Here is an 83,862-nt window from a genome sequence, read left to right on the forward strand (position 1 = left end):
GCTGCGGCGAATCGAACTTGCCCTCGGTGACGCCGGGCAGTGAGCCGCTGGGCAGCACCTGGCAACGCCGGGCAGCGCGTGGGGCGGCGTGGTGGGGCCGGGGGTGACTATGTCGCGACTCGCCGGGTTGGGGTGAGTGGGGCGGCGGCGGGGCGGGCACGACATGATTGGTGGCGCGGGGAACGGCCGTAGCCCGCATCATGGAGGTCGGCCGACGAACGACAGGAGTGAGGTAGCCGGTGGACCCGCTCGATCGCATCGACGAACTGATCGCCATCCTGGAGCAGGCCCGCTCCGTGCCAATGTCGCGCAACAACTGCATGGTCGACCGGGGTGAGATGATCGCTGCCCTCGATGAGATGCGCGCCGATCTCCCCGCCGACCTGCGTCGCGCCGCCGCGCTCCTGGATGAGCGCGACAAGATCATGGAAGCCGGCAAGCGGGAGGCGGACCGGATCATCAGCGAGGGTGAGGCAGAACACGCCCGCCTGGTCTCGGTGAACGAGATCACCGTGTCGGCCGAGCACGAGGGTGCCCGGATCATCGGTGAGGCCCGCGCCGAGGCGCAGCGCCTGCGTGAGGAGGTCGACGACTATGTCGACACCGCGCTGGCCAACTTCGAGCAGTTCCTCACCCGGGCGCTGGCCTCGATAGAGCGCGGACGGGACAAGATGCACGCGCTGCGCGAGATCGGCACCTTCGCTGGGGATGAGGCGGAACGCCCGCTACCCTTCTGAGCGGCACCTCACCAGCCGACTTCTCAGGCGGGCGTCGCCCCCGGTTCGACGGTCCGGCGGTCGTCCAGGTAACCTTTTTTGTCGGCCTCTCACCGGCCGGAGTCTAACTATGCCCAAGCACTCGCCATCGACACTCAACCCCAGGTCGCCGTTGGTCCTCGACACGAGGGACCTGCCGCGTCGCCCTGGCGCGTTGCGTGAGGTCCAGCGGGTCGTGCCGGCACCGGCGGACCTCGGTGTGGAGTTGATCGGCGTGCCGGAGGGCGCGGACCTTGACCTCGATCTGAGGTTGCAGTCGGTGTCCGAGGGCGTGCTCGTCTCCGGGACCATCACCGGTCCCGTCCGGGGCGAGTGCGGCCGTTGCCTGCGCGAGATCAACGACTCGATGGCCGTGACGATCCAGGAGCTGTACGCGTACGAGGACAGCACCACGGACGCCACGACCGACGAGGACGAGGTGGGCCGGATGCAGGGCGATCTGATCGACCTGGAGCCGGCGCTGCGGGACGCGTTGGTGCTCACGCTGCCGACCAACCCGCTCTGCCGGGAGGACTGCCCAGGACTGTGCCCCGAATGCGGGGCGCACTGGGACGATCTGCCGGCCGACCACAGTCACCAGCAGATCGACCCGCGTTGGGCGGGCCTGTCGCAACTGACCGTTACAGAGGAGTAAGAACCGTGGCCGTCCCGAAGCGCAAGATGTCGCGCAGCAACACCCGGTCCCGCCGGGCGAACTGGAAGGCGACCGTGGTCGCGACCGTTGCGTGCCCGCAGTGCAAGTCCCCGAAGCTGCCGCACGCCGCCTGCTCCGTCTGCGGCACCTACAACGGCCGCCAGGTTCTCGAGGTCTGACCTGGACGCCGAGTGACGCCCCCGACCCCAGGTCGGGCGGCGCGCGCATCCTGGCATTCGCCCGGTGCCCCGGCTCCCTCCGACGCCGGCCGGCCTACTCCGGCCGGCGTTCCGGTGGAGCCGGGCGCCGCGCGGATCGCCGTTGACCTCCTCGGCGGGGACGACGCTCCCGCCGTCGTGGTTGACGGCGCTCTGCGGGCCATGCGCGCCGACCCTGACCTGCATCTGCTTCTCGTCGGTCCGACCGAGGTCGCCGATGAGCTGATTGCTGCCCTCGATCCGGCGCAACGCGCCCGGATCACGGTGCGGCCCGTCCGCGATGTCGTCGGCATGGCCGACCACCCCAGCGCCGCACGCGCCGAGAGCACCGTTCGGGCCGCGGTCATCGCCGTTCGTGACGGGACCGCCGACGCGCTGGTCTCCGCCGGCGCTACCGGTGCCACAGTCACCGCCGCCGTGCTCGGCCTCGGCCGCTCGCCGGAGATCCGCCAACCTGCGTTGGCCGCCACCCTGCCCGCCGTGGCGGGGCCGGTCGTGTTGCTCGATGTCGGCGGCTCCCTGGAACCCCGCCCGGCCACCCTCGCCCGCCACGCCGTGCTCGGCGCCGCCTACGCGGCGGTGGCCCACTCGATCGCCGCGCCGCGGGTCGGGCTGCTCTCGGTCGGCACCGAGGCCGGCAAGGGCGACCGGGTCCGCCGCGCCACCGACCCTCTGCTCGCCGTCGAACCGCTGCCCGGTGGGGCGCGCTACGTCGGTCTGGTCGAGGGGTACGACGTGGCCCTCGGCGCGCGCGCCGATGTGGTCGTCACCGACGGCTTCACCGGTAACGTGCTGCTCAAGGCCATTGAGGGCGCGTACGCGATGGCCGGCGGCCCATCTGCCGAGGGCGGCTCGCCCCGCGCGGCGGCCCTGCTGGGCGTCGCGGGGACGGTGGTCGTCTGCCACGGGGCCGCCCGCGCCGGCGACGTCGCCTCCGGCATAGCTCTCGCCGCCCACCTGTGGCGGCGGCGCGCCACCGATCTGGTCTCCGCGTTGCTCGCCGGCGACGCCGCGACGGATCGCACCGATCGCTCCACCGACACCGAGGTACGCACATGAGCAACGACAAGCGGCGGCGGACGTCCGTCGGTCACCTGGAAGCCGCCTTCGGGGTGAGCCTGGAACCCGAGCTGCTCCAGCGCGCGTTGACCCACCGGTCGTACGCGTACGAGAACGGCGGGCTGCCGACCAACGAGCGGCTGGAGTTCCTCGGCGACTCGGTGCTCGGCGTGGTGATCACCACGGCGCTCTTCCACAACCACCCGGATCTGCCCGAGGGGCAGTTGGCCAAGCTGCGTGCCAGCGTGGTCAACATGCGGGCGCTCGCCGACGTGGCCCGCGGTCTGGGCCCGGACGGGCTCGGCGCGTACCTGCTGCTCGGCAAGGGTGAGGAGACGACCGGTGGCCGGGACAAGGCGAGCATCCTCGCCGACACGTTGGAGGCGCTGCTCGGCGCGATCTACCTCCAGTACGGCCTGGACACCACGGGGATCGTCATCCACCGGCTCTTCGATCCGCTGATGGCCGAGTCGGCCGGTCGCGGCGCCGCGCTGGACTGGAAGACCAGCCTCCAGGAGCTGACGGCGGCGCTCGGGCTCGGCGTTCCGGAGTACCGGATCGAGGGCACCGGCCCGGATCACCTCAAGACGTTCACCGCCTGGGTGGTGGTGGCCGGCAACCGGTACGGCGGCGCCGAAGGGCGCAGCAAGAAGGAGGCGGAGCAGCGGGCCGCCGAGGTCGCCTGGCGGACGCTCGCCGAGCAGAACGGCCAGAACGGCGACGACGGCCAGGATGGCCGGGTCGGCGACGACGGTCAGGACCAGCCGACCGACCGGGACGACTCAGCCGACTCCGACGAGCCGTTCGGGCCGCTGGAGCGCGCCGAGCGGGCGGCCCAGGCCGAGCAGGCCGACCATCTGGCGCAGGCGCTGCCGGCCGGGGGCGCCGACGGCCACGAGACGGGCCCGGGGCGTGCCTGAGCTGCCCGAGGTGGAGACCGTCCGGCAGGGGGTGGCCCAGTGGGTCGTCGGCCGCCGGATCGCCTCGGTCGAGGTTCGTCATCCGCGTGCGGTCCGCCGGCATGCTCCAGGCGACGTGCACTTCGCCGACGTTCTCGCCGGCCGGACGGTGCTGGACGCCCGCCGTCGCGGCAAGTACCTGTGGCTGCCACTGGACAGCGGTGACGCGATCGTCGGGCACCTCGGTATGTCGGGTCAGTTGCTGCTCCAGCCACCCGGCACGGCGGACGAGACCCACCTGCGGGTCCGGTTCCGGTTCAGCGACGACGGCCCGGAGTTGCGCTTCGTCGACCAGCGCACGTTCGGTGGGCTCTCGGTGAGCGAGGGCGGTGCCGAGTTGCCCGACGAGATCGCGCACATCGCCCGCGACCCGATGGACCCGGAGTTCTCCGACTCGGCGTTCGTCGCGGCGCTGCGCCGCCGGCACACCGAGGTGAAGCGGGCCCTGCTGGACCAGACCCTGATCTCCGGGGTGGGCAACATCTACGCCGACGAGGCGCTCTGGCGTGCCAAGCTGCACGGCACCCGACCCACCGACGCGTTGACCGGCCCGGCCGTGCAACGCCTGCTCGGCCACGTCCGCGACGTGCTGGCCGAGGCGATCAGCGAGGGTGGCACCAGCTTCGACGCCCTCTACGTGAACGTCAACGGCGAGAGCGGCTACTTCGACCGGGCGCTCAACGCCTACGGCCGCGAGGGCGAGCCGTGCCGCCGGTGCGGCGCACCGATCCGGCGCGAGGCGTTCATGAACCGTTCCTCGTACAGTTGCCCGCACTGTCAGCCACGGCCCCGGGGTTCCCTTCGGGGATGACCCGGAGCCGGCTCGGGGCGATGCCGGCGGGTCGCGGCGGGCCGCTCCGGGCTGGACCCCGGTGTACGTCCCGATCGCGGGCTTACGCCCGACGAACGCCGCCCCGCTCCCGGTCTGGTGGTTTCAGGGCGGGCCGGGGTCGATCCCCGATGTGATCGCCTCGTCACGCACCTAGCGTCAGCACCGTTGACAGGGGGCTGACGTGACAGGGGGACCCGAGATGGGGAGAAGACCGGTAACGGTGCGGTTGGCGCGGTGGAGCGCCGAGCACCCGTGGCGGGCGATCGCACTGTGGGCCGTGTTCGTGGCGGTGTGCTTCGTGGGCGGCAACGCCGCCGGACTCAACGAGGCCACGAGCGGCGACCAGGCGATCGGCGAGGCGGGACGGGCCAGCCTGATCGTGGACGCCGGCGACTTCGATGACCCGGCCGTGGACAACGTCCTCATCACCTCCCAGTCCGGTGCGTTGGACCAGGCGGCGGCGAAGGCGGCGGCCGCCGACGCGGCGGCCCGGCTGCGTACGGTCGCCGGGGTGGCCGGGGTTGGTCAGCCGGTCACCGCGCGGGACGGCTCGGCGCTGCTGCTACCGATCACCATGTCGGGCGATCCGGAGACCGCGTCGGAGCGGGTGCAGCCGTTGCGGGACGCCACCGCCGCCGTGCAGGCGGCACACCCCGAGCTGCGCGTCGAGCAGGTCGGCGGGCCGTCGATCGGTCAGGCCCTCGACGACACCCTGGGCAAGGATTTCCAGCGCGCCGAGCTGCTCAGTCTGCCGGTCACCCTGGCGATCCTGATCATCGCGTTCGGCGCGCTGATCGCGGCGAGCGTGCCGGTGCTGCTGGCCCTCTCCTCGGTCGCCGCCGCGATGGGTCTGTCCACCCTCGCCTCGCACCTGGTGCCGGCCACCGACACCACGGCACCGGTGATCCTGCTGATCGGCATGGCGGTCGGGGTCGACTACTCGCTGTTCTACATCCGTCGGGAGCGGGAGGAACGCGCCAAGGGTCGGTCCGGTCTGGACGCGGTGGAGATCGCCGCGGAGACCTCCGGGCACGCCGTGGTGGTCTCCGGCTTCGCGGTGATCATCTCGATGGCCGGGCTGCTGCTCGCCGGTGACGTGGTCTTCTCGTCCCTCGCCATCGGCTCGATCCTCGTGGTGGCTGTCGCGGTGACCGGCTCGCTGACCGTCCTGCCCGCGCTGCTGGCCCGGCTCGGCCGCTGGGTGGACCGGCCCCGGGTGCCGTTGCTCTGGCGACTGACCGCGCCGCGCACCGGCCGGCACGGTGAGCCCCGCGCGCCCCGACTGTGGCCCGCGGTGCTCCGGCCCGCGCTGCGCGCGCCGGTGGCGACGCTTGTCATCTCGGTCGGGCTGCTGCTCGCGCTGGCCGCGCCGGCGCTCGGCATGAAACTGAAGTTCCCCGGCATGGAGGATCTGCCCCGCACGACTCCGGCCATGCAGGCGTACGACCGGCTCACCGCCGCCTTCCCGAGCGCCGGAACCAATCACGTGGTGGCCGTTCGGGCGCCCGCCGACCAGGCCGACCAGGTACGTGCCGCCCTCACCGACCTGTCCACCCGGGCGGCCGGCGATCCGCTGTTCGCCCCGGCCGAGGCGGACGGCCCGAAGATCGAGGTGTCGGCCGACCGGCGGGTCTCGGTGCTGGACGTCCCGACCCCGTACGCCAGCCGGGACGACCGGTCGGTGCAGTCGTTGGAGAAGCTGCGCGGCGACCTGGTCCCGGCCGAGCTGCGGGGCATCCCGGGCATCGAGTACGCGGTGGGCGGGGGCGTGGCCGACAGCGAGGACTACGCACAGCACGTCCGGGACAAGTTGCCGCTGGTCATGGGCTTCGTGCTGGTGCTGACCTTCCTGGTCATGGCGTTCACCTTCCGGTCGGTGGTGATCGCGGCCAGCTCGATCGCGCTGAACCTGCTCTCCGCCGGTGCCGCGTACGGGCTGCTGGTGTTGATCTTCCAGGGCGAGTGGGCGCAGGGACTGCTCGGCTTCACGTCGATGGGCGCGATCGTGTCCTGGCTGCCGCTGTTCCTCTTCGTGGTGCTGTTCGGCCTCTCGATGGACTACCACGTCTTCGTGGTCAGTCGGATCCGTGAGGGCGTCCGGTCCGGTCTGGCCAACCGCGACGCCGTGTCGTACGGGATCACCTCGTCGGCAGGCGTGGTGACCAGCGCGGCGATCGTGATGGTCGGAGTCTTCTCGATCTTCGCCACGTTGAGCACGATCGACATGAAGCAGCTCGGCATCGGCCTGGCGGCGGCGATCCTGCTTGATGCCACGATCATCCGGGGCGTGGTGCTGCCGGCGTTGATGACCATGCTCGGCGACGCCAACTGGTGGGCCCCACGCTTCCTGCGCCCTCGCCCGGCACCCGCCCCCACCGACCCACCAGCCCCAACCCCGGAGCTGCTCCCCGTCCCCTGATCCGCCCCGCCCCGCCCCCTCAATCCCGCCGATCTTGCACTTTCGGTCGCGACAAAGCCGGATGAACCTGGCAAGCCGACGACCAAAAGTGCAAGATCGCGGGAGCGGGCGCGGGCGCGGGCGCGGGCGCGGGAGCGGGAGCGGGAGCGGGCGCGGGAGCGGGCGCGGGCGCGGGCTAGGGGAGGGGGCAGGCTTCCCGGGAGGCATCCAGCGTGCGGTCCTTGCGGATCGACGCGAAGCCATAGCCGACGGTGGTGACACAGAAGTCGTCGGTCGAGCCGGTGTACTCGACGTGGAAGACCGGCTTGCCGGCGTCGCTGAACGGCAGCAGTTTGGCGCACTGGGCCAGCCGGACGCACTCCTCGTTGACCGCGAAGTCGAAATCCGGGGCCAGGGCGGCGAGCTGCGGCACGTCGTTGGCCAGCCCGGGGGAGAGGCTCAGCGAGCGGGCCAGCTCGGCCAGCCGGCGGTTGAACAGCAGTTGGTCGTCGAAGTCGAGCGGAAAGCCGGTGCGCGCTGCGTACCCGTCGGCGTCGAAGAGCGCCACCGCGCCGAAGCCCTTGCCGCGGCAGAGCCGGAACCGGTCGGCCAGCACCGGCCGGAGCGCGTCCCAACTCCGGACGTCCAGCCACCGGCTGTCGGGTCGACGCCCGGCCGCGCCCCGGACGATCTCCGGAAACCGGCTGGCGTCCGGATCGTCGGAGCGGGCCGACCCCACGTTCACCTGGCAGATCAACCGGCGGTCCCGCGAGCGCAGCTCGGCGGTCTGCGCGGCGGTGGTGGTCACCGGGTCGAGCAGGAAGACCTCGGCGTCCACCGCCGGATCGAGTTGGCCGCTGAGCTGCCACTGCCATTGCCAGTGCCGGGCCTGGGTCGCCGGCCACGCGGTGGGCGCACCGGGCGGGGTCAGCGCGGGTCGGCACCCGTACGCAGGCACCACCAGCACCAGAGCGACGCTGGCCGACAGGGCGCGGCGCAGTGGGCGTACGGCGACGCGTCGCCGCGGCCGGATCCGCATCGGCAGCTCCCGGGTCCCGGACGGCCCGTCGCCGCCCGCACCGGTACGCGGCCCCCACGCTCCGGCCCGACGTACCTCACCGGGTCAAACGAGCGCGGGGGCGGGAACGACGCGCGGTCAGCGCGGCGCCGCGAAGACCTGCGTCCAGTACGGTCCGTTGCTGCTGGCGATGCCGACGCCGATCTCGGTGAACGCGCAGTTCAGGATGTTGGCCCGGTGGCCGGAGCTGTTCATCCAGGCGTCCATCACCGCGGCCGGGGTCTTCTGGTTCCAGGCCACGTTCTCGCCGTACGTGCGCCAGGCGTAGCCGACCCGGTCCAGCCGGGTGCCGGAGTTGCTGCCGTCGCTGCCGGTGTGCGACATGTTCTGGTGGTCGGCCTGGTCCTGGCTGTGCCGTTGGGCGGCCGTCATCAGCTTGTCGTTGATGCTCAGCGCCTTGCAGCCGGCCTTGGCCCGCTCTGCGTTGACCAGGTCCACCACCTCGCGGGCCTGGGCGCTGACCGAGCCGCTGGAGCCGTTGGAACCGCCGGGGGTGCTCGGCGCGCTGCTGCGGTTGACGCTGCGACGCGATGCCGCGGTGCTCCGCGACGACGCCGGCGTGGGCTTGACGACCCTGCTCGGCGACGGGCTCGGAGACGTCGCGCTGGGTGTGGCGGACGGGGAGGGTGCGACGAGGGTGTCCAGCACCGGCTCCTCGGTCGGTACGGCCGACGCGGCGAAGGAGTCGTCGACGGCCGTCGGCTGAGCGGCCCCGTCGTCGCCGCCGGGAAGCGCGAGCGCGCCGACGCCGAAGCTCACCACGAGGGTGGCGGCCGCGGCGGCGCCCCCGATCATCAGTGGCCGGCGCCAACGGCGTGGGGAGCGGTGCCGCCCCTCGCCGGGTCGCCCGGTCTCGGCGGCGCCGCGCCAACTGCTGGTGGTGTCCGGGTCGGTGTCGGTGTGCCAGCCGCCGGGCGTCTCGGTGCGCCGACCGCCGGTGGTGTCCTGCGCCGGGCGGCTGTCGCCCCAGCCGCCGGTCTCGCCTTCCGGCTGGTAGGCCGGCCAGGCGGCGGTGTGGGCGTCGGCAGCCTCCACGGGGGCTGCCCGGTCCGGCTGGCGGCCGCTGGTGGGCTGCTCCTGGTGCCACTCGTCGCCCGGCTGACCGGGCTCGTCGCCGAACAGGTAGGCCGAGCGGGGCTCCGGGCGGTCGTGCAGCCAGGCCGGCTCGTCGGTCGGACCTCCGGCGCGCCGGGGGGCGCCGTTCGGGTCCATCGGATCGGTCCAGCCGTACACGCCTATGCCTCCAGGGGTCGGTTGCGGGCCGGGGTGACGCTACGGCGTGCCTGCGACCTGCGGCAACGTGGCTAAGAAAGAGTTAAGGCGAAGTCGGACGCCGGGGTGCGGACTTCCGCGGATCCGGGCGTACAGTAAAGGCGTCCGGACAGAGAGTGTCCGTGCCTTGCGGCAGCCCCCCCGACAAGTGGACAGGTCGACGTAGAGATGATCTACGGCCTGCGAGAACTTGACGAAGGAGGGGTTTGCGGCTCAATATATAGGTGTCGCCAGTCGCGCCCGGTCATGCCCAGATACAGCCTGGAATGACAGCCGCGTACAAATGGGCGCGCGTTGGCCGGCCTTTCCGGCAGCGCATATCAAGGAGTCAGCATGGCGAAGGCCCTCTACGGCCACGTAGGTGCAGCGCCCGACCGGCGTCTGCTCGACGAGGTCACCCGACTGCGTGCCAGGGTCCAGGCACTGGAGTTCGAGATCACGCGTCTGCGTGCCGACAACGATCGGCTCGCGGCGGCTGCGGCAGAGGCGGACGATCTGCTCCGTCTGGCCGAGCCGGCGCTGACCTGATCTTCAGGACCCAAAAAACTGAATCGCACCATCGCAAAAATGCGCGCCGACACCTCTGTGCCGGCGCGCAACACTGTCCGGCACCTTTTCGACACCGACCATTCATGATCTTGTGGTGGATCGTGCGGTAAGCGCACCTCGCAGTTACCGAAACGCGTCGACGGATAAGCCGATCATGAAAGGCGCTTGCCTTTCTTCGCGGCCGAGAGAACGACAGCGCGCCCACGGCCGACGCGACGCGGGGCGGGTCGCGTGTCAACCCGCTCCCATCGGCGGGTTAGTCTGCGAGTTCACCCAGGTCCCCACAGCCGGCGACGGTACGGCGGCCACCGGACGAGGACGAGTAGGTGTATCTCAAGAGCCTGACGGTGAAGGGGTTCAAATCCTTCGCCTCCGCCACGACGTTGAAGCTGGAACCCGGGATCACCTGTGTGGTGGGCCCGAACGGCTCGGGCAAGTCCAACGTCGTCGACGCCATCGCCTGGGTCCTCGGCGAGCAGGGCGCCAAGGCGCTGCGTGGCGGCAAGATGGAGGACGTCATCTTCGCCGGCACCGCCGGCCGGGCACCGCTGGGCCGCGCCGAGGTCACCCTCACCATCGACAACACCGACGGCGCGCTCCCGATCGAGTACACCGAGGTCTCCATCACCCGCCGGATGTTCCGCTCCGGCGAGAGCGAGTACGAGATCAACGGCAACTCCTGCCGGTTGCTCGACATCCAGGAGCTGCTGTCCGACTCCGGCATCGGCCGGGAGATGCACATCATCGTCGGGCAGGGCCGCCTCGACGGCATGCTGCACGCCAAGCCGGAGGACCGCCGCGCGTTCATCGAGGAGGCGGCCGGCGTCCTCAAGCACCGCAAGCGCAAGGAAAAGGCGCTGCGCAAGCTCGACGCGATGCAGGTGAATCTCAACCGCTTGGCCGACCTGACTACTGAGCTGCGCCGTCAGCTCAAGCCGCTGGGCCGGCAGGCCGAGGTGGCCCGGCGTGCCGCCGCCATCCAGGCCAACCTGCGCGACGCCCGGTTGCGCCTGCTCGCCGACGACCTGGCCACCCTGCGGACCACCCTCGACCGGGAGATCGCCGACGAGACCGCGCTGCGCGAGCGGCGCGAGCAGATCGAGGGTGAGCACGCCGAGGTGCAGGGCCGGCTCGGCGAGTTGGAGGCAGCCCTCGCCGAGGACGCGCCACTGCTCGCCGCCGCTCAGGACACCTGGTACAAGCTCTCCGCCCTGCAGGAACGCTTCCGTTCGATCGAGCAGTTGGCCCGGGAGCGGCTGCGGCACCTCAGCGCCACCGGCGACGACGAGCGACCCGGCCGCGACCCGGACCAGCTGGAGGCCGAGGCGGAACGGGTCCGCGAGCAGGAAGAGGAGCTGCGCGCCGCGCTCACCGACGACCAGATCCGACTGGCCGAGGCGGTCGAGCATCGCCAGGAGCTGGAACGGCAGCTCGCCACCGCCGAGCGGGAACTGGTCGCCGCGGCCAAGGCCATCGCCGACCGGCGCGAGGGCATGGCCCGGCTCACCGGCCAGGTCAACTCGGCCCGCGCTCGGACCACCAGCGCCGGGGAGGAGATCGAACGGCTCGCCGTCGCGCACGCCGACGCGCTGGCCCGCGCCGAGCAGGCGCAGGCCGACCTGGACGCGGTCGCCGCCCAGTCCACCGAGGCGGACCGGGACAACGCCGACCTGGACGCCCGGCACGCCGAGGCCGTCGCCGAGCAGGAACGCGCGCAGGCAACCGTCCGCTCGCTGGCCGACGCGGAGCGGGCTGCCGAGAAGGACGCCGCCACCTGGAAAGCCCGGGAGGAGGCGCTCGCTCTGGGGCTGCGGCGCAAGGACGGCGCCGGTGCGCTACTCGCCCGCGCCGGGGACGTGCCCGGCCTGCTCGGCAGCCTCGCGGGGCTGCTCACCGTCGCGCCGGGCCACGAGGCCGCGCTGGCCGCCGCGCTCGGCGGCCTCGCCGACGCGGTCGCCGTCACCGGCGTGGACGAGGCCGTCGAGGCGATGCGGCTGCTGAAGATCTCCGACGCCGGCCGGGCGGGCCTGCTGGTCGGCAGCCCGGCCGGGCCTGGCATGACCGGCTCCGCGGACGCGCTGCGCCCGAAGCTGCCGGACGGCGCCCGGTGGGCGCCGGACCTGGTGGAGTGTGGCCCCGAGCTACGCCCGGCGGTGCACCGGGCGCTGCGGGACGTGGCCCTCGTCGATGACCTCGCCGCCGCGGCCGAGCTGGTCGCCACCAACCCCGAGCTGCGGGCGGTCACCCCGGACGGTGACGTGGTCGGGGCGTACGCGGCGGCGGGCGGGTCGGCCAAGGCCCCCAGCTACATCGAGGTGCAGGCCGCCGTCGAGGAGGCCCGCACCAACCGGCTCACCGCCGAACGCGCCGGCTTGGAGCTGCGTGACCAGTTGGTCGAGGCGCGCGCCGAGGTGGCCGCCGCCAAGGAGGCCGTGCAGCACGCCGCCGCCGAGAAGCGCGAGGCGGAGAGCCACCGCAACGCCGCCGCTCGCCGACTGGCCGAGTTGGGCGCGGCAGCCCGGTCCGCGAAGGCCGAGACCGACCGGCTGGGCGACTCCCGATCCCGCGCCGAGGCCGCCCGGCAACGGGATCTCACCGCCCTCGCCGAGCTGGAGGAGCGGCTACGGCTGGCCGAGGAGACCCCGGTCGACGCCGAGCCCTCCACCGAGGAACGCGATCAACTGGCGGCCATGGTGCCGCAGGCCCGGCAGAACGAGATGGAGGTGCGGCTCGCCGTCCGTACCGCCGAGGAGCGGGTCTCCTCGATCGCCGGCCGGGCCGACTCCCTCGCCCGGCAGGCCACCGCGGAGCGGGCCGCCCGGGAGCGCGCGGCGGCCCGGCGGGCTGCCCGCGCCCGGGGCGCGGGCATCGCCCGGTCCGTCGCCGGTGGCGCCCGGGAGGCGCTGACCCGGCTGACCACCTCGATCGCGACGGCCGAGGAGCACCGCGACGCGGTCGCCCTGGAGCGCGCCGCGCGGGAGGCAGATCTCCAGGAGGTACGCGGGGCGGCCAAGCGGCTCGGCGCGGAACTGGAGCGGCTGACCAGCCAGGTGCACCGCGACGAGGTGGCTCGCGCCGAGCAGCGGCTGCGCATCGAGCAGTTGGAGGCGAAGGCCGCCGAGGACTTCGGGCTGGACGTGGAGACGCTGGTCGCCGAGTACGGCCCCACTCAGCCCGTTCCGCCGACCCAGGTCGACGTCGCGGCGGCCGAACGGGACGGTCTGCCGGTGCCCGAGCCGGTGCGGTACGAGCGGCCGGTGCAGGAGAAGCGGGCCGCGAAGGCGGAACGCGAACTCGCCCTGCTGGGCAAGGTCAACCCGCTCGCGCTGGAGGAGTTCGCCGCGCTGGAGGAGCGGTTCAAGTTCCTCTCCGAGCAGTTGGAGGATCTCAAGGCCACACGCCGGGACCTGCTCACCGTGGTCAAGGACGTGGATGAGCGGATCCTGGAGGTCTTCGCCAGCGCCTTCGAGGACACCGCCCGGGAGTTCGAGCAGGTGTTCACGGTGCTCTTCCCCGGCGGCGATGGGCGGCTGATCCTCACCGAACCGGAGGACCTGCTCACCACCGGCGTCGAGGTGGAGGCCCGCCCACCGGGCAAGAAGATCAAGCGGCTGTCGCTGCTCTCCGGTGGCGAGCGGTCGCTGACCGCGGTGGCCATGCTGGTGGCGATCTTCCGCGCCCGGCCCAGCCCGTTCTACATCATGGACGAGGTGGAGGCGGCCCTGGACGACGTCAACCTGGGCCGGTTGATCACATTGCTGGCACAGTTGCGCGAGAAGAGTCAGCTGATCGTCATCACGCACCAGAAGCGGACGATGGAGATCGCCGACGCGCTCTACGGCGTGACCATGCGCAGCGGGGTCACCCAGGTGATCAGCCAACGGCTCAACCGGGCCGACGAGGACGACCAGCGGCACGGCCGCGGCGAGGAGAACGGGTAGTGGCTCGGGAACGCGCGACGGCGCTCCTGCTGGACTTCGACGGCGTACTGCGCCGGTGGGACCCGGCGGTGGCCGCCGTTGTCGAGCGGGAGTACGGCCTCTCCGAGGGGGTGCTCGGCGAGATCGCCATGCAGTGGGGGCGGCTCCAGCCGGTGCTCACCGGCCAGGTCAACCACGCCGAGTGGATGAGCAGCGTGGCGGACGCCCTGACCGAATCGGTGGGCAGCCCGGAACGGGCCCGCGCCGCGGTGGAGCAGTGGCAGAGCTACCGGGGAGAGGTCGACCAGGAGGTGTTGGCGTTCGTCCGGGAGGTCCGCGCGGCGGGCGTCCGGGTCGGATTGGGCACCAATGCCACCGACCTGCTCGACGCCGACCTGACCGCGCTCGGTCTGGTCGGCGAGTTGGACGTGGTGGTCAACTCCTCGGTGATCGGGGTGCACAAGCCGGCCCCGGAATACTTCCAGGCCGCCTGCGTGGCCCTGGCCACCCCGCCGGCCCGGGTCCTCTTCGTCGACGACGAGGACTGGGCCGTGCGGGGTGCCCGCGCCGCCGGGCTGTCGGCGCACCGCTGGGGTGGCCACGCCGATCTGCGTTACCTGCGGGCTGCCTTGGACTACCAGCGATAGTCAGTCGCCGGTGACGCCGTCGATGCGTTCCCGGATCAGGTCGGCGTGGCCGTTGTGCCGGGCGTACTCCTCGATCATGTGCACGTACACCCAGCGCAGGCTGAAGGTGCGGGTCCCGTCGCTGCGGGTCAGTGTGAACGTGTCGTCCAGCGAGCGCCCCTCGGCCGCTGCCCGGGCTGCGTCGACCTCGGCCCGGAAGACGGCGAAGGCGGCTTCGGCATCGGCGTCGGCCGCAGCGTGGAAGTCGGCGTCGTTGTCGGTGTCGTAGTCGTAGAGGTCGGGCAGGTCCTGGCCGGCGGAGCGCTGGCGGAACCAGGACCGCTCGACGTCGCTCATGTGCAGGACCAACCCGAGAAGGCTCAGGCCGGACGGCTCGACGCTCGGCGTGCGTAACTGCTCGGCGGTGAGGCCGGCGCACTTGTGCAGCAGGGTGTCGCGGTGGTAGTCGAGCCAGCCCTCCAGCATGGTGCGCTCATCAGCGACCAGGGGCTCGTGGCGGCGGTCGATTTCCGGTGCTCTCCATGTCGTCATCGGGCCATCCTGCGGCTCGGGTGCGACAGTCGCGACCGAGTTTCAGGGCACCACGACGACGGGCCAACGGCCGGCGCGGACCAGCCGGGTGGCGACCGAGCCGACCAGCCGGTGCCCGGCCTGCTCGGAGGCCCCGACCACCAGCATGTCGGCCTGGAACTCGTCGGCTGCCGCGCACAGCTCGCCGTACGCGTCGCCGCGCCGCACCAGCAGGGTCAGTGGAATGCCCCACTGCTCGGCCCCGCGCCGGCACTCCCGGCGCAGCTCGTCGGCCAACTCGTCGTGGGTGCGCTGGACCGCGCCGGCGTCCATGCCGGGCACCAGGGCGGCCAGTCCGCTCGGCGAGCTGACGAAGACCACCACCAGGGCGGCGCCCTGCCGACGGGCCAGGCCAGCGGCGTAGGAGCCGGCCCGCTCGGAGGTGCGGGTGCCGTCGATGCCCACCATGATCACCCGAGGCCCGTCCGTGCCGCGCTCGAAGGGCAGCGGTCGGGTCCGGGGACCGTACTCCTCGCGGTCCGGTGCTCCCACGCCCATGGTTCTACCTCACCTCTGCTCGCCGGTACGGATCACAGGTGCCCCAGCGCCGGCAGCGACTGTCGATTCCCGCTCGACCTCGGCGGAAACCGGGTTGCCGTTGTGCTGGCGCAGCGGCACCTCCTTGATGAAGACCACCGCGATCAGCGCGATCAGCGCGAACGGGGCGGCGGCCAGGAAGATGTCACCGGCGCCGTGGCCGTACGCGGCCTCCACCACCGCCCGCAGCGGGCCGGGCAGGGTGTGCACGTCGGGCAGGGCGCCGCCGCTGCCCGAGCTGGAGGCCGGGATGCCGAGCTGGGCCAGCCCGTCGGCGGTGTAGTCCTTGACCTTGTGGGCGAGCACCGCGCCGAGAGCGGAGACACCGATCGCGCCGCCGAGGCTGCGGAAGAACGCCACCACCGAGCTGGCCGCGCCGAGTTCGTGCGGGCCGACGGTGTTCTGCACGGCGAGGACCAGGTTCTGCATGGTCATGCCCAGGCCGACGCCGATCACCAGCATGTAGACGCTGAGCAGGGCGAAGTTGGTGTCGGCGCGCAGCGTGCCCATCAGCGCGAAGCCGATGGTGAGCAGCGACGACCCGATCACGAGGTATCGCTTCCAGCGGCCGGTCTTGGTGATGATCCGCCCGATGACCGTGGAGGCGACCAGCAGGCCGAGGATCATCGGCAGGGTCATCAGACCGGACATGGTCGGGCTCTGGCCGCGGCTGATCTGGAAGTACTGGCTCAGGAAGATCGACGCGCCGAACATGCCGACACCGACCGCGATGCTGGCGACGACGGCGAGGGTGATGGTGCGGTTGCGGAACAGGCGTGGCGGGATCATCGGCTCGGCGGCCCGGGTCTCGACCCGGATCGCCAGCGCACCGAGGACCAGCGCGCCGATGACCATGGCGGCGGACTGCCCGGAGGCCCAGGCGAACTGGTCGCCGGCCAGCGAGACCCAGATCAGCAGCAGCGACACGGCGGCGGTGATCAGGGTGGCGCCCCACCAGTCGATCTCGGCCTTCCGCTTGACGACCGGCAGGTGCAGGGTCTTCTGGAGCACGATCAGCGCGACGATGGCGAACGGCACACCGACGTAGAAGCACCAGCGCCAGCCGAGCCACGAGGTGTCCACGATCACGCCGCCGATCAGCGGGCCGCCGATGGTGCCGACGGCCATCACCGCGCCGAGGTAGCCGCTGTAGCGGCCCCGCTCGCGGGGCGCGATCATGGTGGCCATGATCACCTGGGCCAGCGCGGTGAGGCCGCCGGCGCCGACGCCCTGGAGCACCCGGCACGCGATCAGCTCTCCGGTGCCCTGGGCGAGACCGGCCAGCACCGAGCCCAGCACGTAGATCCCGAGGGCGAGCTGGACCAGGGTCTTCTTGTTGGTCAGGTCGGCCAGCTTGCCCCAGATGGGGGTCGTCGCGGTGGTCGCGAGCAGCGCCGACGTGACCACCCAGGTGTAGGCGGACTGGCCGCCGTGCAGTTCGGTGATGATTCTCGGTAGCGCGTTCGAGATGACCGTGGAGGAGAGGATCGCGACGAACAGGCCCAGCAGTAGGCCGGAAAGTGCTTCCAGGATCTGCCGGTGGGTCATGGTCACGGCGGTCGCCTGGGGAGGCACTGTCGCCTGGCTCATCGTTTGTTGCCTCCGAGTGGAGTCGAGGTGCAACCGCGGCGGGCTGGGACGCACGGCCGCCTGGGAGTTGCCTGGAGCAACCGTATGCCTTGGTTGCCTGAAGCAACAACTTGCCGAACCGGCACCCTATTCCCCGTCGCGAGGCGCTACTGCCAGGAGTCGTTGAACCGGCCGAGTAGCCGGGCGAAGTCCTCGACGTCCCGCTCCGGCCAGCCGTCCAGGGCGCGCAGGAACTCGCCCAGCCGGGCCGCGCGGGCGATGTCGAACCGGCGCTGACCCTCCTCGGTGAGGCTGATCTGCGCGGCCCGCCGGTCACTCGGATCGGGGTCGCGGTGGACCAGGCCGAGCACCTCCAGCGCGTTGATCTGCCGGCTCAGCGTCCCCTTGCCCACGCCCAGCCGTGCCGCCAACTCGGTCAACCGGATCGACCCGCTACGCCGCAACCAGAGCAGCAGCCCGTAGGTGTTCGGCTCAAGATTCGGGTGCACCTCCCGGGCGATCTCCCAGGAGACCGCGCGGCCACGGCGCAGCAGAGCGGTCAACTCGTGCTCAACCGCTCGGATCGGCTCCGGCAGGTGCTCATCCACGGCGTAGAGACTACGGCGCGGCCGGCCCGCCGCCGCCGGAGAGTCGACGCCGCATCACCGGGCGTAGGTGCCCGTCATTCGTGGTGCCCTCGATGACGACGTCGGCCTCGCGCCCCCGATGCGTCAGCGTGGCGACCGCGTTACCGAAGTACGGGCCGGCCAGCTTGCGCCAGCGCACCCCCGGTCGGCGTACGCCCGCCGAACGGGCCAGCGCCCGGGTGGCCCCGGCCGGACCGGGCGACCAGCCCAGCCGCATCAACGGACGGATGCCGGCCGGCACCTGGTTGTGGATCGGCGAACAGGTGAGCTGGTGCACCGGAGTGACCACCGCCGGGTCGGCGAACCGGGCCCGAGCCACGTACGAGTGGTGCACGTCACCGGAGAGCACGCTGATCGACGCCGGTGGGGCGTACGCCGGACCGGCCCCGATCCGGGCGCCGGACTGCCGCGGCGTGCCGGTGCCGATGCGGGCGAACGTCTCCGCGAGCGCCTCGAAGGAACGCCGGAACGCCGCCCAGTGCTCCAGGTCCAGAGCACGGCGCAGCTTCTCCGCCCCGCGCGCCACCCACGGTCGGCGTGAGTCCGCCAGTTTCTCGTTCCACGCCTCGATGTGGTGGATGCCCTGCGGCAGCAGCCAGGGCAGTGAGGCACCCACCACCAGGTGGTCGTAGACCCCGTGCGCCTGGTCGAGGAACCAGGCCCACTCGCCGGGTGGCAGCATCGCCCGGCTGTTGGACTCGAGCACCCGGCTGCACCGGTTGTCCAGCATCACCAGCCGGGTCCGGCCCAGATCCAGCGCGTAGCTCCACTGATATTGCACCGCGCGCCAACGCTCAGTGTCGTGCGCCAGGTCGGATTCCTGGTCGACCCGATGGCCGAACTCGCGCAGCACGCTGGTGGCGTCCTCGGCGGCGGTGACCTTCGCGAAGACCGGATCGGCGACGATCTCGTCGGGGGAGAGGTTGCCCAGGTGCTGGTAGACCCAGTACGAGGCGAGCCCGCTGCCGATCCGCTCCGGCCACCACGGCTGCTCGCGCATCTCCGCACGCCACGCCGCCGAGGTGTTCCAGTCGTCGATGATCTCGTGATCGTCGAAGATCATCACGCTCGGCACGGTGGAGAGCAGCCAGCGGATCTCCGGATCACGCCAGGACTCCAGGTAGAGCTTGGTGTACTCGTCGAAGCTCACCACCTGGTCGGCCGGAGCGCCCTTCGGCCGCCGCCGCCGTCGACGCAGCAGCCGGCGCACGGTCGGCGAGGTGACGTCGGCGTAGACCTGGTCGCCGAGCAACACCAGCAGGTCGGGCAGCGGGTTCGACTCCGGGTCGGCCATCAACCGCCGGGCGTACGCGTCCAGCGCGTCCGGTGGCAGCTTGCGGGTGGTGGCGTGCTGGGTGGTCTCCCGGCACGAGCCGAAGATCAGATTGACCGGCTGGTCCCGATCGTCGTCGGCCCGGGTGCGGATCACGCTCGGCGGGAACCCGCTGCTCGGCACCGGCCAGACCATCTCGTCGTCGACCAGGACCTCGTAGGTGGTCTCGCTGTCCGGAGTGAGCCCCTCGACCACCACGAGCGCGTAGTGGTGGTCGTACGCCGAGAAGGTGGGCGCGGTGCCGGTGGCGCCGCCGGCGGTGCGGACGGTGACCACGGCGGGCGCCGCCGTCTCGACCCAGATCGTCGCCCGGGTGTCCACCACTCGCCGCAGCAGTGGGCCGATGAGGAGGTGTGCGGCCGGCATGCGGCCGAGCCTACCGCCGGTCCCGGGCCCCGGCCGGGCGCGGTGGTGGAGACTCCGGGCACCGCTCGGGGTGCGGTGGCTGGGACGCGGCCGCCGGCATCTGACAGGATTCCGGCATGGCCGAATATCTCGTCCTCGCTCTGGTCCTGCTCGGCGTGCTGATCGCCGGCACAGTCGGGCTGGTCGTGCCGCGATTGCGGCGGCGGCCCGAGCCCCCGCTGCCGCGCACCGAGGTCGACACCAGGGCTGAGGAGGATCTCGCCGGCCCGCCGGTCGAGGCACCGGAGTCCGATCTGTCCACCGGTGTCCTGGTCGAACCGCCGCCGGTGCTCGAACCGCAGGTGGAGGTCCCCGAGCCGACCGCCGGGCGGCTGGTCCGCCTGCGCTCGCGGCTGTCCCGCTCACAGAGCGTGTTCGGCAAGGGCCTGCTCGGCCTGCTCGCCCGTGACCACCTCGACGAGGACGTCTGGGAGGAGATCGAGGACAGCCTGATCACCGCCGACGTCGGCGTCGACGCCACCCGTGACATCGTCGACCGGCTCCGGGAGCGCACCCGGGTGCTCGGCACCCGCTCGGCCTCCGAGCTGCGGGCACTGCTCGCCGCCGAGCTGGTCAACGCGCTCGACCCGAGCCTGGACCGCTCGTTGCGGACCGCCCCGAAGGACGGCGTGCCGGCGGTGGTCCTGGTCGTCGGCGTCAACGGTGCCGGCAAGACCACCACCTGCGGCAAGATCGCGCGGGTGCTGGTGGCCGACGGTCGCAGCGTGCTGCTCGGCGCGGCCGACACCTTCCGGGCCGCCGCGGCCGACCAACTGGAGACCTGGGGCTCGCGCGTCGGCGCGGAGACCGTCCGGGGGCCCGAGGCCGCCGACCCGGCCAGCGTCGCCTTCGACGCCGTCAAGCGCGGCATCGACACCGGCGTGGACACCGTGCTCATCGACACCGCCGGCCGCCTGCAGAACAAGGTCGGCCTGATGGACGAGCTGGGCAAGGTCAAGCGCGTGGTGGAGAAGCAGGGCCCGATCGACGAGACACTGCTCATCCTGGACGCCACCACCGGGCAGAACGGCCTGGAGCAGGCCCGGGTCTTCACCGAGGTGGTCAACGTGACCGGGGTGGTGCTGACCAAGCTCGACGGCACCGCCAAGGGCGGAATCGTGATCGCCGTGCAGCGCAAGCTCGGCATCCCCGTGAAGCTGGTCGGCCTCGGCGAAGGCAAGGACGACCTGGCCCCGTTCGACCCCGCGCAGTTCGTCGACGCGCTGTTGGGGACCGAGGCCACCGGCCGGGACGCGTAGTCTCGAGTGACCAGTGACGATCGCGCGTACGCGGGCTGGCGCGACCCCGGCCACCCCTCGCAGCGCCTCGGGAGACCGTACGTGACTTCGCAGGAGATCCCGCTGCACGGCGGCAACGTGAGCACCGTTGTCCGCGTGGGCGACACGGTCCGGCGCAACGCCGGGCCGTGGACCCCGTCCGTGCACGCGCTGCTGCGCCACCTGGAGTACGTGGGGTTCACCGGCGCCCCCCGGGCGCTCGGGATGGACGAGCGCAACCGTGAGGTGCTGTCGTACCTGGAGGGGGAGTGCGGCGAATATCCGCTCGCCCCGCACTGGGTGACCGACGAGGCCCTGGTCACCGTCGCCACCATGCTGCGGATGTTCCACGACGCGCAGTACGGCTTCACCCCTCCGCAGGCGGCGGTCTGGCGCTCGTTCGGGCCCCCACCACCGGACACCGAGGTGATCTGCCACCACGACGCCGCGCCGCACAACGTGATCTGGCGTCCGGACGGCACCCTCGGGCTGATCGACTTCGACCTCGCCTCGCCCGGAGCGCGGATCTACGACGTGGCGTACGCGGCCTGGACCTGGGTGCCGATCTTCGCGGACCGCGACTCGATCACGCTCGGCTGGAAGCACCCGGACCGGCCGCGCCGACTGCGGCTCTTCGCCGACGCGTACGGGCTGATCCCCCGGGACCGGCACCGGCTGATCCGGACCATCCGTAAACGGATCGTGGACCACGTCGAGGGGATCCGCCGGATGGCTGCCGCCGGTGAGCCGGCGTTCGTCCGGATCGTGCACAAGGGCCACCTGCGCCGACCGATGCGCGATCTGCGGCTGCTCGACTACGAGCGGCACACTCTGGAGAACGCTCTCCGCTGAGCGCCGGTCGGTCGATGCTCGGTCGGGCCCGTCAAGCGGATCGGTCGATGCATCCGACCGGTCGGCCATCGACGATCGCCGTCCGGTTGATCCACAGTCGTCCATGCTGCTGACTGTGCGGACTTCGTGACACGTCCGAAACAACCCGTCACGAAACGGAAACCCGCACGAGACCCTTGGTGAAACAGCCGGCCGCGAAGCTTCCGCGCAACCGGCCTACGGGCGACGCTGCCCCGGAAAGCCGCGAAGGAGGACTTCACCCTTTAGGAGGCCAGCGTGCCTGAAGCACCGACGATCGACGGCGCCAATACCACGTGGCTGCTGGTTTCGACCGCGCTCGTGCTGCTCATGACCCCCGGACTGGCGCTGTTCTACGGCGGCCTCAACCGGGCCAAGGGCGTACTCAACATGATGATGATGAGCTTCTCCGCTATCGGGCTCATCTCTATTCTGTGGTGGTTCTACGGTTTCAGCGTCGCCTTCGGGACCGACGTGAACGGCTTCTGGGGCGACCCGGGCGCGTACCTCGGCACCAAGACCTTCCTCGCCGAGACCGACCTGTGGGGTGCCACGGCGGAGAACCCCAGCGGCATCGGGGTCCCGCTCTACGTGTTCATGGCCTTCCAGATGGTCTTCGCGGTGATCACCGTGGCGCTGATCAGTGGTGCCATCGCCGACCGGGCCAAGTTCGCCGGCTGGCTGCTGTTCGCCTTCGGCTGGGCCACCCTGGTCTACTTCCCGGTCGCCCACTGGGTGTGGGGCGGCGGCATCATCGGCGGCGACATCCACGCACTGGACTTCGCCGGTGGCACCGCGGTGCACATCAACGCCGGCGCGGCGGCGCTGGCCGTGGCCCTGGTCCTCGGTAAGCGGCTCGGTTGGCCGCGTGAGGGCATGAAGCCGCACAACATCCCGTTGGTCGCGCTCGGTGCGGGTCTGCTGTGGTTCGGCTGGTTCGGGTTCAACGCCGGCTCGGAGCTGACCGTCGACTCGGTCGCCGGCCTCGCCTTCATCAACACCCAGCTCGCCACGGCGGCGGCGGTGCTCGGCTGGATCGCTGTCGAGTGGGTCAAGACCCGTAAGCCGACGATGGTCGGTGCCTCGTCCGGCGCCGTCGCCGGTCTGGTCGCCATCACCCCGGCCTGTGGCTTCATCGCACCGTGGGCGGCCGTCCTGCTCGGCATCGTCGCCGGAGCGGTGTGCGCGCTCGCCGTCAGCCTCAAGTACAAGCTCGGCTACGACGACTCGCTCGACGTGGTCGGCGTGCACTTCGTCGGTGGTTGGATCGGCTCGCTCTGGCTCGGCCTGTTCGCCACCAACTCGGTCAACTCCGCGATCACCGACGCGGTGGGCGCCTCCGACGGCCTCTTCTACGGCGGCGGCGTGACCCAGCTCGGGCGGCAGGCCCTCGCCGGCCTGATCGTCACCGTCTGGTCGTTCGGCATCGCCTGGGTGCTCGCCTTCGTCATCGAGAAGACGATCGGCTTCCGCGTCAAGGGCGAGGATGAGGTCGAGGGCATCGACATCGCCGAGCACGCCGAGAGCAGCTACGACCTGTCCCCGGCCGGCGGCGGCACGGGCAGCGCGTTCGCGATGGCCGGCATCGGCACTCCCGGTGGCGGCACGACGAGCGGTGCCAAGCCGGAGGCGGAGCCCGCCGAGCCGGTCAGCGAAAAGGTCGCCGGTTAACGTTCCTGGGATGGAGGGGTTGGACATGAAGCTGGTGACCGCAGTCATCAAGCCGTACCAACTGGACGCGGTGAAGGAGGCCCTGCACGCCCTCGGGGTGGCTGGGCTGACCGTCAGCGAGGTTCAGGGGTACGGGCGGCAGAAGGGGCACACCGAGGTCTACCGGGGTGCCGAGTACACGGTCGAGTTCCTGCCCAAGATCCGGGTCGAGGTGCTCACCGACGAGATCGACGTGGAGAAGGTCGTGGACGCCATTGTCGGGGCGGCCCGCACGGGCAAGATCGGTGACGGCAAGGTCTGGGTCACCGGTGTCGAAGAGGTCGTCCGGGTACGTACCGGCGAACGCGGCCTCGACGCGCTCTGATCTCGGCCACGACTGAGATGACCTCGTTGATCAGGAAGAACGCGTCGGGGCACGCCGCCGATGGCGACGCGAAACTCTTGATCAACGAGGTCATCGGCGTTCCCGGGGGGATCGGGGAGTCGGCTCGGCAGCGGCGGGCTGCCGCGTACGACAGCTTTCTGCGTGGGCTGCTTCCGGCGCGCGAGGGGGTGGCGCTGCTGGCCGTCGGGGGGTTGGGCCGGCGGCAGTGCGCCCCGTACAGCGACCTCGACCTGGTCCTGCTGCACGCCGGGGTGCCCGGCACCGACGAGTTGGCCGCCTCGGTCTGGTACCCGATCTGGGACGCGGGTCTCCGGCTCGACCATTCCGTACGCACCGTCTCCGAGGCCCTCTCGGTGGCCCAGGACGACGTCAAGGTCGCGCTCGGGCTCCTCGACGCCCGGCTGGTCGTGGGGGACCAGGCGCTGGCCGACGCGCTGATCAGCACCGCCGCCGATCACTGGCGGCGCACCGCCGTCCGGCACCTGCCCGGTCTGCGGGAGGTCACCACCAGCCGCTGGCAGGCCCACGGTGAGCTGGCGTTCCTGCTGGAGGGCGACCTCAAGGAGGCCGCCGGTGGTCTGCGCGACGTGGGGCTGCTGCGGGCGATCTCCGCCGCCGGTATCACCGATGCGCTGCGCCCCGCCGTGCGCGCCGCCCACCTGCGCCTGTTGGACACCCGCGACGCCCTGCACCAGCAGGTCGGCCGACGGGTCGACCGGTTGGTCGCCCAGGAGGGCGACGGCGTGGCCACCCTGCTCGGGTTGGAAGACCGCGACGCGCTGCTGCGTCGGGTCGCCGGTGACGCCCGCACGGTCAGCCACGCCCTGGACGACGCCTTCCGGGCCGCCGACCGGCTGCGCTCCGGCCGCTCCCGGGGCGGGAACGGCCGCCCGGCTCGCCGCCCGGTCGCCCGTGACGTGGTCGAACACGACGGCGAGTTGGTGCTCGCCCGCACGGCGATCGGGGCACGCCCGGACCCGAGCCTCTCGCTGCGGGTGGCCGCCGCGTCGGCCACGACCCGAATCCCCATCGCGCGGGCCACCTGCGAGTGGCTGGCGGCGTACTGCCCGCCACTGCCCGCCCCCTGGCCCGCCGAGGCCCGGGCCGCGCTGATCACCCTGCTCGGCGCCGGTCCCGGCCTGGTGCCGGCCTGGGAGACCTGCGACCGGTACGGGCTGGTCGACGGCTGGCTGCCCGAGTGGACCCGGCTGCGTAGCCTGCCCCAGCACAACCCGGTGCACCGCTTCACCCTCGACCGGCACCTCGTGCAGACCGCGCACGAGGCCAGCCGGCACGCCCGCGAGGTGGAACGCCCCGACCTGCTGCTCCTCGGCGCTCTGCTGCACGACATCGGCAAGGGCCTCCCCGGTGATCACAGCACCGTCGGTGTGCCGGTTGCCCAGGCGGTGGCAACCCGGGTCGGCCTGCCTGCCCCGGAGGTCGAGCTGATCGGCACGCTCGTCCGGCTGCACCTGCTGCTGCCCGACGTGGCGACCCGCCGCGACCTGGCCGACCCGGTCACCATCGCCTCGGTGGCCGAGGCGGTCGGTGACACCGGCACCCTCGACCTGCTGCACGCGTTGGTCCGCGCCGACGCGGCGGCGACCGGGCCGGCGGCCTGGTCCGACTGGAAGGGCCGACTCGTCGCCGAGCTGGTCGCCAGGGTTCGCACCGCGCTGGACACCGGCGTGCTCCCCGAGCCGCCCGCCCCGGACCCGGAGCTGCTGGCCGGGCCACTGCCGGTCGTTCACCTGACCGGCGACCGGGTGTCGGTCGCGGCGGCCGACCGGCGTGGTCTGCTCGCCACGGTGGCCGGCTGCCTGGCGCTGCACCGGCTGGAGGTGATCTCCGCGGACGCCTCCGCCGTCGACGGTCGGGCCCTGGTCGAGTGCCGGGTGCAGCCCCGCTACGGCCTCCCGCCCGACCCGGTCCCCCTCCGCGCCGACCTGCGCCGGGCGGTCGCTGGCGACGTGTCGGTCACCCAGCGGCTGCGCGGCCGTGCGCTCGCCAGCCGTGGCGGCGGCGCGGCTCCACGAGTGGTCTGGCACCGCGAGGCGGCCACCGACGCCGTACTCCTGGAGCTGCGCGCCGCCGACGCCGCGGGCCTGCTCTACCGGGTCGCCTGTGCGCTCGACGAGGCCGGCGCCCTGGTACGCGCGGCCCGCATCTCCACCCTCGGCGCCGACGTGGTCGACGCGTTCTATCTCGTCGGTGGTTGGCCGGACGACGCCACCCGGGCCCGCCTGGAGGCCGCGGTCCTCGCCGCCGTCTAACCCCTCCCACGCGTCTCCACCCCATAACCGCGTCGATCTTGCACTTTGCGTCCCCGCATAGCGCGCAAAAGCCGCATCTCGACAACACAAAGTGCAAGATCGGCGAGGCTCGGGGCGGCGCGGGGCGGCGCGCGGGGGGGGTACGTCCGGGGGCGTAGCGGCGGTGCCGCTCGCGGACGCACGTCGAGCGGCGTCGGCGCGGGCAGAATGACGGCCATGCGACGGAACGGGCAGGGGCGGTGGTCGGAGCTGACGGCAGATGCCGTGCTCGCCCTGGTGCTGCTCGGCTTCGGGCTGCTCGCCACCGGCCTGGCCGGGGAGAACCAGCCGGGGTCGAGGCCGCTGGACGCTGTCGGTCGGGTGCTGATCGCCGTCGCCGCGCTCGCCCTGCCGGTCCGGCGGCGCACCCCGGTCGCGACCCTCGTCGTGGTCACCGTGGCCACGTCGACGTACCTGCTGATCGGCTACCCCTACGGGCCGATCCTGCTGACGTTCCTGATCGCGGTGTACACCGTGGCGGTGCGACTGCCGGTGCGTCCGGCGGCGCTCGCCACCGGTGCCGCCTTCGTCCTGTTGTTGGCGCACGTCTTCTCCGGCCGGGGGCCGGCGCCCGGTTGGACGGGAGTGCTGCCCGCGTCGGCCTGGGTGGTCGTACCGTTCGCGGTGGGGGTGGTGGTGCGGGTGAGTCGTGAGACGGCCGCGCGTACCCGTGCCGAAGCGGCCCGCAGCCGAGTTGAACAGGCGCGACGGCAGGCCGACGAGGAGCGGCTGCGCATCGCGCAGGAGGTGCACGACGTGGTGGGGCATGGGCTCGCCGCGATCAGCATGCAGGCCGAGATCGCCCTGCACCTGCTGCCGAAGCGGCCGGAGCAGGCGGAGGTGGCCCTGACCGCGATCAGCCGGACCAGCCGCGAGGCACTGGACGAGCTGCGGGTCACCCTGGGCGCGGTGCGGCGGGGTGCCGAGCGCGAGCCCGTACCCGGCCTGGCCCGGCTTCCCGCGTTGCGCGACCGGCTGGCCGGGGCAGGGCTCGCGGTCGAGGTGCGCGTGGTCGGTGACCCCCGGGAGCTGCCGGCCGCGGTGGACCTGGCCGCGTACCGGGTGGTGCAGGAGGCGTTGACCAACGTGCTGCGACACGCGGGGGTGGCGAGCGCGGAGGTGACAGTGGGCTACCGCGCCGACGAGGTGACCGTCGAGGTCACCGACCGAGGGATGGGGCCGGGCCGCGCCGGGACAGCTCCGGCCGACGACGAGGGCGGTCACGGTCTGGCCGGGATGCGGGAGCGGGTCGTGGCGTTGGGCGGGCGGTTGAGCACCGGGCCGCGCGCCGGGGGCGGGTTCCGGGTGTACGCCGGGCTGCCCGTGGAGCCGGCGACGTGATCCGGGTGCTGATCGCCGACGACCAGGACCTGGTTCGGCTCGGACTGCGCGCGCTGGTGGAGAGCGAGGACGATCTGGCGTTGGCCGGCGAGGCGTCCGACGGGCTGCGGGCCGTCGAGTTGGCCCGCCGGGAACGGCCGGACGTGGTGCTGATGGACATCCGGATGCCCGGTATCGACGGTATCGAGGCGACCCGCCGTATCGTCGCCGACCCCGACCTGACCGGTACCCGGGTGGTGGTGCTCACCACCTTCGAGCTGGACGAGTACGTCTTCGACGCGCTGCGGCACGGTGCGAGCGGGTTCCTCACCAAGGACACCAGGCCGGCTGAGCTGCTGCGCGCGATCCGGTTGGTCGCCGAGGGGGAGGCGCTGCTGTCGCCGTCGGTGACCCGTCGGGTGGTGCGGGAGTTCGCGACCCGGCCGTCCCGGGTGCTGCGTCCGCACCCCCGACTGGACGCGCTGACCGATCGGGAGCGCCAGGTCGTCGGCCTGGTCGGTGAGGGCCTGAACAACGAGGAGATCGCCGCGCGGTTGGTGGTCAGCCCGGCGACGGCGCGGACCCACGTCAGCCGGGCGATGGGCAAGCTGGGAGCCCGGGATCGGGCCCAGCTCGTCGTGTTCGCGTACCAGTCGGGTTTGGTGTCGGGGTGAGGCCCGGGCCGGCCGACAGCGGCCCTTCGGCCGGGCGGTTACCCTAGCGGTGGCCGGACTCCGCAGTGCCGGCCGCGTTGTGCCCGCCGGAACACTGACAAACGGGATGTTCGCGTGTTTGACACCTTGAGTGACCGCCTGTCCGGGATCTTCACCAAGCTCCGCGGCAAGGGGCGGCTCACCGACGCCGACATCGACGCCACCGCGCGCGAGATCCGCCTCGCGCTGCTGGAGGCGGACGTCGCGCTGCCGGTGGTCAAGGGCTTCATCGCGGCCGTCAAGGAGCGCGCCCGCAGCGCCGAGGTCTCGCAGGCGCTGAATCCGGCCCAGCAGATCATCAAGATCGTCAACGAAGAGCTGATCAAGGTGCTCGGCGGCGAGGGGCGACGGCTCCAGTTCGCCAAGCAGCCGCCCACGGTGATCATGCTGGCCGGCCTCCAGGGTTCCGGTAAGACCACCCTCGCCGGTAAGCTGGCCCGCTGGCTCAAGGGCCAGGGGCACCAGCCGCTGCTGGTCGCCGCCGACCTGCAGCGCCCCAACGCCGTCGGGCAGCTCCAGGTGCTCGGTGGCCGGGCCGGCGTCGAGGTGTACGCCCCGGAGCCCGGCAACGGCACCGGTGACCCGGTGCAGGTGGCCCGCGCGTCGATCGAGCACGCCAAGCGCGCCGCTCGCGACATCGTCATCGTCGACACCGCCGGCCGGCTCGGCATCGACGCCGAGATGATGCAGCAGGCCGCCGACATCCGCGACGCCGTCTCGCCGGACGAGGTCATCTTCGTCATCGACGCGATGGTCGGTCAGGACGCCGTCCGCACCGCCGAGGCGTTCCGAGACGGCGTCGGCATCACCGGCGTGGTGCTCTCCAAGCTCGACGGCGACGCCCGTGGTGGTGCCGCGTTGTCGGTCCGTGAGGTCACCGGGCAGCCGATCCTCTTCGCCTCCACCGGTGAGAAGCTGGAGGACTTCGACGTCTTCCACCCCGACCGGATGGCCAGCCGGATCCTCGGCATGGGCGACGTCCTCACTCTGATCGAGCAGGCCGAGCAGGCCTTCGACTCCGATCAGAAGGAGAAGATGACCGCCAAGCTGATGGGCGGTGAGCAGTTCACCCTGGACGACTTCCTCGACCAGCTCATCGCGGTGCGGCGGATGGGCCCGATCGCCAACGTGCTGGCGATGATGCCCGGCATGGGGCAGATGAAGGACCAGCTCGCCGAGCTGGACGACAGCCACTTCGACCGGGTCACCGCGATCATCCGGTCGATGACCCCGGGCGAGCGCACCAATCCGAAGATCATCAACGGCTCCCGTCGGGCGCGCATCGCCAACGGCTCCGGGGTCACCGTGATGGACGTCAACCAACTGCTCAACCGCTTCGCCGACGCGCAGAAGATGATGAAGCAGATGGGCGGCATGATGGGCCTGCCCGGTGGTGGTCGCCGCAAGGCGACCAAGAGCCCGAAGAACAAGCGAAAAAACACGAAGGGCTCGCAGCGTTCGCGGGGTGCGGGGCAGAGTGGTGCCGGTCCGCGCATCGGTGCGGGTGGCTTCCCGGGCGGCATGCCGCAGCTCCCGCCGGGGATGGACCCGAACGATCTCGCTGCCGGCCAGGGCCTGCCGCCCGGCTTCAAGCTCCCGAAGATCGACTTCAACAAGCTCGGCAAGGGCGGCGACAAGGGCCCGCGCTGACGCGTGTCGGTGACGGTGGGCGACTGATCTGGCGCTTAGGGTGATGTCGCCCCTCTGAAAAGAGATGTCATGACCGCAGCCCCGATCCTGCCCGAGCGGCAGCATCGACCTCTCGATGCGGGTCGACCGGCGTAACGAACCGCGCCCCGACGTGGTGGTCGTTCGCCGCACGCATGCCAACCGGTCACCCGTTCCGGTCGAGGACGCCCTGCTCGCCGTGGAGGTCGTCCCGCCGCCATTCGTCTTCCGCGACATGTACGACAAGGCGAAGGTCTACGCGCACGCCGGAATCCGGTCCTACTGGGTGGTGGACCCGTTGCAGGAGCGCGTCACGCTCACCGAGTACGCCCTCGGCGCCAACCGGGAGTACGAGCAGGTCGCCCACACCGAGGATCTGTTCGTCACCGAGCGGCCGTGGAAGGTCTCCGTGGACCTGCCCGCCCTGACCGCTCGGAAGAACGACCTGCTCGCCCCCGACGAGGAGTGATCGGGTAGGACTGTGCGCATGGCCCTTCATGTGCGCGGCGTGCTGCTCCCCGACGACGAGGTCCGCGATCTCTGGCTGGTCGGTGACCGGGTGACCTTCACCCCGGTGCCCGGTGCCCAGACCGTGGTCGACGGCGGCTTCGTGCTGCCGGGGCTGGTCGACGCGCACTGCCACATCGGCATCGCCCGAGGTGGCGCCCCGATCACGTCGCTCGACCAGGCCCGCGAGCTGGCCCGCACCGACCGGGACGCCGGGGTGCTGGCGATCCGCGACGCCGGCTCGCCGTACCCGTACCCCGAACTGGACGACGAGCCGGGCCTGCCGCGACTGGCCCGCGCGGGCCAGCACGTCGCCCCGCCGAAGCGCTACCTGCGCGACATCGGCGTGGAGGTCGACGCGACCGAGGTGGCCGTGACGGTGGCCGCGCAGGCACGGGCCGGCAACGGCTGGGTCAAGCTGGTCGGCGACTGGATCGACCGTGGCGTGGGTGACCTGGCGCCGGCCTGGGACGCGGACACCCTCACCGCCGCCGTGCGGGCCGCACACGACGCCGGAGTGCGCGCCGCGGTGCACACCTTCTCCGAATCAGCCGTCGAGATCATGGTGCGGGCCGGCGTCGACTCGGTGGAGCACGGCACCGGGCTCAGCCTCGACCTGATCGACGAGATGGCCCGCCAGGGCACCGCGCTGATCCCCACAATGATCAACATCGCCACCTTCGGAGGCATCGCCGAGCAGGCGCGGGGCAAGTTCCCCGGGTACGCCGAGCACATGCTCGCGCTGCGCGACGGCTTCCCCGACGTGGTGCGTGCCGCGCACGAGGCGGGGGTGCCAATCTACGTGGGCACCGACGCCGGTGGCGGCATCGACCACGGGCTGGCCGCCGAGGAAATGCTGCTGCTGCACGAACGGGCCGGCATGTCACCTACCGACGTGCTCGCCGCCGCCTCCTGGGGCGCCCGCGAGTGGCTCGGCTTCGCCGGCCTGGTCGAGGGCGGCCTCGCCGACCTGACCGTCTACCCCGAAGACCCCCGTGGCGACCTGCGCGTCGTGCGCGCCCCGTCCCGCACGATCCTCCGCGGCCACGTCATCCGCTGACCTCCCCCGAGCGCCCCGCCGGTCGTGCCGTGCCGCGCTGGGCCAGCCCTGCGGGACCGCGCCGTGCCCGTGCCCGTGCCGCACCGTGCCGCGCCCGTGCCGCACCGTGCCTCCGACAGCGCAAGATCGCGCTCGAACCAGGATGCAGTGGCCTCCGCGCTCTTGGATGCCACTACATCCACGATCGAGCGCGATCTTGGCGTGTTTGGCGAGATCAACGAGGACGAACCGCGCAACATCAGGGAAGTTGCTCGGATCTTGGTGCGGGGTGCGGGGTGCGGGGTGCGGGGTGCGGGGTGCGGGGTGCGGGGTGCGGGGTGCGGGGTCAGGGGGTTGCGCGGGCGGCGGCGCTGAAGAGGCGTACGGCGAGGTCGGCGAGGGCCGTCGCGGTCTGCTCGATCGGTTCGCGGGGGAGCACGATGTGGCTGACCACCAAGCGGACGATGGTGTCGGCGGCGAAGGCCAGCGCGGCCTGGTCCGCCCCGGGCAGGTGGTCGCCAGCCCAGTCGATCAGCGCGCCGGACGCCTCGGTGAGCACCACCTCGGCACGGGTGGTGAGGTACGGCAGCAGCTCGTCCGACCCGCCCCGGGCGCTGGTCAGGATCGCCTTGACCAGCGGATTGTCCGCCGCTGTGGCGAGGGTGCGCGCGATGGCGGCGTACGCGCCGGCCCGGACGTCTGAGCCGTGTGCGAGCAGCGCGTCGCGAACATCGCCGACGAACCGGTCCACCTCGGCGCGGGCGAGCGCCTCGGCGAGGCCCGCCTTGCTGCCGAACTCGTTGTAGACGGTCTGCCGGCTCACCCCGGCCGTGGTGGCCACCCCGCCCATCCGGACCGCGTCCCAGCCTGCGGCGATGGTCCGGGCGCGGGCGGCGTCCACGATCGTGTCGCGCAGCCGCTGGCGCGGGGAGTCCGTCGATGTAGTCATGGTGGTCGAATTCTACGGGCGCACCCGCGACCCGCACAGCGTCGTCACGGCCCGTGCGCAGAGCGGGACGGCGTGGCGTGGCGACTCCCGGACGCGGTGTCCGCCCGCGTGGCGCATAGGATGTGCGGTCATGGCACGCGTGCTCACTCCCCGTGCGGAGGATTTCCCCCGCTGGTACCAGGACCTGATCGCCAAGGCGAAGCTGGCCGACAACGGCCCGGTTCGCGGCACCATGGTCATCCGACCGGCCGGCTACGCCATCTGGGAGCGTATGCAGGCTGAGATGGATGCTCGGATCAAGGCGGCGGGTGCGGAGAACGCGTACTTCCCGTTGTTCATCCCCGAGAGCTACCTCAAGCGCGAGGCGGAGCACGTCGAGGGCTTCTCGCCGGAGCTGGCGGTCGTCACGCACGGTGGCGGCAAGCCCCTGGCCGAGCCGGTGGTGGTGCGGCCGACCAGCGAGACGGTCATCGGCGAGTTCATGGCCAAGTGGATCGACTCGTACCGGGACCTGCCGCTGCTGCTCAACCAGTGGGCGAACGTGGTCCGGTGGGAGCTCCGTCCGCGGATCTTCCTGCGTACCAGCGAGTTCCTCTGGCAGGAGGGGCACACCGCGCACGCCACCCGGGAGGACGCCCGCGCGTACGCGCGGCGGATCCTGCACGAGGCGTACGAGGACCTGATGGTCAACGTGATCGGCATCCCGGTGGTGGTCGGCCTGAAGACGGCGCGCGAGCGTTTCGCCGGGGCGACGGCCACGTACACCTGCGAAGGCATGATGGGCGACGGCAAGGCGTTGCAGCTGGGCACCAGCCACGAGCTGGGCCAGAACTTCGCCAAGGCGTTCGACATCAGCTACTCCGCCAAGGAGGGGGGCCGGGAGCACGCCTGGACTACCTCCTGGGGCACGTCCACCCGGATGTTGGGTGGCCTGATCATGGCGCACGGCGACGACAACGGCCTGCGCGTGCCGCCGAAGCTGGCGCCGATCCAGGCGTACGTCATGATCGTCAAGGACGGTGACGGCGTCGGCGAGGCGGCGGCCAAGCTGCGCGACGGCCTGCGTGACGCCGGTGTCCGGGTCGCGCTCGACGACCGGACCGACACCGCCTTCGGCCGCCGGGCTGTCGACGCCGAGCTGCGTGGCTATCCGGTACGCGTCGAGGTCGGCCCGCGTGACCTGGCCGCCGGCAACGCGGTGGTGGTGCGCCGGACCGACGGCTCGAAGACCCCGACGCCGGTGGCGGACGTGGTCGCCGCGGTGCTGGCTGCCCTGGAGACCGATCAGCAGGTGCTGCACGATCAGGCGCTGGCCAACCGTGAAGCGCGCACTGTGGAGGTGGCCACTCTGGCCGAGGCGATCGAGGCTGCCGCGAACGGTTGGGCGCGGGTGCCGTGGTCGGCGGTCGGCGTGGCCGGCGAGGCGGAGGCGAACGGTCAGGGCGTCACGGTGCGCTGCCTGCTGCGCGCCGACGGCTCGGTACCCGACTCGGAGGACGAGCCCGATCTGATCGCCATCCTCGCCCGCGCCTACTGAGGTGCTCGTCGACCGGTTCGAGCCGGGCCGGCTGATCATGCACCGGAACGTGCGGCACGGCCGGATCGGGTGGGTCCGGCCGGCCCGCGTGGTCAGCGATGACGATCGAGGGTTGCTGGTCTGGATCGCCCGTGACTCGCCGGTGGCCCACGAGGTGACCGAGGCCGGGCTGAACATGCGGGCGATGCCGTTCGCCGAGTGGATCGCGTCGAGCTACCGGTTGGCGCAGGGGCGTTGGAACGGTCCGCCGCTGCTGAAGTTCCTGCCCACGGGGGCGGCGCACTCCGTCTGGTGGTTCTCTGACGCCCAGGGCCGGTTCGCCAGCTGGTACGTCAACCTGGAGGAGCCCGGTGTCCGCTGGGACGACGGCCCGGTGGCCGGCGTCGACGTGGTGGACCAGGACCTGGACGTGGTGGTCTGGCCGGACCGCAGCTGGGAGTGGAAGGACGAGGGCGAGTTCGTCGAGCGGCTCGCCTTCGGCGCCGACTACTGGGTGACCGACGAGAAGGCGGTCCGTGCCGAGGGTGAGCGGGTGATCGCGCTCGCCGAGGCCGGTGAGTTCCCGTTCGATGGCACCTGGTGTGACTTCATGGCTCCGCCAGAATGGGGCGTACCGGACAAACTTCCGCCCGGGTGGGATCGTCCACCGGTGCGCTGAACGGTGTTCCAGGTCACCGGCGACGCGGTGTCCGGGTCCGATGCGGGAGATCGGCAGCGGATCTGGCAGAATGGGTCGCTGGTATCCGGCGCGCGTCCGGCGCCCTCTAACCCGGGCGCGTCGCCAGTCCACCGAGTAGTCTCCGGCCCAACCCCACGGGTCCGGTCGGCGCTCACCCATGCACACCGCCCGCCTGGGCCGGTGAGATCGCAACAGGAGCGAAACAACTGTGGCCGTAAAGATCCGGCTCCTGCGGATGGGCAAGATCCGCAACCCGCAGTACCGCATCGTCGTCGCCGACTCGCGCACCAAGCGTGACGGTCGGGCGATCGAGTTCGTCGGGGTTTACCAGCCCAAGGAAGACCCCTCGATCATCGAGGTCAAGTCGGAGCGGGTCCAGTACTGGCTGTCCGTCGGCGCTCAGCCGAGCGAGGCGGTGCAGCGGCTGCTGGAGCTGACCGGTGACTGGCAGAAGTACAAGGGCCTGCCGGCCCCGCCGCCGCTCCTGGTCGCCCCCGAGCGGGCCGACCGCAAGGCGGCGTACGAGGCTGAGGCGAAGGCCGCCGCCGGGCTCGCCCCGGAGACCCCGGCCAAGCCGGCCAAGAAGGCCGCCAAGGCTGCCGAGGCTCCGAAGGCTGAGGCTCCGGCCGAGGCGCCGAAGACCGAGGCTCCGGCCGCTGCCGACGCCGGTGAGCAGGCCTGACATGCCACTGCGTCCGGCGTTGGAGCACCTGGTCAAGGGCATCGTCGACCACCCGGATGACGTCCGGGTGCGGATGGTCGATTCCCGTCGGGGCAAGCGGCTCGAAGTCCGCGTGCACCCCGAGGACCTCGGCACTGTGATCGGGCGGTCCGGCCGGACCGCCAAGGCGCTGCGCCAGGTGATCGGCTCCATCGGCGGGCGCGGAGTTCGCGTCGACATCGTCGACTCGTACTGATGCAGCTCGTCGTCGGCAGGATCGGCAAGCCGCACGGTGTCCGCGGTGAGGTCACCGTGGAAGTGCGGACCGACGAGCCCGAGGCACGGTTCGCGCCCGGCACAGTGCTGCGCACTGCGCCGGGCGCGACGCCCCCGCCAACCGCCGACGAACCCGGGGTGCCGTTCCGGATTCCGGCGGAGCTGACCATCGAGGAAGCCCGCTTCCACCAGGGCCGGGTGCTGATCGCGTTCGACGGCATCCTGGACCGCAACACCGCCGAGGCGCTGCGCGGGACGCTGCTCGTGGTGGACAGCGCCGACGTGGCCCCACCGGACGACCCGGAGGAGTTCCACGACCACCAGCTGGTCGGGTTGGCCGTGGTGACCCCGGCCGGCGAACGCCTCGGTGAGGTCGCCCGCATCGACCACGCACCCTCGTCCGACCTGCTGGTGCTGCGGCGCCCCGAGGGGCGTACCGCGTTGATCCCGTTCGTCCGGGCGATCGTCCCGGAGGTCGACCTGGCCGGCGGACGTGTGATCGTCGACCCGCCAGCCGGACTGCTCGACCTTTAGGACCAGCCCGCATGCGCGTCGACGTCGTGTCGATCTTTCCGGAGTACTTCGCCCCGCTGGACCTGTCGCTGATCGGACGGGCCCGGGCCAACGGCGTACTCCAGCTCGCCGTGCACGATCTGCGGGCCTGGACCCACGACGTGCACCGCACTGTCGACGACACCCCCTACGGCGGCGGGCCGGGGATGGTGATGCGCCCAGAGCCGTGGGGTGAGGCGATGGACGCCCTCGCGCCGGTCGACGCCCCGCCGCCCCGGCTGCTGGTGCCGTCTCCGGCCGGTGCCCCGTTCACCCAGGCGATGGCGTACGAGTTGGCCGCCGAGCCGCACCTGCTCTTCGCCTGCGGCCGTTACGAGGGGATCGACCAGCGGGTCCTCGCGCACGCCGCCACCCGGATGCCGGTCACCGAGGTGTCGCTCGGCGACTACGTGCTCTTCGGTGGCGAGGTCGCGGTCCTGGTGATGCTGGAGGCGGTCACTCGGCTGCTGCCGGGGGTGCTGGGCAACGCGGGCTCGCTGGACGAGGAGTCGCACGCGCACGGGCTGCTGGAGGCACCGATCTACACCAAGCCGCCGAGTTGGCGTGGGCACGACGTGCCGGAGGTGCTCCGCTCCGGCGACCACGGCAAGATCGCCCGCTGGCGGCGCGAGGAAGGTCTGCTGCGCACCGCTGCCCGCCGTCCGGACCTGCTGGCCGCGCTGCCCCCCGATCGGCTCGACAAACGGGACATCGCGGCCCTGGACCAGGCCGGATTTCAACCTCCACCGGGAGATGTGGCAAAGTAGGGGGGTTGCCGCATCCGTCCGCGCCCGCGGTCGGCTGCGAGGATCCCCGACCGGGGTCGGTCCGCCGATCACCACCCGGGAATCAGAATCACCCACCCGCGCACCGAGTGACGGTGCGCCGTGAGCCTCACGAGGACACAGCGATGAACATCCTGGACGCCCTTGACGCCCAGTCGAAGCGGACCGACCTTCCCGACTTCCGGGCCGGTGACACCGTCAAGGTGCACGCCCGCGTCGTCGAGGGCAACCGGTCCCGTGTCCAGATCTTCCAGGGCGTCGTGATCCGCCGCCAGGGTGACGGTCTGCGCGAGACCTTCTCGGTCCGCAAGGTCAGCTTCGGCGTCGGCGTCGAGCGGACCTACCCGCTCAACGGCCCGGGCATCGACCGGATCGAGGTCGTGACCCGCGGTGACGTGCGTCGCGCCAAGCTCTACTACCTGCGCGAGCTGCGCGGCAAGAAGGCCAAGATCAAGGAGAAGCGGGAGCGTCAGCCCAGCTGACCTTTCGCTCGCCACGCCGCCCGAGCTGCGCGTATGCCGTACCGACCAGAGCGCACTACCCTGGTCGGTACGGGCGCAGTGAGGCGGCGGTCCCGCCCACGCGGCGGGCAGCTGTCCACTACCGCCCGTGGAGCCTCGACGAGGCTCCCGGGCGGTGGTGTTTCTGCGGACCGGGGAGTGGCGTGGTGCAGACGCTTGACGATGACGGCACCGTCGACCCGTGGCGTCGACGGGCTCGCCGCACCCGCCGACAGATGCCTCTCTGGCAGGAGTTGCCGCTGCTGCTGGTGGTGGCGTTCTGCCTCGCGGTGCTGATCCGCACCTTCCTGCTCCAGGCGTTCTTCATTCCGTCCGGCTCGATGGAGGACACCCTCCTGGTCGGTGACCGGGTGCTGGTCAACAAGGTCGTCTACGACATCCGTGACCCGCTGCGCGGCGAGGTGGTGGTCTTCCGGGGCACCGACCGCTGGGCGCCGCAGGTCGACGACCAGCCGAAGCCGGGTGTCGTCGGGCGGCTCACCCGCACCGTCGGCGACCTGGTCGGGGTGAGCCGCCCCGGTGAGAAGGACTTCATCAAGCGGGTGATCGGTCTGCCCGGTGACCGGGTCCAGTGCTGCGACAGCCAGGGTCGGGTGACAGTCAACGGCACCCCGCTCAACGAGTCGTACGTCCTGCGGGACTCACCATTGGATCTGCCGCCCAATCCGGCTGAGTGTCGTTCCCGGCGCTTCGACGAGGTCGTCGTGCCGCCCGGTCAGATCTTCGTGATGGGCGATCACCGCGAGGTCTCCCAGGACGCGCGTTGCCAGGGGCCGGTGCCGATCGACAACGTGGTCGGCCGGGCCTTCATGGTGGTCTGGCCCTCGTCGCGGTGGAGTGCGCTGTCGGTGCCGTCGACGTTCGAGGACGTGTCCGGGCCGGTCACGGCGTCTCCCGGTGCGCCTCCGGTGCGACCGACTCCACAGGGCGGTGTGCTGCTGATACTTCCGCTGGCGGCCGCGCTACGTGGTTCCCGCGCGTTCCGGGCGGTGCCGTCCAGCCGGGCAACGTAGGCTCCTTGGCGTGATTGACGAGCAGACCGACAAGCCGCGCAGCTCCTTCTGGAAGGAGCTGCCGATCCTGCTGGGTGTGGCGATCCTGGTTGCGGTGCTGGTCCGCGCCTTCGTGCTGCAGACCTTCTTCATCCCCTCCCCGTCCATGGAAAACACCCTCAAGATCGATGACCGGGTGCTGGTCAACAAGCTGGTCTATGACTTCCGATCACCGCACCGCGGCGAGGTGATCGTGTTCAAGGCTCCGACCGCGTGGAGCGGCAACCCCGACGGTGAGGACTTCATCAAGCGGGTGATCGGCATTCCCGGCGACCACGTGGTCTGCTGTGACCCGCAGGAACGGTTGATGATCAACGGCAAGTCGCTGGACGAGCCGTACATCTTCTCCATGGACGGGATTCGCGACAAGCCCGCCGACCAGGAGTTCGACATCACCGTGCCGGAGGGCCGGCTGTGGGTGATGGGCGACCACCGCTCGGCCTCCGGCGACTCGCTGGAGCACTGGCAGCAGTCCCAGCAGGACATCATGGAGGCCACCATCCCCGAGGACGACGTGGTCGGGCGGGCGTTCACCGTCTTCTGGCCGGTCAACCGGGCCACCTTGCTGAGCGTGCCCGACGGGTTCGACGGCATTCCCAAGCCGTAGGCCGACGGGGCGTGGGCGATCCGTCGTCGGTCTGGCAGGCTGGTGCGGTGACCGTGAGCGCGAGGAGTGAGCTTGCGAGCCCCGCAGGCACGAACAGTGGCGACCGCGCCTACACCCCTCGACGTGCGGCCCGCGTGCTGCTCGTCGACGCGGCTGGCCGGGTCCTGCTGTTCGAGGGCTTCGACCCGGCCCGACCCGGGCACCGATACTGGTTCACTCCGGGCGGCGGCCTCGATCCGCTGGAGTCCCCGGCGGTGGGCGCGGCCCGGGAGTTGGCCGAGGAGACCGGCCTGCAGCTCGACCCGGCCGAGTTGGGCGAGTCGGTCTGGTCCGACGCGACCGAGTTCTCCTTCGACGGCGTCTGGTACCGCCAGGAGCAGGACTTCTTCCTCTTCCGGGTGGAGTCCTGGCAGGTGGACACCACGGGTTTCAACGACATTGAGCGGCGCAGCATCGCCGACCACCGCTGGTGGCTGCCGGACGAGTTGGCGGCCAGCGGCGACCGGTTCTACCCGCCGGAGCTACCCGCTCTGCTGACCCGGCTGGGGCAGTCCGCCACCGCCGACGAGGGCGAGGCGTCGTGCTGACCCCGCCGCGCACCGTGGTGCGCCGCGAGGCAGGCCTGTACGCCCTGGAGCGGGCGTTGCAGCGGCGGGGCTTCCGGCACGTCGCCGGTGCCGACGAGGCGGGCCGGGGCGCGTGCGCCGGTCCGCTGGTCGCCGCCGCGGCGGTGCTGCCCGAGGGGCGGCGCGGCGAGATCGAAGGGCTGGCCGACTCGAAGCTGCTCACTCCGGCCAGCCGGGAGCGGGTGTACGCGGAGGTCGTGGACCGCGCCCTGGCGTACGCCGTGGTGGTCATCCCGGCCGAGGAGGTCGACGCCCGGGGCCTGCACGTGTGCAACCTGGCCGCGATGCGCCGGGCGCTCGCCTCGCTCACCACCCGCCCGGAGTACGTGCTGACCGACGGCTTCGGCGTGGACGGCCTGGGCGTGCCCGGGCTCGCGGTGTGGAAGGGCGACCGGGTGGCCGCGTGCGTGGCGGCGGCCAGTGTGCTCGCCAAGGTCACCCGGGACCGGCTCATGGTGGAACTGGACGGGGTGTTCCCGGCGTACGGCTTCGCCGAGCACAAGGGCTACATCACACCGGAGCACAGCGCGGCGCTGCGGGAGCACGGACCGTGCCGTGAGCACCGGTTCTCGTACGTCAATGTCGCCGCTGTCTCCGGCCGCGACGGCCGGCCGCCGCGCGCCCGTCGGCCCAGCGGCCACGGCCCGGATGAGCCGATGGAGCGTTTGCGGGCGTCAGGGGGTACCGTCGGCGTGGCGTTGGGCGAGCCGCCTCGGCCTCCGACGCCGGTGGGGGAAGATGTGGCCATGGAAGGCGGAGTGCGATGAGCGCGGAAGATCTCGAGAAGTACGAGACCGAGATGGAGCTGCAGCTCTACCGGGAGTACCGCGACATTGTCCGCCAATTCTCCTATGTGGTGGAGACGGAACGCCGGTTCTACCTGGCCAACCAGGTCGACCTGCACGTGCGCAACTCCGAAGGTGAGGTCTACTTCGAGGTGGAGATGCACGACGCCTGGGTGTGGGACATGTACCGTCCTGCCCGCTTCGTAAAGAACGTCCGGGTGATGACCTTCAAGGACGTCAACGTCGAGGAGCTGGAGAAGCCCGACATCTCCCTGCCCGCCGACTCCGGCTTCGGCGGCTGAACGCACCCAGCCGCCCGGCCGTGCCACGGGCCCCCACCCGTGGCGTGCCACCCGCCGCCGGTCACTCCGCCGGCACCACGACCTCGACCCGCTGCGCCATGTTGTTGGCGAAGCCGCCACGGTTCCACTGTTGCTCGACCGGCTGGGTCCGCCCGGACGCGTCGGTCGCCCGCGCGGCGAGCACATACCGGCCGGGGGTGGCGACCCACTCGTACCGCCAGCGCCGCCAGGCGAAATCCCCCGCGTCCGTCGGGTCCAGCTCAGCAGGCGCCCAGCTCTGCCCGCCATCGGTGGTCACCTCCACGGCGACCACCGGCGCGTGCCCCGACCAGGCCCGCCCATCCAGGGTGCACGAGCCAGGCCGCAGCACCCGACGGCGGGACATGAAATCAGGGAACCCGGGCGGACGGACCAGTGCACGCGGCTCGATCCGGGTGACCGGCACGCCCGGGTCGTCGGCGTCGCGGCGCACCCGGTAGGCCACCGCGTTCTGGTACCCCTCGAACGGCTCGGTCCGCAGCTCGATGGAGTGCACCCACTTCACGTGCGCCATGCCGTACCAGCCCGGCACGATCAGCCGCAGCGGCGCACCGTGCTGCGGCAGCAGGGGAGCGCCGTTCATCTCGTACGCCAGCAGCACCTCCTCGCGCAGCGCGTCGGCGACCGGAAGCGCCCGCTGGTAGTCCTGCTCGACCCCGCGCTCCACGCCGTGATCGGCGCCGGTGAAGACCACGTCCACCGCGCCCGGGTCGATGCCCGCCTCCCGCAGCAGCGGGGCCAGGGGGGTGCCGGTCCACTCGGCGTTGCCGACCGCCTCGACCAGCCACGGCTGGCTGACCGGCCGGGGGTGCAGCAGGGCCCGCCCGTTGCCGGCGCACTCCAACGTCACCTGCTGGGTGACCCGGGGCCGTTCGTGCAGGTCGGCGAGGGTCACCGTCAGCGGCCGGTCCACCGCCCCGCCGATGGTCAGCGTGTGCGTCGCCGGGTCGAGCGCCGGAATGTCGTAGTGGATCAGCAGGTAGTGCAGCCCGGCCGGGGTCACGTCGTAGCGCAGCGCCTCCAGCGGGATGCCGTGGTTGCGGGCCGCGAGCTGCAACTCCTCGGCGCTGATCGCCTCGTCCGGCTCCGCGAGCCGGGACGGGCCGCTGACGTCGGCCACCGTCGGTCCATTGGAGGACAGCGTGTGGTCATCGAGAGTGGTCATGCGGGCCTCCCCGGTACAGACGGCGGCACCCGCCGCACGCGGCCCAGCCTAGGCCCTGGGTGGCGGCCCGAAAACGTCCACCGCAGGTACGGCGGCGTGCGGTCAGTGGGCTGGTACCGGCTGATCCGAGCGATCATTGAGGGTTGTGATGATTGCGGATGAGGAATTCTGGCGGCTCGTCGCGGTGCTGGGCGGCCGGCCCGAGATTCAGGACGACGGGCCGTACGAGCGGTTGACCGCGATGCTGGCCGAAGAGCCGGTGGAGCGGATCATCGGCTTCGCCGAGACGCTCGCGTACACGCTCTACCAACTGGACCGTCGGGTGCTCGCTCAGGCGGTCTTTCCCGGTGCCGACCGACTGTCCGATGACGGTTTTTTGTACGCCCGTTGCGCGGTGGTGGTGGCCGGACCGGCGGCGTTCGCCGCCGTGCTGGCCGATCCGGCGGCGTTCGCGCGGTTCACCACCGTGGAGGCCGCCCACGCCGACTCGATCCTCGACGTCCCCTCTAACGCCTACCAGAAGGCGACCGGGCGGGAGTGGGAGCACGTCGAGGAGTACGACTACGAGACCGGGTCCAACGACCAGTGGTGGTGACCTGGCCGTCAGGCGGCGGGCATAGCAGATCATCGAGGGCGTTGGGTGGTCGTCCACAGCACCTCCGGTTGTCCACAGGACGGTCGGCCGGGCTGGCAGACGACGCGGCCCCGGCTGGAGGCTGCCGTCATGCGCCCGCCACCCGCCCGTTCGATCCGCCGTACCGTGCTGCTCTGCACCGCGCTCCCGCTCGCCCTGACCGTCCAGCTCTGCGGGCTGGCGGTGCTGGCCGCTGCGGTGCCCGGCCAACCACCGACGCCGGCCGTGCCGGTCGCGGCGGCCCTCGCGTCCGCCCCAGACTCAGCCGGGCGGTTCCGCTGGCCGGTCGACGGGCCACCCCGCCCGGTGCGCCGGTTCGACCCGCCACCCCGACCATGGTTGCCTGGCCATCGCGGCGTCGACCTGGCCGCCCCGGCCGGAGCGGTGGTCCGCAGCGCCGGGCCGGGCACCGTGCTCTTCGCCGGCCTGGTGGCCGGTCGACCGGTGGTCACCGTGGGGCACGCCGACGGGCTGCGGACCACCCACGAACCGGTCCAACCCGGCGTCCGCCCCGGTCAGCCGGTCACCGCCGGCGCGCCGCTGGGCGAACTGCTGCCCGGCCACCCGGGTTGCCCGACCGAGGCGTGCCTGCACTGGGGGCTACGCCGGGGCGAGGAGTACCTCGACCCGCTGGCCCTGCTCGGCCTCGGCCCGGTGCGGCTGCTCCCGGTCGTCCGGTCCCGGCGGTCTGGTTCCGGTTGTCCGACCCTGGTCGCCGGGCCCCGGGCGGTCCGGTCAGCGCTGGGCGAGCAGTGCGGGCAGCCGGGCGGCCAGCCGCTCGTACTCGTCGGCGGCGTTGTAGACCTGGCCGGTGAGGCGCAGCCACCCCCGGCCGTTCCAGCTCATCACCGCCACCTCGGCGGCGAGCCGCTCGCCGATCCGGGTCTGCAACGCCCGAGCGGCGTCGATCGTGGTGGCCGTGCCGGGCGACAACGGGATGAGACGCAGCGCCACCCCCGGTCCGCCGGGGTCGGGCAGGTCAACGGGGGCCACCCCCAGCGCGCTCCCCACCACCCGCTGGCCGTACGCGGCCAGCGCGGCGTTGTGCGCCCGCACCCGGTCGACGCCGAGACTGCGCATCGTGAACAGGCCCGCCGGGGCGGCCAGCCAGGGCGTGTAGTCGAGGGTCGCCTGCCATTCGAGCCGGGCCGGGAAACCCGACTCCTGCTCCCAGGACACCACCAGGGGCTCGATCCGGTCCCGCCACTGCGGTGCCACCGCCAACAGGGCGGTCCCGCGCGGGGCGTACGCCCACTTGTGCAGGTTGCCCACCCAGAAGTCAGCGCCGATGCTCGCCACCGTGGTGGGCAGCATGCCCGGGGCGTGTGCGGCGTCCACCAGGACCGGCACGCCGAGTTCGTGGGCCACCCCCACGATGGCGGCGGCCGGGAAGAGCTTGGCGGTCGCCGAGGTGAGCTGGTCAACGACGAGAAGCCGGGTCCGCCCGGGGCGCAGGGCGGCCCGGATGCTCTGCACGATCTCCTCGTCGCTGGCGGCCAGGGGGATCGGCAGCACCCGGCTGACCGCCCCGGTACGGCGGCACTCACGCTGGATGGCCAGGCTCACCGCCCCGTAGCCGTGGTCGGTGCTCAGCACCTCGTCGCCGGCCCGCAGGCCCACCGACTGGAGCACCACGGCGACGCCGGTGGTGGTGTTGCCCACCAGGGCGCTGCCGTCCGGGTCGGCGCCCAGGAACGCGGCGAGGTGCCGGCGGGTGTGCGCTATCCGGTCGACCAGCCCCTGGGTGAAGAAGCGCAGCGGGTTCGCCTCCATCTCGTCGCGCAGCCGCTGCTGGGCGCGCTGCACGCCGATCGGCACCGCGCCGAACGAGCCGTGGTTGAGGTGGCTGACCGCCGGGTCCAGGGAGAAGAGCAGGCGGGCGCCCGGGATCGGCTCAGGGGGCTGCGGGACGCTCACGCGATGATCGTAACCGCCGTGCTCGGGCCCCCTCCCGGTCCTTGGTCAGGCGCGCGGGTGCGCCTGCCGGTACGCGGCGCGCAGCCGCTCGACCGAGACGTGCGTGTAGATCTGGGTGCTCGCCAGCGACGAGTGACCGAGCAGCTCCTGCACGGCGCGCAGGTCGGCGCCACCTTCCAGCAGGTGGGTGGCCGCGGAGTGGCGTAGGTCGTGCGGGCTGGTCCGGGGCAGCCCGGCGGTCTCGGCGTACGCGCCGACGATCTGACGCGCGGTCGTCGGGTTGAGCCGACCACCCCGGGCACCCAGCAGCAGCGCGTCGCCGGAGTGGGCGGCCACCATCTCCGGGCGGCCCCGGCGCAGCCAGTCGTCCAACGCCCGCTGGGCGGGCACCCCGTACGGCACCGAGCGCTCCCGGCCGCCCTTGCCGAACACCCGGATCACCCGCCGGCCGGGGTCGACGTCGCCGACGTCCAACCCGCACACCTCGCTGACCCGTACGCCGGTGGCGTAGAGCAGCTCCAGCAGCACCCGGTCCCGCAGCGGCACCGCCTCACCCTCTGTCGTCGCGCCCGAGGTCGGCCCGGCAGCTGCGTCGGTGCGCTCTGCGGTCGTGCGCTCCGGCGGGCTGGCGGGCGGTGCCTGCCGGGTCGGTGCCTCGACCAGTGCCGCGGCCTGGTCCGCGCGCAGCACGGTGGGCAACTCCCGGTGGGCGCGGGGGCTGGCCAGCGCGGCACCCACGTCGGCGGGGAGCAGCCCGGCACGGTGCGCCCAGGCGCTGAACGCCCGCGCCGACGCGGCCCTGCGGGCCAACGACGTGCGGGCCGCACCCGTGGTGCGCTGCCGTGCCAGCCAACTGCGCAACACCGACAGGTCCAGCTCGGCCAGGTCGGCGCAGCCCATCCGGACGGCATGGTCGAGCAGCGAGACGATGTCGGTGACATAGGCGCGGACGGTGTGCGCCGACCGGTTACGGACCCGCGACAGGTGCTCGGCGAAGTCGTCGACCGCATCGCGCAGCGCGGGCGGCAGCGCCTGGTGCATGGCCCGGGTGCCCCGGTCGGGCCGGCTCATCGTGGCCGCGCCCGCGTGCCGGCCGACTCCTCGGCCCCGGCACCCTCACTGACAGCTGGCACGGCATCAGCCTACGGCCGGTCGGGGTACGCCACCGGACCCGACGGCGCCGGGTGGTCGACCCGACTTATCGGCGGTTGCTCCGCTTGCTCAGGACCACGAGCAGGCCGACGACGAGCGCGGCGGTCACGACGAGACAGCAGAGCACGCTGATGTGCCACGGCTTGATTGCACCCATGGCCGGGCACGGTACCGGTTGTGCCGGCTGGCCGAGGTCCCGAGTACGCGGGTGAGTCGGGTATCCATCACGGTCGGTCGGCGGTGACGCATCCGCTCACGTACCCAGCAGAGCGGGCGTCTGCGCCGCCGCACGCGTGGATGGGGCGAGGGCGTACCCGTCGTCGCGACGGACCACCTGGACAGCTCCTCCAACAGCGATTTCGCATGCAGAACTGGCATCAGATGCTGTGGCTAGAGCAACGCCTCGATCTGCTGTTGGCCCACCATCTGTCCTGGGCATTCAATCTCAGCGGCGACGACCTGGACGAGCTGCATATCCTCGACTTCGGAAGGCTGTCGTTCAATTCGTCGTGCATCACCCCTTCGAAGGTTCGTCGAACGTCCCTGACGTTGCCGGTCAGGTTGTGGAGGTGCTCCCATGGGTACAGCCTGTCGAGCGAGGCTCTTGTGACCACAGCGCCGTACCTAGTCGCTCGGCGGCATGCGTCACCTCCTCGCTCGAAAACATGCGACCCAGCCGGCGGGCTGTGTCGCTCCCGCTCACGTACCCGGCAGACCGGGCATCTCCGCTGCCGCACGTGTGGAGGCGGCGGGTGGCGGGGTGAGGGCGTACCCGTCGTCGCGACGGACCACCATGGACAACTCCTCCAGCAGCGACAGCTTGCGCAGCGCGGTCCGTACGTCGACACCGGCGCGGGCGGAGAGCCGGTCCACGCCCATCGCGCCTCGGCGGGGCAGCGCCTCCAGCAGCGACCGCGCGTCGTCGTCGAGCGCGTCGGTGGCCCGCTGCGGTCCGCGCGCCAGTGGGGCCAGGTCCGCGCCGATCCGCCCCACCTCCTCCAGCACGTGCGCCACCCCGGTGACCAGCCGGGCCTTGTCGGGGAACTCGCGCAGGAACTCGTGTGCGCCGACGGACATCGCCGAGGTCACCGGCCCCGGCACCACCATGACCACCCGATTGGCGTGGATGGCCCGCCGCGCGGTCTGCGTCGCGCCGCTGCGCGCCGACGCCTCCACCACGACGGTGCCCCGGGTGCCCACGGCGATCACCCGGTTGCGGATCAGGAACCGCGGCCGCAGTGGCTCCGCGCCGGGGGGCCACTCGCTGACCAGCAGTCCCGTCTCGGCGATCCGGTCGAACAGCGCGGCGTTGCCCATCGGGTACGGACGGTCGAGCCCGCAGGCAAGCACAGCGACGGTCAGACCGCCGGCGGTGAGGGCGCCTCGGTGGGCGGCGGCGTCGATGCCGAACGCGCCACCGGACACGACAGTCCAGTCCCGCTCGGCCAACCCGTACCCCAGCTCGGTCGCGACGTGCTGCCCGTAACCGGTGGCGGCCCGTGCCCCCACCACGGCCACCGAACGGTCCAGGGCCTCGCCGAGCGGCCAGCTTCCGCGGACCCAGAAGCAGAGCGGCGGGGCGGTCTCGCCGTCCACCCGGCGGCTGACGTCCGGCAGACGCAACGCGGACAGGCTGGCGACCTGGGCCGGCCACTCCTCGTCGTCCGGCGTGACCAGCCGGGCACCCAGTCGATCCGCCCGCTCCAGCGCCTCCGCCGCCACCGCCCGCGCGTCGCCGGCCGCCGAGCGTGCGGCGATCGTGGTGTGCAACCACCCGTCCGGGCTGCCACCGTCGAGCAGCAGGTCCAGGGTGGCCACCGGGCCGTGCCGTTCGACCAGGCGGTGCACAGCGCGGGTGCCCGGCTCCGCCAACCAGGTCAACGCGACCCGGGCCAGCCTGCGTTCCTCCTCGGCGCTCACGCCGCCTCCCCCGTCCGTAGTTGCAGTGCTTCCCGGACGTCGTCCTGATCTGGACGGTCACGGCCGTCCAGATCAGCGATGGTCCAGGCCATCCGGATCACCCGGTCGAAGCCGCGCGCCGACAGCGAGCCGGAGTCGAGCCGGCCACGCAGCTCGGCGGTGACCCGGGCTGGCAGTCGCCACGGTGGTCGGCGCAGGTGCGGGCCCTCGACCTCGGCGTTGAGCCGCCGGCCGAGGTCGGCCCAGCGGGCGGCCGCCGACTGCCGGGCCGCCGCCACCCGGGCGGCGACCGTCGCCGAGGGCTCGACATCGCCGTCGGTCGCCATCAGCTCGGCCGCCCGTACCGGCATGAGCCGCACCTGGACGTCGATCCGGTCGAGCAGCGGACCGGAGAGTTTGCCCAGGTAGCGGCGGCGGACCAGCGGCGAACACTCGCAGTGCGCATCGCCGGCCGGCTGGGCGCACGGACACGGGTTGGCCGCCAGCACCAGCTGGGTGCGCGCCGGGTAGACGGTGCCGCCCCCGCTGCGGCTCAGCTGGATCTGGCCATGTTCCAGCGGTTGGCGCAGCGCTTCCAGCGCACCCTTGCTGAATTCGGGAGCCTCATCCAGAAAGAGCACCCCGCGATGTGCCAGCGACACCGCGCCGGGCCGGGCCAGACCCGAGCCGCCGCCGACCAGCGACGGCACTGTCGCGGTGTGGTGCGGTGCCTGGAACGGCGGGCGACGCAGCAACCGACCGCCCGGCGGTAACAGCCCGGCGACCGAGTGCAGCGCGGTGACCTCCAGCGCCGCGTCGTCGTCCAGCTCGGGCAGGATCGACGGCAAGCGTTCGGCGAGCATCGTCTTGCCGGTGCCCGGGGGGCCGAGCAGCGCCACGTGGTGCCCACCGGCCGCGGCGACCTCCAGGGCACGCCGACCCAGCTGCTGCCCGGCGACCTCGGCGAGATCCGGCCCACCGACCACCGGTGCCGGGATGTCCGCCGGTGGCTCGATCAGCGGGGTCCCGTCCCGGACGAAGGCGACCAGCCGGTGCAGGGTGTCCACCGCGCGCACCCGTACCCCCGGGATGACGGCGGCCTCGGCGGCGTTGCCGACCGGGACGATCACCCGCGCGACGCCGGCCTGGGCTGCGGCGGCGACCATCGGGAGTACGCCGCGGACCGGCCGGACCGTCCCGTCGAGCCCCAGCTCGCCGAGGACCACCACCCCCTCCAGGGGAAGCAGCGGCAGCTCGCCCGAGCCGCCCAGCAGCGCTGCGGCGATGGCAAGATCGAATGCCGAGCCGAATTTCGGCAGGGTGGCGGGGAGCAGGTTGAGGGTGATCCGCCGGTTGGGCCAGCGCTGGCCGGAGTTGACCACGGCGGCGCGGACCCGGTCGCGGGCCTCGTGCAGGGCGGTGTCCGGTAGACCGGAGATCACCACCGCCGGCAGCCCGGCGGCCAGGTCGGCCTCCACCTCGACGAGGTGGCCGGTCACCCCGACCAGCCCCACGCAGAGCACCTTCGCGTAGCTCACGGCGCGTCACCGATCCTCCGGGCGCCCATGTCAGAACGCGCCCTTGAGATGGTCGACCTGCGCCGACCCCGCGTCGGGCAGCCGCACCGACAGCACGTCGAAGCGCACCTCTTCGGCGGTCGTACCGGTCTCGGTCAGCCACCGCGCGGCGAGCCCTCGCAGCCGGCGGGCCTTGGCCGGGACGACCGCCTCGGCCGGGGTGCCGAAACCCTCACCCCGGCGGGTCTTCACCTCGCAGAAGGCGAGCACGGGCCCGTCCCACGCGATGATGTCGATCTCCCCGGCCGGGCAGCGCCAGTTTCGGGCGATCGGGCGCAGCCCCGCCTCGGTCAGGTACCGGGCCGCGCACCGCTCGCCGTACGCGCCAACCGCCTGGTTCCGCTTCGTCATGGCCGGCACGGTGCCCGCCGGAGGGCGTCCGCCGCGACCCGGCGGCGGCCCAGCTGTGGACAACGGGTGTGCTGTGGACAATCAGACGATCATGCCCATCTGTGCTAGGCCCGGTTCTTACGAAACGAACCGTGGCGGCGTCGCCGACCGACTTTTCACAACCGATGAGGATTCGTGCCCTGCGGCACGGGTGGTCGGCGCGCGGCCGGCCGGGCTGAAATGGCGCGGGCGTGGCCGGTCGCATACGGTGCCTGGCGTGGACGGACGACGGAGCTTTCCGGAAGATCAGGAGTCACGCTGGTACCCCGACGAGCGGGGTCGCGGTTACGGCGAGTCGGAGTGGCGCGGCGCGGGTGAACCCCGGTACCGGGACAGCGAGATTCCCGAGCAGCGTGGCACCCAGGACGCCCGCTCCGTCGAGGACACCGGTGTCGGTCGCCGCCGGGAGCCGGACTCGGGACGCTTCGGCGCGGTGGACGCGAGCCGCTTCGGCGGTACGCCGGAGTCGGACCCGGGTCGCCTGAACGCGGTGGACCAGGGTCGTTTCGGTGCCCCGGAACGGGACTCGGGACGCTTCCCGGCGGTGGACGCCCAGTCCGGGCGTTTCGGGGCGAGCGAGAACGACTCCGGTCGCTTCGGCGCGGTGGACCCCCTCGGTGACGACCGGCCGGAGACCGACGGATACCGGGTGACCCGTTCGCGCAGGGCGGACCGGGACCCTTCGGAGATCTCCGGTGAGCTGCCCGGTCGTCGGGCCGCCCGGGAGCCGGCCGTCGAGACCCCCCTGGCGAGCGCCGGGTCGGAGGTCGCCCGCGACACCACCTCGCCGGGCGACGTGCTCGCCGGCCAGGCTCGTCCTGCACCGCTCGCCGGGTACCCGATCGTCGAGCCGACCCGGGGTGGCGGCGACCTGCCGCATCCGCTGGAGATGCCGACCGGCCCGATGCCGGGGATCGGCCCCCGCCCCGACCTGCCCGCAGGCGAGCCGCCGCTGTACCCGCCGGCCCCCGACGGCGTCTATCGGACCCGTCGACCGGTGCTGGCCGTACTCTTCGCCCTGCTGGTGTTGATCTTCGAGGTCCCCGCGCTGCGGGTGCTGCTGGCCGGCGTGACCGGCGACCCGGTGGACGCCGGGAACGTGGTGGTGGGCATCGCCCTGGTCGCCGGACTGCCGATCTTCGCGACCGGGCTTTACGGGCTACGAACCGGAGGTCTGGCGCTGGCCGACAACGGTCGGGGGTGGCTCCGGCCGCCGACGGCGTACCTGACCGTCGGTCTGGTGCTCTTCGTGGCCGCCGCGCTCGCCGCCGGCTGACCCGTCCCTGCCCCGCCGCCGGCTGACGGCTCGCGTGCGGCCAGAGACGCACAACAACCAGGAAATAGTGGCCTCTGACGACGCGGAGGCCACTATTTCCAGGAACCAGCGCGATCTTCCCGCAACTCGGGCGATCGGGCGGGAGCGCGGAGCGGCCCTCGCACGCACCCCGGGGCGGCCGAACGGGTGAAGGGCGTACACTGGCCAACTGGCGACCGCCTCGTGCGGTCGACCTCGCGCGCCCTCTTCACGAATCGTCGTGGAGCGACGGCCTCCCTGGTCCCGATCTTGATCGGGCCCACCATGGGCCGGCGACCAGGCGCCAGGACGCCCGGCCACCGGCCGGGCGTGACAACCAGGGACCTTGAGGAGTACCCCAACCATGGCCGTCGTGACCATGCGTCAGCTGCTGGAGAGCGGTGTCCACTTCGGGCACCAGACCCGGCGCTGGAACCCGAAGATGAAGCGCTTCATCATGACCGAGCGCAACGGCATCTACATCATCGACCTGCGCCAGACCCTCGAGTACATCGAGAAGGCGTACGAGTTCGTGCGTGGGACCGTCGCCGAGGGTGGCAGCATCCTGTTCGTCGGCACCAAGAAGCAGGCCCAGGAGGCGATTGCCGAGCAGGCGACCCGGGTCGGCCAGCCGTACGTCAACCACCGCTGGCTCGGTGGCATGCTGACCAACTTCCAGACCGTGTACAAGCGGCTCCAGCGGATGAAGGAGCTGGAGGGCCTGGGTGACCTCAGCGGCACCGCCGCCGGTTACACCAAGAAGGAGACCCTGCAGCTCTCCCGCGAGAAGATCAAGCTGACCCGCACCCTCGGTGGTCTGCGGGACATGCAGAAGCTCCCCGCCGCGGTGTGGATCGTCGACACCAAGAAGGAGCACATCGCTGTCGACGAGGCCCGCAAGCTGGGCATCCCGGTGATCGCGGTGCTGGACACCAACTGCGACCCGGACGAGGTCGACTTCCCGATCCCGGGTAACGACGACGCGATCCGCTCGGCCGAGCTGCTGACCAAGGTCGTCGCCGCCGCCGTCGCGGATGGTCTGATCGCGCGTTCCGGCCGTCGCCGGGGCAACGACGAGAAGCCCGAGGGTGTCGCGAGCGACGAGCCGCTGACCGAGTGGGAGCGCGAGCTGCTCGAGCCGAAGAAGGCCGACGAGTCGGCCGCCCCGGCTGAGCCGGCCGCTGCCGCCGCTGCCGCCGCCGAGCAGCCCGCCAGCCCGGAGCAGCCGGCGCAGGCCGCCACCGAGCAGCCGGCGACCGCCACCGCGGAGTGATCGCACCGTCGCTGTCCCGCCGTCCGTTTTCGCGAACGGCGGGCAGCGACGGTACGCCGGGCACGATCCGCCCGGATCCGGGTAACCGGCACCTCTGACCATCCACACGCCGTCTCAACACCGAAGAGAGAGCCATGTCCCAAATCACCGCCGCGGACGTCAAGAAGCTCCGCGACCTCACCGGCGCCGGCATGATGGACAGCAAGAAGGCGCTGACCGAGGCCGAGGGCGACTTCGACAAGGCCGTCGAGATCCTGCGCGTCAAGGGCGCCAAGGACGTCGGCAAGCGGGCCGGCCGCACGGCCGCGAACGGCCTGGTCGCCCACTCCGGCAAGTCGCTGCTCGAGCTGAACTGCGAGACCGACTTCGTCGCCAAGACCGACTCGTTCATCGCGCTGGCCCAGCAGCTGGTCGAGCACGGTGACCGCTCCGGTGTGAACTCCGCCGAGGAGCTGCTCGCCAGCGAGCTCGACGGCAAGGTCGTCGCGGACCTGATCCAGGAGCAGTCCGCCAAGATCGGCGAGAAGCTGGTGCTCAACCGGTTCGCCCGGGTCGAGGGCGGCACCATCGCTGTCTACCTGCACCGCAAGGCCCAGGACCTGCCGCCGGCCGTCGGCGTGCTGGTGTCGTACACCGGCAAGACCGACGAGGCCGGCGACGCCGACGCCCGTGGTGTGGCCATGCAGATCGCCGCGATGCGGCCGAAGTACCTCACCCGGGACGAGGTTCCGGCTGAGGTCGTCGAGTCCGAGCGGCGCATCGCCGAGCAGACCGCCCGCGAGGAGAACAAGCCCGAGGCGGCCCTGCCGAAGATCATCGAGGGTCGGGTGAACTCCTTCTTCAAGGACTTCGTCCTGATCGAGCAGTCGTCGGTGGCCGACAACAAGAAGTCGGTGAAGCAGCTGCTGGCCGAGGCCGGCATCGAGGTCACCCGCTTCGTGCGGTTCGAGGTCGGCCAGGCCTGAGCCGCCACCGGGCGCCACGCGCGCCCGTGGGCAGAAGACGTCAACGAGGAGGCCGCCGGTGTACGTGACAGGCACCGCGGCCTCCTCGTCACATAGGGTCGGCAGCGGCAGGTTCGCGGTACGCGCCGCACGGGGCGTGCGCGTGGGGAAGGGCGGGGCGGATGACGCAGGTTGTGAGTGACCGGACGCTGGAGCTGGACGATCCGACGGCACCGCCGCCGGGGCGCGCCCGCCGGGTGGTGCTGAAGCTCTCCGGTGAGGTCTTCGGTGGCGGCGCGATCGGCGTCGACCCGGACGTCGTCCAGGCCATCGCCCGGCAGATCGCCACCGTGGTTCGCCGCGGCGTGCAGGTCTCCGTGGTGGTCGGCGGCGGCAACTTCTTCCGCGGCGCGGAGCTGCAGAAGCGTGGGATGGACCGGGCCCGCGCCGACTACATGGGCATGCTCGGCACCGTGATGAACTGCCTCGCCCTCCAGGACTTCCTGGAGAAGGAGGGCATCGAGACCCGGGTGCAGAGCGCCATCACGATGGCACAGGTCGCCGAGCCGTACATCCCGCTGCGGGCCATCCGGCACCTGGAGAAGGGCCGCGTGGTCATCTTCGGCGCCGGCGCCGGGATGCCGTACTTCTCCACCGACACGGTTGCCGCCCAGCGGGCGCTGGAGATCCGGGCCGACGTGGTGCTGATGAGCAAGAACGGCGTGGACGGCGTCTACACCGCCGACCCGAGGATCGACCCCACCGCCAGCAAGCTCGACTCGATCACCTTCTCCGAGGTGCTGCGCCGCAACCTGCGGGTGGCCGACGCGGCGGCGTTCAGCCTCTGCATGGAGAACGGCCTGCCGATGCTGGTCTTTGGCGCGCAGGGTGACGACACCATCATCCGCGCGGTGGGTGGCGACAAGATCGGCACCCTGATCACCGCCTGAGTCCCGCCGATGGCGACGACAGCAGCGGTCTGACGACTTTCAGCAGAGCCCACGACGAGCACAGAAGGAGGCGAGGAGACCGGTGATCGACGACACCCTCCTCGAGGCCGAGGAGAAGATGGAGCGTGCGGTTGAGCACGCCAAGGAGGAGTTCGGCGCCATCCGTACCGGTCGCGCCAACGCCGCCATGTTCTCGAAGGTCATCATCGACTACTACGGCACGCCCACGCCGCTGACGCAGATGGCGTCCATCGCGGTGCCCGAGCCGCGGATGGCCATCATCAAGCCGTACGACAACTCGCAGCTCAACGCGATGGAAAAGGCGATCCGCGACTCGGACCTCGGGGTGAACCCGAACAACGAGGGCAACCAGCTGCGCATCCTGCTCCCGCAGATGACCGAGGAACGCCGCCGCGACATGATCAAGGTGGCTCGGCACAAGGGCGAGGAGGCCAAGGTGGCGATCCGCAACGTCCGCCGCCGTGGCAAGGAGGAGCTGGACCGGATCGTCAAGGACGGCGAGGCCGGCGAGGACGACGGTCGCCGCGCCGAGAAGGAACTCGACGACCTCACCCAGCGCTACGTGGCCAGCATCGACGACCTGGTGAAGCACAAGGAAACCGAGCTGCTCGAGGTGTGACGCCTGCTCCGAGGCCCGTTCCCGACGTCGGGAACGGGCCTCGTGCCGTCGGTCAGCAGGGAATCCAGACGGTCCTGGTGCGCTCGGCGAACTGCTCGCCGGTGTCAGCGTCACGCAGCGAGAAGTGGGCGGTTGCCCGGCCGGGGTGCAGCGCCGGAGCGATGCGGGCGAACGCCATCGAGAGTTCGACGGTGCCGCCGTCACAGACGATCTCGCCGGCGCCGCGTCCCCCGGTGGCCCAGAGGGTCGGCAGGCCGTCCTGCACCAGCGACGCCGACATGAGGACGAAGCCGGCCGGGCAGTTGCGGGCGGTGGCGGTGACCGACGTGGCCGGGTACGTCACGCCCGGCTCGCCGGCGGGCGGCTCGAACGGGAACAGCTCGCTGGCGTGGCGGTCGATGGTGATCCGGGTCTGTGTCGTGGTGGCGGCGGCCGGTGACGCCGCTGCCAGGACCATGGCGGCCACGGTCAGCACCGCGAGACCGAACTTGTACATGTGAGTGCCCTTCCCCCGTTCGGACGCGCCGGCGGGCGCCGGCGCCCCACCAGCGGACCACGCCCGCGGTGGCGGCTCAGTAGTCGATCGAGCACCGGACGAGTCGTATTGACGGCTGCGGATTGTCTGTGGCCTGCCGTACCGGACGGGTGTGCGTCGCTGGCCGCGGCCCAGCGGCGAGGGGTGGCGTCGGTCGGCGTGCCTCGTCCGCCGTGCCGGTCCGGTGTGTGCAGTAGGCTCGGCAGGATTCCCGGCCACCGGGTGGTGAACACCGGGGATCGACCGACCGTCGGGGCGGTCAATCGGAGGAACATCGCACGTGTAGGGGATGCTTGTGGTCTTGCGTCATGTGGTGGTTCTCGTGCCGCGTCGCGGTGCGTGATGTCCCACCCCGACCCCTACGGCAGCGAGCCTCGCGGCTGGGACCGACCGGAGCGCCAGGTGGCGCTGCCCTGGCCGGACCAGGAGCTGGAGGCCGGCCAGTGGAGCCGCCGCCCGGCCGCCGGCCCTGAGCTGTACGCCGACCCGCACGCCCGGCCGTACGCCGACCCGCACCCGGCGGACCCGTACGACGAGCGTGGCCGGCCGGACGACCGCTTCGACGACCGCGACCGGCACGACCGCTTCGACGGCCGCGACCGGCACGTGGACGACCGCAACCAGCCCGACCGGTACGACGACCGGGTTCGTGGCGACCGGTACCAGGACCGACCTCCCGCCGCTGGCGACGCGCCGCCCCGTTACGACGGCCCGGACCGTGGGCGCTTCGACGAGCCGAGCCGTGTCGACGGCCCTCCCGCCCGTTTCGACGACCCGGGGTACCCGACCGAGCAGCTGGAGCCCGTCCGGGCCGAGGTGGCGCCGGACGAGGCCCCGACGACCGGTCGACGGCCGAAGGGGCGACGGCGGGCCAGCCTCGACCGGCCGGCCACCCAGCAGGTGGGCACCGGGCGGGCCGGGCGCAACCTTCCCGCGGCGATCGGGGTCGGGCTCGGCCTCGGCGCGCTGATCGTGGTGCCGCTGCTCGTCTACCCGTTGGCGTTCCTGCCGGTGATCGCCGCCGCGGTCGCCATCGGCAGTTGGGAGATGGCCCGCGCGGTCCGGCGCAGCGGCGCGCATCCGCCGCTGGTGCCGCTGATCGCCGGTGGCGTGCTGACCGTGGGGCTGGCTTGGTTCGCCGGCCCGGACGCGCTCAGCCTGGGGCTGCTGGTCACGGTGCTGGGCACCATGATCTGGCGGTTGGGTGACGGGCCGGCCGGCTTCCAGCGGGATCTCACCGCGGCCACCCTGATCGCCGTCTACGTGCCGTTCCTCGCCGGTTTCGCAGCGTTGCTGGCGGCGGCCCCCGAGGATGGGCATCTGCGCATCCTGGCCACCCTGATCGGGGTGGTCCTCTCCGACACCGGTGGGTACGCGGCCGGGGTTTCCTTCGGCAAACACCCGATGGCCCCGTCGATCAGCCCGAAGAAGTCCTGGGAGGGCTTCGCCGGCTCGGTTACCGCTGCGGCCCTGGGCAGCGCGTTGCTGCTGTGGCTGATGTTCGAGGTGGCCCCCTGGTGGGGTGCGCTGTTCGGGGTGGCCGTCTCCTGCGCGGCCGTCCTCGGCGACCTGGCCGAGTCGATGATCAAGCGGGATCTCGGAGTGAAGGACATGAGTAACCTGCTGCCCGGCCACGGCGGTCTGATGGACCGACTGGATTCGATCCTGTTCGCGGTGCCGACGGCCTACCTGCTGTTGGCGGTTCTCGTGCCGGTGGTGAGCTGAGGCATGAATCACGGCTACCCGGTCATCCGGCTCCGGCGGTCGCGCCCCGTTCGACACCTCCGGACCGGCACCCGCCGCCGACGGCGTGACACACTGGAGCAGCCATGACGAGCCTGCCCCTGATCCCCGCCATCTCGGTCGCCCCCGCCGCGCGCCGGGCCTCCATGCCCCCTCAGCACCTCGCTGACCTGGACCTGGCCGGCCGCCAGGCGTTGGTTACCGGGTTGGGGGTGCCGGCCTTCCGCGCCAAGCAGATCTCCAACCACTACTTCGGTCGGTTGGTCCGGGACCCGCAGGAGATGACCGATCTGCCCGCGGCGACCCGCGAACGGCTGGCCGACCAGTTGCTGCCGACGTTGCTCACCCCGGTGCGCGAGTTGGCCTGCGACGATGGCGCGACCCGCAAGGCGCTCTGGCGGCTGCACGACGGTGCGCTGGTGGAGAGCGTGCTGATGGGCTACCCGGACCGGGTAACCGTCTGCATCTCCAGCCAGGCGGGGTGCGGCATGGCCTGTCCGTTCTGCGCGACCGGCCAGGCGGGGCTGACCCGCAACCTGTCGACGGCGGAGATCGTCGACCAGGCGGTGTACATGGCCGGGGTGGCCGCCTCCGGTGTGGTCGCGGGTTCACCGCCGAGGCTGTCGCGCGTCGTCTTCATGGGCATGGGCGAGCCGCTGGCCAACTACAACCGGGTGATCGCGGCGATCCGTCGGCTGGTCAGCCCGGCTCCGGAGGGGCTCGGCCTGTCCCAACGGCACATCACCGTTTCCACGGTCGGCCTGGTTCCGGCCATCCGCCGACTGGCCAGCGAAGACCTCTCAGTGACCCTTGCGCTGTCGTTGCACGCGCCTGATGATGATCTGCGCGACGAACTCGTGCCGGTAAACCAGCGCTGGAAGGTAGCCGAGGTGCTGGACGCAGCGTGGGACTACGCCGCCCGGACGGGCCGCCGCGTGTCGATCGAGTACGCGATGATCAAGGACGTGAACGACCAGCCGTGGCGAGCCGACCTGCTCGGGCGGCTGCTGGCCGGCAAGTTGGCCCACGTGAACCTCATTCCGCTCAATCCGACGCCGGGCAGCCGCTGGGACGCGAGCCCGAAGCCGGTCGAGCGGGAGTTCGTCCGGCGGTTGCGCGATGCCGGGGTGTCCACGACAGTTCGGGACACCCGGGGCCGCGAGATCGACGGCGCGTGTGGCCAGCTCGCCGCCGCCGAGGACAACGACACCAACACCGACCGCGCCGGAGAGGCACCGGCGTGACCGGGCGTGGCGAACGAGACCAGGAGACATAGTGGCGAGTCAGGGTCAGCGTTTCCGGCGCAAGGCGCTCCGCCGGGGATACAAGGTCGACGAGGTGGATGCCTTCCTCGACCGGGTCGAGGCGACGCTCGACGGCCGTCAGGTCGGAGCCCCGGTGGCCTCCCAGGAGGTTCACGACGTCGTCTTCCGGGTCCGCTTCAACGGCTATGACGAGTGGCAGGTCGACCTGCACCTGGACCGGGTCGAGCGGCAGCTGGCCGAGTTGGAGGAGCGCAACAGCGCCGGGCGCGGTGGCGACCCCCGGATGGGTGACCGGATGGGCCCACCGGACCGGATGGGGCCCCCGATGCGCGATGACCGGGGCATGGTTCCGCAGCCGATGCCGCCCCGGCCGATGCCCGCGCAGGCTGGCCCGCCCTACGGTCGCTACGACGAGCCGACCGGTGCCTTCGCCGGTGGGTACGACGCCCCTCGCGGCGGTGGTTACGACGCGCCACGTGGCCCGGCCGGCCCCCCGATGGGTCCCGGTGGCCCGATGGGCCCCGGTCCGATGGGTGGCCACGGCATGCCGCAGCGCGGCCTGCCCGCCGGCCCCAGTGGGTACGGCCCGGAGGACCAGCGTTCACCCGGTGGGTACGGCCCGGATGATCAGCGCGGTGGGTACGGCCCCGACGACCAGCGCGCGCCCGGCGGTTATCCGCCGCCGCCGGAGGAGCCGCGCTTCGACGGCTTTGAGGCCGGGCGGCACGGTCGCGCCGACATGACGGCCGAGATCCGGATGCCGGAGCGGGACCTGCGCGACATGCGCCGTGGTCCGGCCGGTCCGCCGCCGTTGCCGCAGCAGGGCATGGGTGGTCCGCCGATGGCCGGCCCGCCCGCGGTGGCCGGCCCGCCGATGGCCGGCCCGCCGATGGGTGGCCCGCCCATGGGTGGTCCCCCGATGGCCGGTCCGCCCGGCAGCGACCTGTACCGGGTCGACCAGATCCGCCGTAGCTTCCAGGTGCGCCGGTTCGGCAGCGGGTACGACCCCGACCAGGTGGACCGGTTCTTCGACACGCTGCTCGGTGGCATGCAGCGCCGCAACCCGATGCCGGTCGACCCGAAGGACCTGGACACGCTCCGGTTCGGCCTGGTCCCGGGCGGCTACTTCGAGGCCGAGGTCGACGCCGCGCTCAAGGACGTGCAGGACATTCTCTTCGGGCGCTGACCCCGACGCGTACGGACGAGGGCCCGTCCCCGGGTGGGGGCGGGCCCTCGGCGTTCTCGGCCGGTCGTCCGGCGGTGGGTCGGGTCAGGAGCGCAGCCCGTTGCGCCGCAGCACGATGTCGCCGATCACGATGATCAGCAGCAGCGCGGCCAGGCCGATCAGCCAGATGTCCTCGACCCTGCCCTCGTGGTTGCCGCAGATCATCGCCAGCAGCGCCAGTGCGGACAGCACGGCGCCGATCTGCCCGGCCTTGCGGTGCCCGGGCTTGTGCTGGTCTGGCGACGTTACCGGCTCGCTTCCTGCCACTGTCGGTCCTTCCCTCGCGATCGGATCTTTGGTTAGTCTGGCACGCCTCGTGCGTGACGCGGTGGGGTGGGGGTTTCCTGGCCATCAGGCCCGGCCCGCCTGAGCTGAACGGCACTACCGGCGTCGCGGGGCGGTGGTCAGACTCGCTCCGGTAGCGTTTGGCGTACACCTGATTGTCTGTTTGAGGGGGACTGTGCGGTGCGAGTGACCGGAACCGGGCACGCCAGCATGCGGATCGACACGGCCGCGGGCAGCATCCTGTGCGACCCGTGGGTCAATCCGGCCTACTTCGCGTCGTGGTTCCCGTTTCCTGACAATTCTCTGCTGGACTGGGAGAGTCTGGGTCAGGTCGACTACCTGTACGTCTCCCACCTGCACCGGGACCACTTCGACGCGAAGCACCTGCGGGACTTCGTCTCGAAGGACGCCACGGTCCTGCTCCCCGAGTTCCCCACCTCGGAGATGGAGGACGAGTTCCGGGCGCTGGGCTTCACCAAGTTCCTGAAGGCGCCCAACGAGCAGGTGGTGGAGCTGCCCGACGGCTTGAAGATCATGATTCAGGCGTTGACCAGCCCGACCGACGGGCCGATCGGCGACTCCTCGCTCTGGGTCGAGTACGAGGGGGTGCGGCTGCTCAACCAGAACGACGCCCGCCCCACCGACCTGAGCGTCTTCGCTGAGCTGGGGCACGTGCACGCGCACCTGCTCCAGTTCTCCGGCGCGATCTGGTACCCGATGGTCTACGAACTGCCGCAGGCGGCGAAGACCGCGTTCGGCAAGCAGAAGCGGGACCGCCAGTTCGACCGGACCTGGCGGTACATCGACGACCTGAAGGCGTCGCACGTCTTCCCGATCGCCGGCCCGCCGTGCTTCCTCGACGACGCCCTGTGGCAGTTCAACGACATCCACGGCGACGAGGGCAACATCTTCCCCGACCAGTCCGTCTTCCTGTCGGAGTACGCCAAGGTCGGCGGCACCAACGGGATCGTGCTGCTGCCGGGCAGCGTCGCCGAGGTAACCACCGAGGGCGCGAGCACCACCCACCCGGTGCCGGTGGAGGAGTTCTTCGCGAACAAGGTCGCCCACCTGGAAGAGATGCGGGAGCGCAAGCGCCCGATCATCGAGGCGGAGAAGGCGTCCTGGCGGCACCCCGAGGTGGACGTGCTCGGGGAGATGAAGCGTCGGATCGAGCCGCTGCTCGACGAGTCGATCTACCTGGCCAAGGGGGTCGGCGGCCCGGTCCGTTTCGACCTGGTGGGGTATGACGGCGAGAGCGTCGAGTCGATCGTGGTGGACTTCCCCGGCAAGGAGGTCCGGCCGTACGCGGACGAGAAGGTGCGTTACCGGTTCCGGACCGAGCGGTCGCTGATCGAGCACCTGCTCTTCATCGACGAGGTGGATTGGGTCAACTCGCTCTTCCTGTCCTGCCGGTTCTCGGCGGCCCGGATCGGCCAGTACAACGAGTTCGTCTACGCGTTTTTCAAGTGCCTCTCGGAGGAACGGCTCCAGTACGCCGAGGGCTGGTACGACGAGCACGAGCGCAGCACCGACGCCGAGGACATCACGTTGGGCGACTGGGTGGTGCAGCGCCGCTGCCCGCACCTGAAGGCCGACCTGACCCGCTTCGGCATCGTCGACGGTGACCAGCTCACCTGCCAGCTGCACGGCTGGCGCTTCGACCTCCCCAGCGGCCGCTGCCTGACCAGCGTCGGCCACAAGGTCCGAGCCCACCGGGTAGACGCCGAAACCCCCGCCCCCGCCGGCGAAGCCGTGATCTGACCCCCGGCCCAGCCCGGCCCCAGCCCGGCCCGGCCCCACCCCGGCCCGGCCCTGGCCCGCCCCGGCCTAGTCGATCATGAAGTTATTGCCTGCCCTGACGGCGTGTCGTGGCAATAACTTCATGATCAACCGGGGGTGGGGGGTGGGGGGTGGGTTAGGTTAGGTCGGCGAGGATTCGGCGGGCGGCGTTGTGGCCTGCCGCGCCGATGACGCTGCCGGCCGGGTGGCAGCCGGCGCTGCCGGCGTACACGCCGTCGATGCCGGTGGAGTAGGGCATCCGGTCGGTGAACGAGACGGTGTTGTCGACGTGGTGGATGTGCCCGCCGGTGATGCCGAAGTGCGCCTCGATGCCGGGCGGCGGCAGCGGCACCACGTCGGCGATCAGGTCGGCGGTGCCGGGGGCGTACCGCTCGACGATCCCGATGAGCCGGTCCACGTAGCCGGGCAGCGCCGCGTCCCAGGTCGTGCCGGCCAGCTCGTAGGGGACGGACTGGACGAAGAGCGCCGACGAGTGGTGCCCGGCGGCGTCGGAGAGCGACGGGTCGACGGTGGTGTGCAGGTACCACTCGATTGTGGGCTCCGCCGGCAGTAGCCCGGCCTGCACATCCGCCCACATCGCGCGCAGCGCGGTCATCGGCGAGGTGGCTGCCCCGCCGACCAGCGACGCCGACCCGGGCAGCAGGTGGATGGTCGAGCCGAACGGGCTCGGCGTGCCGTCCGGCAGGCAGGAGAACCGGGGCAGCCCGGTGAGCGCCAGGTTGAGCTTGAGCGTGGTGCCGGGCCGGCGGACCGCCGCCATCCGTTCGCCGAGCCGCGCCGGGAGCGCGCCGTCGGGCAACAGGTCCATCAGCCGGTACGGGTCACACGCGCCGAGCACCACCCGGGCGGCGACCTCCCGACCGTCGGCCAGCACCACTCCGCTCGCCGCGCCGCCGTCCAGGGTCACCGCGTGCACCGGCGTACCGGTCAGGATCGTCACCCCGGCGGCGCGTGCGGCCTCGGCGAACGTCCGCGACACCGTGCCCATCCCACCCTCGGCGATCATCCAGGTGCCGCCGGAGCCGGGCAGTCTGCACATGTTGTGCACGAGGAAGTTGTGCCCGGTGCCGGCGTCGTCCGGGCCGGCGTTGAGGCCGGACAGGCCGTCGGTGACCGCGTACATGCTGACCAGCAGCTCGGAACGGAACTCGAAGCGGGCCAGGTAGTCGGCGACCGACCCCTGCACCAGGTCGACGAAGACCTCACGCAGCGCCGGACGGACGTACCGCTCGGCGGTCTCCTGCACGTTCAGTGGCTCCGCCAGCCAGGCCGGCGCGAGGTCTTCTCGCAGCGCGGCCAGCTCGGCCTGCATGGCGTCGTCGGCGGCCACGTCGGCGGGGGAGAAGAACTCGGCGAGCTGTGCCCGGGTGGCGGCGGTGTCACTGCCGAAGAGCAGGTACGGCGAGCCGAGGCCGCCCGGGGTGGGGAGGAAGTAGTGCGGGTCGCGGCGCAGCACCGGGATCCGCACGTCGAGCGTGGCGAGCAGTTCCGGGGGCATCAGCCCGAGCAGGTACGAGCCGGTGGAGTGGCGCAGCCCCGGCACCTTCGGGAACGGGTTCTCGGTGCGGGTCGCGCCGCCGATCACGTCGGCGGCCTCCAACACGAGGACGTCCAGGCCGGCTCGGGCCAGCAGGACGGCGGAGACCAGACCGTTGTGCCCGGCACCGACGATCACGACGTCGGCCTGAGCCGGAATCTCACCACTCATGCCGCCGCAGCCTAGTCCGCCCTGCCCACCATTCAACCCCTACCACCCACCCCACCCCACCTCACCTCCCGGTGATCATGAAGTTATTGCCACGACACGCCGCGTCGAGTGGCAATAACTTCATGATCAACCGTGCTGGGGCTGGGGCTGGGGCTGGGGCTGGGGCTGGGGCCGTGCTGGGGGAGGGGAGGGGGGAGGCGAGGGTAGGGGGCTGGAGGTAGGTGGAGGGTGAAGGTGGAGCCTTGGGTGGGGGTGCTGGTGGCGGTGACGGTGCCGCCGTGGGCCTCGGTGAGCTTGCGCACGATGGCGAGGCCCAGGCCGCTGCCGCCGGTCTGCCGGCTGCGGGACTTCTCGGCCCGCCAGAAACGGTCGAAGACGCGGGGCAGATCCTCGGCGCTGATCCCGCTGCCGGTGTCGCTCACGGAGACGATGACCTCGGCGTCGGTCGCGCTGGCGCTGATCGTCACGCGCCCGCCCGACGGGGTGTGTCGTACCGCGTTGGCGACCAGGTTGCCGATCGCCTGGCGCAGCCGCACCGGGTCGGCGTCCACCTGCGGGTCGGCTTCGGTGCGTACCGTGACGGTGACGCCGACCCGGTCGGCCTGGGCCCGGTGCGCCTCCGCGACCTGGGCGAGCAGGTCGGTGAGGTAGACCTGTTCGCGGTGCAGCCGTAGCGCGCCGGCGTCGGCCTCGGCCAGGTCCTGCAGGTCGGCGATCACGTGTTGGAGCAGGGTCGCCTCCTCCAGCAACGAGGAGAGCAGCCGACGGTCCGGATCAGCGACACCGTCCTCGACCGCTTCGAGCCAGCCCCTGATGTTGCTCACCGGCGTACGCATCTCGTGCGCGATGTCGCTGACCATGGCCCGGCGCAGCTGCTCCAGCCGCTCACGCCGTTCGGCCATGTCGTTGAAGACCTCGGCCAATCGGGCGATCTCGTCGCGGCCGGTCACCCGGACCCGGGCGGAGCCGTCGCCGTCGCGCATCCGCTGCGCCGCCCCGGTCAGGGCGTGCAGCGGGCGGGTCAGCCGGATGCCGGCGAGGACGGTGAAGCCGATCGTCACCAGCAGGACGAGACCGGCGACCGCGACGATCCGGGTCTGGTTGGCGGGGGAGAGGTCGAAGGTGCGCGAGGGGCGACCGCCCGGGTCGCTGACGAAGAGGGTCGCGGCCGGGGCGACGTACGGCAGGAGTTGTTCGCGTCGGCTGGTGCCGAGGCAGGCGTTGATCGCCCGGTTGTGCTCCTGGTCGACGCCGGCCGCGGGCCGTGAGTCGGGTGCGCTGGCCGCCGGCTGCCTCGTCCAGGTCCAGTTCAGATCCACCTGCACGGCGGGCAGGCGTCGCCGGGCCAGGCAGGTGTTCACCAGGGCGTTGAGCTGGGCGAGCGCCTTGCCTTCGGTGGCCGTACGGGCTGCCAGGGCCGCTCTCGACTGGGCGCAGATGGCGCTGTCGGTGAGGTCGGTGCCGGGGGTGTCGATCCGTGGGCGGCCGGTGGGCCCGTCCACGACGGTGGCGTCGATCTGCGCTTGACGGTGCAGACACTGGACCGCCTCGGCCGCCCTGCCGTGCAGCGCCGCACGCTCCTCAGGCGGGAGCAGGTACGGCCCGGTGGTGCGCGGGTCGATGCGGCTGGCGCCGCCGTCGGAGCTGCTCGGCGGGGCGGTGCCGGCCATCACTGCGGTGTTGACGGCGAGCGCGTCGACTGTCGCGGACGACGTCGTCGGCAGCGGACCCGCGCCGGGTGCCGAGTCCGCGATCGGCGCACCGGTGTCGGTGGTCAGGGCGATCCGGCGGTCGACGTCCCGCGCGAGCGGCCGAAGGGCCTCGTCGACCCCGTCCCAGTTCGGGTGGGTCGCCGCGTACGCGAGCAGGGTGTCGTAGATGCGGGCGTCATCGGCGAGCGCCTGCCCCTGCTCCTGTCGGATCGCTCCGGTGGTGGTGCGGACGGCCAGCCACGCGGTCGCCGCGATCGAGCCGATGGCGATGAGGACGGCCAGCGCCAGCAGCCGGAGCAGCAGGCTGCGACGCAGCGGAACCTCACTCGACACGGGGTGACTCTTCGACCAACTTGTATCCAATGCCGTACACGGTCACCAGCCGGGCCGGCTTGCGCGGGTTCGGCTCGATCTTGCGGCGCAGGTTCATGACGTGTACGTCGACGGTTCGGTTGGTGATGTACCTGTCGAACCCGTGCAGGTGGCCCAGGAGTTGGTCGCGGGTGAACGCCCGGGCCGGCTGGGTGGCCATCGCCTGAAGCAGTTGGAACTCGCCGGGCGTGCAGTCGACGAGACGTCCGTCGCTGCGCACCTCGTGGCGCACCGGGTCGACGTGCACGGCGCCGACCCGCAGCACCGGGTCCGCCTGCGTCCGCTTGCCCCGGCGCAGCAGGCTGCGGGCGCGGGCGACCAGCTCACGCGGACTGTACGGCTTGGTCATGAAGTCGTCGGCGCCCAGGTCGAGGCCGAGCAGCAGGTCGTCCTCGGTCGACCGGGCGGTCAGCATGAGCACCGGCAGATCGGACTCCCGGCGCAGGACGCGACAGACGTCCAGGCCGTCGACCTTCGGCATCATCACGTCGAGGATCAGCAGGGCCGGGGGTCGCCGACGGATCTGTTCCAGCGCGGCCCGTCCGTCGCCCACCACCACCACCTCGTGCCCCTCGCGTTCCAGATAGCGACGCGCCAACTCCGCCTGCTTCTGGTCGTCCTCGGCCACCAGCACGTACGCACACACGGCAGCGACTGTACGTGGCGCGGACCGGCTCCGACACGCCGCTGAGCTGGGGCTATCGGATGACGACCGGTTCCTGACAGGTCTCTGACACCAGGGCGTGAAGCTCCACGCCATGACCAACTCAACCCATCGGCTCGCGGCCGGGATCGCCGCGGTCACCCTGCTCGCCGTCGCCCTCACCGGCTGCGGTGGTGGCGCGTCCAGCGCCGACGAGAGCACCGCCAGCGGTGACGTCGCGTCCCTCGTCACCGCGTCCGCCTCGGCGAGCGCGACCTCCGCCGGGGGTGCCGCCAACGGACGGCCGCAGCTCCGCCTGGACACGACGGACGAGGAGGAGCAGCAGCTCTGGCAGACGTATCAGATCTGCCTGCATGAGCACGGTGTGAAGCTGAACACCGGTCAGGCGCCCGGAGCGACGGGGGACGGCGCCGGCCTGTCGCTCGACCCGAGCGGGGAGCCGAAGGCGGCGTACGTGGCGTGCGCCAACAAGCTGCCGCTCCAGCCGCCGGAGCTGGACCGGGAGAAGAACCCGAACTTCGCGAGCCAGTGGAACGACTACGTCCAGTGCCTGCGCGGGCGCGGCCTGAAGGTCCACTCGCTGCCGGACAACTCCGGCTGGACCTACGACGACGGCGTCGCCGACCCCACCAACGGACTTGACGAGGCCGCCCAGGCCAAGGCCGACAGGGACTGCACCAAGGAGGAATTCGGTGCCAAGAAGTAAGCCGGTCGACGAGCATGCCCGGCGGACGACCCGGCGTACGGCGATCGTGGTGGCGGCGGTGACCCTGGTCGTCGCCGTCGGTGCCGGCGTCGGGGTGCTGGCCTTGCGGCGTCACCCCGGCGGTGACGTCGCGAGCGCCCCACCGCCGGTGACGACGACGAAGGTGACCCGGGCCGACCTGTCGGACACTCGCTCGGTCGGTGGGGTGCTCGGCTTCGGCCCGGAGCGGCTGGTGAAGGGCGCCGGGGAGGGCGTCGTCACCAGGCTGCCGAAGGTGGGCGACACGGTGACCCGGGGCAAGCCGCTCTACTGGGTCAACGATCGGCCGGTGCCGGTGCTGTTCGGCGGGGTGCCGCTCTTTCGCACGCTCGACAAGCCAGGTCTGGTGGGCAGCGACGTACGGATTGTTTCGGACAACCTGAAGGCGCTGGGCTACCGGGTCGGGTCGCAGCCGTCCCGGGGCAAGGACGGCACGAAGGTGCCCGCCGGCCAGGCGGTGCTCACCGAGGCCCTGGTCGCCGCGATCAAGAAGTGGCAGAAGGACCTCGGCCTGGAATCCACCGGGATGATCGCGGTCGGGCAGGTCACTGTGTTGACCGGGCCGGTCCGGGTCAGCACCGTGACGGCTCTCCCCGGTGATCCGGTCGCCGGTGAGCTGCTGGCCGTCACCGAGAAGGTGAAGCTGGTCTCCGTGCCGGTCGCGGCCACCGACGTGGGCACCATCGCGGTGGGCGGAAACGCGGCCATCGTGCTGCCCGACGGCTCCGAGATCACGGCCAAGGTCGCTTCGATCTCGCGCACGGTGCGCGGCGGCGGTTCGGCCGGCGGAGCAGCTCAGAACGGCCCACCGACCGTCGACGTCCTCGTCGCGCCGGTCCGGGCCGCCGACGTGGCGAAGCTGGACGCGGCCGCAGTCCAGGTCCGGTTCACCACCGCCGTCCACAAGGACGTGCTCGCGGTGCCGGTCGGCGCGCTGGTGGCGCTCCGCGAGGGCGGGCATGCGCTGCAACTGCCCGACGGCGACCTGGTGGCCGTGCAGACCGGGATGTTCGCCCGGGGCCTGGTCGAGATCAGCGGCACCGGCGTGACCGAGGGGCTCGACGTGGTGACGGCATCGTGATCGGCGAGCCGGTGCTGGCCGTCGAGGGGGTGAGCAGGACGTATCCCGGCGGGGTGACCGCACTGGACGACGTCTCACTGACCGTGCGCGCTGGCGAGATGCTGGCCATCGTGGGGCCATCCGGGTCCGGCAAGTCCACGCTGCTGAACATCATGGGCACCCTCGACCTGCCGACCAGCGGTCGCCTGCGCATCGCCGGTCAGGAGGTCACCGCACTCTCCGACCGTCGGCTCTCCGCGCTGCGGGGTCGCTGGCTCGGCTTCGTCTTCCAGCAGTTCCACCTCTCCGACGGGTTGGACGCCGCCGAGAACGTCGCCACCGGCCTGCTCTACGCCGGGGTGCCCCGCCGCCGTCGCCGCCGCACCGCGATCGAGGCGTTGGCCCGGGTCGGTCTGGCACACCGGGTCGACCACCGGCCGCACCAGCTCTCCGGCGGGGAGCGGCAGCGCGTGGCGATCGCCCGCGCACTTGTCAACGAGCCGGCGCTGGTGCTGGCCGACGAGCCGACCGGTGCCCTCGACACCGTCAACGGCGAGGCGGTCCTGGCGCTGCTCATGGACCTGAACGCGGAAGGGACCACCATCGCCGTGATCACCCACGACCGCGATCTCGCCACCCGTACGCCTCGTCAGGTGGAGATCCGCGACGGCCGGATCGTCGCCGACACCGTTGCCGGGGGTGGGGCATGAGCGCGTCACCGGGTGACACCCGGTCGACCCGGCTCGCCCCGACCGACGTACTCCGGCTGGGTCTGCTCGGGCTGACCACGCGCCGGATGCGGGCGGTCCTCTCCGCTCTGGGCATCTCCATCGGCATCGCCACGTTGGTCGTCGTGGTGGGCATCCCGGCGTCCAGCCAGCGCGACCTGATGAACCAGCTCTCCGCCCTCGGCACCAACCTGCTGCGCGCCGAGCCGGTACCGGATCAGAATCCGCCCGCGCTCCTGCACGAGGACGCCGCCGCCATGGCGTCGCGGATCGGGCCGGTCGAGATGGCGAGCGCGGTTGCGAACACCCACACCGCGGTGCGCCGCAACGACCTGCTGGACAGGTACGACACGTCCGGGCTCAGTGTGCTCGCCGCCCGGCCGGGCCTGCTGGAGACGGTCAACGGGCGGATGCACAGCGGTCGGGCCCTGGACGCCGGGACGGCGGGGTTGCCGACCGTGGTCCTCGGCTACGTCGCGGCGGGTCGGCTCGGCTTCGCCACGGTGGACCCCCAGCAGCCGCCTCAGGTCTTCATCGGTGAGCGCTGGTTCACCGTGATCGGCATCCTGGAGCCGCTGCCGCTCTCCCCGGATCTCGACCGCTCGGTGCTGGTCGGGTGGGATGCCGCCAAGGCCATGCTCGGCTTCGACGGTCATCCCACGGTCCTCTACCTGCGGGCCAGGGAGGACGCGTTGGAGGACGTCCGTGCCGTGCTGCCGGCCACCCTCAATCCGCAGTTGCCCGGGTTGGTCCAGGTCAGCCGCCCCTCCGACGCGCTCGCCGCGAAACAGGCCACGGAGAACAGTTTCTCGGGGCTGTTCCTCGGCCTGGCGGCGGTGGCTCTGCTGGTCGGCGGGATCGGCGTGGCCAACACGATGGTCATCTCGGTGCTGGAGCGCCGTCGGGAGATCGGCCTGCGCCGGGCGCTCGGCGCGAACCGCGGTCAGATCAGGGTGCAGTTCCTCACCGAGTCGGTGCTGCTCAGCGTGCTCGGAGGCGCGGCCGGGGCGGCCCTCGGGGTGCTCGCGACGGTCGGCTACGCCAGCTACCAGGGCTGGCCTCCCACGATCCCGCTGACCGCCGTGGCCGGCGGGATCGCCGGCGCGCTCCTGGTCGGCGTGGTCGCTGGCGTCTACCCGTCGATCCGAGCCGCCCGCCTGACCCCCACCGAAGCCCTCTCCGCCCCCTAACCGCCCGCCGCCCCGCCCCGCCCTCCGCCCAGCCCTCCGTTGATCATGAAGTTATTGCCACGACACGCCGCAGCGGACGGCAATAACTTCATGATCAACCGGGGTGAGGCGGGGGTGGGGCCGGGGTCCGGGGGCGGGGGTGGGGGGTGGTGCGCCAGTGGGAGAGGGCCAGGGTGGCCGAGTAGCCGGCCAGGACGATCACGTGGAACAGGTAGAGCCAGAGGAGTACCGCCACGCCCGCGCCGATCTCGTCGAAGCCGCCGAACGGCACTCCCAGGTCCAGCGGGAGCGAGGCGAAGAGCACGAAGCCGTGCATGAAGCCGGAAAGGTTCGCTGCGGTGAACGACCCGATCCCGAGGGTGGAGAGCCAGTCCGGTGAGGCCGGACCGACGACCCGGAACACCCACATCAGCACCGGCGTGAGCACCAGCCAGACCCCCAGGAACGACAGCACCACGCCGAGCGCACCGAGCCAACCGCCCTGGCGTACGAGGTGGGTGGTGAGCGGGAGGGCCAGCAGGATCGACAGCAGCAGCGCGGGGGCCGGCGCGAGCAGTGGCAGCAGCAGGAGCCGGCCCCGCCAGCCGACCAGGTGCTCGTCGGAGCGGGGCGCGGCCACCGAGACGAACGCCCGGCGCAGGCCCTCGCCGTACAGCGAGGCGGGCAGCAGGGAGGCCAGCGCGAGCAGCGGGGTCAACTCCACCCCGGCGTCGACGAGCGCGTCCACCGCCCGGGGCGCGCCGATCGCGGTGGGCAGGGCCTCCACGGCGTACGAGGTGAGCCGGCGTACCCGGTCGGCTCCGGCCACCAGCGCGGTGAGCCAGATCGCCAGCAGCGCGACCGGCACCACGGCGATCGCCCCGTAGAAGGTGATCGCGGCGGCGTGCAGCGACAGGTCCCGTCCGCGCACCGGACGGAACGCGGCACTGGTGATTCGTTTCGTGCGTTGCCATCCGCTGCCCATCGGGTCCTCCTTCCCTGTCGTCGGTGCCGTCACTCCTTAAGATCGCCGGTCATGACTGTTCTCACCACCGAACGCCTGATCCTGCGTGACTGGACGGACGATCCGGGCGACCTGGCGCGGATCTACGACATCTATTCCCGCCCGGAGATCACCCGCTGGTTGGGAGCGGCGCCGGGCCTGCCGATGACCGACCCGGCGCAGGCGGTCGAGCGGCTGCGCAGTTGGCAGGACCGGCACGCGGCCGACGGCGGCCGGTACGGCACCTGGGCGGTCGAGGTACGCGAGACCGGCAAGGTGGTGGGCACGGTGCTGCTCAAACCGCTGCCGGGGCGGGACGAGGCGGTGCGTACCGAGGACATCGAGACGGGCTGGCACCTGCACCCGGATTCGTGGGGTCACGGCTACGCCACCGAGGCCGCTCGTGCGCTCTTGGCGCGGGAGTTCGCCGCCGGCGCCCGGGAGATCTACGCGGTCGTGTCGCCGGGCAACGAGCCGTCGATGGCGGTGTGTCGGCGACTGGGCATGGCGCACGTGGGTCAGCGCACCGACTGGTACGGCGGGGAGCTGTTGGAGACGTTCGTCCTGGCGGCACCGACCGCCTGACCCACGCCGGTGCGCGCCCAGGCCCGCGGGGGTGCCGGCGGCGAGCCCTGCCCACCGATGAACGTGATGCCGGTGAGTCATCAATATGACTCACCGGCATCACTCTCTTGTGCCGACGACCGCCCCGCCCCCGCCCGGCCCGGCCTCGCCTCGCGTGACCGCGACAGCCGGTAGGGCGCGCATGGCCATAAATAGTCATGGTGGTCGAAGTGTTGACGCTTCCCGTAGCGCGTCAGTAACCTTTGGGCAAAGTTCCGCAAGATTTTGACAAAGGCATGCACGGTTCCTGGCATGTTATCGGAAGATTCAACGGGCCTCGGAGAGGCCCGTTGACGGTCGTACCCCTCGATCTCTCTCGACACCCGGCCCTTGCGCGTCGGCCGGCGCTGCACCGCCGCACCCCCACCCGTGGTCACGCCACCGCGGCAACCGTCCCCCGACGACAAGGACAGTGATGAGACGAACGAATCTGTTCAGGATGGTGGCGGCCACGGCCGCCGCCGCGCTGATCGCCACGGCCGGGGCGACCGCCGTCGCGAACCCCGCCGCGGCCGCCCGCCCCGCCGACACCGCAGCCGCACCGAGCACCGGCTTCGCCCCGGCGGCCACCAACCTCGCGCAGGGCCGTCCCACCCAGGAGAGCGGCCACGCCGACGTCTACGACTCGTCGAAGGTCGTCGACGGCAACGCGGGCAGCTACTGGGAGAGCGTCAACAACGCGTTCCCGCAGTGGGTGCAGGTCGACCTCGGCTCGTCGCAGAGCGTCAACCAGGTCGTGCTGAAACTGCCGACCGCCGGTTGGGGGAGCCGGACGCAGACGTTGAGCGTGCGCGGCAGCACCAACGGCTCGTCCTTCACCGATCTGGTCGGGTCGCAGACCTACACCTTCGACCCGGCGAGCGGCAGCACCGTCACCATCAACGTCAGCCCGACCTCCACCCGCTACGTCCGGATCACCATCACCGCCAACAGCGGCTGGCCGGCCGGGCAGCTCTCCGAGCTGGAGGTGTACGGCAGCGGCGACACCACCGGGGACACCACCGCGCCGAGCGTCCCGGGGACGCTGTCGCACAGCACGTCGGGCAGCACGATCACGCTGAACTGGGGAGCCTCCACCGACTCCGGTGGCAGCGGGCTCGCCGGCTACAACGTCTACCGGGGCGGCACCCTGATCGCGACGCTGGGCACCGTCCTGACCTATCAGGACACCCAGCCGGCCACAGCCACCGTCTCCTACTACGTCCGGGCCCGTGACGGCGCCGGCAACCTCTCCGGCAACAGCAACACCGTCACGCGGACCGGCAGCAACCCGCCCGCCTGCACCAACGTGGCGCAGGGCAAGAGCATGACGGCGAGCGGCTCCACCTTCACCTTCACCCCGGAGAAGGCGAACGACGGGCAGCTCGGCACCTACTGGGAGGGCGCGGCGAGTTACCCGCAGAACCTGACCGTGGCGCTGGGCGCGAACCACGCCATCTCCGGTGTCACAGTGAAGCTCAACCCGGACCCGGCCTGGGGCACCCGTACCCAGACCATCCAGGTCCTCGGTCGCGACCAGGCGTCGTCGGCGTACACCAGCCTGGTGTCGGCGGCGACCTACCAGTTCGTGCAGGGCGCCAACGTGGTGACCATCCCGGTCAGCGCGACCACAGCCGACGTGCAGTTGCGGTTCACTGGCAACACCGGTGCCCCGTCCGGCCAGGTCGCCGAGCTTGAGGTGTGCGGTACGCCGGCACCCAACCCGGACCTGGTCGTCAGCGCGGTCACCTGGTCGCCCACGTCGCCGAGCGAGGTCTCCCCGGTCACGCTCTCCGCCGTGGTGCAGAACATCGGCTCGGCGTCCGCCGGTGCGACGACTGTGAACTTCACCCTGGCTGGCGCGGTCGTCGGCAGCGCCCCGGTGGGCGCGCTGGCCGCAGGCGCCTCGACCACCGTCTCGTTCAACGCCGGTACCCGGCCGATGGGCAGCTACGCCGTCTCGGCGGTGGTCGACCCGGCGAACACGATCGTGGAGCAGAACAACGGCAACAACAGCCTCACGGCCGCGTCGCCACTGGTGGTGGCACAGGCCCCGGGCCCCGACCTCCAGGTGCTCGGCATCGCCTCGAACCCGCCGAACCCGGCCGTCGGGGCGTCCGTCACCTTCACCGTGACGCTCCGCAACCGGGGCACCGCCGCGACCGGCGCGACCACTGTCACCCGACTGGTGGCGGGCAGCACCACGCTCAACACCAACACCGCCTCCATCGCCGCCGGCGCGACTGTCACCGTGGCCGTCAACGGCAGTTGGACCGCCACCAGTGGCGGTGCGACCCTCACCGCCACCGCCGACGCCACAAACGTGGTCACCGAGACCAACGAGACCAACAACGCGTTCAGCCAGTCGATCGTGGTCGGTCGGGGTGCGGCCGTCCCGTACGTCTCCTACGAGGCGGAGGCTGGTCGTTACCAGGGGACGCTGTTGGAGGCCGACCCGCTGCGCACCTTCGGGCACACCAACTTCGCCAGCGAGTCATCCGGCCGCAAGTCGGTACGGCTCACCAGCACCGGCCAGTTCGTCGAGTTCACCTCGGCCAACCAGGCCAACGCCATCGTGGTGCGCAACTCCATCCCGGACGCGCCCGGTGGCGGTGGCATCGAGGCGACAATCAGCCTCTACGTCAACGACGTCTTCTCCCGGAAGCTGACGCTGTCGTCGAAGCACAGCTGGCTCTACGGCAACACCGACGGGCCGGAGGCGCTGACCAACACCCCGCAGGCCGACGCCCGACGGCTCTTCGACGAGTCGAACGCGCTGCTGGGCCAGTCGTACCCTGCGGGCACCCGCTTCAAGTTGCAGCGCGACTCGGGTGACACCGCCGCCTTCTACGTCATCGACATGATCGACCTGGAGCAGGTGGCACCGGCGGCGAGCCAGCCGGCCGGCTGCACCTCGATCACGTCGTACGGCGCGGTCCCAAACGACGGGCTCGACGACACCGCCGCCATCCAACGGGCGGTGACCGACGACCAGAACGGCGTGATCAGCTGCGTCTGGATCCCGGCCGGGCAGTGGCGGCAGGAGCAGAAGATCCTGACCGACGACCCGCTGAACCGGGGTACGCACAACCAGGTCGGCATCAGCAACGTCACCATCCGGGGCGCCGGCATGTGGCATTCGCAGCTCTACACGCTGACCGAGCCGCAGAACGTGGTGGGTGGCATCAACCACCCGCACGAGGGCAACTTCGGCTTCGACATCGACAAGAACACCCAGATCTCCGACATCGCCATCTTCGGCTCCGGCCGGATCCGGGGCGGTGACGGCAACGCCGAGGGCGGCGTCGGTCTGAACGGTCGGTTCGGCACCGGCACGAAGATCAGCAACGTCTGGATCGAGCACGCCAACGTGGGTGTCTGGGTGGGTCGCGACTACGACAACATCCCCGACCTGTGGGGGCCGGCCGACGGGTTGGAGTTCAGCGGCATGCGGATCCGCAACACGTACGCCGACGGCATCAACTTCAGCAACGGCACGCGCAACTCGCGGGTGTTCAACTCGTCGTTCCGCACGACGGGTGACGATGCGCTCGCGGTCTGGGCCAACCCGTACGTGAAGGACCGTAACGTCGACATCGCCCACGACAACCACTTCGTCAACAACACCATCCAGCTGCCCTGGCGGGCCAACGGCATCGCCATCTACGGCGGCTACGACAACTCGATCGAGAACAACCTGATCTACGACACGGCGAACTACCCGGGCATCATGCTGGCGACCGACCACGACCCGCTGCCGTTCTCCGGCACGACGCTGATCGCCAACAACGGGCTCTACCGCACCGGCGGGGCCTTCTGGAACGAGGACCAGGAGTTCGGCGCCATCACGATCTTCCCGGCCACTCGGGACATCGTCGGCGTCACCATCCGGGACACCGACATCATCGACTCCACGTACGACGGCATCCAGTTCAAGAACGGTGGCGGCAACATACCGAACCTCGCCATCACCAACGTGCGGATCGACAAGTCCAACAACGGTGCCGGCATCCTCGCGATGAGCGGCGCGCGCGGCAACGCCAACCTGACGAACGTGACAATCACCAACTCGGCCGACGGCAACATCGTCATCCAGCCGGGCTCGCAGTTCGTCATCAACGGCGGCTAACCCTCCGGTCGTCGCTTGATCAACACGGTTTCGGTGAAGTCGGGGTGTCCGCGGACTGCGGACACCCCGACTTCCATGAAGCCGAGTCGATCCCCGCCGCGCCGGGTCCGTCGTGGTCGTCGCGGCGTTGGCAGCGTCCCGCGCCGTCGATCCTGGCGTCACAGAACACTCGGGTACGCAGAAACGGCGCGTTCTCCTCGCTGAGCTGGTCTCGCCGACGTCGACGACGGCGAGGTGGCCGAGCCCCGCGATCTGATCGCGGTCATAGCGAAGGAGGCGACCGATGATGCGTGACGGAGTCTGGCGCACGTCGACCCGATCAGGCGGCGAGGGCGACTGCGTCGAGGTGGCGGGGTTCGCCGAGACGGTCGGCGTACACGACAGCAAGGACCGGCGCGGACCCGTGCTGACCTTCACCACCTCGGCCTGGACGGCCTTCGTCACCTTCACGGCGGTGAGCCGGTCCGTGCGATGATCAAGGTCGGCTCACCGGCGAAAGGTTGACAATCAGGATGGGTGTCATCACGACAGGGCTCTGCCTCGCCGTACCCGCTCTGTTCATGCTCTGGTTGTGGGGCCGACCTCTGCTCACCGGCCGCTGGAAGACTCCGGGCTGGTTCGTCGCGACGGCCGCGCTGTCGATCGTCGCCACCGCCCTCACCTGGTTTGTCGGGGCGTTCGCGGGTTCCTCCATGAGCTCGGAGGAGTCCTGCCGACAGGCTGGCGTCGCCTACGACAGTGCCTACCGCGCGGTCCACTGGCGTGAGTCGTCGCGATGGTTCCCCCTCCATGATCGATGCAACGCCACCCATGACCTGGTGCCCGCCTGGGTCAACCCGGCCCTGGTGCTGCTGTCCCTGCTGGCCGTCCTCTGCATCGGCGCGGCCGTCTGGTTGGCCGTCGTGCGGCACCGGACGACGACGAGTCGGGTGCCGGCCCGCAGATCTTGGACACTTTCCGTTCGGCCGTGACTATTCGGCCGTGACGGAAACTGTCCAAGATCTGCACGCGCCACCTGTGAAGGCCGCGGCGCACTCATCTCGGACCGACGGACCCGGTGTGCGATGACGCTCTTCTGGGGCTGCGGTGGCTAGGCTGACCTGAGCAGAATGTCCCGCTGAGGGGGTGAGCCCGGATGGCTCAGGCCGCGTTCGAGCCGAAGCCGGCGCCGCAGCACACCGAGCCGTCGTTCGACGTGCTGCGGTGGCACGACGAGCCGTGGACCGCGCAGCTCGCCCTCGACCTGTTGCCGGAGACCAACGGCCCCAAGGTTGAGGTTCTGAGCGGAAGCGTGATCGTGACACCACATGCAGGGTATGACCATCAGGACGCGGAACTGGATCTCGCCTATCTCCTCAAGCAGGCGGCCCGTCGGGCGAAGCTGTGGCTCTATCTTGAGACGAACATCGTCTCTGGCCAGGATCTCGTCATTCCGGACATCGTCATTCTCGACGCTCCGGGCGGCGGTCGAACGACGATGGACATCGGGCACGCCGTGCTTCTCGGGGAGATCGTCTCGCCCGGAAACCGGCGCAAGGACATCATCGACCGGCCGCGTGAGTACGCCGCAGCCGGTGTGCCCTTCTTCCTCCGGGTCGACCTGCGCAATCGGGTGCCCACCATCGCGTTGTACGAGTTGACCGAGGGGGAGTACCGCCCGGTGGCCGCCGCTGCGGCCGGGACGCGCTTCGTGATGCGGGAGCCGTTCGAGTTCTCCATCGATCCGGACGACCTGCTCGGCGAGGAGGCGCTGCCGGAGGCACCGGACGGCGACGCCTGAGGCTCCCAGCGGGCGTACAGCCCGGGTGGGGAAGAATGGCCGGGTGACTTCCCCCCGCGACCTCGTTCTGCTCGGGTCCACCGGCTCGATCGGCACCCAGGCCATCGACATCGTGCGACGCAACCCGGACCGGTTCCGGGTGGTCGCCGTGGGTGCGGGCGGCGGCAACGTCGAGCTGCTCGCCGCGCAGGCCCTCGAACTGGGCGTCGAGGTGGTCGGGGTGGCCAAGGCCTCCGCCGCGCAGGACCTGCAACTCGCGTTCTACGCCGAGGCGAGCCGGCGCGGGTGGGCCACCGGTGACTTCAAGCTTCCCAAGATCGTGGCCGGCCCGGACGCCATGACCGAGCTGGCCCAGTGGCCGTGCGACATCGTGCTCAACGGGGTGGTCGGCTCGCTGGGCCTCGCTCCTACGCTGGCCGCGCTGCGCGGTGGTCGTATCCTCGCGTTGGCCAACAAGGAGTCCCTTGTCGCCGGCGGCCCACTGGTCAAGGCCGCGGTGATGCGGCCGGGGCAGATCGTGCCGGTCGACTCGGAGCATTCGGCGCTGGCCCAGTGCCTGCGGTCCGGGACGCGCGGTGAGGTGCGGCGGTTGGTCGTGACCGCCAGCGGCGGGCCGTTCCGGGGTCGACGGCGCGACGAGTTGACGCAGGTCACACCCGAGCAGGCGCTCGCGCACCCGACGTGGAACATGGGGCCGGTTGTCACGATCAACTCGGCGACGATGGTCAACAAGGCGCTTGAGGTGATCGAGGCGCACGAGTTGTTCGACGTGCCCTACGCCGACATCACCGTGATGGTGCACCCGCAGTCGGTGATCCACTCGATGGTCGAGTTCGTCGACGGGTCGACGATCGCCCAGGCCAGCCCACCGGACATGCGGCTGCCGATCGCGCTCGGCATGGGCTGGCCGGACCGGGTGCCCGAGGCCGCCACCGCCGTCGACTGGACGGCCGCGCACACCTGGGAGTTCGCGCCGCTCGACGACGAGGCGTTCCCGGCCGTCGCCCTGGCCAAGGCCGCCGGGGAGGCCGGGCGGTGCCGGCCGGCGATCTACAACGCGGCGAACGAGGAGTGCGTGGCCGCGTTCGTGGCGGGCCGGCTGCCGTTCCTCGGCATCGTCGACACCCTCGAACGCGTGTTGGAGGAGGCTCCGGACTTCGACGAACCAGGTACCGTCGAGGACGTGCTCGCGGCCGAGTCGTGGGCACGCGCGCACGCGCAGGAGATCATCGCGGGTTCGGTGGAAGGAGCTTGATGTCGTACCTGCTCGGGGTGGTCCTCTTCGCCCTGGCCATTCTCATCTCGGTGAGCCTGCACGAGGCGGGTCACCTGCTGACCGCCAAGGCGTTCGGGATGAAGGTCACCAAGTACTTCGTCGGTTTCGGCCCCACCATCTGGTCGTTCCAGCGGGGTGAGACGGAGTACGGCCTCAAGGGCATCCCCCTCGGCGGCTTCTGCAAGATCGTCGGGATGACGCCACAGGACGACGACGTCGAACCGGGCGACGAGTCGCGCGTGATGTGGCGCTACCCGGTGTGGAAGCGGACGATCGTGATGGCCGCCGGGTCGATCACGCACTTCGCGCTCGCCCTGGTCACGATCTGGATCCTGGCCGTCTCCGCCGGCCTGCCCAACCCGGACTTCCCGACCACCGACGCGCAGGCGCGCCAGGAGCCCGCTGTCATCCGGCTCAGTGAGTGCGTGGTGCCGGAGAACTCGCTGCGAGCGTGCACCCCCGCCGACGCGGCCAGCCCGGCCGCCCAGGCGCAGTTGAAGAACGGTGACCGGATCACCTCGGTCAACGGCACCCCGATCAACTCCTACGGCGACCTGCTCACCACGCTGCGCACGCTCAAGCCGGGGGAGACCGCGCAGATCGCGTACGTCCGCGACGGGCAGCCGGGCACCGCCAGCACGGTGCTCGCGCAGACCCAGCGCCCGCCGCTGGACGACCCGAACGGTGCCGCCGCGCCGGTGGCCGCGCTCGGCGTCGGGCTCGTCCCCAGCACTCCCACCCGCGTGACGTACGGCCCGGTCGGCGCCTTCGGCGCCACCGCCGACTTCACCGGTCAGCTGGCCGTCGGCACCGCCCAGGCGCTTCAGCGCCTCCCGCAGAAGGTCCCCGCCCTGTGGACCGCCCTCACCGGCGGCGAACGGGACGTCGACACCCCGATCAGCGTGGTCGGCGCCAGCCGGCTCGGTGGCGAGGCCGTGGAGAACAACGCCTGGCTGGTCTTCTTCATGCTCTTCGTGTCGCTGAACTTCTTCATCGGCGTGTTCAACCTGCTGCCGCTGCTCCCGGTGGACGGCGGCCACATCGCCATCGCCTGGTTCGAACGGGCCCGCTCCTGGGTCTATGCGCGGATCGGCCGGACCGACCCCGGCCGGGTGGACTACCTCAAACTGATGCCCTTCACGTACGCGGTGATCCTGATCGGTGGCGCGTTCACGCTGCTGACCATCGCCGCAGACGTCGTCAACCCGATCACGCTCTTCTCAAGGTGAGTGCCTGAAGTGACAGCTATCAGTCTCGGTATGCCCGCCGTGCCGCCCCCGCCGCTCGCTCCCCGTCGGGCCAGCCGCCAGATCATGGTCGGTTCGGTGCCGGTCGGTGGCGGTGCGCCGGTGTCGGTGCAGTCGATGACCACGACCCTCACCTCCGATGTCAACGCGACCCTCCAGCAGATCGCCGAGCTGACCGCGTCCGGCTGCCAGATCGTCCGGGTGGCGGTGCCGTCCCAGGACGACGTCGAGGCGCTGCCCGCCATTGCCAAGAAGTCGCAGATCCCGGTGATCGCCGACATCCACTTCCAGCCCAAGTACGTCTTCGCGGCGATCGACGCCGGCTGCGCGGCCGTCCGGGTCAACCCGGGCAACATCCGCCAGTTCGACGACAAGGTCAAGGAGATCGCCCGTGCCGCCGGGGACGCGGGGGTGCCGATCCGGATCGGCGTCAACGCGGGCTCACTGGACAAGCGGCTGCTGTCGAAGTACGGCAAGGCCACCGCCGAGGCGCTCGTCGAGTCGGCGCTGTGGGAGTGCTCGCTCTTCGAGGAGCACGGCTTCCGGGACATCAAGATCTCGGTCAAGCACAACGACCCGGTCGTGATGATCCGGGCGTACCGGCAGCTCGCCGAGCAGTGCGACTACCCGCTGCACCTCGGCGTGACCGAGGCCGGGCCGGCGTTCCAGGGCACCATCAAGTCGGCTGTCGCCTTCGGTGCGCTGCTGGCCGAGGGGATCGGCGACACGATCCGGGTGTCGCTGTCCGCCCCGCCGGTGGAAGAGATCAAGGTCGGCAACCAGATCCTGGAGTCGCTCGGCCTGCGCGAGCGGGGCCTGGAGATCGTTTCGTGCCCGTCCTGCGGGCGGGCCCAGGTGGACGTCTACAAGCTCGCCGAAGAGGTCACCGCCGGCCTGGAAGGGCTGCCGGTGCCGCTGCGCGTCGCCGTCATGGGCTGTGTGGTCAACGGTCCGGGCGAGGCCCGGGAAGCCGACCTCGGCGTCGCCTCCGGCAATGGCAAGGGCCAGATCTTCGTCAAGGGGCAGGTCGTCAAGACGGTGCCCGAGGCGCAGATCGTCGAGACGCTGATCGAGGAGGCGCTGCGGATCGCCGACGAGATGGGCGCCGAACTCCCCGAGGAACTGCGCGGGCTGGTCACCGGCCCAACCGTCACCGTGCACTGATTTTCCGTTTGGAAAAAGCGGCCGTTCCCCGCCCGGGGAACGGCCGCATTTTCGTCTGTGGTCTTGTGGCGTTGGGCTGGCGTCACTCGGATTCGGCGAGGATCGCGTACAGCTTGCGTCGGGTTTCGTCGAGCACCTGGGCGGCCCGCTCGCGCTGGTCGTCGGTGCCGTGCATCATCACCTGGCGCAGGGCGTTCATCGCCTGCGCGCCGGAGTCGCGGATGTCGTGCCAGCTGGTCACCGTGCCCTGGGCGACGTCCGCCCACGGGGGGGTCTGCGCGGCCTCGGTGGCCTCCGCCTGACCGGCCTCGGTGACCGTGAACCGCTTCCGCCCGCCACCGGACTCCTCGGTGCTGGCGACGATGACACCCTCGTCCTCCAGCAGTTGGAGGGTGGGGTAGATCGAGCCCGGGCTCGGCCGCCACGCACCGCCGGTGCGGGAGTCGATCTCCTGAATCATCTCGTAGCCGTGCATCGGCCGCTCCGTGAGCAGGGCCAGCACGGAGGCTCGGACGTTGGGGCGTCGACCCCGACCCCGTCCACGGCCCCGGCCGCCCCAGGGGCCGCCGTGTCCGTGCTCGTGGCCATGGCCGTGCGGACCGGGCGGGACCGGCGGGAAGCCGAACCCACGCATCCGGGCCTCGTGCATCGCGTGGTGCTGTCGGTGGAACCTCATCGGGTTCTTCCTCTCCTAGGACTATCGCTGATGCATCAACGATATATCGGCAATGCATCGTCGACAACCCTTGGTTAGTAAACCGTACGTACGTCTTGTTAGAGTGCCGATCATGCGCCTGCTTCCTCCGCCGGGTCCGTCCCGGGTCCTCACCCTCGGCACCCTGGTCAAGACCGTCGGGCGGGGCCTCTGGCTCGTCGCCAGCGCGCTCTTCCTCACCCGCTCGGTTGGCCTGTCGGCGACCCAGGTGGGCATCGGGCTCACCATCTCGGCCCTGGTCGGGGTGCTGGCCAGCACCCCGAGCGGCTACCTTGCCGATCGCGTCGGCCCACGCGGTGTGCAGGTCGGTGCCCTCTTCGTCGCCGGCACCCTGACCATCGGCCTGGTCGCCGTCCGGTCGTTCCCCACGTTCGTGCTGGTGGGAGCCGCCACCGCGCTCGCCGACGCGGTCGAGCGCGGTGCCCGCGGCGCGCTGATCGCCGGAGCGATCCCGGCCGACCAGCGGGTCCGCACCCGCGCCTATCTGCGGGCCACCACCAACGTCGGAATCTCCGTCGGCGCCGTCCTCGGCGGCTTCGCCATCGCCGCCGACACCCGAACCGGGTACGTCGCGCTGATCCTGGCCGCCGCAGCGGCGTCACTGGCCGCTGCGGTCGTCTTCCTCCGACTGCCCACCGTCGCCCCGGTCGCCGCCCCGGCGCAGGGGCCTCGGCTGGTCGCCCTACGGGATCGCCCGTTCCTCGCCTTCACCCTGGTCGACGGCCTGATGTCGATGCACTTCAGCCTGCTCACCATCGCCCTGCCGCTGTGGATCGCCGGTCACACCCAGGCCCCCGCCTGGATGATCTCCGCGTTGACGTTGGTCAACACCGTGCTGGTGGTGCTCCTGCAGGTACGCGCCGCGCGTACCGCAGCCACCCTGCCCGGAGCCGCCCGCGCCGCCCGTCGAGCGGGCGTGGCCATCGCGCTGGCCTGCGTACTCTTCGCCGTCAGCGGCGCGCTGCCCACCGCCGGCGCGGTGGGCCTGCTCGGCCTCGGGGCGGTCGCGCACGTCACCGGGGAACTGTGGCACTCCGCCGCCGGCTGGGGGATCTCCTTCGGGCTGGCGCCGGCCGACGCCCAGGGGCAGTACCAGGGCACCTACGGTATGGGCTACGAACTGGGCAAGATGCTCGCGCCGGTGGTGGTGACCACCCTCGCACTCGGCTGGGGCGTACCGGGCTGGCTCGTACTCGGTGCCCTGTTTCTCCTGCTCGGGGCCCTGGTGCCCCCGGTCGTCAGGTGGGCCGGGCGGACCCGGCCTTGCGGAGCCGGTGCCGGCCTTGTCACTCGACCGGCGGAGCAGGGGGTCGATCTGGCAGGCTGATAGTCGTGCTGACGGTGCCGGTACGCCAACTGGGGGAATCGGAGCGCCGCGCGGTCGAGCGACTGCTCGACCATGACCCGTTCGCGGGCGCGCAGGTCGCCGAGCGGATCGCCGCGCGCGGGCTCTCCTGGTGGCGGGCCGAAGGCAGAATCCTGGGGTACGGGGCACGCCGCAACCTCGAATCACTCTGCTGGCTCGGCGGCAACCTGACCCCGGTGCTGGCGAGCGATGCCGCGGTGGACGCCTTCGCCGACCTGCTCGCCGGCGAGGAACGGCTCTGCTCCTCCATCGTCGGTCGGGCCGATGCCGTCCTCGGGCTGTGGGACCGGCTCTCCGACACCTGGGGGCCAGCGCGAGACGTCCGCCCCAACCAGCCGCTGCTGGTCACCGACACGCTGCCACCCGTACCGGCCGATCCGGAGGTACGCCAGGTTCGCTCCGGCGAGGTCGACCGGCTCTTCCCGGCGGCAGTGGCCATGTACACCGAAGAGGTCGGGGTCTCCCCACTGGCCGAGGACGCCGGACGCAGCTACCGCCGGCGGGTCAACGACCTGGTCCGGACCGGTCGCGCGTACGCCCGCATCGTCGACGGCAAGGTCGTGTTCAAGGCCGAGTTGGCCGTGGTGACCAAGCGGACGGCACAGATCCAGGGCGTCTGGGTAGCACCGGAATGGCGAGGCCGGGGGATCGCCACCGCCGCCATGGCAGCCGTGGTGCGTGACGCGCTGCTGCGGGTCGCCCCCACCGTCAGCCTGTACGTCAACGATTTCAACCTCCCGGCACGCCGCGTCTACGAGCGCTGCGGCTTCCAGCCGGTCGGCACCCTGGCCACCGTCCTCTTCTGACCGCTGCGGGTCGGCCGCAGGTGGTCTTTCCCTGTAGATCTTGGACACTTTCCGTCCTGCGTGAACGGAAAGTGTCCAAGATCTACAAACGAATACCGCTTGGCGACGCTGTCGGCGCCGGCGCCGGCGTCGGTGTGCCGGTGTGCCGGCGTGCCGGCGTCCCGGTGTGCCGGCGTCCCGGTGTGCCGGCGTTCCGGCGTCCCGGCGTTCCGGTGTGCCGGTGTGCCGGTGTGCCGGCGTTTCGGTGGCCGGCGTCCCGGTGTGCCGGCGTTTTGGTGGTCGGCGTCGGGCGTCTGGGACCAGGTGGTCGGTTCGGCGTCGCCGGGGTGGTCGGGCGGGGGAGTGGTTGGCTCTGGATCAGGCGGTGGCTCGGTCGGCCTGGGCTCCTGGC

Annotated in this window: 76 protein-coding genes and 2 pseudogenes; 57 read left to right on the plus strand and 21 right to left on the minus strand. The window is 71.5% G+C overall.

Annotation, left to right across the window (positions count from 1 at the left end):
* Window positions 1-239 precede the first annotated feature (239 nt).
* From V6U86_RS27065 to V6U86_RS27095, 7 genes are all read left to right on the plus strand, one after another.
* A complete protein-coding gene (locus tag V6U86_RS27065) occupies window positions 240-737 on the plus strand; it encodes a hypothetical protein (RefSeq protein WP_091393065.1) in 498 nt (165 codons plus the stop codon).
* Window positions 738-846: 109 nt separating this feature from the next.
* Window positions 847-1,410 (plus strand): YceD family protein, encoded by a 564-nt coding sequence (locus V6U86_RS27070; RefSeq protein ID WP_030335285.1) that lies wholly within the window; start codon window positions 847-849, stop codon window positions 1,408-1,410.
* 5 nt (window positions 1,411-1,415) lie between these two features.
* Window positions 1,416-1,589 carry a 50S ribosomal protein L32 gene (gene rpmF / locus V6U86_RS27075; RefSeq protein ID WP_030335284.1) on the plus strand — a complete coding sequence of 58 codons (174 nt, stop codon included), beginning with the start codon at window positions 1,416-1,418 and terminating at the stop codon, window positions 1,587-1,589.
* A gap of 114 nt (window positions 1,590-1,703) precedes the next feature.
* A complete protein-coding gene (locus tag V6U86_RS27080) occupies window positions 1,704-2,687 on the plus strand; it encodes a phosphate acyltransferase PlsX (RefSeq protein ID WP_334507973.1) in 984 nt (327 codons plus the stop codon).
* Window positions 2,684-3,607, plus strand: coding sequence for a ribonuclease III (gene rnc, locus V6U86_RS27085; RefSeq protein ID WP_334507975.1), 924 nt, complete (start codon window positions 2,684-2,686; stop codon window positions 3,605-3,607). Before V6U86_RS27080 ends, rnc begins: the two co-directional genes overlap by 4 nt.
* Complete coding sequence (gene mutM / locus V6U86_RS27090) at window positions 3,600-4,457, plus strand: bifunctional DNA-formamidopyrimidine glycosylase/DNA-(apurinic or apyrimidinic site) lyase (protein WP_334507977.1); 858 nt, start codon at window positions 3,600-3,602, stop codon at window positions 4,455-4,457. The genes rnc and mutM overlap by 8 nt, the downstream gene beginning before the upstream one ends.
* Before the next feature lie 220 nt (window positions 4,458-4,677).
* Window positions 4,678-6,897, plus strand: a complete 2,220-nt coding sequence (locus V6U86_RS27095) for an MMPL family transporter (protein WP_334507979.1) — start codon at window positions 4,678-4,680, stop codon at window positions 6,895-6,897.
* A 175-nt stretch (window positions 6,898-7,072) separates the two neighbouring features.
* Here the strand turns inward: V6U86_RS27095 and V6U86_RS27100 are convergent, their stop codons facing one another.
* Both V6U86_RS27100 and V6U86_RS27105 read right to left on the minus strand, forming a co-directional pair.
* A complete protein-coding gene (locus tag V6U86_RS27100) occupies window positions 7,073-7,915 on the minus strand; it encodes an endo alpha-1,4 polygalactosaminidase (RefSeq protein WP_334507981.1) in 843 nt (280 codons plus the stop codon).
* Between the two features lie 117 nt (window positions 7,916-8,032).
* A complete protein-coding gene (locus V6U86_RS27105; RefSeq protein ID WP_334507983.1) occupies window positions 8,033-9,187 on the minus strand; it encodes a CAP domain-containing protein in 1,155 nt (384 codons plus the stop codon).
* A gap of 372 nt (window positions 9,188-9,559) precedes the next feature.
* On the opposite strand from V6U86_RS27105, the gene V6U86_RS27110 reads away from it, so the two are divergent.
* From V6U86_RS27110 to V6U86_RS27120, 3 genes are all read left to right on the plus strand, one after another.
* Window positions 9,560-9,754 carry a hypothetical protein gene (locus V6U86_RS27110; protein WP_007456482.1) on the plus strand — a complete coding sequence of 65 codons (195 nt, stop codon included), beginning with the start codon at window positions 9,560-9,562 and terminating at the stop codon, window positions 9,752-9,754.
* A 347-nt stretch (window positions 9,755-10,101) separates the two neighbouring features.
* Window positions 10,102-13,716 (plus strand): chromosome segregation protein SMC, encoded by a 3,615-nt coding sequence (smc, locus tag V6U86_RS27115; protein WP_334507988.1) that lies wholly within the window; start codon window positions 10,102-10,104, stop codon window positions 13,714-13,716.
* Window positions 13,716-14,342 (plus strand): HAD family hydrolase, encoded by a 627-nt coding sequence (locus V6U86_RS27120; protein ID WP_334507990.1) that lies wholly within the window; start codon window positions 13,716-13,718, stop codon window positions 14,340-14,342. Before smc ends, V6U86_RS27120 begins: the two co-directional genes overlap by 1 nt.
* Here the strand turns inward: V6U86_RS27120 and V6U86_RS27125 are convergent, their stop codons facing one another.
* From V6U86_RS27125 to V6U86_RS27145, 5 genes are all read right to left on the minus strand, one after another.
* Entirely contained in the window at window positions 14,343-14,873 is a 531-nt protein-coding gene (locus V6U86_RS27125) for a DinB family protein (protein WP_334507993.1), read from the minus strand. It abuts the gene before it with no gap.
* A 42-nt stretch (window positions 14,874-14,915) separates the two neighbouring features.
* The gene (locus tag V6U86_RS27130; protein WP_334507995.1) at window positions 14,916-15,410 is read right to left on the minus strand and encodes a universal stress protein; all 495 of its coding nucleotides are present in this window, start codon (window positions 15,408-15,410) and stop codon (window positions 14,916-14,918) included.
* A 9-nt stretch (window positions 15,411-15,419) separates the two neighbouring features.
* Window positions 15,420-17,039 carry an MDR family MFS transporter gene (locus V6U86_RS27135; RefSeq protein ID WP_334507998.1) on the minus strand — a complete coding sequence of 540 codons (1,620 nt, stop codon included), beginning with the start codon at window positions 17,037-17,039 and terminating at the stop codon, window positions 15,420-15,422.
* Between the two features lie 146 nt (window positions 17,040-17,185).
* On the minus strand, window positions 17,186-17,626 hold the full coding sequence (locus tag V6U86_RS27140) for a MarR family winged helix-turn-helix transcriptional regulator (RefSeq protein ID WP_334508001.1): 441 nt from the start codon (window positions 17,624-17,626) through the stop codon (window positions 17,186-17,188).
* A gap of 10 nt (window positions 17,627-17,636) precedes the next feature.
* Window positions 17,637-19,364, minus strand: a complete 1,728-nt coding sequence (locus tag V6U86_RS27145) for an alkaline phosphatase D family protein (RefSeq protein ID WP_334508004.1) — start codon at window positions 19,362-19,364, stop codon at window positions 17,637-17,639.
* Window positions 19,365-19,480: 116 nt separating this feature from the next.
* Between V6U86_RS27145 and ftsY the strand changes: the two genes are divergently transcribed.
* The 10 genes from ftsY (at window position 19,481) to V6U86_RS27195 (ending at window position 31,186) form a co-directional block, all read left to right on the plus strand.
* A complete protein-coding gene (gene ftsY / locus V6U86_RS27150; RefSeq protein ID WP_334508007.1) occupies window positions 19,481-20,662 on the plus strand; it encodes a signal recognition particle-docking protein FtsY in 1,182 nt (393 codons plus the stop codon).
* A 6-nt stretch (window positions 20,663-20,668) separates the two neighbouring features.
* Window positions 20,669-21,532, plus strand: a complete 864-nt coding sequence (locus tag V6U86_RS27155; RefSeq protein WP_334508008.1) for an aminoglycoside phosphotransferase family protein — start codon at window positions 20,669-20,671, stop codon at window positions 21,530-21,532.
* A gap of 276 nt (window positions 21,533-21,808) precedes the next feature.
* On the plus strand, window positions 21,809-23,221 hold the full coding sequence (locus tag V6U86_RS27160; RefSeq protein WP_334508010.1) for an ammonium transporter: 1,413 nt from the start codon (window positions 21,809-21,811) through the stop codon (window positions 23,219-23,221).
* 25 nt (window positions 23,222-23,246) lie between these two features.
* The gene (locus tag V6U86_RS27165; protein WP_208648869.1) at window positions 23,247-23,585 is read left to right on the plus strand and encodes a P-II family nitrogen regulator; all 339 of its coding nucleotides are present in this window, start codon (window positions 23,247-23,249) and stop codon (window positions 23,583-23,585) included.
* Between the two features lie 17 nt (window positions 23,586-23,602).
* Window positions 23,603-25,879, plus strand: coding sequence for a [protein-PII] uridylyltransferase (locus V6U86_RS27170; RefSeq protein ID WP_334508012.1), 2,277 nt, complete (start codon window positions 23,603-23,605; stop codon window positions 25,877-25,879).
* A 216-nt stretch (window positions 25,880-26,095) separates the two neighbouring features.
* Complete coding sequence (locus V6U86_RS27175; RefSeq protein WP_334508015.1) at window positions 26,096-27,259, plus strand: sensor histidine kinase; 1,164 nt, start codon at window positions 26,096-26,098, stop codon at window positions 27,257-27,259.
* The gene (locus tag V6U86_RS27180) at window positions 27,256-27,912 is read left to right on the plus strand and encodes a response regulator transcription factor (RefSeq protein WP_334508018.1); all 657 of its coding nucleotides are present in this window, start codon (window positions 27,256-27,258) and stop codon (window positions 27,910-27,912) included. The genes V6U86_RS27175 and V6U86_RS27180 overlap by 4 nt, the downstream gene beginning before the upstream one ends.
* Window positions 27,913-28,026: 114 nt before the next feature.
* Window positions 28,027-29,601: a signal recognition particle protein gene (gene ffh, locus V6U86_RS27185; RefSeq protein ID WP_334508019.1), complete on the plus strand. Its 1,575-nt coding sequence runs from the start codon at window positions 28,027-28,029 to the stop codon at window positions 29,599-29,601.
* 103 nt (window positions 29,602-29,704) lie between these two features.
* Window positions 29,705-30,088, plus strand: a complete 384-nt coding sequence (locus V6U86_RS27190; protein ID WP_334508125.1) for a Uma2 family endonuclease — start codon at window positions 29,705-29,707, stop codon at window positions 30,086-30,088.
* A gap of 18 nt (window positions 30,089-30,106) precedes the next feature.
* Window positions 30,107-31,186 carry an amidohydrolase family protein gene (locus V6U86_RS27195; RefSeq protein WP_334508022.1) on the plus strand — a complete coding sequence of 360 codons (1,080 nt, stop codon included), beginning with the start codon at window positions 30,107-30,109 and terminating at the stop codon, window positions 31,184-31,186.
* A 325-nt stretch (window positions 31,187-31,511) separates the two neighbouring features.
* Here the strand turns inward: V6U86_RS27195 and V6U86_RS27200 are convergent, their stop codons facing one another.
* Window positions 31,512-32,114, minus strand: coding sequence for a TetR/AcrR family transcriptional regulator (locus tag V6U86_RS27200; protein ID WP_334508024.1), 603 nt, complete (start codon window positions 32,112-32,114; stop codon window positions 31,512-31,514).
* Between the two features lie 130 nt (window positions 32,115-32,244).
* Between V6U86_RS27200 and proS the strand changes: the two genes are divergently transcribed.
* From proS to V6U86_RS27260, 12 genes are all read left to right on the plus strand, one after another.
* Entirely contained in the window at window positions 32,245-33,651 is a 1,407-nt protein-coding gene (gene proS / locus V6U86_RS27205) for a proline--tRNA ligase (RefSeq protein WP_334508026.1), read from the plus strand.
* A 37-nt stretch (window positions 33,652-33,688) separates the two neighbouring features.
* Window positions 33,689-34,309, plus strand: a complete 621-nt coding sequence (locus tag V6U86_RS27210; protein WP_334508127.1) for a DUF402 domain-containing protein — start codon at window positions 33,689-33,691, stop codon at window positions 34,307-34,309.
* A gap of 229 nt (window positions 34,310-34,538) precedes the next feature.
* On the plus strand, window positions 34,539-35,012 hold the full coding sequence (gene rpsP, locus V6U86_RS27215) for a 30S ribosomal protein S16 (RefSeq protein WP_334508028.1): 474 nt from the start codon (window positions 34,539-34,541) through the stop codon (window positions 35,010-35,012).
* Window positions 34,987-35,247, plus strand: coding sequence for an RNA-binding protein (locus V6U86_RS27220; protein ID WP_172862164.1), 261 nt, complete (start codon window positions 34,987-34,989; stop codon window positions 35,245-35,247). The genes rpsP and V6U86_RS27220 overlap by 26 nt, the downstream gene beginning before the upstream one ends.
* Window positions 35,247-35,801 carry a ribosome maturation factor RimM gene (rimM, locus tag V6U86_RS27225; RefSeq protein ID WP_334508031.1) on the plus strand — a complete coding sequence of 185 codons (555 nt, stop codon included), beginning with the start codon at window positions 35,247-35,249 and terminating at the stop codon, window positions 35,799-35,801. The genes V6U86_RS27220 and rimM overlap by 1 nt, the downstream gene beginning before the upstream one ends.
* 11 nt (window positions 35,802-35,812) lie before the next feature.
* Complete coding sequence (gene trmD, locus V6U86_RS27230; RefSeq protein WP_334508033.1) at window positions 35,813-36,586, plus strand: tRNA (guanosine(37)-N1)-methyltransferase TrmD; 774 nt, start codon at window positions 35,813-35,815, stop codon at window positions 36,584-36,586.
* Window positions 36,587-36,729: 143 nt separating this feature from the next.
* On the plus strand, window positions 36,730-37,086 hold the full coding sequence (gene rplS / locus V6U86_RS27235; RefSeq protein WP_334508035.1) for a 50S ribosomal protein L19: 357 nt from the start codon (window positions 36,730-36,732) through the stop codon (window positions 37,084-37,086).
* Window positions 37,087-37,268: 182 nt separating this feature from the next.
* On the plus strand, window positions 37,269-38,138 hold the full coding sequence (lepB, locus tag V6U86_RS27240; RefSeq protein WP_334508037.1) for a signal peptidase I: 870 nt from the start codon (window positions 37,269-37,271) through the stop codon (window positions 38,136-38,138).
* Window positions 38,139-38,148: 10 nt separating this feature from the next.
* On the plus strand, window positions 38,149-38,784 hold the full coding sequence (gene lepB / locus V6U86_RS27245) for a signal peptidase I (RefSeq protein ID WP_334508039.1): 636 nt from the start codon (window positions 38,149-38,151) through the stop codon (window positions 38,782-38,784).
* Window positions 38,785-38,837: 53 nt separating this feature from the next.
* Window positions 38,838-39,371 (plus strand): NUDIX hydrolase, encoded by a 534-nt coding sequence (locus tag V6U86_RS27250; RefSeq protein ID WP_334508129.1) that lies wholly within the window; start codon window positions 38,838-38,840, stop codon window positions 39,369-39,371.
* On the plus strand, window positions 39,365-40,177 hold the full coding sequence (locus V6U86_RS27255; protein ID WP_334508042.1) for a ribonuclease HII: 813 nt from the start codon (window positions 39,365-39,367) through the stop codon (window positions 40,175-40,177). The genes V6U86_RS27250 and V6U86_RS27255 overlap by 7 nt, the downstream gene beginning before the upstream one ends.
* The gene (locus V6U86_RS27260) at window positions 40,174-40,497 is read left to right on the plus strand and encodes a DUF2469 domain-containing protein (RefSeq protein WP_130408160.1); all 324 of its coding nucleotides are present in this window, start codon (window positions 40,174-40,176) and stop codon (window positions 40,495-40,497) included. The genes V6U86_RS27255 and V6U86_RS27260 overlap by 4 nt, the downstream gene beginning before the upstream one ends.
* A 61-nt stretch (window positions 40,498-40,558) precedes the next feature.
* Here V6U86_RS27260 and V6U86_RS27265 read toward each other — a convergent pair whose 3' ends face one another.
* Window positions 40,559-41,701, minus strand: a complete 1,143-nt coding sequence (locus V6U86_RS27265; protein ID WP_334508046.1) for a sulfite oxidase — start codon at window positions 41,699-41,701, stop codon at window positions 40,559-40,561.
* Between the two features lie 148 nt (window positions 41,702-41,849).
* On the opposite strand from V6U86_RS27265, the gene V6U86_RS27270 reads away from it, so the two are divergent.
* Window positions 41,850-42,296 (plus strand): DUF4240 domain-containing protein, encoded by a 447-nt coding sequence (locus V6U86_RS27270; RefSeq protein WP_334508048.1) that lies wholly within the window; start codon window positions 41,850-41,852, stop codon window positions 42,294-42,296.
* Between the two features lie 129 nt (window positions 42,297-42,425).
* Window positions 42,426-43,007, plus strand: a pseudogene (locus tag V6U86_RS27275) (murein hydrolase activator EnvC family protein); the annotation flags it as partial.
* A 63-nt stretch (window positions 43,008-43,070) separates the two neighbouring features.
* Here the strand turns inward: V6U86_RS27275 and V6U86_RS27280 are convergent.
* The 5 genes from V6U86_RS27280 to V6U86_RS27300 form a co-directional block, all read right to left on the minus strand.
* Window positions 43,071-44,252, minus strand: coding sequence for an aminotransferase class V-fold PLP-dependent enzyme (locus V6U86_RS27280; protein ID WP_334508050.1), 1,182 nt, complete (start codon window positions 44,250-44,252; stop codon window positions 43,071-43,073).
* 45 nt (window positions 44,253-44,297) lie between these two features.
* Entirely contained in the window at window positions 44,298-45,323 is a 1,026-nt protein-coding gene (locus V6U86_RS27285; RefSeq protein WP_334508052.1) for a tyrosine recombinase XerC, read from the minus strand.
* Window positions 45,324-46,103: 780 nt separating this feature from the next.
* A complete protein-coding gene (gene dprA / locus V6U86_RS27290) occupies window positions 46,104-47,324 on the minus strand; it encodes a DNA-processing protein DprA (RefSeq protein ID WP_334508054.1) in 1,221 nt (406 codons plus the stop codon).
* Window positions 47,321-48,841, minus strand: a complete 1,521-nt coding sequence (locus V6U86_RS27295) for a YifB family Mg chelatase-like AAA ATPase (protein ID WP_334508056.1) — start codon at window positions 48,839-48,841, stop codon at window positions 47,321-47,323. Before V6U86_RS27295 ends, dprA begins: the two co-directional genes overlap by 4 nt.
* 30 nt (window positions 48,842-48,871) lie before the next feature.
* Complete coding sequence (locus V6U86_RS27300) at window positions 48,872-49,231, minus strand: YraN family protein (protein WP_334508059.1); 360 nt, start codon at window positions 49,229-49,231, stop codon at window positions 48,872-48,874.
* Window positions 49,232-49,450: 219 nt separating this feature from the next.
* Here V6U86_RS27300 and V6U86_RS27305 point away from each other — a divergent pair.
* The 5 genes and pseudogenes from V6U86_RS27305 (at window position 49,451) to frr (ending at window position 54,371) form a co-directional block, all read left to right on the plus strand.
* Window positions 49,451-50,546: pseudogene (locus V6U86_RS27305) on the plus strand (hypothetical protein).
* Window positions 50,547-50,928: 382 nt separating this feature from the next.
* A complete protein-coding gene (rpsB, locus tag V6U86_RS27310; RefSeq protein ID WP_334508061.1) occupies window positions 50,929-51,837 on the plus strand; it encodes a 30S ribosomal protein S2 in 909 nt (302 codons plus the stop codon).
* 134 nt (window positions 51,838-51,971) lie between these two features.
* The gene (gene tsf, locus V6U86_RS27315; RefSeq protein ID WP_334508063.1) at window positions 51,972-52,802 is read left to right on the plus strand and encodes a translation elongation factor Ts; all 831 of its coding nucleotides are present in this window, start codon (window positions 51,972-51,974) and stop codon (window positions 52,800-52,802) included.
* Between the two features lie 161 nt (window positions 52,803-52,963).
* Window positions 52,964-53,731 carry a UMP kinase gene (gene pyrH / locus V6U86_RS27320; protein WP_030335195.1) on the plus strand — a complete coding sequence of 256 codons (768 nt, stop codon included), beginning with the start codon at window positions 52,964-52,966 and terminating at the stop codon, window positions 53,729-53,731.
* An 82-nt stretch (window positions 53,732-53,813) separates the two neighbouring features.
* On the plus strand, window positions 53,814-54,371 hold the full coding sequence (gene frr, locus V6U86_RS27325; protein ID WP_334508070.1) for a ribosome recycling factor: 558 nt from the start codon (window positions 53,814-53,816) through the stop codon (window positions 54,369-54,371).
* 52 nt (window positions 54,372-54,423) lie between these two features.
* On the opposite strand, the gene V6U86_RS27330 is transcribed toward frr, so the two are convergent.
* Window positions 54,424-54,867: a hypothetical protein gene (locus V6U86_RS27330; RefSeq protein ID WP_334508072.1), complete on the minus strand. Its 444-nt coding sequence runs from the start codon at window positions 54,865-54,867 to the stop codon at window positions 54,424-54,426.
* Window positions 54,868-55,248: 381 nt separating this feature from the next.
* Between V6U86_RS27330 and V6U86_RS27335 the strand changes: the two genes are divergently transcribed.
* The 3 genes from V6U86_RS27335 to V6U86_RS27345 all read left to right on the plus strand — a co-directional run bounded on the left by V6U86_RS27335 (window position 55,249) and on the right by V6U86_RS27345 (window position 59,100).
* On the plus strand, window positions 55,249-56,631 hold the full coding sequence (locus V6U86_RS27335) for a phosphatidate cytidylyltransferase (RefSeq protein ID WP_334508074.1): 1,383 nt from the start codon (window positions 55,249-55,251) through the stop codon (window positions 56,629-56,631).
* Between the two features lie 104 nt (window positions 56,632-56,735).
* Window positions 56,736-57,893, plus strand: a complete 1,158-nt coding sequence (gene rlmN, locus V6U86_RS27340; RefSeq protein WP_334508076.1) for a 23S rRNA (adenine(2503)-C(2))-methyltransferase RlmN — start codon at window positions 56,736-56,738, stop codon at window positions 57,891-57,893.
* Window positions 57,894-57,924: 31 nt separating this feature from the next.
* Entirely contained in the window at window positions 57,925-59,100 is a 1,176-nt protein-coding gene (locus V6U86_RS27345; protein WP_334508078.1) for a DivIVA domain-containing protein, read from the plus strand.
* Between the two features lie 84 nt (window positions 59,101-59,184).
* Here the strand turns inward: V6U86_RS27345 and V6U86_RS27350 are convergent, their stop codons facing one another.
* On the minus strand, window positions 59,185-59,406 hold the full coding sequence (locus V6U86_RS27350; RefSeq protein WP_130408195.1) for a DUF2631 domain-containing protein: 222 nt from the start codon (window positions 59,404-59,406) through the stop codon (window positions 59,185-59,187).
* 198 nt (window positions 59,407-59,604) lie between these two features.
* On the opposite strand from V6U86_RS27350, the gene V6U86_RS27355 reads away from it, so the two are divergent.
* Complete coding sequence (locus tag V6U86_RS27355) at window positions 59,605-61,185, plus strand: Rieske 2Fe-2S domain-containing protein (protein ID WP_334508081.1); 1,581 nt, start codon at window positions 59,605-59,607, stop codon at window positions 61,183-61,185.
* Window positions 61,186-61,339: 154 nt separating this feature from the next.
* Here V6U86_RS27355 and V6U86_RS27360 read toward each other — a convergent pair whose 3' ends face one another.
* From V6U86_RS27360 to V6U86_RS27370, 3 genes are all read right to left on the minus strand, one after another.
* Window positions 61,340-62,932, minus strand: a complete 1,593-nt coding sequence (locus V6U86_RS27360; RefSeq protein WP_334508083.1) for a phytoene desaturase family protein — start codon at window positions 62,930-62,932, stop codon at window positions 61,340-61,342.
* A gap of 83 nt (window positions 62,933-63,015) precedes the next feature.
* On the minus strand, window positions 63,016-64,977 hold the full coding sequence (locus V6U86_RS27365) for a HAMP domain-containing sensor histidine kinase (protein ID WP_334508085.1): 1,962 nt from the start codon (window positions 64,975-64,977) through the stop codon (window positions 63,016-63,018).
* A complete protein-coding gene (locus tag V6U86_RS27370) occupies window positions 64,967-65,662 on the minus strand; it encodes a response regulator transcription factor (RefSeq protein WP_334508087.1) in 696 nt (231 codons plus the stop codon). Before V6U86_RS27370 ends, V6U86_RS27365 begins: the two co-directional genes overlap by 11 nt.
* Window positions 65,663-65,774: 112 nt before the next feature.
* Here V6U86_RS27370 and V6U86_RS27375 point away from each other — a divergent pair, with 112 nt between their 5' ends.
* Genes V6U86_RS27375 through V6U86_RS27390 form a run of 4 tightly spaced genes read left to right on the plus strand, consistent with a single transcriptional unit; the run spans window position 65,775 to window position 69,403 of the window.
* Window positions 65,775-66,386, plus strand: coding sequence for a hypothetical protein (locus V6U86_RS27375; RefSeq protein WP_334508089.1), 612 nt, complete (start codon window positions 65,775-65,777; stop codon window positions 66,384-66,386).
* Window positions 66,373-67,506 carry a peptidoglycan-binding domain-containing protein gene (locus tag V6U86_RS27380; RefSeq protein ID WP_334508091.1) on the plus strand — a complete coding sequence of 378 codons (1,134 nt, stop codon included), beginning with the start codon at window positions 66,373-66,375 and terminating at the stop codon, window positions 67,504-67,506. Before V6U86_RS27375 ends, V6U86_RS27380 begins: the two co-directional genes overlap by 14 nt.
* Window positions 67,506-68,195: an ABC transporter ATP-binding protein gene (locus V6U86_RS27385; protein WP_442935015.1), complete on the plus strand. Its 690-nt coding sequence runs from the start codon at window positions 67,506-67,508 to the stop codon at window positions 68,193-68,195. Before V6U86_RS27380 ends, V6U86_RS27385 begins: the two co-directional genes overlap by 1 nt.
* Window positions 68,192-69,403: an ABC transporter permease gene (locus V6U86_RS27390; protein ID WP_334508095.1), complete on the plus strand. Its 1,212-nt coding sequence runs from the start codon at window positions 68,192-68,194 to the stop codon at window positions 69,401-69,403. The genes V6U86_RS27385 and V6U86_RS27390 overlap by 4 nt, the downstream gene beginning before the upstream one ends.
* A gap of 94 nt (window positions 69,404-69,497) precedes the next feature.
* Here V6U86_RS27390 and V6U86_RS27395 read toward each other — a convergent pair whose 3' ends face one another.
* Window positions 69,498-70,367 (minus strand): YhjD/YihY/BrkB family envelope integrity protein, encoded by an 870-nt coding sequence (locus V6U86_RS27395; protein ID WP_334508098.1) that lies wholly within the window; start codon window positions 70,365-70,367, stop codon window positions 69,498-69,500.
* A gap of 51 nt (window positions 70,368-70,418) precedes the next feature.
* On the opposite strand from V6U86_RS27395, the gene V6U86_RS27400 reads away from it, so the two are divergent.
* The 8 genes from V6U86_RS27400 (at window position 70,419) to ispG (ending at window position 80,584) form a co-directional block, all read left to right on the plus strand.
* Window positions 70,419-70,970: a GNAT family N-acetyltransferase gene (locus V6U86_RS27400; RefSeq protein ID WP_334508100.1), complete on the plus strand. Its 552-nt coding sequence runs from the start codon at window positions 70,419-70,421 to the stop codon at window positions 70,968-70,970.
* A 454-nt stretch (window positions 70,971-71,424) separates the two neighbouring features.
* The gene (locus V6U86_RS27405; RefSeq protein WP_334508102.1) at window positions 71,425-75,117 is read left to right on the plus strand and encodes a CARDB domain-containing protein; all 3,693 of its coding nucleotides are present in this window, start codon (window positions 71,425-71,427) and stop codon (window positions 75,115-75,117) included.
* A 283-nt stretch (window positions 75,118-75,400) separates the two neighbouring features.
* Window positions 75,401-75,592 carry a DUF397 domain-containing protein gene (locus V6U86_RS27410; RefSeq protein ID WP_334508104.1) on the plus strand — a complete coding sequence of 64 codons (192 nt, stop codon included), beginning with the start codon at window positions 75,401-75,403 and terminating at the stop codon, window positions 75,590-75,592.
* Window positions 75,593-75,629: 37 nt separating this feature from the next.
* Window positions 75,630-76,088, plus strand: coding sequence for a hypothetical protein (locus V6U86_RS27415; RefSeq protein WP_334508106.1), 459 nt, complete (start codon window positions 75,630-75,632; stop codon window positions 76,086-76,088).
* Between the two features lie 164 nt (window positions 76,089-76,252).
* The gene (locus tag V6U86_RS27420) at window positions 76,253-76,897 is read left to right on the plus strand and encodes a Uma2 family endonuclease (RefSeq protein ID WP_334508108.1); all 645 of its coding nucleotides are present in this window, start codon (window positions 76,253-76,255) and stop codon (window positions 76,895-76,897) included.
* Window positions 76,898-76,940: 43 nt separating this feature from the next.
* The gene (gene dxr / locus V6U86_RS27425) at window positions 76,941-78,152 is read left to right on the plus strand and encodes a 1-deoxy-D-xylulose-5-phosphate reductoisomerase (protein WP_334508110.1); all 1,212 of its coding nucleotides are present in this window, start codon (window positions 76,941-76,943) and stop codon (window positions 78,150-78,152) included.
* Window positions 78,152-79,402 carry a M50 family metallopeptidase gene (locus V6U86_RS27430; protein WP_334508112.1) on the plus strand — a complete coding sequence of 417 codons (1,251 nt, stop codon included), beginning with the start codon at window positions 78,152-78,154 and terminating at the stop codon, window positions 79,400-79,402. Before dxr ends, V6U86_RS27430 begins: the two co-directional genes overlap by 1 nt.
* 9 nt (window positions 79,403-79,411) lie before the next feature.
* Entirely contained in the window at window positions 79,412-80,584 is a 1,173-nt protein-coding gene (gene ispG / locus V6U86_RS27435; protein WP_130408231.1) for a flavodoxin-dependent (E)-4-hydroxy-3-methylbut-2-enyl-diphosphate synthase, read from the plus strand.
* A gap of 82 nt (window positions 80,585-80,666) precedes the next feature.
* Here the strand turns inward: ispG and V6U86_RS27440 are convergent, their stop codons facing one another.
* Window positions 80,667-81,260 (minus strand): PadR family transcriptional regulator, encoded by a 594-nt coding sequence (locus V6U86_RS27440; protein WP_334508117.1) that lies wholly within the window; start codon window positions 81,258-81,260, stop codon window positions 80,667-80,669.
* Between the two features lie 112 nt (window positions 81,261-81,372).
* Here V6U86_RS27440 and V6U86_RS27445 point away from each other — a divergent pair, with 112 nt between their 5' ends.
* Window positions 81,373-82,626 carry an MFS transporter gene (locus V6U86_RS27445; RefSeq protein WP_334508119.1) on the plus strand — a complete coding sequence of 418 codons (1,254 nt, stop codon included), beginning with the start codon at window positions 81,373-81,375 and terminating at the stop codon, window positions 82,624-82,626.
* A 5-nt stretch (window positions 82,627-82,631) separates the two neighbouring features.
* A complete protein-coding gene (locus V6U86_RS27450) occupies window positions 82,632-83,471 on the plus strand; it encodes a GNAT family N-acetyltransferase (RefSeq protein WP_334508121.1) in 840 nt (279 codons plus the stop codon).
* Window positions 83,472-83,862 lie beyond the last annotated feature (391 nt).

Origin of the sequence: Micromonospora sp. CPCC 205558, from assembly GCF_036902955.1 — a bacterium.
Taxonomy (GTDB): Bacteria; Actinomycetota; Actinomycetes; order Mycobacteriales; family Micromonosporaceae; genus Micromonospora.

Bases quoted from the DNA above. Each gene is read 5' to 3' on its own strand.
- V6U86_RS27175 (WP_334508015.1), top strand. From the start codon at position 26,096: ATGCGACGGAACGGGCAGGGGCGGTGGTCGGAGCTGACGGCAGATGCC.
- V6U86_RS27135 (WP_334507998.1), bottom strand. From the start codon at position 17,039: ATGAGCCAGGCGACAGTGCCTCCCCAGGCGACCGCCGTGACCATGACC.
- V6U86_RS27430 (WP_334508112.1), top strand. From the start codon at position 78,152: ATGTCGTACCTGCTCGGGGTGGTCCTCTTCGCCCTGGCCATTCTCATC.
- V6U86_RS27410 (WP_334508104.1), top strand. From the start codon at position 75,401: ATGATGCGTGACGGAGTCTGGCGCACGTCGACCCGATCAGGCGGCGAG.
- V6U86_RS27145 (WP_334508004.1), bottom strand. From the start codon at position 19,364: ATGCCGGCCGCACACCTCCTCATCGGCCCACTGCTGCGGCGAGTGGTG.
- proS (WP_334508026.1), top strand. From the start codon at position 32,245: ATGGCACGCGTGCTCACTCCCCGTGCGGAGGATTTCCCCCGCTGGTAC.
- V6U86_RS27360 (WP_334508083.1), bottom strand. From the start codon at position 62,932: ATGAGTGGTGAGATTCCGGCTCAGGCCGACGTCGTGATCGTCGGTGCC.
- rlmN (WP_334508076.1), top strand. From the start codon at position 56,736: ATGACGAGCCTGCCCCTGATCCCCGCCATCTCGGTCGCCCCCGCCGCG.
- V6U86_RS27260 (WP_130408160.1), top strand. From the start codon at position 40,174: ATGAGCGCGGAAGATCTCGAGAAGTACGAGACCGAGATGGAGCTGCAG.
- V6U86_RS27330 (WP_334508072.1), bottom strand. From the start codon at position 54,867: ATGTACAAGTTCGGTCTCGCGGTGCTGACCGTGGCCGCCATGGTCCTG.
- V6U86_RS27195 (WP_334508022.1), top strand. From the start codon at position 30,107: ATGGCCCTTCATGTGCGCGGCGTGCTGCTCCCCGACGACGAGGTCCGC.
- V6U86_RS27110 (WP_007456482.1), top strand. From the start codon at position 9,560: ATGGCGAAGGCCCTCTACGGCCACGTAGGTGCAGCGCCCGACCGGCGT.
- tsf (WP_334508063.1), top strand. From the start codon at position 51,972: ATGTCCCAAATCACCGCCGCGGACGTCAAGAAGCTCCGCGACCTCACC.
- V6U86_RS27270 (WP_334508048.1), top strand. From the start codon at position 41,850: ATGATTGCGGATGAGGAATTCTGGCGGCTCGTCGCGGTGCTGGGCGGC.
- rplS (WP_334508035.1), top strand. From the start codon at position 36,730: ATGAACATCCTGGACGCCCTTGACGCCCAGTCGAAGCGGACCGACCTT.
- V6U86_RS27200 (WP_334508024.1), bottom strand. From the start codon at position 32,114: ATGACTACATCGACGGACTCCCCGCGCCAGCGGCTGCGCGACACGATC.
- rimM (WP_334508031.1), top strand. From the start codon at position 35,247: ATGCAGCTCGTCGTCGGCAGGATCGGCAAGCCGCACGGTGTCCGCGGT.
- V6U86_RS27335 (WP_334508074.1), top strand. From the start codon at position 55,249: ATGTCCCACCCCGACCCCTACGGCAGCGAGCCTCGCGGCTGGGACCGA.
- V6U86_RS27210 (WP_334508127.1), top strand. From the start codon at position 33,689: ATGCACCGGAACGTGCGGCACGGCCGGATCGGGTGGGTCCGGCCGGCC.
- V6U86_RS27440 (WP_334508117.1), bottom strand. From the start codon at position 81,260: ATGAGGTTCCACCGACAGCACCACGCGATGCACGAGGCCCGGATGCGT.
- rnc (WP_334507975.1), top strand. From the start codon at position 2,684: ATGAGCAACGACAAGCGGCGGCGGACGTCCGTCGGTCACCTGGAAGCC.
- V6U86_RS27125 (WP_334507993.1), bottom strand. From the start codon at position 14,873: ATGACGACATGGAGAGCACCGGAAATCGACCGCCGCCACGAGCCCCTG.
- V6U86_RS27375 (WP_334508089.1), top strand. From the start codon at position 65,775: ATGACCAACTCAACCCATCGGCTCGCGGCCGGGATCGCCGCGGTCACC.
- V6U86_RS27130 (WP_334507995.1), bottom strand. From the start codon at position 15,410: ATGGGCGTGGGAGCACCGGACCGCGAGGAGTACGGTCCCCGGACCCGA.
- V6U86_RS27070 (WP_030335285.1), top strand. From the start codon at position 847: ATGCCCAAGCACTCGCCATCGACACTCAACCCCAGGTCGCCGTTGGTC.
- V6U86_RS27445 (WP_334508119.1), top strand. From the start codon at position 81,373: ATGCGCCTGCTTCCTCCGCCGGGTCCGTCCCGGGTCCTCACCCTCGGC.
- trmD (WP_334508033.1), top strand. From the start codon at position 35,813: ATGCGCGTCGACGTCGTGTCGATCTTTCCGGAGTACTTCGCCCCGCTG.
- V6U86_RS27405 (WP_334508102.1), top strand. From the start codon at position 71,425: ATGAGACGAACGAATCTGTTCAGGATGGTGGCGGCCACGGCCGCCGCC.
- rpsB (WP_334508061.1), top strand. From the start codon at position 50,929: ATGGCCGTCGTGACCATGCGTCAGCTGCTGGAGAGCGGTGTCCACTTC.
- V6U86_RS27390 (WP_334508095.1), top strand. From the start codon at position 68,192: ATGAGCGCGTCACCGGGTGACACCCGGTCGACCCGGCTCGCCCCGACC.
- pyrH (WP_030335195.1), top strand. From the start codon at position 52,964: ATGACGCAGGTTGTGAGTGACCGGACGCTGGAGCTGGACGATCCGACG.
- V6U86_RS27100 (WP_334507981.1), bottom strand. From the start codon at position 7,915: ATGCGGATCCGGCCGCGGCGACGCGTCGCCGTACGCCCACTGCGCCGC.
- V6U86_RS27400 (WP_334508100.1), top strand. From the start codon at position 70,419: ATGACTGTTCTCACCACCGAACGCCTGATCCTGCGTGACTGGACGGAC.
- V6U86_RS27395 (WP_334508098.1), bottom strand. From the start codon at position 70,367: ATGGGCAGCGGATGGCAACGCACGAAACGAATCACCAGTGCCGCGTTC.
- V6U86_RS27420 (WP_334508108.1), top strand. From the start codon at position 76,253: ATGGCTCAGGCCGCGTTCGAGCCGAAGCCGGCGCCGCAGCACACCGAG.
- V6U86_RS27165 (WP_208648869.1), top strand. From the start codon at position 23,247: ATGAAGCTGGTGACCGCAGTCATCAAGCCGTACCAACTGGACGCGGTG.
- V6U86_RS27415 (WP_334508106.1), top strand. From the start codon at position 75,630: ATGGGTGTCATCACGACAGGGCTCTGCCTCGCCGTACCCGCTCTGTTC.
- V6U86_RS27170 (WP_334508012.1), top strand. From the start codon at position 23,603: ATGACCTCGTTGATCAGGAAGAACGCGTCGGGGCACGCCGCCGATGGC.
- V6U86_RS27265 (WP_334508046.1), bottom strand. From the start codon at position 41,701: ATGACCACTCTCGATGACCACACGCTGTCCTCCAATGGACCGACGGTG.
- ftsY (WP_334508007.1), top strand. From the start codon at position 19,481: ATGGCCGAATATCTCGTCCTCGCTCTGGTCCTGCTCGGCGTGCTGATC.
- V6U86_RS27095 (WP_334507979.1), top strand. From the start codon at position 4,678: ATGGGGAGAAGACCGGTAACGGTGCGGTTGGCGCGGTGGAGCGCCGAG.
- V6U86_RS27300 (WP_334508059.1), bottom strand. From the start codon at position 49,231: ATGACGAAGCGGAACCAGGCGGTTGGCGCGTACGGCGAGCGGTGCGCG.
- V6U86_RS27285 (WP_334508052.1), bottom strand. From the start codon at position 45,323: ATGAGCCGGCCCGACCGGGGCACCCGGGCCATGCACCAGGCGCTGCCG.